The 111,113-nt window shown below is 67.9% G+C and carries 109 protein-coding genes and 3 tRNA genes (2 of these 112 cut by a window edge); 38 read left to right on the top strand and 74 right to left on the bottom strand.

All coding sequences use genetic code 11. From position 1 onward, the window contains the following. On the bottom strand, positions 1–1,124 hold the beginning of the coding sequence (locus SNOV_RS08625; protein ID WP_041783088.1) for an acetamidase/formamidase family protein. It extends 1,216 nt beyond the left edge of the window; 1,124 of the gene's 2,340 nt are visible here — the first part of the coding sequence; the start codon lies at positions 1,122–1,124; its stop codon lies beyond the left edge, outside the window. A gap of 290 nt (positions 1,125–1,414) precedes the next feature. Between SNOV_RS08625 and SNOV_RS08620 the strand changes: the two genes are divergently transcribed. From SNOV_RS08620 to SNOV_RS08605, 4 genes are read left to right on the top strand one after another with little or no spacing between them, the layout of a single operon-like run. Then, positions 1,415–2,509, top strand: a complete 1,095-nt coding sequence (locus SNOV_RS08620; RefSeq protein WP_013166531.1) for a TRAP transporter substrate-binding protein — start codon at positions 1,415–1,417, stop codon at positions 2,507–2,509. Next, the gene (locus SNOV_RS08615) at positions 2,506–3,054 is read left to right on the top strand and encodes a TRAP transporter small permease subunit (protein ID WP_013166530.1); all 549 of its coding nucleotides are present in this window, start codon (positions 2,506–2,508) and stop codon (positions 3,052–3,054) included. Before SNOV_RS08620 ends, SNOV_RS08615 begins: the two co-directional genes overlap by 4 nt. Continuing rightward, a complete protein-coding gene (locus SNOV_RS08610) occupies positions 3,041–4,366 on the top strand; it encodes a TRAP transporter large permease (RefSeq protein ID WP_013166529.1) in 1,326 nt (441 codons plus the stop codon). The genes SNOV_RS08615 and SNOV_RS08610 overlap by 14 nt, the downstream gene beginning before the upstream one ends. 13 nt (positions 4,367–4,379) lie before the next feature. Continuing rightward, positions 4,380–5,969 (top strand): gamma-glutamyltransferase family protein, encoded by a 1,590-nt coding sequence (locus SNOV_RS08605; protein ID WP_013166528.1) that lies wholly within the window; start codon positions 4,380–4,382, stop codon positions 5,967–5,969. Between the two features lie 34 nt (positions 5,970–6,003). Here SNOV_RS08605 and SNOV_RS22900 read toward each other — a convergent pair whose 3' ends face one another. From SNOV_RS22900 to SNOV_RS08585, 4 genes are all read right to left on the bottom strand, one after another. Next, the gene (locus tag SNOV_RS22900) at positions 6,004–6,789 is read right to left on the bottom strand and encodes a lytic transglycosylase domain-containing protein (RefSeq protein WP_187291102.1); all 786 of its coding nucleotides are present in this window, start codon (positions 6,787–6,789) and stop codon (positions 6,004–6,006) included. A gap of 374 nt (positions 6,790–7,163) precedes the next feature. Next, positions 7,164–7,253, bottom strand: a tRNA-Ser gene (locus tag SNOV_RS08595). 69 nt (positions 7,254–7,322) lie between these two features. After that, on the bottom strand, positions 7,323–8,087 hold the full coding sequence (locus tag SNOV_RS08590; protein WP_013166526.1) for a hypothetical protein: 765 nt from the start codon (positions 8,085–8,087) through the stop codon (positions 7,323–7,325). Between the two features lie 136 nt (positions 8,088–8,223). Then, positions 8,224–8,496 carry a hypothetical protein gene (locus SNOV_RS08585; RefSeq protein ID WP_013166525.1) on the bottom strand — a complete coding sequence of 91 codons (273 nt, stop codon included), beginning with the start codon at positions 8,494–8,496 and terminating at the stop codon, positions 8,224–8,226. 560 nt (positions 8,497–9,056) lie between these two features. On the opposite strand from SNOV_RS08585, the gene SNOV_RS08580 reads away from it, so the two are divergent. From SNOV_RS08580 to rimO, 3 genes are all read left to right on the top strand, one after another. Further along, positions 9,057–9,626: a hypothetical protein gene (locus SNOV_RS08580; protein WP_013166524.1), complete on the top strand. Its 570-nt coding sequence runs from the start codon at positions 9,057–9,059 to the stop codon at positions 9,624–9,626. A gap of 157 nt (positions 9,627–9,783) precedes the next feature. Continuing rightward, positions 9,784–10,113: a heme-degrading protein HmuQ gene (gene hmuQ / locus SNOV_RS08575; RefSeq protein ID WP_013166523.1), complete on the top strand. Its 330-nt coding sequence runs from the start codon at positions 9,784–9,786 to the stop codon at positions 10,111–10,113. Positions 10,114–10,378: 265 nt separating this feature from the next. After that, positions 10,379–11,737 (top strand): 30S ribosomal protein S12 methylthiotransferase RimO, encoded by a 1,359-nt coding sequence (gene rimO / locus SNOV_RS08570; RefSeq protein WP_013166522.1) that lies wholly within the window; start codon positions 10,379–10,381, stop codon positions 11,735–11,737. Positions 11,738–11,898: 161 nt separating this feature from the next. Here rimO and SNOV_RS08565 read toward each other — a convergent pair whose 3' ends face one another. From SNOV_RS08565 to SNOV_RS08555, 3 genes are all read right to left on the bottom strand, one after another. Beyond that, positions 11,899–13,134 carry an ArgE/DapE family deacylase gene (locus SNOV_RS08565; protein WP_013166521.1) on the bottom strand — a complete coding sequence of 412 codons (1,236 nt, stop codon included), beginning with the start codon at positions 13,132–13,134 and terminating at the stop codon, positions 11,899–11,901. Then, positions 13,131–14,411, bottom strand: a complete 1,281-nt coding sequence (locus SNOV_RS08560; RefSeq protein WP_013166520.1) for an allantoate amidohydrolase — start codon at positions 14,409–14,411, stop codon at positions 13,131–13,133. Before SNOV_RS08560 ends, SNOV_RS08565 begins: the two co-directional genes overlap by 4 nt. Positions 14,412–14,531: 120 nt before the next feature. Beyond that, complete coding sequence (locus SNOV_RS08555) at positions 14,532–15,233, bottom strand: glutathione S-transferase (protein ID WP_013166519.1); 702 nt, start codon at positions 15,231–15,233, stop codon at positions 14,532–14,534. 324 nt (positions 15,234–15,557) lie between these two features. Here SNOV_RS08555 and SNOV_RS08550 point away from each other — a divergent pair, with 324 nt between their 5' ends. Beyond that, complete coding sequence (locus SNOV_RS08550) at positions 15,558–17,126, top strand: AAA family ATPase (RefSeq protein WP_244412908.1); 1,569 nt, start codon at positions 15,558–15,560, stop codon at positions 17,124–17,126. Positions 17,127–17,368: 242 nt separating this feature from the next. Here the strand turns inward: SNOV_RS08550 and SNOV_RS08545 are convergent, their stop codons facing one another. From SNOV_RS08545 to SNOV_RS08520, 6 genes are all read right to left on the bottom strand, one after another. Continuing rightward, positions 17,369–18,448, bottom strand: a complete 1,080-nt coding sequence (locus SNOV_RS08545) for a BMP family ABC transporter substrate-binding protein (protein WP_013166517.1) — start codon at positions 18,446–18,448, stop codon at positions 17,369–17,371. A 96-nt stretch (positions 18,449–18,544) separates the two neighbouring features. Beyond that, a complete protein-coding gene (locus SNOV_RS08540) occupies positions 18,545–19,468 on the bottom strand; it encodes an ABC transporter permease (RefSeq protein WP_013166516.1) in 924 nt (307 codons plus the stop codon). Continuing rightward, the gene (locus SNOV_RS08535) at positions 19,461–20,537 is read right to left on the bottom strand and encodes an ABC transporter permease (RefSeq protein ID WP_013166515.1); all 1,077 of its coding nucleotides are present in this window, start codon (positions 20,535–20,537) and stop codon (positions 19,461–19,463) included. The genes SNOV_RS08540 and SNOV_RS08535 overlap by 8 nt, the downstream gene beginning before the upstream one ends. Further along, positions 20,527–22,089, bottom strand: coding sequence for an ABC transporter ATP-binding protein (locus SNOV_RS08530; RefSeq protein WP_013166514.1), 1,563 nt, complete (start codon positions 22,087–22,089; stop codon positions 20,527–20,529). Before SNOV_RS08530 ends, SNOV_RS08535 begins: the two co-directional genes overlap by 11 nt. A gap of 382 nt (positions 22,090–22,471) precedes the next feature. Continuing rightward, complete coding sequence (locus SNOV_RS08525) at positions 22,472–23,449, bottom strand: quinone oxidoreductase family protein (protein ID WP_013166513.1); 978 nt, start codon at positions 23,447–23,449, stop codon at positions 22,472–22,474. Positions 23,450–23,470: 21 nt separating this feature from the next. After that, the gene (locus tag SNOV_RS08520; RefSeq protein WP_013166512.1) at positions 23,471–24,211 is read right to left on the bottom strand and encodes a CDP-alcohol phosphatidyltransferase family protein; all 741 of its coding nucleotides are present in this window, start codon (positions 24,209–24,211) and stop codon (positions 23,471–23,473) included. A gap of 162 nt (positions 24,212–24,373) precedes the next feature. Here SNOV_RS08520 and SNOV_RS08515 point away from each other — a divergent pair, with 162 nt between their 5' ends. Further along, complete coding sequence (locus tag SNOV_RS08515) at positions 24,374–25,585, top strand: UbiH/UbiF family hydroxylase (RefSeq protein WP_013166511.1); 1,212 nt, start codon at positions 24,374–24,376, stop codon at positions 25,583–25,585. 3 nt (positions 25,586–25,588) lie between these two features. Here SNOV_RS08515 and SNOV_RS08510 read toward each other — a convergent pair whose 3' ends face one another. Beyond that, positions 25,589–26,551 (bottom strand): AEC family transporter, encoded by a 963-nt coding sequence (locus tag SNOV_RS08510; RefSeq protein WP_013166510.1) that lies wholly within the window; start codon positions 26,549–26,551, stop codon positions 25,589–25,591. A gap of 146 nt (positions 26,552–26,697) precedes the next feature. On the opposite strand from SNOV_RS08510, the gene hspQ reads away from it, so the two are divergent. Then, complete coding sequence (hspQ, locus tag SNOV_RS08505) at positions 26,698–27,030, top strand: heat shock protein HspQ (RefSeq protein ID WP_013166509.1); 333 nt, start codon at positions 26,698–26,700, stop codon at positions 27,028–27,030. A 96-nt stretch (positions 27,031–27,126) separates the two neighbouring features. On the opposite strand, the gene SNOV_RS08500 is transcribed toward hspQ, so the two are convergent. Continuing rightward, positions 27,127–27,906, bottom strand: a complete 780-nt coding sequence (locus SNOV_RS08500; protein WP_013166508.1) for an invasion associated locus B family protein — start codon at positions 27,904–27,906, stop codon at positions 27,127–27,129. A gap of 355 nt (positions 27,907–28,261) precedes the next feature. On the opposite strand from SNOV_RS08500, the gene SNOV_RS08495 reads away from it, so the two are divergent. Both SNOV_RS08495 and SNOV_RS08490 read left to right on the top strand, forming a co-directional pair. Continuing rightward, on the top strand, positions 28,262–29,968 hold the full coding sequence (locus SNOV_RS08495; RefSeq protein WP_041783081.1) for an extracellular solute-binding protein: 1,707 nt from the start codon (positions 28,262–28,264) through the stop codon (positions 29,966–29,968). Positions 29,969–30,119: 151 nt separating this feature from the next. Beyond that, a complete protein-coding gene (locus SNOV_RS08490; protein ID WP_013166506.1) occupies positions 30,120–30,446 on the top strand; it encodes a hypothetical protein in 327 nt (108 codons plus the stop codon). Between the two features lie 17 nt (positions 30,447–30,463). Here the strand turns inward: SNOV_RS08490 and mfd are convergent, their stop codons facing one another. Together mfd and SNOV_RS08480 are read right to left on the bottom strand one after the other, a co-directional pair. Next, positions 30,464–33,976 (bottom strand): transcription-repair coupling factor, encoded by a 3,513-nt coding sequence (gene mfd, locus SNOV_RS08485; protein WP_013166505.1) that lies wholly within the window; start codon positions 33,974–33,976, stop codon positions 30,464–30,466. Continuing rightward, complete coding sequence (locus SNOV_RS08480; RefSeq protein WP_013166504.1) at positions 33,973–34,269, bottom strand: succinate dehydrogenase assembly factor 2; 297 nt, start codon at positions 34,267–34,269, stop codon at positions 33,973–33,975. Before SNOV_RS08480 ends, mfd begins: the two co-directional genes overlap by 4 nt. 157 nt (positions 34,270–34,426) lie before the next feature. Here SNOV_RS08480 and recG point away from each other — a divergent pair, with 157 nt between their 5' ends. The 3 genes from recG to mobA all read left to right on the top strand — a co-directional run bounded on the left by recG (position 34,427) and on the right by mobA (position 37,567). Then, positions 34,427–36,511, top strand: coding sequence for an ATP-dependent DNA helicase RecG (gene recG / locus SNOV_RS08475; protein ID WP_013166503.1), 2,085 nt, complete (start codon positions 34,427–34,429; stop codon positions 36,509–36,511). Positions 36,512–36,617: 106 nt separating this feature from the next. After that, positions 36,618–36,959, top strand: a complete 342-nt coding sequence (locus SNOV_RS08470; protein WP_041783076.1) for a YbaN family protein — start codon at positions 36,618–36,620, stop codon at positions 36,957–36,959. After that, positions 36,959–37,567: a molybdenum cofactor guanylyltransferase MobA gene (gene mobA, locus SNOV_RS08465; RefSeq protein ID WP_013166501.1), complete on the top strand. Its 609-nt coding sequence runs from the start codon at positions 36,959–36,961 to the stop codon at positions 37,565–37,567. Before SNOV_RS08470 ends, mobA begins: the two co-directional genes overlap by 1 nt. On the opposite strand, the gene mobB is transcribed toward mobA, so the two are convergent. Continuing rightward, positions 37,552–38,091, bottom strand: coding sequence for a molybdopterin-guanine dinucleotide biosynthesis protein B (gene mobB / locus SNOV_RS08460; RefSeq protein ID WP_013166500.1), 540 nt, complete (start codon positions 38,089–38,091; stop codon positions 37,552–37,554). The genes mobA and mobB overlap by 16 nt on opposite strands. A gap of 131 nt (positions 38,092–38,222) precedes the next feature. Between mobB and SNOV_RS08455 the strand changes: the two genes are divergently transcribed. Then, positions 38,223–38,462 carry a sulfurtransferase TusA family protein gene (locus SNOV_RS08455; RefSeq protein WP_013166499.1) on the top strand — a complete coding sequence of 80 codons (240 nt, stop codon included), beginning with the start codon at positions 38,223–38,225 and terminating at the stop codon, positions 38,460–38,462. A gap of 13 nt (positions 38,463–38,475) precedes the next feature. On the opposite strand, the gene SNOV_RS23410 is transcribed toward SNOV_RS08455, so the two are convergent. Both SNOV_RS23410 and SNOV_RS08450 read right to left on the bottom strand, forming a co-directional pair. Next, positions 38,476–38,970, bottom strand: a complete 495-nt coding sequence (locus SNOV_RS23410; RefSeq protein WP_144295965.1) for a hypothetical protein — start codon at positions 38,968–38,970, stop codon at positions 38,476–38,478. 62 nt (positions 38,971–39,032) lie between these two features. Beyond that, entirely contained in the window at positions 39,033–39,323 is a 291-nt protein-coding gene (locus SNOV_RS08450) for a DUF2218 domain-containing protein (protein ID WP_013166498.1), read from the bottom strand. A gap of 120 nt (positions 39,324–39,443) precedes the next feature. Between SNOV_RS08450 and SNOV_RS08445 the strand changes: the two genes are divergently transcribed. Together SNOV_RS08445 and SNOV_RS08440 are read left to right on the top strand one after the other, a co-directional pair. Beyond that, the gene (locus SNOV_RS08445) at positions 39,444–40,064 is read left to right on the top strand and encodes an alpha/beta hydrolase (protein ID WP_013166497.1); all 621 of its coding nucleotides are present in this window, start codon (positions 39,444–39,446) and stop codon (positions 40,062–40,064) included. 434 nt (positions 40,065–40,498) lie between these two features. Further along, positions 40,499–40,714: a hypothetical protein gene (locus SNOV_RS08440; protein ID WP_013166496.1), complete on the top strand. Its 216-nt coding sequence runs from the start codon at positions 40,499–40,501 to the stop codon at positions 40,712–40,714. A 68-nt stretch (positions 40,715–40,782) separates the two neighbouring features. On the opposite strand, the gene SNOV_RS08435 is transcribed toward SNOV_RS08440, so the two are convergent. Then, a tRNA-Lys gene (locus tag SNOV_RS08435) sits at positions 40,783–40,858 on the bottom strand. 235 nt (positions 40,859–41,093) lie between these two features. On the opposite strand from SNOV_RS08435, the gene wrbA reads away from it, so the two are divergent. Further along, on the top strand, positions 41,094–41,693 hold the full coding sequence (wrbA, locus tag SNOV_RS08430) for an NAD(P)H:quinone oxidoreductase (protein WP_013166495.1): 600 nt from the start codon (positions 41,094–41,096) through the stop codon (positions 41,691–41,693). Between the two features lie 147 nt (positions 41,694–41,840). Here the strand turns inward: wrbA and tgt are convergent, their stop codons facing one another. From tgt to gyrA, 7 genes are all read right to left on the bottom strand, one after another. After that, on the bottom strand, positions 41,841–42,989 hold the full coding sequence (gene tgt, locus SNOV_RS08425; RefSeq protein WP_013166494.1) for a tRNA guanosine(34) transglycosylase Tgt: 1,149 nt from the start codon (positions 42,987–42,989) through the stop codon (positions 41,841–41,843). Continuing rightward, positions 42,986–44,080 carry a tRNA preQ1(34) S-adenosylmethionine ribosyltransferase-isomerase QueA gene (gene queA, locus SNOV_RS08420; RefSeq protein ID WP_013166493.1) on the bottom strand — a complete coding sequence of 365 codons (1,095 nt, stop codon included), beginning with the start codon at positions 44,078–44,080 and terminating at the stop codon, positions 42,986–42,988. The genes tgt and queA overlap by 4 nt, the downstream gene beginning before the upstream one ends. A gap of 84 nt (positions 44,081–44,164) precedes the next feature. Next, positions 44,165–44,623 (bottom strand): peptidylprolyl isomerase, encoded by a 459-nt coding sequence (locus tag SNOV_RS08415; RefSeq protein ID WP_013166492.1) that lies wholly within the window; start codon positions 44,621–44,623, stop codon positions 44,165–44,167. 39 nt (positions 44,624–44,662) lie between these two features. After that, a complete protein-coding gene (locus tag SNOV_RS08410) occupies positions 44,663–45,217 on the bottom strand; it encodes a peptidylprolyl isomerase (protein WP_013166491.1) in 555 nt (184 codons plus the stop codon). Between the two features lie 41 nt (positions 45,218–45,258). Beyond that, positions 45,259–45,768: a pantetheine-phosphate adenylyltransferase gene (gene coaD / locus SNOV_RS08405; RefSeq protein ID WP_013166490.1), complete on the bottom strand. Its 510-nt coding sequence runs from the start codon at positions 45,766–45,768 to the stop codon at positions 45,259–45,261. Positions 45,769–45,839: 71 nt separating this feature from the next. Continuing rightward, positions 45,840–46,421 (bottom strand): LOG family protein, encoded by a 582-nt coding sequence (locus SNOV_RS08400; RefSeq protein WP_013166489.1) that lies wholly within the window; start codon positions 46,419–46,421, stop codon positions 45,840–45,842. 88 nt (positions 46,422–46,509) lie between these two features. Further along, positions 46,510–49,266, bottom strand: coding sequence for a DNA gyrase subunit A (gyrA, locus tag SNOV_RS08395; protein ID WP_013166488.1), 2,757 nt, complete (start codon positions 49,264–49,266; stop codon positions 46,510–46,512). 296 nt (positions 49,267–49,562) lie between these two features. Between gyrA and SNOV_RS08390 the strand changes: the two genes are divergently transcribed. Beyond that, positions 49,563–50,189 (top strand): MarC family protein, encoded by a 627-nt coding sequence (locus SNOV_RS08390; protein ID WP_041782109.1) that lies wholly within the window; start codon positions 49,563–49,565, stop codon positions 50,187–50,189. Positions 50,190–50,279: 90 nt separating this feature from the next. Here SNOV_RS08390 and ssb read toward each other — a convergent pair whose 3' ends face one another. Then, positions 50,280–50,837, bottom strand: coding sequence for a single-stranded DNA-binding protein (gene ssb, locus SNOV_RS08385; RefSeq protein ID WP_013166486.1), 558 nt, complete (start codon positions 50,835–50,837; stop codon positions 50,280–50,282). Between the two features lie 299 nt (positions 50,838–51,136). On the opposite strand from ssb, the gene SNOV_RS23780 reads away from it, so the two are divergent. Continuing rightward, on the top strand, positions 51,137–51,292 hold the full coding sequence (locus SNOV_RS23780) for a hypothetical protein (protein ID WP_013166485.1): 156 nt from the start codon (positions 51,137–51,139) through the stop codon (positions 51,290–51,292). Between the two features lie 99 nt (positions 51,293–51,391). Continuing rightward, positions 51,392–54,295, top strand: a complete 2,904-nt coding sequence (gene uvrA / locus SNOV_RS08380; protein ID WP_013166484.1) for an excinuclease ABC subunit UvrA — start codon at positions 51,392–51,394, stop codon at positions 54,293–54,295. A 301-nt stretch (positions 54,296–54,596) separates the two neighbouring features. Here the strand turns inward: uvrA and SNOV_RS08375 are convergent, their stop codons facing one another. After that, positions 54,597–55,670 (bottom strand): COX15/CtaA family protein, encoded by a 1,074-nt coding sequence (locus SNOV_RS08375; protein WP_013166483.1) that lies wholly within the window; start codon positions 55,668–55,670, stop codon positions 54,597–54,599. Between the two features lie 169 nt (positions 55,671–55,839). Here SNOV_RS08375 and SNOV_RS08370 point away from each other — a divergent pair, with 169 nt between their 5' ends. After that, positions 55,840–56,082, top strand: a complete 243-nt coding sequence (locus tag SNOV_RS08370) for a DUF2842 domain-containing protein (RefSeq protein WP_013166482.1) — start codon at positions 55,840–55,842, stop codon at positions 56,080–56,082. 3 nt (positions 56,083–56,085) lie between these two features. Here the strand turns inward: SNOV_RS08370 and SNOV_RS08365 are convergent, their stop codons facing one another. The 3 genes from SNOV_RS08365 to SNOV_RS08355 form a co-directional block, all read right to left on the bottom strand. Further along, complete coding sequence (locus SNOV_RS08365) at positions 56,086–57,564, bottom strand: tyrosine-protein kinase family protein (protein WP_013166481.1); 1,479 nt, start codon at positions 57,562–57,564, stop codon at positions 56,086–56,088. A gap of 58 nt (positions 57,565–57,622) precedes the next feature. Beyond that, a tRNA-Pro gene (locus SNOV_RS08360) sits at positions 57,623–57,700 on the bottom strand. Positions 57,701–57,720: 20 nt separating this feature from the next. Continuing rightward, complete coding sequence (locus SNOV_RS08355; protein ID WP_041782107.1) at positions 57,721–58,245, bottom strand: hypothetical protein; 525 nt, start codon at positions 58,243–58,245, stop codon at positions 57,721–57,723. 385 nt (positions 58,246–58,630) lie between these two features. Here SNOV_RS08355 and SNOV_RS08350 point away from each other — a divergent pair, with 385 nt between their 5' ends. Further along, positions 58,631–59,299, top strand: coding sequence for a nitroreductase family protein (locus SNOV_RS08350; protein ID WP_013166479.1), 669 nt, complete (start codon positions 58,631–58,633; stop codon positions 59,297–59,299). Here the strand turns inward: SNOV_RS08350 and amaB are convergent. Then, entirely contained in the window at positions 59,272–60,816 is a 1,545-nt protein-coding gene (gene amaB, locus SNOV_RS08345) for an L-piperidine-6-carboxylate dehydrogenase (protein ID WP_013166478.1), read from the bottom strand. The genes SNOV_RS08350 and amaB overlap by 28 nt on opposite strands. A 390-nt stretch (positions 60,817–61,206) precedes the next feature. Between amaB and SNOV_RS08340 the strand changes: the two genes are divergently transcribed. Continuing rightward, positions 61,207–61,578, top strand: a complete 372-nt coding sequence (locus tag SNOV_RS08340) for a septal ring lytic transglycosylase RlpA family protein (RefSeq protein ID WP_041782106.1) — start codon at positions 61,207–61,209, stop codon at positions 61,576–61,578. Positions 61,579–61,633: 55 nt separating this feature from the next. On the opposite strand, the gene SNOV_RS24385 is transcribed toward SNOV_RS08340, so the two are convergent. The 6 genes from SNOV_RS24385 to SNOV_RS08310 form a co-directional block, all read right to left on the bottom strand. Further along, positions 61,634–62,419 (bottom strand): MerR family transcriptional regulator, encoded by a 786-nt coding sequence (locus SNOV_RS24385; protein ID WP_013166476.1) that lies wholly within the window; start codon positions 62,417–62,419, stop codon positions 61,634–61,636. A 38-nt stretch (positions 62,420–62,457) separates the two neighbouring features. Continuing rightward, positions 62,458–62,763: an integration host factor subunit alpha gene (locus SNOV_RS08330; RefSeq protein ID WP_013166475.1), complete on the bottom strand. Its 306-nt coding sequence runs from the start codon at positions 62,761–62,763 to the stop codon at positions 62,458–62,460. A gap of 93 nt (positions 62,764–62,856) precedes the next feature. After that, positions 62,857–63,828 (bottom strand): beta-ketoacyl-ACP synthase III, encoded by a 972-nt coding sequence (locus SNOV_RS08325; RefSeq protein WP_013166474.1) that lies wholly within the window; start codon positions 63,826–63,828, stop codon positions 62,857–62,859. Continuing rightward, on the bottom strand, positions 63,825–64,901 hold the full coding sequence (gene plsX / locus SNOV_RS08320; RefSeq protein ID WP_013166473.1) for a phosphate acyltransferase PlsX: 1,077 nt from the start codon (positions 64,899–64,901) through the stop codon (positions 63,825–63,827). Before plsX ends, SNOV_RS08325 begins: the two co-directional genes overlap by 4 nt. 118 nt (positions 64,902–65,019) lie before the next feature. Next, positions 65,020–65,571 carry a YceD family protein gene (locus SNOV_RS08315; protein ID WP_013166472.1) on the bottom strand — a complete coding sequence of 184 codons (552 nt, stop codon included), beginning with the start codon at positions 65,569–65,571 and terminating at the stop codon, positions 65,020–65,022. Then, entirely contained in the window at positions 65,568–66,134 is a 567-nt protein-coding gene (locus SNOV_RS08310; protein ID WP_013166471.1) for a ubiquinol-cytochrome C chaperone family protein, read from the bottom strand. Before SNOV_RS08310 ends, SNOV_RS08315 begins: the two co-directional genes overlap by 4 nt. A gap of 243 nt (positions 66,135–66,377) precedes the next feature. Here SNOV_RS08310 and SNOV_RS08305 point away from each other — a divergent pair, with 243 nt between their 5' ends. Then, positions 66,378–66,914, top strand: a complete 537-nt coding sequence (locus SNOV_RS08305; RefSeq protein ID WP_013166470.1) for an outer membrane protein assembly factor BamE — start codon at positions 66,378–66,380, stop codon at positions 66,912–66,914. 49 nt (positions 66,915–66,963) lie between these two features. Here the strand turns inward: SNOV_RS08305 and SNOV_RS08300 are convergent, their stop codons facing one another. From SNOV_RS08300 to glyA, 9 genes are all read right to left on the bottom strand, one after another. Beyond that, positions 66,964–68,205, bottom strand: coding sequence for an NAD(P)/FAD-dependent oxidoreductase (locus SNOV_RS08300; RefSeq protein WP_013166469.1), 1,242 nt, complete (start codon positions 68,203–68,205; stop codon positions 66,964–66,966). A 73-nt stretch (positions 68,206–68,278) separates the two neighbouring features. Continuing rightward, complete coding sequence (locus tag SNOV_RS08295) at positions 68,279–69,043, bottom strand: ABC transporter substrate-binding protein (RefSeq protein WP_013166468.1); 765 nt, start codon at positions 69,041–69,043, stop codon at positions 68,279–68,281. Between the two features lie 109 nt (positions 69,044–69,152). Beyond that, on the bottom strand, positions 69,153–70,148 hold the full coding sequence (gene thiL / locus SNOV_RS08290; RefSeq protein WP_013166467.1) for a thiamine-phosphate kinase: 996 nt from the start codon (positions 70,146–70,148) through the stop codon (positions 69,153–69,155). A 9-nt stretch (positions 70,149–70,157) separates the two neighbouring features. Then, positions 70,158–70,640 carry a transcription antitermination factor NusB gene (gene nusB, locus SNOV_RS08285; RefSeq protein WP_013166466.1) on the bottom strand — a complete coding sequence of 161 codons (483 nt, stop codon included), beginning with the start codon at positions 70,638–70,640 and terminating at the stop codon, positions 70,158–70,160. Next, complete coding sequence (ribH, locus tag SNOV_RS08280; RefSeq protein ID WP_013166465.1) at positions 70,640–71,134, bottom strand: 6,7-dimethyl-8-ribityllumazine synthase; 495 nt, start codon at positions 71,132–71,134, stop codon at positions 70,640–70,642. Before ribH ends, nusB begins: the two co-directional genes overlap by 1 nt. 44 nt (positions 71,135–71,178) lie before the next feature. Next, positions 71,179–71,769: a riboflavin synthase gene (locus SNOV_RS08275; RefSeq protein ID WP_013166464.1), complete on the bottom strand. Its 591-nt coding sequence runs from the start codon at positions 71,767–71,769 to the stop codon at positions 71,179–71,181. Beyond that, on the bottom strand, positions 71,769–72,881 hold the full coding sequence (gene ribD / locus SNOV_RS08270) for a bifunctional diaminohydroxyphosphoribosylaminopyrimidine deaminase/5-amino-6-(5-phosphoribosylamino)uracil reductase RibD (RefSeq protein WP_013166463.1): 1,113 nt from the start codon (positions 72,879–72,881) through the stop codon (positions 71,769–71,771). Before ribD ends, SNOV_RS08275 begins: the two co-directional genes overlap by 1 nt. Positions 72,882–72,909: 28 nt before the next feature. Continuing rightward, positions 72,910–73,428, bottom strand: a complete 519-nt coding sequence (gene nrdR, locus SNOV_RS08265; protein WP_013166462.1) for a transcriptional regulator NrdR — start codon at positions 73,426–73,428, stop codon at positions 72,910–72,912. 21 nt (positions 73,429–73,449) lie between these two features. Continuing rightward, a complete protein-coding gene (gene glyA, locus SNOV_RS08260; RefSeq protein ID WP_013166461.1) occupies positions 73,450–74,754 on the bottom strand; it encodes a serine hydroxymethyltransferase in 1,305 nt (434 codons plus the stop codon). Between the two features lie 250 nt (positions 74,755–75,004). On the opposite strand from glyA, the gene SNOV_RS08255 reads away from it, so the two are divergent. Further along, the gene (locus SNOV_RS08255; RefSeq protein ID WP_013166460.1) at positions 75,005–76,033 is read left to right on the top strand and encodes a histone deacetylase family protein; all 1,029 of its coding nucleotides are present in this window, start codon (positions 75,005–75,007) and stop codon (positions 76,031–76,033) included. Between the two features lie 3 nt (positions 76,034–76,036). Here the strand turns inward: SNOV_RS08255 and SNOV_RS08250 are convergent, their stop codons facing one another. The 4 genes from SNOV_RS08250 to SNOV_RS08235 form a co-directional block, all read right to left on the bottom strand. Further along, complete coding sequence (locus SNOV_RS08250; protein WP_013166459.1) at positions 76,037–77,182, bottom strand: GGDEF domain-containing protein; 1,146 nt, start codon at positions 77,180–77,182, stop codon at positions 76,037–76,039. A 101-nt stretch (positions 77,183–77,283) separates the two neighbouring features. Next, a complete protein-coding gene (gene ldtR / locus SNOV_RS08245) occupies positions 77,284–77,805 on the bottom strand; it encodes a transcriptional regulator LdtR (protein ID WP_013166458.1) in 522 nt (173 codons plus the stop codon). A gap of 126 nt (positions 77,806–77,931) precedes the next feature. Next, positions 77,932–78,363, bottom strand: coding sequence for a DUF6163 family protein (locus SNOV_RS08240; RefSeq protein ID WP_049785808.1), 432 nt, complete (start codon positions 78,361–78,363; stop codon positions 77,932–77,934). Positions 78,364–78,388: 25 nt separating this feature from the next. Beyond that, on the bottom strand, positions 78,389–79,501 hold the full coding sequence (locus SNOV_RS08235; RefSeq protein WP_013166456.1) for an enoyl-CoA hydratase/isomerase family protein: 1,113 nt from the start codon (positions 79,499–79,501) through the stop codon (positions 78,389–78,391). Positions 79,502–79,698: 197 nt separating this feature from the next. On the opposite strand from SNOV_RS08235, the gene hemB reads away from it, so the two are divergent. The 6 genes from hemB (at position 79,699) to SNOV_RS08205 (ending at position 86,884) form a co-directional block, all read left to right on the top strand. After that, the gene (hemB, locus tag SNOV_RS08230) at positions 79,699–80,760 is read left to right on the top strand and encodes a porphobilinogen synthase (protein WP_013166455.1); all 1,062 of its coding nucleotides are present in this window, start codon (positions 79,699–79,701) and stop codon (positions 80,758–80,760) included. 20 nt (positions 80,761–80,780) lie between these two features. After that, positions 80,781–82,124, top strand: coding sequence for a branched-chain amino acid ABC transporter permease (locus SNOV_RS08225; protein WP_013166454.1), 1,344 nt, complete (start codon positions 80,781–80,783; stop codon positions 82,122–82,124). 8 nt (positions 82,125–82,132) lie between these two features. Further along, complete coding sequence (locus SNOV_RS08220) at positions 82,133–83,359, top strand: threonine ammonia-lyase (protein WP_013166453.1); 1,227 nt, start codon at positions 82,133–82,135, stop codon at positions 83,357–83,359. A 54-nt stretch (positions 83,360–83,413) separates the two neighbouring features. Beyond that, a complete protein-coding gene (locus SNOV_RS08215; protein WP_013166452.1) occupies positions 83,414–83,947 on the top strand; it encodes an RDD family protein in 534 nt (177 codons plus the stop codon). 84 nt (positions 83,948–84,031) lie between these two features. Further along, positions 84,032–84,781: an arginyltransferase gene (locus SNOV_RS08210; RefSeq protein WP_013166451.1), complete on the top strand. Its 750-nt coding sequence runs from the start codon at positions 84,032–84,034 to the stop codon at positions 84,779–84,781. Positions 84,782–84,877: 96 nt separating this feature from the next. After that, positions 84,878–86,884: a PhoX family protein gene (locus SNOV_RS08205; RefSeq protein ID WP_013166450.1), complete on the top strand. Its 2,007-nt coding sequence runs from the start codon at positions 84,878–84,880 to the stop codon at positions 86,882–86,884. 105 nt (positions 86,885–86,989) lie between these two features. Here SNOV_RS08205 and parC read toward each other — a convergent pair whose 3' ends face one another. Next, entirely contained in the window at positions 86,990–89,224 is a 2,235-nt protein-coding gene (parC, locus tag SNOV_RS08200) for a DNA topoisomerase IV subunit A (RefSeq protein ID WP_013166449.1), read from the bottom strand. A gap of 356 nt (positions 89,225–89,580) precedes the next feature. On the opposite strand from parC, the gene SNOV_RS08195 reads away from it, so the two are divergent. Further along, positions 89,581–89,889, top strand: a complete 309-nt coding sequence (locus SNOV_RS08195; RefSeq protein ID WP_013166448.1) for a hypothetical protein — start codon at positions 89,581–89,583, stop codon at positions 89,887–89,889. Here the strand turns inward: SNOV_RS08195 and recO are convergent. The 10 genes from recO to rpoZ all read right to left on the bottom strand — a co-directional run bounded on the left by recO (position 89,883) and on the right by rpoZ (position 98,022). Beyond that, positions 89,883–90,614, bottom strand: a complete 732-nt coding sequence (recO, locus tag SNOV_RS08190; protein ID WP_013166447.1) for a DNA repair protein RecO — start codon at positions 90,612–90,614, stop codon at positions 89,883–89,885. The genes SNOV_RS08195 and recO overlap by 7 nt on opposite strands. Positions 90,615–90,621: 7 nt before the next feature. Continuing rightward, the gene (gene era, locus SNOV_RS08185) at positions 90,622–91,536 is read right to left on the bottom strand and encodes a GTPase Era (protein ID WP_013166446.1); all 915 of its coding nucleotides are present in this window, start codon (positions 91,534–91,536) and stop codon (positions 90,622–90,624) included. After that, on the bottom strand, positions 91,533–92,264 hold the full coding sequence (gene rnc, locus SNOV_RS08180; protein WP_013166445.1) for a ribonuclease III: 732 nt from the start codon (positions 92,262–92,264) through the stop codon (positions 91,533–91,535). Before rnc ends, era begins: the two co-directional genes overlap by 4 nt. Continuing rightward, positions 92,261–93,016, bottom strand: coding sequence for a signal peptidase I (gene lepB, locus SNOV_RS08175; protein WP_013166444.1), 756 nt, complete (start codon positions 93,014–93,016; stop codon positions 92,261–92,263). The genes rnc and lepB overlap by 4 nt, the downstream gene beginning before the upstream one ends. A gap of 124 nt (positions 93,017–93,140) precedes the next feature. Then, positions 93,141–93,551 carry a holo-ACP synthase gene (gene acpS, locus SNOV_RS08170; RefSeq protein WP_013166443.1) on the bottom strand — a complete coding sequence of 137 codons (411 nt, stop codon included), beginning with the start codon at positions 93,549–93,551 and terminating at the stop codon, positions 93,141–93,143. Positions 93,552–93,558: 7 nt separating this feature from the next. Next, positions 93,559–94,332, bottom strand: coding sequence for a pyridoxine 5'-phosphate synthase (locus SNOV_RS08165; protein ID WP_013166442.1), 774 nt, complete (start codon positions 94,330–94,332; stop codon positions 93,559–93,561). Between the two features lie 5 nt (positions 94,333–94,337). Next, a complete protein-coding gene (pyrE, locus tag SNOV_RS08160) occupies positions 94,338–94,931 on the bottom strand; it encodes an orotate phosphoribosyltransferase (protein ID WP_013166441.1) in 594 nt (197 codons plus the stop codon). Positions 94,932–95,018: 87 nt separating this feature from the next. Beyond that, positions 95,019–95,213: a CsbD family protein gene (locus tag SNOV_RS08155; RefSeq protein ID WP_013166440.1), complete on the bottom strand. Its 195-nt coding sequence runs from the start codon at positions 95,211–95,213 to the stop codon at positions 95,019–95,021. A gap of 63 nt (positions 95,214–95,276) precedes the next feature. Further along, positions 95,277–97,478, bottom strand: coding sequence for a RelA/SpoT family protein (locus SNOV_RS08150; protein ID WP_013166439.1), 2,202 nt, complete (start codon positions 97,476–97,478; stop codon positions 95,277–95,279). A 154-nt stretch (positions 97,479–97,632) separates the two neighbouring features. Beyond that, positions 97,633–98,022, bottom strand: a complete 390-nt coding sequence (gene rpoZ / locus SNOV_RS08145) for a DNA-directed RNA polymerase subunit omega (protein WP_013166438.1) — start codon at positions 98,020–98,022, stop codon at positions 97,633–97,635. A 244-nt stretch (positions 98,023–98,266) separates the two neighbouring features. Between rpoZ and SNOV_RS08140 the strand changes: the two genes are divergently transcribed. Both SNOV_RS08140 and SNOV_RS08135 read left to right on the top strand, forming a co-directional pair. Continuing rightward, positions 98,267–98,890, top strand: coding sequence for a LabA-like NYN domain-containing protein (locus SNOV_RS08140; RefSeq protein WP_041782103.1), 624 nt, complete (start codon positions 98,267–98,269; stop codon positions 98,888–98,890). Beyond that, positions 98,887–99,567, top strand: a complete 681-nt coding sequence (locus tag SNOV_RS08135) for a uracil-DNA glycosylase (protein ID WP_013166436.1) — start codon at positions 98,887–98,889, stop codon at positions 99,565–99,567. Before SNOV_RS08140 ends, SNOV_RS08135 begins: the two co-directional genes overlap by 4 nt. On the opposite strand, the gene epmA is transcribed toward SNOV_RS08135, so the two are convergent. Further along, a complete protein-coding gene (gene epmA / locus SNOV_RS08130) occupies positions 99,564–100,607 on the bottom strand; it encodes an EF-P lysine aminoacylase EpmA (protein ID WP_013166435.1) in 1,044 nt (347 codons plus the stop codon). The genes SNOV_RS08135 and epmA overlap by 4 nt on opposite strands. 134 nt (positions 100,608–100,741) lie before the next feature. Here epmA and efp point away from each other — a divergent pair, with 134 nt between their 5' ends. Next, positions 100,742–101,311 carry an elongation factor P gene (gene efp / locus SNOV_RS08125; RefSeq protein WP_013166434.1) on the top strand — a complete coding sequence of 190 codons (570 nt, stop codon included), beginning with the start codon at positions 100,742–100,744 and terminating at the stop codon, positions 101,309–101,311. A gap of 138 nt (positions 101,312–101,449) precedes the next feature. On the opposite strand, the gene smpB is transcribed toward efp, so the two are convergent. After that, entirely contained in the window at positions 101,450–101,923 is a 474-nt protein-coding gene (smpB, locus tag SNOV_RS08120) for an SsrA-binding protein SmpB (RefSeq protein WP_013166433.1), read from the bottom strand. Positions 101,924–101,962: 39 nt separating this feature from the next. Next, positions 101,963–102,853: a 4-hydroxy-tetrahydrodipicolinate synthase gene (gene dapA, locus SNOV_RS08115; RefSeq protein ID WP_013166432.1), complete on the bottom strand. Its 891-nt coding sequence runs from the start codon at positions 102,851–102,853 to the stop codon at positions 101,963–101,965. 350 nt (positions 102,854–103,203) lie between these two features. On the opposite strand from dapA, the gene SNOV_RS08110 reads away from it, so the two are divergent. Beyond that, the gene (locus SNOV_RS08110; RefSeq protein ID WP_041782101.1) at positions 103,204–105,462 is read left to right on the top strand and encodes a lytic transglycosylase domain-containing protein; all 2,259 of its coding nucleotides are present in this window, start codon (positions 103,204–103,206) and stop codon (positions 105,460–105,462) included. 105 nt (positions 105,463–105,567) lie between these two features. On the opposite strand, the gene SNOV_RS23775 is transcribed toward SNOV_RS08110, so the two are convergent. From SNOV_RS23775 to SNOV_RS08085, 6 genes are all read right to left on the bottom strand, one after another. Continuing rightward, positions 105,568–105,705 carry a hypothetical protein gene (locus SNOV_RS23775; protein ID WP_187291101.1) on the bottom strand — a complete coding sequence of 46 codons (138 nt, stop codon included), beginning with the start codon at positions 105,703–105,705 and terminating at the stop codon, positions 105,568–105,570. Between the two features lie 5 nt (positions 105,706–105,710). Continuing rightward, the gene (locus SNOV_RS08105) at positions 105,711–107,813 is read right to left on the bottom strand and encodes an OmpA family protein (RefSeq protein ID WP_144295963.1); all 2,103 of its coding nucleotides are present in this window, start codon (positions 107,811–107,813) and stop codon (positions 105,711–105,713) included. A 118-nt stretch (positions 107,814–107,931) separates the two neighbouring features. Then, positions 107,932–109,188, bottom strand: coding sequence for an aminopeptidase (locus SNOV_RS08100; protein ID WP_013166429.1), 1,257 nt, complete (start codon positions 109,186–109,188; stop codon positions 107,932–107,934). A 191-nt stretch (positions 109,189–109,379) separates the two neighbouring features. Further along, on the bottom strand, positions 109,380–109,664 hold the full coding sequence (locus SNOV_RS08095; RefSeq protein ID WP_013166428.1) for a hypothetical protein: 285 nt from the start codon (positions 109,662–109,664) through the stop codon (positions 109,380–109,382). A 151-nt stretch (positions 109,665–109,815) separates the two neighbouring features. Then, positions 109,816–110,397 carry a nucleoside 2-deoxyribosyltransferase gene (locus tag SNOV_RS08090; RefSeq protein ID WP_013166427.1) on the bottom strand — a complete coding sequence of 194 codons (582 nt, stop codon included), beginning with the start codon at positions 110,395–110,397 and terminating at the stop codon, positions 109,816–109,818. An 85-nt stretch (positions 110,398–110,482) separates the two neighbouring features. Further along, positions 110,483–111,113, bottom strand: the end of a protein-coding gene (locus tag SNOV_RS08085; RefSeq protein ID WP_013166426.1) for a multicopper oxidase family protein. 803 nt of this gene lie beyond the right edge of the window; 631 of the gene's 1,434 nt are visible here — the last part of the coding sequence; the start codon falls outside the window, past its right edge; the stop codon is at positions 110,483–110,485.

Raw genomic sequence — 111,113 nt, 5'->3', positions numbered from 1 at the left:
CAATGCACGGTGTCGCGCGACACCGGCAGATGATGGTGGCCGGGCTCCCCCACCTCCCGCGGCACCGGAGCGGGCAGGCCGCCGCTCTCCGAAGCCGGCACCAATGCCGGCGCGGGACCTGGACGCACGGGCCGCGAGCCCGAATGCATGGGGCGGCCGCGGGTCCAGCGTGTTTCGACGGTGGCGCCGGAGGACTTGCGATAGTCGCGCGGCGAGATGCCGTAGGCGGCGCTGAATACGCGGCTGAAATGCGCCTGGTCGGCGAAGCCCCAGCGAAAGCCGATTTCGGCGATGGAGCGGTCGGCGTGCTGGGGATTGACGAGGTCGAGCCGGCAACGCTCCAGCCGGCGGTGGCGTACATAGTCGGAGAAGGAGCGATCCTGCCCCTCGAACAGGCGCTGGATGTAGCGGGCCGACAGTCCCTCAGCGCCGGCGACGTCGCCGACCGAGAGTTCCGGCTCGCGCAGCCGCGCCTCGATCTGCGCGCAGACACGGGCGAAGTGCGCTGCCTGGACCTGCGTGGCGTTGTCCTCTTCCGGGCGGGCCTCGGCGAGGAGCGCGGAGAGCACCAGCTCGGTGATCGCCGGCTCGGCGGCCATCACGTCGCCGTCCTCCATCTCGGCGAAATGCGCCGCCAGAGCCCGCATCAGCGGGCGAGCGGCAGCCGCTGAGACGGTCTCTCCCACCACCAGCGTCGGCACGGTGGCGGCGCGACCGAGCCGCCCCACCAGCCGCTCGCGTGGAAGGCGCAGCAGCAGGAGCTCGAAATCGTTGCGGAACTGCACCGAGAAAGGGGTCGCCGGATCGCACACCCAGACGTCGCCATCGGCGAACTCGGCCGCTCGCCGCCCGGAATCGGTGAGGTGACCGCGGCCATAGGTGACGAAGCCGACGAGGACCTGCGGCTCGCTCTTCGGCAGGGCGGCGAGGTTCTGCGCGCTGGAGCGCAGCAGGGCGAAGGTCGCCTGCGTCGGCGAACGCTTGATGGAGACCTCGCCGAAGTGGAAGGTGCCCGCGCTCGCGAGCTGCGCGGCGAGCCCGAGGGAGGCCAGCGTCTCGCGCCACGCCGCCTCCTGCTTGCTGGCGGGAAAGGCATTGATGGAAATGGGGACGGCTCGATTCATGGCGGCCATGTCATCGCGCGGCAGGGGCTCGGCCGCCAGTGAAGCACTTTGACGAACGGCGCACAAAAACTTGTCGCGCCGTCTCGGTCGGGATGTGCACAAATCCTCGCCATTCATACATAAATAGCTGTAAATAAATCATATTTTCTGAGATTGGCCTCTATCTCCGTACCCCTACCGATATCGACTTGCCCTTTTTGGGGCATTGCCCAGGCCGCGCTGCACCGGCTTAGTAGCCCCATGCAGAGAGCGGCGTCGCGCGTGGCGCCATTCGGACAAGGGGAACAGCAATGGATCGCCGTGGATTCCTGGGCGCCGGTCTGGCGGGAACCGCCGCCGTCGCCACCGTCGCCGCGCCGCATGTCGCGCGCGCCCAGCAGAGCTTCAGCTGGAAGATGACCAATGCCTATGGGCCGGGTGCGCCGTTCTACGTCGCCGGTCCGGGCAGCCCGACCTATTTCTGCGAGCTGGTCGACAAGATGTCCGGCGGTCGCCTCAAGATCCAGCACTTCGCCGCCGGCGAGCTGATCCCGGCGCTGGAAGGCTTCGACGCGGTGTCCTCCGGCACGGTCGAGATGAACGCCGCAAACTCCTATTTCTGGGCCGGCAAGGTGCCGGCCGCGCAGTTCTTCACCTGCGTGCCCTTCGGCTTGAACTTCCAGGGCCAGAACGCCTGGATCTATCACGGTGGCGGCCTCAAGCTCTGGGAAGAGCTCTACGAGCCCTTCAACCTGGTGCCCATGCCGCTCGGCAATACCGGCGTGCAGATGTCCGGCTGGTTCCGCAAGCCGATCGAGAAGGTCGAGGACTTCAAGGGCCTGAAGATGCGCATCCCCGGCCTCGCCGGAAAGGTCTATGCGCAGCTCGGCGTCGACGTGAAGCTGCTGCCCGGCGGCGAGATTTTCCCGGCGCTGGAACGCGGCGTGATCGACGCCGCCGAGTTCGTCGGCCCCTATCAGGATCGCCGCCTGGGCCTGCAGAAGGCGGCCAAATACTACTACACGACCGGCTGGCACGAGCCGAACAACGTCACCGAGCTGGTCATCAACAAGACCGCCTGGGAGAGCCTGCCGGACGACCTCAAGGAGATCGTGCGCGCCGCCGCCATGGCCTGCAACGTGCTCAGCCATACCTGGTGCGAGGCGACCAATGGCGAGGCGATGACCGACCTTGTCAAGAACCAGGGCGTCGTCGCCGGGCCCTATCCCGCGGCGGTGGTCGACAAGCTGCGCGAGGTTACCGCGACGACGCTGCAGCAACTCGCGGACTCCGACCCCAAGATCAAGAAGGTCTACGAGTCCTTCACGAAGTTCGCGGCCGAGCACAGCCAGTGGGCGGGCCTATCGGAGGCCGTGTACCAGACCCAGATCCGCAGGGGCGCATGACCTCAGTTCTCGAAAGATGTGCCCGCGGCCTCGACGCGATCGTCGAGGCCTGCGGCTGGGTCGCGGCGTGGACGGGTCTCGCGCTCGTCCTCGTCATGGCGGGCAACGTACTGATGCGCTACGCCTTCAATACCGGCTCGGTGGCGATGCAGGAGCTCGAATGGCACCTGATGTCTCCGCTCACCCTGCTGTGCATCGCCTACACCATCAAGCATGAAGGCCATGTACGGGTAGACATACTCTACGCACATCTGCCGAAGCGCATGCAGCAGTCGATCGACCTGTTCTCCGCCGTCAGCGTGGTGGCGTTGTCGATCATCGTGATCCTGCTGTCCTGGCCCTATGTGATGCAGTCCTATCGCATCAGCGAAGGTTCGCCCGACCCGGGCGGCCTGCCCTACCGCTTCATCCTCAAGGCGTTGATTCCGGCCGGCTTCGCGCTGCTGCTGCTGCAGAGCCTCGCGGCGACGCTGCGCGCGCTCATTCCTTTCCTTGGCGGCGCGGCCGAGCCCCCCGCCCGAGTGCCCCTCGATGCCCCTCAATGAAATTCTGGCGATCGCCTGTATCGCCTCCTTCTTCGTCATGCTGTTCGTCGGCGTGCCGGTCGCGCTCACCCTGGCGATCAGCGGCTTCTTCTTTGGCTGGCTTGGCTTCGGCACGACGCTGTTCGGCTTGCTTCCGGCGCGCATCTACGGCGTCACCGCCAATTACACGCTGATCGCCATCCCGCTCTTCGTCTTCATGGGCGTGATGCTGGAGAAGTCGCGCCTCGCCGACGAACTGATGGAAGTGATCGGCCATCTGTCCGGCGGCCTGCGCGGCGGCATGGGGCTTGGCATCATCCTGGTGGGGATGATGATGGGAGCGACCACCGGCATCGTCGGCGCCACCATCGTCACGCTCGGCCTTCTCACCCTGCCGACGCTGCTGCGGCGAGGCTACGACAAGAGCCTGTCCTGCGGAGCGATCTGCGCCTCCGGCACGCTCGGGCAGCTCATCCCGCCCAGCACCATCCTCATCCTGCTGGCCGACATCCTCGGCGAGTCCGTCGGCACGCTGTTCGCCGCCGCGCTGATGCCCGGACTGCTGCTGACCGGCATCTTCTGCATCTACATGATCCTCGTCGGCATCATCTGGCCGGAGAAGGTCCCCGCTATTCCGCTGGAAGAGCGCCGCGCCATGCCGCGCAAGGAGTTGTGGCTCAAGGCGCTCAAGGTCGGCCTGCCGCCCATCGGGCTGGTTCTCGCCGTGCTCGGCTCCATCATCGGCGGCATCGCCGCGCCCACCGAGGCCGCCAGCATGGGCGCGCTTGGCTCCATCCTCGTTGCGGCGGTCGCCGGCCGCTTCACCCTGAAGACGCTGGTCGACACGGTGCAGTCGACGGCCCGCATCACGGCGATGATGTTCTTCGTGCTGATCTGCTCGCAGGTCTTCGCGCTGGCCTTCCGCGGGCTCGGCGGCGAGCGGCTGGTGCATGACGCCTTTGCGCTGGTGCCGGGTGGCACGGACGGCATCCTCATCTTCATGCTGCTGATCATCTTCGTGCTCGGCTTCTTCATCGAGTGGATCGAGATCAGCTACATCGTGGTGCCGATGTTCCTGCCGCTGATGCAGAACGCCGGGGTCGACCTGGTGTGGGCAGCGGCGCTGATCGCCACGGTGCTGCAGACCTCCTTCCTCACGCCGCCTTTCGGCTGGGCGCTGTTCTATCTGCGCGGCGTCGCGCCGCCGGAGGTGAAAACCGCCGACATCTATCGGGGCGTCATTCCCTTCATCGCGCTGCAACTGATTGCTGTCGCTTTCGTGTTCGCCTTCCCCGAGGTGGCGACCTGGCTTCCCAAGGCCATCGGCTGGTAGGAGCGCACCTGACATGCTGAACACGGTTCGTGCCCGCCGGGGCATGGTGACCTCGCCGCATCATCTGGCGAGCGAGGCGGGGCTGCGCGTGCTGCGCGAGGGCGGCAATGCCGTGGAGGCTACCGTCGCCATGGCCGCTGCGCTGGCGGTGGTGTACCCGCACATGACGGCGATCGGCGGCGACGGCTTCTGGCTCGTCGGCGCGCCGGGCGAAATGCCCGTCGGCATCGACGCCTGCAGCCGCGCCGCGGCGGCCGCTACGCCCGAACTCTATGCGCGGGCGGGACTGGACGCCATTCCCCGCCGGGGGGGGCTGGCGGCCAACACCACGGCCGGCACGGTCGCCGGTTGGGGCGAGGCGCTGGCGCTCAGCACCGAGCGCGGTGGACGGCTGCCATTGTCGCGGCTGCTCGAGGATGCGGTCTGGCATGCCCGCAACGGCTTTGCCGTCACCGCCAGCCAGAACGACCTCACCGCCCAGAAGCTGCCGGAACTCGCCGACATCTCCGGCTTCGCCGACGCTTTCCTCGTGAATGGCGCGGCGCCGGCGACTGGGTCGACGATGGCGCTGCCCGCGCTGGGCGACACGCTCGAGCGGATCGGGCGGGAAGGCACGGAGAGCTTCTACCGCGGACCGCTGGCGCGCGAGATCGCCCATGATCTCGCCGCCGCCGGCACGCCGGTGACGGCGGGCGATCTTGCCGCCTGCCGCGCCACGCGCGTCACCCCGCTCCATGTTGATCTTCCCGGCGTGCGGCTCTTCAACTTCCCGCCGCCGACGCAGGGGCTGGCGTCGTTGATGATCCTCGCTTTGTTCAGCCGCCTGGGTGTCGTGCAAGCGGAGGGCTTCGAGCATCTGCACGGGCTCATCGAGGCGACCAAGCAGGCGTTCCTGGTGCGCGACCGCGTGGTCGGCGATGCGGATGCCATGCGCGAGGACCCGCGCGACTTCCTGACCGCGGAGGTGCTCGACCGCCTCGCCGCCCGAATCGATCCCGCGCTGGCCCTGCCCTGGCCGGCCCCGCCTTCGGCGGGCGACACGGTCTGGCTCGGCGCCATCGACGGCAACGGGCTGGCGGCGAGCTTCATCCAGAGCATCTATTTCGAGTTCGGCTCCGGTGTCGTGCTGCCGCAGACCGGCATCGTCTGGCAGAACCGGGGATCGAGCTTCGAGCTCGCCGGCGACGGCCCGCGCGTGCTGGCTCCGGGCCGCAAGCCGTTCCATACGCTCAATCCGGCCATGGCGAGCTTCGCGGATGGCCGGCACATGGTCTATGGCACCATGGGCGGAGAGGGCCAGCCGCAGACGCAGGCGGCCTTGTTCTCACGGTACGGGCTGTTCGGCCAGGAACTGCAGGCGGCGATCACCGCCCCGCGCTGGCTGCTCGGCCGCACCTGGGGCGCCGAGACCGTCACGCTCAAGCTCGAGGACCGCTTCCCGCCGGACCTCGTCGCCGCGTTGCGGGCAGCCGGACACGATGTGGAAATCGTGCCGCCCTTCGACGCGATGATGGGGCACGCCGGCGCCATTGCGCGTCATGGCGACGGCCGGCTGGAAGGCGCCGGCGATCCGCGCAGCGATGGCTGTGCGATGGGATTCTAGATCAGTTGGAGCGAGTGACCGCACGCCGGCGCGGTCATTCCTCGGTCGTGGCGGTGCGTATCAGCGAACCGAGCATGCCCTTGCGCTTGGCCTCGTAGTAATAGCCTCTGGCATAGAGCATCACCGCCCGCTTCTCATCGCGGCCGGCGACCCGGTAGGCGTTGGCGAGATAGGCCACCGCGTAGGACATGTTGACATCGGCGTCGAGGAGATCGCGCGGCTCGCCACGGAAGCCGAGGGCCCGCGCGGTGTCGACGCGGATCTGCATCAACCCCCAATAGGGGCCGTGGCGCCTGCTCGGGTCGAATTTGCTCTCCCGCCAGGCGACGCGGCGGACAAGCCGCGCTGGCACATCGAAGCGCTTGGCATGCCGCTCGATCAGCACTTCGATATGCGGCGGTGCCCGATCGGATGTGAGCCTGCCCGCGACAGGCGCGGGAGTGTCGTCGATGGCCCGCGCGGCATCCTCCGCGGCGTCCTCCTGGGGTGCGGCCTGGTCCTCGCCGAGCGTATCGTCGGGCGGCGGAGCAGCCGCGTCCGACGGGGGCTCCTCGAGGTAGGCCGTCGCCTGCGGAACGCTCGGCATCGGCGCGTTGGGGCGCCTGGGCGGTAGCGGCGCCAGCGATGCCAGGACGATCCCGCGCTGCTCGACGAGTCGCTTTGGCGGCAGGGGAACGGGGGAAGGGATCGTGGCGGATGGGACCGATGTGCCGGATGGTGGAGCCGCATTCTCCTGCCGAAGGAGCTCGACCTCGGAGATGGCCTTCCCGCGGGCGACGAACCTTCCGCCGAGCGGCGCCCCGTGCGGCGGGTCGGTCAACCATCCGGCGTAGGAAGGCGCGACAAAACCTGCGGAATTTTGAGCGGGCGAAGGAAGCATAACCGCCATGGCGCCGTCGAAGGATGGCCAGACGAACTGGCGAGCCGACGCGGATGGCTTCACAGCACTGGTTGGCGGCGCCGGCTTGGGCTCAGCCGCAGCCCAAGCCGCCGATGTGCCGGGAAACAGGGCGCAGACGATTAGCGATCTCAGCGCGAGCACCGCGACCGCACGAGGCCTTCCGCCGATCCATCGCTGTGTTGCTCGCCATTCCACGCCGCTGTCTAGCACAGTTCCTTAACGGTCGAAACGCTGCGCCCGCCTCGGGTCACGCTGACCTGCCCGGTCGCCGACTTGTGGAGCAGAAGAGGAATTGGCGGAAGGGGTGGGATTCGAACCCACGGTGGAGTTGCCCCCACGGCGGTTTTCAAGACCGCTGCCTTAAACCACTCGGCCACCCTTCCCGGCGCGTGCCGAGCGCCCTTGTTTCGAAACTCCGCGGCTTTGGCAAGTGTCGGTCGGGCGGGCGGGGCTTATCCGCCGTTGCGCGCCGTGCCCGGCTGGGATGCCCCCGGCACGGTCCAGCTCGGGGCGGGCCACATCTGCGGCCAGCTATAGGCGCGCGCGGGCGAGGCCGTCTGCGGCGGGCTGGCGGCTGGCTTTCCGGTCGGCTTCTCTGCCGGCTTGGGCGCGGCGGCGACGCGGGCCAGCTTCGCCCGTCGCGCGGCCATCCAGGCGCCCGTCTCCTGCAGGATGAGCCGCTGCACGGCCGGATGGGTCGGCAGCTGGGCATGACCGACGAAGCGTGCGCCGGATGCCCAGGCGCTGATGTTCACCGCCCCTGGCACCTTGAAGAAGCCGGGCCCGGCGATGTTCACGCAGCGCGGCACGGCGCAGGCGGGCTGGGTTGGTGCGGCATCGATGGTGATGACGAGCGGCGCCGGGTAGCCGGACTTCACCAGCTGGCGCGCATAGCGCAATGCGGCCTCTCCGCCCATCGAGTGGCCAATGATGACGTCGGGGACCAGCCCGCGCGTGCCGTACATCAGATGGGAGTCGGTGCGGGTCTGGAACCCCTGCTGCTGCAGCGGGCGGGCCAGTCGGGAGACGCCGATATAGGGGCTTTCGACATAGACCCCGAGCCCGTCGAGCAGCAGCACCAGCGGCGGCTTGGGCGCCGGCGCCTCGGCGGCGGGAGGGCTGGCGGGCGGCACAGCCGGCGTCTGCGCCCATACGGACGCCGAACCCAAGAGCAACGCGGCAGGCAGCGCGGCAAGGGCGATCTTAACAAGCTTCAACGCGGTCGCTCGCTCGGCAAGTTTCCTGGCCCCCGCCAAGAGACTTATCCGATCGCCCGCGCGACGGCTAGCTGTGAGAAGATGTTAGCGTTACCGGACAGGCAGGGCGCCCGGCCCCGCCTCCCTTGTGGCGTGCTCAGGCAGCCTGGTCCCAGCGGCTGTCGGCACGCAAATGGCAGGCATCGGTCCAGGTCGCGAAGGCGACCCAGGCATCGTTCTGCTGCTCGGGCAGGCGGGCGGCTTCCATTTGCGTCAACAGCATCTCGGCGTAACGGCCGAGATGGTCATGACGCAGCGAGCGGATGAAATGGATCGCGCTGTCCAGCGATGCGATCTCGAGATCCTCCCGCCCCACACGCACATGGAGCGGTTGGGGCAGAAAGGCGGCGCGGTCAATCGCGTTCGTCATCTTGAAACCTCCCTGTGCTCGGCTTTTTGGAAAGTCCGGTGGACGGAGCCGATTCCGCCGCCGCTCATTCTTTGACATACCAATTTGGCGCCGAAATGACGCAGTCAAGAAAGATCGACCAAGCTATCGCTCAAATCACCCGGTTTCACTTCTTATTAGAAACACCTTTCAGTGATCGGTGATGTCCGACATGAAGAATATGGCACATCGTACATGGAATTTGGCATTCCAGGCGGTTGCCAATGTTTACCGTCTTCCCCTTCCTGCTATGCGAATGCTTAGTTTGTCGTTGCCCGCGTCAAGGCGACGCTGCGTCAGCAAGAATGACGTTCGCCGCGCATCAGACGTCGTTTTGTTGGTTCAGATGGTTTGATAAAAACATAGAGTCCAGACATTTAAGTTGATGAAATACTAGTTATCTAATGAATATTTCGCTCGTGCGAATTGAATGCATTGTTTGTGCTGCTATGCAGCATCAAATACCTCTTGCGGACGGGTCGTTACATCATGCTACGCTGCCTCTTGGCGGCTCAAAGACCGCCCTGAAGGAGGAAACGCCAATGAACATCCGTTATGGGATCGCCGCGCTCGCCACGGTGGCCGGAATTCTCGTCGCCGCTCCGGCCTTCGCGCAGGAGGAAGCCCCGCATGTGAAGCCGGCGACGGCCTATGTGCAGAAGAACATCCTGCCCTGGCTGGACGACAAGGTGATCATCGTCGCCGTCAAGGATTCCAACAAGGCGCACGCCAAGCTGATGCAGGACGAGATCATCAAAATGGACAAGGCGTGGATCGCCAAGGACCAGGCGCTGATCGACAGCATCCGCAAGAACAAGCTCTCCGAATTCCTCATCGCGAAGAAGGAAGCGTCGGGCGGCGTCATCACCGAAGCCTTCGTCATGGACAATCGCGGCCTCAATGTCGGCCAGACCGACGGCACCTCCGACTTGTGGCAGGCGGACGAGGCCAAGTGGCAGAAGTCCTACGGCGCGGGCCCGGGCGCCATCTTCGTCGACAAGGTCGAGGAGGACGGCGGCAAGAAGATCACCCAGGTCAGCGTGACCATCGTCGACAAGGACGTCGCCATCGGCGCGGTCACCTTCGGCATCGACGTCGACAAGCTCAAGTAAGCCCGATACCGGACGTCTCTCCCGGGTATCGGCGGGGGCGGCGCGCGCCGCCCCCTTTTTTGTCCCCGGTCTTTGAACGCCTGCGCGCACGTCGCGCATCGACCATCGCGGCAGCTTGCGTTAAGCCTTGCCGGCCGGGCAGCTTCAGGAGACCGCCATGTTCCTCGCCATGAACCGCTTCAAGGTGAAGCTCGGATCGGAAGCCGATTTCGAGACCGTCTGGCGCGAGCGCGATAGCTACCTGTCGAGCGTGCCGGGCTTCGTCTCGTTCAGCCTGCTGCGCGGTGCCTCGAAGGACGACCACACGCTCTACGCCTCGCATTCGATCTGGCGCTCGCGTGAGGATTTCGAGGCGTGGACGCGCTCGGAAGCGTTCCGCAACGCCCATCGCAGCGCCGGCGGCAACAAGCCGCTCTATCTTGGACATCCCGAGCTCGAGCTGTTCGACAGCGTCATCGCCCAGAAGGCCGGCGACGCCGCGGCGTAGCCCCCCGCGCAAATCGGCCTCATCCTGAGGTGCCCGGCCATCGGCCGGGCCTCGAAGGATGCCCGTACGGTGCACCTTCACGATCATCCTTCGAGGCTCGCTGCGCTCGCATCTCAGGATGAGGGTTGCTTTGCTGAGCTGCGCCTGACCAACGCGGCCTTCACATACGGGTCATGCAAGACCGGGCAGCGGGTGCCGGAGTTGACGTACGCATCGACGTGGCTTAACCGCTCGCGATCCTTGAAATCCGGGTGCCGCACCGATCATGGCCGATATCGCGTCGACCGACGCCCTTTCTTCCGTGCGCGCGGACGCGCCGCGCATCTCCTTCGTCTCGCTGGGTTGCCCGAAGGCGCTGGTGGACAGTGAGCGCATCATCACCAGCCTGCGTTCGGAAGGCTACGAGCTGTCCCGCCGCCATGAGGGCGCCGACCTTGTCATCGTCAACACCTGCGGCTTCCTCGACAGCGCCAAGGCGGAGAGTCTGGCGGCCATCGGCGACGCGCTGAAGGAGAACGGCAAGGTCATCGTCACCGGCTGCATGGGCGCCGAGCCCGAGCATATCCGCGACGTGCATCCCGGCGTGCTCGCCGTCACCGGGCCGCAGCAATATGAAAGCGTGCTGGCGGCGGTGCATCAGGCGGTGCCGCCGAGCCATGATCCCTTCGTCGACCTCGTTCCGCCGCAAGGCATCAAGCTCACCCCGCGCCACTACGCTTATCTAAAGATTTCAGAAGGTTGCAATAATCGGTGCACCTTCTGCATCATCCCCAAGCTGCGCGGCGACCTGGTCAGCCGTCCCGCCGCCGACGTGCTCCGCGAGGCCGAGCGGCTGGTCGCGGCGGGGGTGAAGGAGCTGCTGGTCATCTCGCAGGACACCTCCGCCTATGGCATCGACGTGAAATATGCGGCGAGCAAGTGGAAGGACCGCGAGGTGCGCGCACGCTTCCTCGACCTTGCCCGCGAGCTCGGCACGCTCGGGGCCTGGGTGCGCATGCACTATGTCTACCCCTACCCCCATGTCGACGAGGTCATCGGCCTGATGTCGGACGGGGTGATCCTTCCCTATCTCGACATCCCCTTCCAGCACGCCTCCCCGACCGTGCTGAAGCGCATGAAGCGCCCGGCCGCGCAGGAGAAGACGCTGGCGCGAATCCAGAAGTGGCGGCAGGACTGCCCGGACCTCACCCTGCGTTCGACCTTCATCGTCGGCTTCCCCGGCGAGACCGAGGCCGAATTCGAAGAGCTGATCGACTTCCTCGACGAGGCCGAACTCGACCGCGTCGGCTGCTTCAAATACGAGCCGGTCGCCGGCGCGCCGGCCAACGATCTCGGTGCGGCGATCCCCGACGAGGTGAAGGAGGAGCGCTGGAAGCGCTTCATGGAGGTGCAGCAGCGCGTCTCCGCCCGCCGCCTCAAGCGCAAGGTGGGTACCCGCCAGCAGGTGATCATCGACAGCGTCGGCCCGACGGTCGCCGTCGGCCGCTCCAAGGCCGATGCGCCGGAGATCGACGGCAGCGTCCACGTCGCCTCGCGCCGCCCGCTGCGCGTCGGCGAGATCGTCACGGTGAAGATCGAGCGCGCCGACGCCTATGACCTGCACGGCATGGCGGTGGGGTTCTGAGGCCTGCGACCGGCATGCAAGGCTGCATCAGCCGTCTGCGTCCTTCGAGGCCCGGGCCATGCCCGGGCACCTCAGGATGAGGTTGTCCGCTCTCTTGCAGAAACGATCCTCATGCTGAGGTGCGAGCGCCAGCGAGCCTCGAAGCACGCAGGCGCGAGCTGCTATTCCGCCCTCAGCAGATCCCGCAGCGTCGCCTCGATCACCTGCGTCGCCGCCTTGAGGTCACGGATCTGCACATGCTCGTCGGCGGCGTGGGCATTGGCTTCCAGAATGGAACGCGGGCCGGCGCCGTAGAGCACGGTGGGCACGCCGGCCGCCGTGTAGTGGCGGGCATCGGTGTAGAGCGGCACGGCGGTCGCCGGCGGCGTCTCGCCCAGCACTTCCGAGGCGTGCTTCTGTATGGTCTCGACCAGCTTTTCCGTGCCCGGCAGGGTGCGCAGCGGCTCGGCGAGGATGATGCGGCGGCACTCGATGTCGATCCCGGGCATTCCGCCGACGGCCGCCTCGACCAGCGCGTTCAGCCCGGCCTCGACGCTGGTGCCGTCCTCCTCCGGGGTGAGCCGGCGGTCGACGCGCATGACGATGCGGTCGGGCACGACATTGGTGTTGATGCCACCGGAGATGAGGCCCACCGTGATCTTCGGCGAGCCGATGCCCGGCGTGGCGCTGACGATGCCGGTGAGCCGCCGGCGCTCCCCATAGATGGCGGAGAGGATGGCCGTCGCCGCCTCCAACGCATCGGCGCCGGTCTCCGGCATGGCGGCGTGCGCCTGCTTGCCGCGCACGACGATCTCGAGATGCAGCGCGCCGTTATGCGCCACCACCACGGCATAGGAGAAGCCGGCGGAGATGGCGTAGTCCGGCTTGGTCAGGTCGTGCTCGATCAGCCATTTCGGCCCGACGAAGCCGCCCGCCTCCTCGTCATAGGTGAAGTGCAGCTCGACCGTGCCGTCGAGGCCCTCGGGCCGCTGCTTCAGGCCGAGCAGGGCGAAGGCATAGGTGGCGAAGTCGGACTTCGACACCGCCGCGCCGCGGCCATAGATCGCCCCGCCCTTTTCCTCGGCACCATAGGGGTCGAAGGTCCAGCCCTCGCCGGGCGGTACCACGTCGCCATGGGCGTTGAGCGCGATCACCGGCCCCTTGCCGGTTCCAAAGCGTTCGCGCACCACGAGATTGACCACGGACTTCATGCCGTAGGTCTTCACGAAGGGCTCGGGTACCGGGTGGCGCTCCACCGTGAATCCCAGTTCCTCCAAGAGCCGGGCGGCGACCTCGGCATGCGGCGCGCAATCGCCCGGCGGATTGTCGCTCGGCACGCGCACCAGCGCCTTCAGGAACTCGACCTGCAACGCCTGTGTGGCGTCCAGCCTCTCGCTGTCGTCGCCGGGAATGCTCAATTCTGTGCTCCGTCTGTGGCGCCGTCGAGCTGGGGCAGCTGGAAGCGCTCGATGAACCTTATCAGCGCCGCGGCCGCCAATCCCATATCTTCCGGCGAGGCATATTCGGCCGGGTTGTGGCTGATGCCGCCCTTGCAGCGCACGAACAGCATGCCGACCGGGCAGAGATTCACCATCGCCTGGCCGTCATGGCCGGCGCCGGAAGGCAGCAACGGCGCGCGGTGGCCGAGGTCGGCGACGGCGTTGCGCAGGCGCAGCTGCAGGTCGCGATAGCACGGCACCGTTGTCACCTCGTGGAAGGCGGAAATCACCACCCCGAGATGGCGCTGATCGGCGATGCGATGCGCCTCGCGTTCGAAGCGTTCCAACGCTTCGCGCCGCGACATGTCCGAGCCGGAGCGCAGGTCCACGGTGAAGGTGACACGCGCAGGGATGACATTGATCGACCCCGGATCGATGTGCATGCGCCCCACCGTCGCCACCATGCCGTGACGGTCCGCCTTGGCGATCCTCTCCACCGCGAGGGCCATCTCCGCGGCTCCCGGCAAGGCGTCGCGGCGCATGCGCATCGGCACGGTGCCGGCGTGGCCGGCCTCGCCTGTCACCGTCACGGAGAGGCGTGAGGCACCGGCAATGGCGGTGACAACCCCCAGGGGCTCGCCTTCCGCCTCAAGTACCGGCCCCTGCTCGATATGCGCCTCCACATAGGCGATGACGCCACCGGTGGCATAGGCGGCCTTGGGGATGTCATCGGTGGCATTGCCATAGGCCAAAATGGCCTCCCGCAGTGTCACACCCTGCGCATCTGTGGCATTCAGGCTCGCGGTCTGGAACACCCCCGCGCAGGCGGCGGAGGAGGACAGCGTGGTGGGGAAGCGCGTGCCCTCCTCGTCGCCGAAGGCGAGCACGTCGATGCCGTAGGGCCGGCTCAGCCCCGCGCGGACGATCTCCTGCAGCGCGAGGATGCCGAGCACGACGCCCATCGCGCCGTCATACTTGCCGGCGTCGGCGACGGTGTCGATGTGCGAGCCGATCAGCAGCCGCGGCGCGTCGGGGCCGGCCGGGTGCCAGTGCCCGCGCACCGTGCCGAGCGCGTCCTCGCTCACCTCCAGCCCGGCCTCGCGCATCCATCTGCCGACGAGGTCGGCGGCGCGGCGGTGCTCCGGCGTGAGGAAGAAGCGGGTGAGGTGATCGGGGCTGGCGGAAATGGCGCCGAGCTCCTCGATCATCGCTTGCGCGCGCGCACCCAGCGCGGCGATGTCCAGCGCGACGCTCATGATCCCAACCCGACGCCTCCGGCCCTGCGCAGGCCGGTGATCCCTTGCCCCGCCTGCCCTGCGCCATCGCACAGGATGGCGGCTTTGGCAATTATGCGCGCGGCCGGGACCGCTTCCGCCCTACCCGCCAAGCACGCGCCGCAGCGATTTCTCGATCTGCCCGCCGCAATAGGACTGCCCGTACTGCCGGAACGAGGCCTCCCTCAAGGCGACGAGGGCGGGCGTCGCCTGCAGGCGCCGCGTCAGGGCGGCAGTGAGCGGCGCGGTCTCGTCCAGCAGCGCCTGGAGCGGCGGGAAGCGGTCGCCCATCGTCGACCACAGCGTGCTGGTCACGATATCCGCCACGCCCGCCTGCGCCGTGCCGAGCAGGTGTCCGCCCTCAGCCGTCACGCCATGGCGCGCGGCCAGCGCCTCCCATATGCCCATCCAGCGCTTGAGCCGCGGGACGAACTCCTGCCACTTGGCCTCGGTCCACATCTCCCGGCCGCCGTCGAGCGTGATCTCGTCGATCACGTCATTGGCGTCGTTCACCACCTTGGCGGTCAGCGCCCGCTGCGCCGGCTCATCGGGGATAAGGCCGAGGCTGTCGCCGAGATAGAGCGCGATCGCCGGCATCTGCGACAGGGCGAAGCCGGAGCGCGTGTCGATCAGCACCGGCGGGCCCATGAAGCCGATCGGCTGGTCGGCGGGGTCGAGGTCCATCAGCTCGCCGATCTCGCCGGAATCGTGCTCGTCCCAGCTCTTGCCGGCATAAGCCAGGATGGCGCGGATGAACTGCCCGCGGAACGGCACCGGCCAGTAGGTGAGGTCGTAATCGGCCATGGGGTGTCCTTTGGGTGCGCGACAGCGTGGTTGGCGTCAGGGAAATGCGCAAAGGGCAGATGGGTTCGAGGACGTTATCGATTGACCCATAGCTGCCCCCACAACTGCCTTATAGGGACCTCCGCTTTGGGGGTGGAAAGCGGAACGGCAGCTTTCGGTGGGTCTGATGCTTAAAACTGCCGCTGACTAGCTGTACTTGGTAGTCGTGAAAACAATCATTCAGCTATTAATATGGTTTATCGATTCTCGAAGGAGTTTGCATTGCCACTTCCTATTGATCTCCGGTTAACCGGCGCGAGCGTACCCGTCCAATTGCGTGCCGGTATGTCGACGATCATCGTTGGAGCGAACGGCAGCGGGAAGACACGTCTCGCAATGGAATGTGAACGGCAGGCTGGTGCAACCGCTCACCGGATTTCAGCGCAACGGATGCTCGCGCTTGACCCCTCTATCGAGAAAATCAGCGAGCAAACGGCTCGCAATCAATTGCGATACGGATACAACGATCCACAGCAATACGGCGGAGTCCAACACTCGCGTGACGTACATCGATGGGGTCAAGCGCAGCCTCGTTTCATTCTCAATGACGCTGGATCATTGCTTCAAGTGCTTTTCGCGGAGCAAGCAAACGTCGGAGTAGCAGTGAACGATGCGGCCGAAGCAGGAATGCCCGTGCTAGGCCGCGAAACCGTACTACGCAAATTGAAGGCAATTTTTCACCGAGTGCTACCGACCCGCAGCCTAGCAACTACAGCAGACGATATCAATGTAATAGCCCATAATCCTGAAGGCACTATGAGTGACCCGTACAACATCACGCAGATGAGCGACGGAGAGAAGGCCGTTTTCTACATTATTGGACAGGTGTTAGTCGCAGATTTTGACTCTGCCTTCATTATGGACGAACCTGAGATTCACGTTCATCGTTCAATTCTAGGTCGATTGTGGGACGAGTTGGAGGCAGCTCGACCTGACTGTGCGTTTCTCCTTATCACGCACGACCTAGAATTTGCTGCTGCAAGAGCAGGTCGAAAGTACGTTGTACGGAGCTATGCGCCTACGACTGGTTGGATGATTGAGGACGTGCCGGAGGCGGAAGGATTCAGCGAGGAACTGGTCACGCTAATTCTCGGCAGCCGGAAGCCAGTGCTATTCGTTGAGGGCGAACAGGGTAGTCTCGACATCGCCTTCTACCGTGCCTGCTATCCAGATTGGACAGTGATCCCGCGAGGCGGATGCGAGAGTGTCATTCACTCAGTCGCTACGATGCGGCGCAATGCGGCCTTCACCCGCATTACCTGCGCCGGTCTGGTCGACGCGGATGGACGCGACGCGGACGACCGGGCGCATCTCGCCGGCATCGGCGTGTCGGTGTTACCTGTCGCTGAGATCGAGAATCTGTTGTTGTTGCCCGCGGTGTCGCAAGTCATTCTGGCGAAGAACGATTTCAGCGGCGCTGAGTTGGAGACCAAGCTAGCCGAGGTGAAGGCGGCAGTATTCGCTGACGCAACGGTGCCGGACAACGTTAATGAGGTGGTGCTCGGCTATTGCCGCCGGCGGATCGATCAGATGCTGAAGCGGATCGACTTCTCGGCCGACAAGTCAGTCGTCGACCTCGCTACCAGCTACGTCACCCAAACGGGTGCGCTCGACGTCGCCGCGATCGCCGCCGGGATCCAAAAGATGATAACCGACGCAGTAGCCGGCGACGACCTACCTGCACTTCTTGCGATCTACGACCGCAAGAAGCCGCTGCTGGCGCTCGCCGCGCGGCTGCGTGCTGGCAGCGTCAACGAATTCACTGCCTGGGTCACGCGGGCCATTCAGAGCAAGGAAGATGACAGGCTGCGAGTGGCAATCGAGGCTGTGCTACCGAAGCCTTATGCGGCATAGGTTGTAGAATCCTCGTCCGATCAAATGTCCGCTTCGAGGTCCTAAGCCGTCGTCGAGATCAAGCCGCCTTCAATGGAAGCTATTCGACCCTCGGCACCCAAGACCGGACCGTCTAGATACGCTCCCGAAGCGACCATTCATCGTCGCCGCAGCGAACTTCTGCATCTGGCGCCTAGCTATATCTTCACTTATTGGGCGGCGGCCCCACTCGGGAGCCGCCATGTCGCTCTGAGCGCCAGCCCCTACTGCCCCGGCACCTTGTCGTCGATGCCCTTGACGTACCAGTTCATCGACAGGATGTCCTTGTCGGCCAGCACCTCGCCCTCCTTCACCACCAGCTCGCCCTTCTGGTTATAGATCGGGCCCTTGAAGGGGTTCAGCTCGCCGGACGTGATCTTGGCCTGCGTCGCCTGCGCCATCGCCTTCACGTCGTCGGGCATGTTGGTGTAGGGCGCCATCACCACCTCGCCGTCCTTCATGCCGGCCCAGGTGTCGGTCGGCTTCCAGGTGCCGTCCATCGCCGCCTTCACGCGCTCGACATAGTAGGGCCCCCAATTGTCGACGATGGAGGTGAGCTGCGCCTTCGGGCCGAAGGTGATCATGTCGGAGGCCTGGCCGAAGGCCTTCACGCCGCGCGCCTCGGCGGCCTGCATGGCGGCGGGGCTGTCGGTGTGCTGGGAGATCACGTCGGCGCCCTGGTCGATCAGCGCCTTGCCGGCGTCGGCTTCCTTGGCCGGGTCGAACCAGGAGTTCACCCAGACCACCTTGATCTTCATGTCCGGGTTCACCGACTGCGCGCCGAGCATCAGCGAATTGATGCCGGAGATGACCTCGGGGATCGGGAAGGAGGCGATGTAGCCGATGGTGCCGGTCTTCGACATCTTCGCGGCGATCTGGCCGAGGACGTAGCGGCCCTCGTGGAACTTCGCGTTGTAGGTGGCGAGGTTCTTGTCGCGCTTGTAGCCGGTGGCGTGCTCGAAGAACACCTTGGGGTGGCGCTTGGCCACCTTCAGCGTCGGCTCCATGTAGCCGAAGGAGGTGGTGAAGATGATCTTGTTGCCGGCGCGGGCGAGCTGCTCGATCACGCGCTCGGCGTCGGGGCCTTCCGGCACGCTCTCGACATAGGTGGTCTCGACCTTGTCGCCGAAGGCCGCCTCCACCGCCTTGCGGCCCTGGTCGTGCTGATAGGTCCAGCCGAAATCGCCGACCGGGCCGATATAGACCCAGGCGGCCTTGAGCTTCTCCTGCGCGCTGGCCTGTCCGATGCCGGCGAGCGCGAGGCCGGCGGTGACGGCGACCGCCAGTGACAGAATCTTGCGCATGAACGTCTCCGCTCCCATAGCGCGGCCGGATCGTCACCATCCTGCGCGGCCGCGGCGCAGGCGGGAGGTCGCCTTCGCGACCGGAAGCTTAAGGCGTCAGCGGTCGGGCACGAAGGGCACGCCCAGCGAGGCCGGCGCGCCCTGCCCGCGCTTCAGCGCCGAGATCACCACGAGCGCGGCGATGGTCGCAAGATAGGGTAGCGACGACAGCAGCTGCGAGGGGATGCCGAGGCCGAAGCCCTGCACGTGAAGCTGCAAGATCGATACCGCGCCGAACAGATACGCGCCGGCCAATAGCCAGAGCGGTCGCCAGGCCGAGAACACGACGAGCGCCAGCGCGATCCAGCCGCGCCCGGCGGTCATGTCGCTGGCCCAGAACGGGGTGTAGGCGAGCGAGAGATGCGCCCCCGCGAGCCCGGCGCAGGCGCCGCCGAACATCACCGCCAGCGTGCGGATGCGGCGCACCGGATGGCCGAGCGCATGCGCCGCCGCATGGTTCTCGCCGACCGCGCGCAGCACAAGCCCGGCGCGGGTGCGGGCGAGGCCGTAGGCGACGGCGATCAGCAGGAGGATCGAGGCATAGACGAAGGCGTCCTGCCCGAACAGCACCGGGCCGACCACCGGCAGATCGGTGAGGCCAGGCACGCGCAGTGCCGGCGCGGCGTCGATGCGGGTGCCGACGAAGCCGGAGCCGATCAGCCCGGCGAGGCCGAGGCCGAGGATCGTCGTGGCGAGGCCCGAGGCGACCTGGTTGGTGGCGAGCCACACGGCCAGCCCCGCGAAGACCAGCGACAGTGCGACGCCGGCGAGGATGGCGGCGAGCGTGCCGAGCAGCAGGCTACCCGTGGAATAGGCGGTGGCGTAGCCGACCGCCGCGCCGACGATCATCATGCCCTCGACGCCGAGATTGAGCGTGCCGGCGCGCTCGGCCACCAGTTCGCCGAGCGAGGCGAGCAGCAGCGTGGTCGCCGCCGCGACGACGCTGGCGAGCACCGCGCCGAGTATCGCCGCATCAAGCATGGCTCGTCCCCTCCACCCGGCGGATGCGGTAGCGCACCAGCACGTCGGCCGCCAGGATGGCGATGAGCAGCGTCCCCTGGAACACGCGGGTGACGTCGAAGGGCAGGCGCATGGAGATCTGCGCCGCCTCGCCGCCGATATAGGTCAGCGCCAGCACCAGGCTGGCGACGAGGATGCCCACCGGGTGCAGCCGGCCGAGCATGGCGGCGATGATGGCGGTGAAGCCATAGCCGGGCGAGATGGAGGGCTGCAAATTGCCGATCGGCCCGGCCACCTCGATGATGCCGGCGAGCCCCGCCAGCGCGCCGGAGACGGCGAAGACGCCGTAGGTGACGCGCTTCTCGTCGAAGCCGGCGAAGGCCGCCGCGCGGGGAGCCGTCCCTGCAAGCTCGATGGAGAAGCCGGTCAGCGTGCGCCCCAGCACGAAGGTCGCCACCGCCACGGCGACCAGCGCGATGATGATGCCGGCATGCAGGCGGCCCTCCTCCATCAAGAGCGGCATCACCGCCACAGGGTCGAAGGTCACGCTCTGCGGGAAGTTGAAGCCGGCCGGGTCGCGCCACGGGCCGCGCACGAGATAGTCGAGGCCGAGCTGGGCGACATAGACCAGCATCAGGCTGGTGAGGATCTCGCTGGCGCCGAAGCGCACGCGCAGGAAGGCCGGGATCAGCCCCCACAGCGCGCCGCCTAGGGCGCCGAGCACCAGCATGGCCGGCAGCACCCAGGGGCCGGCCTCGGTGCCCTGGGTGGCGAGCGCCAGCCCGGAGCCGAGCACGGCGCCGGCGACATACTGCCCCTCGGCGCCGATGTTCCAGCGATTGGCGCGGTAGCAGAAGGCGAGGCCGACGCCGATGATCAGCAGCGGGCAGGCCTTCACCACCAGCTCCTGCAGCGTGTAGACGTCGCCGAGCGGCTCGATGAAATAGATCGAGAAGGCGCGGATGGGGTCGTGGCCCAGCGCCACGAACATGATCGCGCCGACGACCAGCGTGAAGACGAGCGCCAGCAGCGGCGCGGCGGCGAGCCGCAGCGCGGAGACGTTCTCCTGCCGCTCGAACTTAAGCGGCATGGCTGCCCCCCTCCGTGCCGTCGCCGTCATGCATGCCGCCCATGGCGAGGCCGATCGCCTCGCGCGAGGTCTCGGCGACCGGCACGGGCGGGGTGAGGCGGCCCTCGCTCATCACCGCGATGCGGTCGGTGAATTCCAAGAGCTCGTCGAGGTCCTGGCTGATGACGAGCACGGCGCAGCCCTGCGCCGCCCGCTCGCGCAGCGTGGTGCGGATGAAGGCGGCGGCCGCCGCATCGACGCCCCAGGTCGGCTGGTCGACGACGATGAGCACGGGGTCGCGCAGCACCTCGCGGCCGATGACGAATTTCTGCAGATTGCCGCCGGAGAGACGCCGCGCCTTCGGGTCCTTGCCGCCGAAGCGCACGTCGAAGCCCTTCACGATGCCCTGGAAGTAGCGCTTCAGCGGCGAGTGGCGCACCACGCCGTGGCTGACGATGCCGCCATCGCCATGGGTGGTGAGCAGCACATTGTCGGAGAGCGGCATGTCGGGCGCCGCGGCGTGGCCGAGCCGTTCTTCCGGCACGAAGCCGGCGCGCAGCGCCCGCCGCTCGGTCGGGCCGAGGCCGCCGGCCGGCACGGTGTCGATGACGATGCTCTCGGGATCGCCCGGCGCCTCCCCGGACAGCGCCTCGAACAAGGCGGTCTGGCCGTTGCCGGCGACGCCGGCGATACCGACGATCTCGCCGGCCCGTATTTCGAGGTTGATGTCGTGCAGCGCCGAGCCGCGGGAACCGTCGCCGGCGACGTTGAGGTTGCGCACCAGAAGGCGCGGCGCGCCGATCTCGTGGGTGACGAGGCGCGGCGTGCGCGGCACCTCGGCGCCGACCATAAGCCGGGCGAGGCTGGCGGCGGTCTCCTGCTTCGGGTCGACCTCGGCGACGAACCGGCCAGCCCGCAGCACGGTGGCGCGGTGGCAGAGCCGGCGCACCTCATCGAGCTTGTGGCTGATGAACAGCACCGCCCTGCCCTCGCCGGTCAGCAGATCGACGGTGCGGAACAGGCTCTCGGACTCGTCCGGGGTGAGCACCGAGGTCGGCTCGTCGAGGATGAGCACGCGAGGATCGCCGAGCAGGCAGCGCACGATCTCCACCCGCTGGCGCTCGCCGACCGAGAGCTCGCCCACACGCCGCCAGGGCTCGACGGTGAGACCGTAGCGGTCGACGCAGTCGTCAATGCGGGCCGCGAGCGAAGAGAGCGGCTCATGGCCCGGCAGGCCGAGCGCGACGTTCTCCACCACGGTCATCGCGTCGAACAGGGCGAAATGCTGGAACACGACACCGATGCCCCTGGCGCGCGAACTCGCCGGGTCAGGGAAGACGATCGGCGCGCCCTCATAGAGCAGCTCGCCCGAATCGGGCTGCAGCAGCCCGCACATCATCTTCACCAGCGTCGACTTGCCGGCGCCGTTCTCGCCCAGCAGCGCGTGCGTCTCGCCGGCGCGGATGGCGAGGCTGACATGGTCGTTGGCGACCAGCGCGCCGAAGCGCTTGGTCAGCTCGACCGCCTCCAGGAGCGATGCCGGCGCGGCGGCCCCTTCGGCGCTAGACACCATGGCGCCGGCCTTTCAGCCGCCGGATGGCGCAGACGCGCACGGCGCATGGCGGGAGAGGCTGTTGCTGCGGCTCGCGGATCATGCGCTTCTGCGTGGAGGACATTTGCGGCCAGCATGGCATGGCCGGTCGGGGGAGCAAGCCTAAAGTCTGGTCCAGCCGGTCCGGACTCTGGCGCGTTTTACGTCAGATTTCGGAGCACGCTCGGGGGCTGGGTTGTAATTGCCGAGAGAGCGGCAAGCTCCCTATCCCCGACGGGGAGAGGGTTGGGGTGAGGGGTCTTCACCACTCCGCAGCCGCGTCTCCCCTCACCGACCCGCTTCGCGGGCCACCTCTCCCCAACGGGGAGAGGAATTACGGGAGTGGCCCGGCGCTCAATCAGGATCACGGCAGCAGCACGGTGGAGCCGGTGGTACGCCGCGCCTCGAGGTCGCGATGTGCCTGCGCCGCGTCGGGGAGCCTGTAGCGCTGCTCGACAGCGATCTTCACCACGCCGGAGCCGACCACGTCGAACAGGTCGTTCGCGGTCGCCAGCAGCGTCTCGCGGGTGGCGATGTGGGTGTTGAGCGTCGGGCGCGTGGCGTAGAGCGACCCCTTCTGCGACAGGCTCAGCAGGTTGAAATTGGTGATCGGGCCCGAGGCGTTGCCGAAGCTGACGAACAGCCCGCGCGGCCTGATGCAGTCGAGCGAGCCCGGATAGGTCGCCTGCCCCACCCCGTCATAGACCACGTCGCACAGCGCGCCGTCGGTGATCTCCTTCACCTGCGCGACGAAATCGTCCTTCGAGTAGTCGATGACGTAGGCGGCGCCGTTGGCCTTGGCGAGCGCGACCTTCTCGGGCGAGCCGGCGGTGCCGATGACGGTGGCGCCGATATGCGAGGCCCACTGGCACAGGATCAGCCCGACTCCGCCGGCTGCGGCGTGGACGAGGATGGTGTCGCCCGGCTTCACCTTGTGGGTCTGGCGCAGCAGATAGCGCGCGGTCATGCCCTTGAGCATCATCGCCGCCGCCGTCTCGTCCGGGATCGTGTTCGGCAGCTTGACCAGCGCCGCCGCCGGTATGCGCCGCTCCGTGCAGTAGGAGCCGGTGGAGGCGCCATAGGCGACGCGGTCGCCGGGGCGGAGGTCGCTCACGCCCTCGCCGACCTCGACCACGACGCCTGCCGCCTCGTTGCCGGGGATGAAGGGCAGTCCGCCGGCGGGCTGGTAGAGGCCGGTACGGAAATAGGTGTCGATGAAGTTGAGGCCGATGGCGGTGTGGCGGATCTTCGCCTCGCCGGGTCCGGGCGGGCCGACGGTGACTTCCTCGTACTTAAGTACCTCCGGGCCGCCGAACTCGTGGACGCGAATCGCGAACGCCATCGTCACTCTCCCGCCGGGAGTTCAGCCGGGCCGTCCGGCCGACGTCGCCCGGCGCGACGGGATGAGGCCGAACAACAAGAAATAGACCGCGCAGACGATGAGGCCGACCGTGACCCACAGGTCGGGCCGCAGGTCGTTCAGCACGGCGACCACCGCCAGCACCGCCCACAGCGCCAGCAGCGCGATGGTCAGGAGGCGCAGCCGCACCACCCGGAACGGGTGCACGAACTTGATCGGCAGGAAGGTGGCGGCCGAGAGCCCCGCGATCACCGCCGCGACCACCCAGGCGTTCAGCGGCAACAGGAAGAAGTAGAACACGACGAGGTTCCACACCGCCGGGAAGCCCTGGAAATACAGGTCCTCGGTCTTCATCGAGGTGTCGGCGAAATAGAGCGCGCTGGTGAGCAGGATCGCCGCGCTGGCCGGGATCGCCAGCCAGAACGGCATCAGCCCGCCGCTCGCCACGGCAAAGGCGGGGACCAGCACATAGGTGAGGTAGTCGACCACGAGGTCCAGCGTCTCGCCCGACCAGCGCGGCAGGACCTCGCCGACATGGGCGCGCCGCGCCATGGTGCCGTCGATGCCGTCGACGAACAGCGCCACGCCGAGCCAGGCGAACATGATCGCCCAATGGCCTTCGACCGCCGCCATCAGCGCCAGCAGGCCGCAGACCGCGCCGGACGCCGTGAAGAGATGGACGGCGAAGGCGAGCGTGCGCCGGCGCGCCGGGCGCTCATCGAGCGACTTGGACGTGATCGCCACCGGACCTCCTCCCGCAACGGCATCGGATCGCTTGCCGCCGGCTTCTTCGACGTTACGCATATAGCATGCCCGCGCTTATCCCAATTGCCAGACCGCGCGCTCCTCGCTTATCCCACACTCGCGCGCCGGCTTACAGCCCCGGTGATGCCGAAGGACACACGCATGTCACCTCGATCGGATAAGGCGCAGGCCGTCACCGTGGTCGGCGGCGGGCCGAGCGGGCTCATCGCCGCGCTGGCCCTCGCCTCGGGCGGCCTCCCCGTCACCCTCGTCGCCCCTCCCCGCGCGCCGGATCCGCGCACGACCGCGCTTATGGACGGCTCGGTGCGGGCGCTGGAGGCGCTCGGCCTGTGGGAGCGGCTGCGCAAGGACGCCTCGCCGCTGCGCGTCATGCGCCTCGTCGACGGCACGCAGCGCCTGCTGCGGGCGCCGGAGGTGGAGTTCCGCGCCGGCGAGCTGGGGCTGGAAGGCTTCGCCTGGAACCTCGAGAACGAGGTGCTGCTGGCGGCGCTGGACGATGCGGTGGCGGAGGCGGCCGGCATCGAGCGCGTGAGCGGCGCGGTGCGCAGCGTGGCGGACGGCACGGAGCAGGTCGTGGTCGAGCTCGACGACGGCCGCACCATCGCGGCCGCGCTCGTCGCGGCGGCGGACGGGCGCAACTCGCCCTGCCGGCGCGCCGCCGGCATCGGCGTGAAGGTGCGCGACTATCCGCAGGTGGCGGTCACCGCGACGCTGGCGCATAGCCGCCCGCACCACGACGTTTCCACCGAATTCCACACCGAGACCGGCCCGTTCACCCTGGTGCCGCTGCCGGGGGATCGCTCGAGCGTCGTCTGCGTGGTCTCGGCGCGTGAGGCGGAGGAATTGCTGGCGCTCAGTGAAGACGCGTTCGCCCGTGTCATGGAGCGCAAGGCGCGCTCCATCCTCGGGCGCATGAGCCTTGTCTCGCCGCGCGGCAGCTTCCCCTTGAGCCAGCGCACCGCCGAGCGTTTCGCCAAGGGGCGCATCGCGCTGATCGGCGAAGCCGCGCACATCATCCCGCCCATCGGCGCGCAGGGGCTGAACCTCGGCCTGCGCGACGCGGCGACGCTGGCGGAGCTGGTGGTCGACGCGGTGCAGGCCGGCGAGGACATCGGCGGCGCGGGCGTCACCGACGCCTATGAGCGCCGCCGCCGGGCGGATGTGGCGAGCCGCGGCTTCGCGGTCGACCTATTCAATCGCTCGCTGCTGTCGGACCTCGTGCCCGTCGCCGGTCTGCGCGGGCTCGGCCTCTGGCTGATGGGCCGCTCGCCCATGCTGCGCAAGGCGGTGATGCGCGAGGGTGTCGGACCGACGCGCGACGTGCCGCGCCTGCTCGCCGGGACGCCGCTCTAGGCCCTACTGCAGCAGGCCGTGCGGCAGCATGTCGTGCTGCACGGCGTAGAGCATGGCGGTGACGGTGGCGACCGAGACCACCGTGCCGACGAGGATGCCGCCCGAGGCACCGGCGACATAGGTGTCGTACTGCTTGGCCATGATGAAGGCGTTCAGCGCCGGCGGCAGGCTCGCCATCAGCACGGCGGTGGCGATCCACACCGGCTCGAAGCCGCCCACCATGGTCAGCACCAGCCAGACCAGCGCCGGGTGGACGACCAGCTTGATGGCGAGCAGCCAGGGCACCTCGCTCTGCATGCGCTCCATCGGCCGCAGCGCCACCGAGACGCCAAGGGTGAACAGCGCGCAGGGCGCGGCGGCATTGCGCAGGAATTCCAGCGTCTTCTCGATCGCTGCCGGCGGGTGGAACTCGACATAGGCGGCGAGCACGCCGAGGAAGGTCGCGACGTTGAACGGGTGCGTCACCACCCGCTGCACGACGAGGAGCAGCGTCGCACTGAGGCTGTGCTTGTCCCGCCCGCTCACCGCCATCAGCACCGGCACGATGGTGAAGAAGAACAGGCTGTCGAAGACGAAGATCAGTGCCGTCGGCACCGAGGCGGCCGCCCCCAGCGCGCCCAGCGTCAGGCCCGGGCCCATATAGCCGACATTGGAATAGGAGCCGACGATGGCGGCAATCGTCGCCTCGGGAAGGTTGCCGTGCCGCCGCCACAGCCCCACCAGCAGCGACAGCGCGAAGCAGGTCGCGGTCGTCAGCGTGGTGGCGAGGATGAAGCTGCCATTGGTCAATTCGTGGAAGGGCGTGCGCGCCACCAGCGAGAAGAACAGCGCCGGCAGCGCCACATAGATGATGAAGAAGCTGAGCCAGGCGAGGCCGCTCTCCGGGATGCGCGCCAGCCGGCCGCATCCCAGCCCCAGGAAGATCACACCGAAAAAGGGAAGCGCCAGCGCCAGGACTTCGGCCATGGCGGCTGGCTATCGGCTCGCCCTGTGCCGGTCAATCAGACTTTCCGCCGCCATGCGCGCATCGGGCACGCTCGTTGCATTGCGGATGAGTTGACAGGAAGCGGCCGCGCCCGTAACGGGTCGCCCGCAGGAAGGCCGTCGGCATCATGATCAAAGAGCGGAACGCAAAATACCGCATCGGGCAGATCGTCCGGCACCGCCACTATCCCTTCCGTGGCGTGGTCTTCGACGTCGACCCGGAATTCGCCAATACCGACGAATGGTGGGAGTCGATCCCGGAGCACATCCGGCCGACCAAGGACCAGCCCTTCTACCACCTGCTCGCCGAGAACGCGGAGACGGAATACGTCGCCTATGTCTCGGAGCAGAATCTGGAGCCCGACACCTCGGGCGAGCCGGTGCGCCATCCCCAGGTCGAGGAGATGCTGACGGCGGACGGCGACGGCGGCTGGCGGATGCGCGGCGAGCGGCTGCAATAGGCAGCACTGCGGGCTGCATGGCAGCCGATAATGGCGACCTCGAAATGAAAACGCCCGGCTTTTGGCCGGGCGTTTCGTTTTCGGCTTATCGCGCGCTCACTGCGCGGGCGCGGGCTGCGCGTTCTTCAGCTTCTCGGCGCCGAGCTTCTCGAGACCGGCCTTGGTCTGCTGCTCGCGCTCGGCGGCCTCGGCCTTGAGCGCCTCCTGGCGGGCCTTGACCTGCTCCTGGATCTTCTTGAGCTGCTCGTCGAACGCCTTCGGATCGGTCGGCTTGCCGTCATAGACCTTGGCGAAGTCGCCAAGGCCGATCGGGTAGGAGATCAGCCGGCCGACGGCATTGGCGACCTGCAGCGTCAGGCCGGGGGCCTTCTTCATGCGGTCGACGAAGCCCTGATCGACCTGGAGATCGCCGCGGCAGACGCGCTCGTCGCACATGACGAAGGTGCCGAGCATGGGCTGCTCGTTGGCAAGCGCGATGCGGAAACCGTTGCGCAGCAGCAGGCCGGTCGGGAAGGCGACGGTGAAGGCCTTCTTCGGGTCGTCCTTCACCTCGAACACACCGAAGCGGACGAGGAACTGCCCGGTGTCGGTGATGATGGTCTGCTCCATCTCGCAGACCTCCTTGCCGATCGACGCCTCCTGGCGGCAGTGCTTGACCCACGGGATCGGGATCGCCGGGATCTGCTGCGGCGCGTTGGCCTGCTGGCCGTTCGCGGCAGGCTGCTGGCCATTCGCGGCAGGCTTGGCAGCAGGCTTGGCCTGCGCGTTCGCCGCCGGTTTGGCCGGCTGCGACTGGGCCATCGCGGCGGATCCGGCCATGGCGAGCGCCAGAGCGGCTGCGGCGAAGCTGCGCGCGAGAGTGGAGCGTATGATCATATCGAGTTCCTGTCGTGCGAACCGCAACGTAAGCGAGCTAGCGGACGCCTCGGCGCCATATCGGGAATGAGGGGCTGTCTCCCGTTCAAATGAGGCGACAGAGTGACCCTCAGGAATTTCGGTGTCCTGTTCATGCTACATACACTGGCGTGTGCGCGAGCCGAATCTTTGACCAGGGGGCCGAGGCGTGACCGATATCACCCGGCGCGCTTTCGCGCGCAATGTCTTAATCGCGGGCGGCGGCGCCATGTGCGGGGCGGCACTTGGCTACCCGCTTGTACCGGCGGCAAGAGCGCAGGGCAACCTGGCACAGGGCAACCCGGCGCCGGATGGCGTGCCCGTGCACGGCATCGCCATGCATGGCGACCCGCTCTACCCGGCGGATTTCACCCATTACAGGAGCGTCAATCCCAATGCTCCCAGGGGCGGTCGGCTGGTGCAGGGGGCGGTCGGCGCCTTCGACAGCCTCAACCCCTTCATCGTGCGCGGCACCGCCCCGCCCTTCGTGCGCTGGAACATCGTCGAGAGCCTGATGGCGCGCTCGCCCGACGAGGCCTTCACCTGCTACGCGCTGCTCGCCCGCAGCGTCGCGACGGACGATGCGCGCTCTTATGTCGCCTTCGAGATCGACGAGCGCGCCCGCTTCTCCGACGGACGCCCGGTGACGGCGGAAGACGTGCTGTTCTCCTATGAGCTGCTGCGCCTGAAGGGCAGGCCGAATCACCGCACCTATTACGGCAAGGTGGCGAAGGCGGAGGTGACCGGGCCGCTGTCGATCCGCTTCACCTTCGGCGTGGTCGACCGCGAACTGCCGCTGATCCTGGCGCTGATGCCGGTGCTGGCGCGCCATGCGATCAATCCGAAGACCTTCGAGGAGACCACCTTCACCGCCCCGCTCGGCAGCGGACCCTATGTGCAGGCGGAGGTGAAGCCGGGCGAGAGCGTGGTCCTCACGCGCAACGCCGACTATTGGGGCCGCGACCTGCCGGTCAATCGCGGGAATTTCAATTTCGATAGCCTTCGCTACGACTTCTACCGGGATATTAATGCGCAGTTCGAAGCCTTCAAGCGCGGACTCTACGACATACGCTTCGAGACCGACCCCGGCCGCTGGAAGACTGGCTACGACTTCCCCGCCGTGCGCGACGGGCGCATCGTCACCGAGGAGATCGAGACCGGCATGCCGAAGCCCTATTCGGCGCTGATCTTCAACATGCGCCGCGACCTGTTCGCCGATGTGCGGGTGCGCCAGGCCATGGTCGAGCTGTTCGACTTCGAATGGGCCAATGACAACCTCTATTTCGGCCTCTACCGGCGCAATGGCAGCTTCTATGACGGCTCCGAGCTCTCCGCGCTCGGCCGGCCGGCGGAGGCGCGCGAGCAGGAGCTGCTCAAGCCCTTCCCCGACGACGTGCTGCCGGCGGTGATGGACGGCACCTGGCGTCCGCCGCGCTCGGACGGCTCGGGCCGCGACCGCGAGCGGCTGCGCAAGGCGCTCGACCTGTTCGCGCAGGCGGGCTGGGAATTGAAGGGCGGCGCGCTGGTCTCCAAGGCCACCGGCAAGCCCTTCGCGCCGGAGCTGATCGTCGGCAGCAAGGACCAGGAGCGCCTCTCCCTCGCCTATCAGAACATGCTGCGGCGGGCCGGGGTGACGCTGAACATCCGGCTCGTCGACAACGTCCAGTTCGAGGCGCGCAAGCAGACCTACGACTACGACATGGTGCCCTATATCTGGGACCAGTCGCTCTCGCCCGGCAACGAGCAGGCCTTCTATTTCGGCTCGGGCGCGGCCGACACGCCGGGCACGCGCAACTTCATGGGGCTGAAGAGCAAGGCGGCGGACGCGATGATCGAGGCGCTGCTCGCGGCGCGCGAGCGGAGCGACTTCGTCTCGGCCGTGCGGGCGCTCGACCGGGTGCTGATGTCCGCGCGCTTCTCGGTGCCGCTGTTCTACACGCCCGGCCAGTGGGTGGCGCGCTGGCGCAAGGTCGAGCGGCCGGAACAGGTGTCGCTATCCGGCACACTGGCGGAGAGTTGGTGGCAGGCGCCGGGCGCGCCCTGACGGTTTACCGGCATGCCCGGCGGCCACAGCGGGCGGAATCTGCCGCGCGGATCAAGGAAGCTCTGGACAGCGCCGCCGGAACACGGTCCTTAGGGGAAGGCGCCGCATGGTCGAGATAGCGGCGCCGCCGTCGATGTGCTGGAGCCGGGTCATGCGTTACGCCGCCGTTCTTTCCGCCGCCGTCCTGATGCTCGGGGCGTTCCCTGCCGCCGCACAGCAGTCGATCACGGTGCGTCCGCAGCCGCGGGCCGGCGCGAATGGCGGGCTGGAGATCACCATCCCGCCGATCAATAACCCGAACTATCTCGACTACGGCCCGCTGCGCGACCATCCCGGCGCCGACCACAGCCAGGACTACATGAACCAGGCCGGCGGCGACTCGATGGGCGATTCCGGTCCCGGTTCGGACAACTATGCCGACCTGCTGCCCGACAGCGACGGCGCCTATGACGGCCCGATCCCCGGCACGCCGTTCTGAGGTGACGGGCGGGCGGCCTATGCCGCCTTCGCCCCCTGCTCGGCGATCTTCGCCAGCTGGCGCAGGATGCCGGCGCTGCCCTTGAGCCGGGCATTGGCGTTCGGCCAATCCTCGGAGAACACCACCTTGCCGTCCGGGCGCATCTTCGCCACCACATGCGGCTTGCCGACATAGGCGATAAAGCCGGCGGGGTTGGGGAAGCGCCCGTCGCGGAAGGTGAGCACCGCGCCGCGCGGGCCGGCATCGACCTTCTCGACATTGGCGCGGCGGCACAGCGCCTTGATGGCGACGAGCTTCAACAACTGCTCGACTTCCTCGGGGAGCGGGCCGAAGCGGTCGACGAGCTCGGCGCCGATGGCCTCGATCTCGGCATCGGTCTCAAGGTCCGCGAGGCGGCGATAGAGCGTCAGCCGCACATGCAGGTCGGCGACGTAATCCTCGGGGATCAGCACCGGCATGCCGATGGAAATCTGCGGCGACCACTTGTCGGCGACCGGCGCGGTGATGCCGGCCTTGAGGTTGGCGATCGCCTCCTCCAGCATCTCCTGATAGAGCTCGTAGCCGACTTCCTTGATGTGGCCGGACTGCTCGTCGCCCAGCAGATTGCCGGCGCCGCGTATGTCGAGGTCGTGGCTGGCGAGCTGGAAGCCGGCGCCGAGCGTGTCGAGCGATTGCAGAACCTTCAGCCGGCGCTCGGCCTGCGCCGTCACCTGCTTCTCCGCCGGCAAAGTGAAGATCGCATAGGCGCGGGTCTTCGACCGGCCGACGCGCCCGCGCAGCTGGTAGAGCTGGGCGAGGCCGAACATGTCGGCGCGGTGGATGATCAGCGTGTTGGCGGTCGGGATGTCGAGCCCGGATTCGACGATGGTGGTCGACAGCAGCACGTCGAACTGCCCGTCATAGAAGGCGGACATGATCTCTTCGAGCTGCGTCGCCGCCATCTGGCCATGCGCCACCGCGACCTTCACCTCCGGCACCTGCCGGTCGAGGAAGTCCTTCACCTCGGCGAGGTCCTCGATGCGCGGGCAGACATAGAAGCTCTGCCCGCCGCGGTAGCGCTCGCGCAGCAGCGCCTCGCGCACGATCAGCGGATCGAACGGCGTCACGAAGCTGCGCACCGCCAGGCGATCCACCGGCGGCGACGCGATGATGGAGAGCTCGCGCACGCCGGTCATTGCGAGCTGCAAGGTGCGGGGAATGGGCGTGGCCGTCAGCGTCAGCACATGCACGTCGGCCCGGAGCTGCTTCAGCTTCTCCTTGTGGGCGACGCCGAAATGCTGCTCCTCGTCGACGATGACGAGGCCGAGATCCTTGAAGGAGATGGTCTTGCCGAGCAGTGCATGGGTGCCGACGACGATGTCGACCGTGCCGTCGGCGAGGCCCTTCCTGGTCTCGGACATATCCTTGGACGAGACGAGGCGCGAGGCCTGCCGCACCACGACCGGCAGCCCCTTGAAGCGCTCGGAGAAGGTCTTGAAGTGCTGGCGTGCCAGCAGCGTGGTCGGCACCACCACCGCCACCTGCTTGCCGTCGAGCGCCACGGCGAAGGCGGCGCGCAGCGCCACCTCGGTCTTGCCGAAGCCGACGTCGCCGCACACCAGCCGGTCCATCGGGTGGCCGGAGCCGAGATCGTCGAACACCGACTCGATGGCGGCGTCCTGGTCCTCGGTCTCCTCATAGGGGAAGCGGGCGCGGAACTCGTCATAAAGGCCCGCCGCGGGCACAAGGCGCGGCGCCTCGTGCAGCTGGCGCTGCGCCGCCACCTTGATCAGCTCGGCCGCCATCTCGCGGATGCGGCTCTTCATCCGCGCCTTGCGCGCCTGCCAGCCGCCACCGCCCAGCCGGTCGAGCTGCGCCTCGGTGTCTTCCGAGCCGTAGCGCGAGAGCAGTTCGAGGTTCTCCACCGGCAGGAAGAGCTTGGAGCCTTCCGCGTAATGGATTTCGAGGCAGTCGTGCGGCGCACCCATCGCCTCGATGGTCTTCAGGCCGATGAAGCGGCCGATGCCGTGGTCGACATGCACCACAAGGTCGCCGGCGGTGAGCGAGGTGAGTTCGGCGATGACGTCCTGCGGCCGGCGCGCCTTGCGTTTGGGGCGCACGAGGCGGTCGCCGAGGATGTCCTGCTCGCCGATGAGGGCGAGGGCGTCGGTCTCGAAGCCGCTTTCGATACCAAGCACGGCGAGGCCGATGGTGCCCTTCGGGAGAGCCTCCGCCGCATCGCGCGAGCCGATGGTCTGCGTGCCCTTCAGCCCATGATCGGACAGCACCGTGGCAAGGCGGTCGCGCGAGCCATCGGACCACGCGGCCAGGATCGTGCGCTTCTTCTTGGCGAGGTCGCGCAGATATTCGGCGGCGATGTCGAACAGCGGTGCCTCTGGATCGGCGCGCTCCGGCGCGAAGGACCGCGCCGCGTGGCCGTCGAGGTCGATGACGTCCTTCGATTCCGGCAGGGCGAAGCCGGACAGCGCGATGTTCGCCGCCTCGCCGCGCCGGCGCTCCCATTCCTCGGCGGTGAGGTACAGCCTCTCGGGCGGCAGCGGCTTGTAGGGCGCGCCGCCGCCATGCTCCATGCCGTGCTTGCGGGCGTCGTAATAGTCGGCGATCTGGTCGAGCCGCGAAGCCGCCGCCTCCCCGCCCTGCGCTTCCATGAAGATGGGCGAGCCGGGGGCGTAGTCGAACAGCGTGTCGAGCCCGTCATGGAACAGCGGCAGCCAGTGCTCCATGCCGGGATAGCGCCGCCCCTCGCTCACCGCCTCATAGAGCAGGTCGCCACGCTGGGCGGCGCCGAAGGCGGCGACATAGGCCATGCGGAAGCGGCGCATGGTCTCGGTGGTGAGCTGGAACTCGCTCATCGGCACGAGGTCGAGCGAGCGCATCTGCATCGCCGTGCGCTGCGTCTCGGGATCGAAGGAGCGGATCGATTCCAACGTGTCGCCGAAGAAGTCGAGCCGCACCGGCGCCGGCAGGCCCGGCGGGAACAGGTCGACGATGCCGCCGCGCACCGCATATTCGCCGGTGTCGCGCACGGTGGAGGTGCGCAGATAGCCGTTGATCTCCGCCCAGGCCACCACCTCGTCGAGCGAGAGCGCGTTGCCCGGCGCGGCCGAGAAGGACTGCGTCGCCACGAGGTCGCGCCGCGGCACGCGCTGAAGCGCGGCGTTCACCGTGGTCAGCACGATGGAGCCGCCCTCGCGGCCCTTCACCCGCGCGAGGCGGGCGAGCGTCGTCATGCGGCGGGCGACGATGTCGCCATGCGGCGAGGCGCGGTCATAGGGCAGGCAGTCCCACGCCGGGAAGGACAGCACCTCGACGCCGGGCGCGAAGAAAGGCAGCGCGCGCTCCAGCTCCGCCATGCGCTCGGCGTCGCGGCAGATGACGAACAGCGTCGGCCATGCCGCGTCGTCCTGCGCCGCGAGGGCGCGCGCGAGGTCGGCGATGACCAGCCCCTCCATGCCGCCGGGGACATTGGCGAGGGTCAGCGTGCGGCCCGGCGCGAGGCGCGAGGTGATGGGGATAAGCGGGGTCTTCATAGATCGGGAACGCCCTCGCCCGACATCTGGAACTGCCGGAAGCGGTGAAAGATCGGTGTGTCGTATTCCGGCGCCGGAATGCCGCTGGCGAGCCAGCCGAACAGATCCGGGTCCTCCACCTCGATGAGCTGCTCGAAATCGGCCACGTCCTCGTCCGACATGTCGGCGATCAGCTTGTCGGCGAAACGGCCCATCAACAGGTCCATCTCGCGCGTGCCGCGATGCCAGGAGCGGTAGAGGATGCGGCGGCGACGGGCATCGAGGCCGGCGCTCGAACGGGTGGTTCCGGTCATATGGGTCCTGTGCGCCGATGGCTCAAGGCGTGGAAGGCGGTGTGTTTAGCGCGGCAAGCGGCCGATGTCAGGTAGGCGAAGGTCGGCGTCTCGGAAAGAGCTGCGCCGTCATGGCTACATTGCGCGCGGCCCCGCCTTCGTCCACCTTCGCGCCATCATGCTGCGGCCCGACCTGCTCAATCCCTATTTCGCCTCGATCACCGGCCTTCCGGGCATCGGCCCGAAGCTGGCGAAGCCGTTCAACCGGCTGCTCGGCCGAGAGGGCGAGGCGCGGGTGCTCGACCTGCTGATGCACCTGCCCGCCTCCACCATCGACCGGCGGGCGCGCCCGACCTTGTCGCAGGTGGTGCCCGACACGGTAGTGACGCTGGAGATCGTCGTCGACCGGCATGTGCCGACGCCGCGCGGCTCGCGCGCGCCCTACCGCGTCTATGCGCATGACGAGACCGGCGACATCATGCTCGCTTATTTCAAGGCCGATCGCAGCTGGATGGAGCGCCTGCTGCCCGTCGGCGAGACGCGGTGGATATCCGGCACCGTCACGCTCTATGACGGCATGGCGCAGATGACGCATCCCGACCGCGTGGTCGATGCGGCCGGGCTCGCAAAGTTGCCGCCGATCGAGCCCGTCTATCCGCTGGTGGAGGGCCTCGGCCACGGCCATGTGCGGCGCGCCGTCGAGGCGGCCCTCGCCCAGACCGCCGAGCTGCCGGAATGGCAAGGCGAGGCGCCCGGCATCGGCTTCCACGCCGCTTTGCGCAAGGTGCACCAGCCGCAGGATACGCTCGACGCCAGCCCCGCCGGCCCGGCATGGCGGCGGCTCGCCTATGACGAATTGCTGGCCGGCCAGCTGGCGCTCGCTCTGGTGCGGGCGCGCACGACCAAGCAGGTCGGGCGGCCGAGCGTGGGCGACGGGTCGCTGTCGCGCCGCATCGAGGCCGCCCTGCCCTTTTCGCTCACCGGCTCGCAGGTGGAGGCGCTGAAGGCGATCCGTGCGGATATCGCCTCGCAGGACCGCATGCTGCGGCTGCTGCAGGGCGATGTCGGCTCCGGCAAGACGGTGGTCGCCCTGCTGGCGGCGGCGAGCGTGATCGAGACCGGGCGGCAGGCGGCGCTGATGGCGCCGACCGAGATCCTCGCCCGCCAGCACATGAAGACCATCGAGCCGCTGGCGCAGGCCGCCGGATTGCGGCTGGCTCTGCTCACCGGCCGCGAGAAGGGGCGCGCCCGCGAGGCCCTTCTGACCGCCCTCGCCAATGGCGAGATCGACCTCGTCATCGGCACCCACGCGCTGTTCCAGGAAGGTGTCGCCTTCCGCGACCTTGCGCTCGCCATCGTCGACGAGCAGCACCGCTTCGGCGTGCACCAGCGCCTCGCGCTCGCCGCCAAGGGCGAGGCGGTCGACGTGCTGGTGATGACCGCGACGCCCATTCCCCGCACGCTGGTGCTGACCTATTTCGGCGACATGGACTCCAGCGAGCTGCGCGAGAAGCCGGCCGGCCGCAAGCCGATCGACACCCGCGCCATCCCCCTCGACCGCATCGACGAGGTGGTGGCGAGCCTTGGCCGCGCACTGGCCGAGGGACGGCGCGCCTACTGGATCTGCCCGCTGGTCGAGGAATCGGAGAATTCCGACCTCGCCGCCGCCGAGGCCCGCGCGGGCGAATTGCGGGCCTGGTTCGGCAACCGCGTCGGCCTCGTCCACGGCAAGATGAAGGGCGCGGAGAAGGACGCCGCCATGGCCGCCTTCGCCGCCGGCGAGACGCAGATATTGGTGGCGACCACGGTGGTGGAGGTCGGCGTCGACGTGCCGGAGGCGAGCATCATCGTCATCGAGCACGCCGAGCGCTTCGGCCTCGCCCAGCTGCACCAGCTGCGCGGGCGCGTCGGGCGGGGCGATGCCGCCTCGACCTGCCTGCTGCTCTACCGCCGCCCGCTCGGCGAGATCGCCCGCCAGCGGATCGAGGCCTTGCGGGAGTCGGAGGACGGCTTCTTCCTCGCCGAGCAGGATCTGAAGCTGCGCGGCGAGGGCGACGTGCTGGGCACGCGGCAGAGCGGCTTTCCCGGCTTTCGCCTTGCACGGCTTGAGGTTCATGGCGATCTTCTGGAACGTGCGCGGCGGGAGGCGACAGCAACAGTTAAGAACGATTCTGATCTCATCGGGCCAAACGGCCCTTCCCTGCGTCTGCTCTTGCACATTTTTGAACGCGATGTCGCAGTGAAGCTCCTAAACGCCGGATGAATATTATATGAGTATGGTCGAACGACTTGACCGAGCGATCCTGCTGGCCGCGATGACCGAACGACCGTCGAAGCTATATTCCGTTACGGCACCGGGGCGCTGGCTGATGTTTGCGCTGGCCTGGGTGTGCGTGGCGCTCGGCGTCGTCGGCATCGTCACCCCGGTGATGCCGGGAACGGTGTTCCTCATCCTCGCCGCCTGGCTGTTCGCCCGCTCCTCGCCGCGCTTCGAGAACTGGCTGCTGACCCATCCGCGGCTCGGCCCGTCGGTGGTAGCGTGGCGCGAGAACGGCGCCATCCCGCGCTGGGCGCAGCTGGTCGCCACGGGCAGCATGGCCGGCAGCTTCGTGCTGCTGGTCGTCATCGGCCTCTCGACGCCGGTGCTGGCGATCATCGGCACGATCTTCGTCGGCGTCTCCGCCTATATGCTCACCCGGCCGACCGAGTGATGGACAAGCCGGTCGGGCTCATCCTCGCCGGCGGCCTGTCGCGGCGCATGGGCGGCGGCGACAAGGCACTGCGCGCCCTCGGCGGCGAGGCCATCCTCGCGCGCATCGTGCGGCGGATCGGGCCGCAGGTGAGCATGCTGCTGCTCAACGCCAACGGCCCGGCGGAACGCTTCGGCGTGGAGTTGCCGGTGGTGCCGGACAGCCTGCCCGACACGCCGGGGCCGCTGGCCGGCATCCTCGCCGGGCTCGACCATGTGGCGGCGGCTTTCCCCGGCGCTCGATACCTGCTCACCGTGCCGGCCGACTGCCCCTTCCTGCCGGCCGACCTCGCCACCCGCCTCGGCGAAGCTGCGGAGAGGGCGGGCGCCGCCTATGCCGCCTCCGGAGGGCGGACGCATCCGGTGGTCGGGCTGTGGCCGGTGGCAGCACGCGACGAGCTGCGCCGGCTGCTGGCGGACGGTGAGCGCCGCGTCGACCGCTGGACCGAACGTGTCGGCGCCGTCGCGGTCGAATGGCCGGCCGAGCCCTTCGATCCGTTCTTCAACGTCAACACGCCGGACGACCTCGCCGAGGCCGAGCGCCTCCTCGCGGCCTATCCGGCGCTCTGATCCGCACTGGGCCGCCAGCCGATGCCGTCGATCGGCGCCGCGTGCTGGTCGACGAAATCGGCGACCGCCTCGACATCGTCGAGATCCAGCACCGGCAGCGGCGCATCGGCCAGCGGCGCATCCGAGGCGATGGCGACGATGTAGGGGTCCTCCGGGTGCAGGAAGGGCTTGCCCACCTCGGCGCGATGGATCTCGATCTTGGGATGGTGGTCGCGCTTGAAGCCCTCGACCAGCACCAGGTCCACCGGCGCCAGATGCGCGAGCAATTCCGGCAGGTCCGGCTCCGGCGCGCCGCGCAATTCGTGCATCAGCGCCCAGCGATTGGCGGAGGAAACCAGGACCTCGGTGGCGCCGACCACGCGGTGCGTGTGCGAATCCTTGCCCGGCTGGTCGACATCGAAATTGTGATGCGCGTGCTTGATGGTGGAGACGCGATGGCCGCGCCCGACCAGTACCGGGATCAGCCGCGCCAGCAGCGTGGTCTTGCCCGCACCGCTCCATCCCGCAAAGCCGATCAGCCGCATCTTCGTCTCCCTCTGTTCACGCCCGGCACTTCGCCCTTCGGCGCTGCGCCGCCGGCTGTCAAGGCAGCCGAAGCGGCTTTGCGCTTGCCCGCCGGCCGGCTTCATCCTACGCGAAGGCGAGGAGTTGTCCGATGGATGAACGCACCGTGCCGCTGCGGCTCGACCTGAGGGGGCTGAAATGCCCCCTGCCGGCGCTGCATGCCCGCCGGGCGCTGGAGCGCGCCGCGCCGGGCGCGGCCATCATCGTCGAGTGCACCGACCCGATGGCGGTGATCGACATCCCCCACATGGTGCGGCAGGACGGTCATCTGCTCGACGGGCAGGAGACGGAGGGCGACGTGCTGGTCTTCCGCCTGCGCAAGGCGGGCTAGTGAGGATACCAGCCTAGCTGGCGGGCAACGCGCATCCCTTGATAAGCTTGGCTATTGCCGCTTTCGAGCCGCGCACATTGAATTTCGTCTCGTGGTAGTTCTTTCCTAAGCTGGTGAGAACAACGGATACGGACGATTTCGCATCCCTCACCGACTCGTAAAAATCAACATCCACATCCGCGATGACGGCGAGCTTTCCATCAGCATCGTCGATGCTGGCATCAAAGGAACGTATCTCACCTTTGTCTATTCGCACACGAAGTTTCGGTTCGAGAGCGTTCATCGGCTCGACAATGTTGTCATCGGAAATTCGCTCGGGAGTCAGAAACACGATTTCTGTCGAATCCTTACGGCACCGAAGACCGAATGCGTATTTTCCCGCTGCTGTGACTGCGAGATGCAGCGGATCATCGTCAAATTCACCACCGTCGCTTTGGTAGACCCATTGCGCCGCCGCCGGAGCCGATAACGCAAGTAGCAAGACAACAGCGAAAACCGACCTCAGCATTCAAGCCTCCCCGCAAGCTGTGCCACAATACCACCAGCCGGGGGAGGTTTGTAGGACGTCCCTCAAACATCCTTCCAGTCGAAGGGGAGCGGCGCCTCGCGGAAGGCGAAGCGGTCGAGATGGCGTGCCACCACGTCCTTCATCCGCTCCAACGTCTCGGCATCGCTCGCTTGGATGCACACGTCGAGCGCCTCCGGCCCGGCGTCCATGGTCGCCATCGCGCCGTCCGGCAGCTTCACGGTGCCATGCTCGGGCGTGAAGGATACCTCGAGCTTGTGCGCCCAATGCTTGCAGAGCTGCTGCAGATAGCGGCTGGCATGGGCGGTCGGGACAAGGGCGCTGGTGGCGGGCATGAATATCCTCACAGATCGAGGCGCGGCGGCGCGACGCCGGCGTCTTGATACCGGCATGTCGGCCATGGATAAAGCGGACGCGCCGCAACTGGCGGCTTTGTTACGTCTCGGGGGAAGGGAATGAAACTGCCGCGCCGCCTGATCGTGCTGTCGCCTCTTCTTCTCCCGGCGGGTCTGGCCCTCGCCAACACGGCACACCAGCCGCTGCATGGCCGGCCAGCGCCCGCCCTGCCCTCGCGCGCGGACACCCATGTCTATCTGATCCGCGGCCTGTTCGGCGTGTTCTCGCTCGGCCTCGACGATCTGATGAAGGAGCTGGTCGCGCAGGGCTACCATTCGGAGATCTATGGCTGGGACGAGGCGCAGAAGGTGATCGACCTGATCAACCAGCGCGCCGAGGGCGGCCACACCGGCCCGGTGGTGCTTATCGGCCATTCGCTCGGCGCCAATGCCGTGATCTCGGTGGCGACGAGCATTCAACAGCAGAACATTCCGGTCGATCTCGGCGTCACCTTCGACGCCACCGACCCCGGGCAGGTGCCCGCGAACGTCGCCGTGTTCATCAATTTCTGGGCGCAGGACGGCTTCGGCGTGCCGGTAAGCGCGGTGCCCGGCTATGCCGGCGACCTCCAGAATGTCGATCTCTCCGACCAGCCCGGCATCGACCACACCACCATCGATGCGATGGAGCCGTTCCACCAGGAAGTGATCACGCGGCTGGAAAGCATGACCAGCAAGTGAGGCGGCGACCGCCGGTGGTCACACCGTCAGACGACGCGAAAGACGAAGAGCACGAGGAAGGCGACGAAGACGAGCAGCGCCGCCTTGAACAGAAGCGATCCTTCCCCCATTGCGAGATCTCCCGGTTCGACCTCCCGCAGCCTTGATTCTAGTGGAGATGCCGCAAGGGTCAACCTCGCCATTATTGGTCGGCATTATAATACGGAAGACATCACAAGCGAGTGGGAAGTATATAGCACGAATTTAATCAAGAAATCGTACGGTATGGGACTTCGAACATCGAGGCTGCGTCGCCGGGCGCAATCCGGTTCCGATACCGGCGTACCGGCTCGCCGTTCCCGCGCCTTCGTTAGCCGGCCGCGGCAAATTGAGACTCGACACGTTCAGGCGCGGACGTGAATATAATTAAAATAGAATTATCGCGGAGATGAGTCGTGTTGGAGCTGAAAGGCGCCTTCATCGCCATCGTGCTGGGTCTGATGGCCAGGTTTGAAGGTCAGAATCGTTTTTCCCCGTCGAGAGGGACGGAAGACGATTATCTTCATGCGGCGGCGGAGAGCGCCTTGGAGACCTTGCGTAAGGGACATGTGCGCCTCGCCGAGGGCATCTTGTCGAACGCCTTGCGCGAATACCGCGCCCGGCGCGGCTAGACCTGCGCGGCATCTGCGGCGCCTCCCGCAACCACGGGGCAAGCCGAAGATCACTGCTGTTCGGGAAGTGGTGAGCCCGCTGGGACTCGAACCCAGGACCCCATGATTAAAAGTCACGTGCTCTACCGGCTGAGCTACGGGCTCCCACGGTGAGGGGGCTTAAGGGTTTCGCCCGCCGAAGGCAAGCCGCCCGTCCCGATCGCCCACGACCTTGCGAAGATGGCAACTTGGCAGCGGTGAGTGTTTTCTGATTGCATTCCCGCAAGACCGCCCTGTCGATCATACCGCTTCCGATGCAGCGGCGACGACCCTAACTTTGCGCCATCCCATTTGGCGGGGCCGAGGACCGGCCCGGCGAACCGATCCAGGAGTTGGTGACATGGCCAAAGTTCTTGTTCTCTACTACTCGTCCTACGGCCACATCGAGGCCATGGCCGAGGCCGTCGCCGAGGGCGCCCGCGAGGCAGGGGCCGAGGTGACGATCAAGCGCGTGCCGGAGACCGCGCCGCTCGAAGTGGCGCAGAAGGCCGGCTTCAAGCTCGACCAGAAGGCGCCGGTGGCGACCGTCGACGAGTTGAAGGACTATGACGCAATCATCTTCGGCTCGGGCACCCGCTTCGGCAACGTGACCTCGCAGCTCCGCAGCTTCATGGACCAGACCGGCGGCCTCTGGTTCACCGGCGCGCTGGTCGGCAAGGTCGGCTCGGTGTTCACCTCGTCGGCCACCCAGCATGGCGGGCAGGAATCGACTATCCTCAGCTTCATCCCGACCCTGCTGCATCACGGCATGGTGGTGGTCGGCCTGCCCTATGCCTTCCAGGGCCAGACCGGCCTCGACGAGATCAAGGGGGGCTCGCCCTATGGCGCCTCGACGATCACCGGCGGCGACGGTGCCCGCTTCCCCTCGGCGGTGGAGCTTGAGGGCGCCCGTTACCAGGGCCGCCACGTGGCCGGCATCGCCGCCAAGCTGCACGGGTGAGTGCATCCCGTTCCTGTGCAACGTCATCCTGAGGTGCCCGGCGCAAGCCGGGCCTCGAAGGATGTTATCCGGGCGCGCGAGGCGAGCATCCTTCGAGGCTCGCTTCGCTCGCACCTCAGGATGACGGTCTGCTCTTCGTGAGGGTAGTCACCGAGCCGGAATGTCCCCGCGCGCCCAGCCTTCCTTCACCTCGGCCTTGAACGCCTTGAACCGGCCCTCGGCGATGGCGGCGCGGATGCCGGCCATCAGGTGCTGGTAATAGGCGAGGTTCACCCAGGTCAGCAGCATCGAGCCGAGCATCTCGTCGCAGCGGACGAGGTGGTGGAGATAGGCGCGGCTGTAGTCGCGCGCCGCCGGGCAGTCGCTCTCCTCGTCCAGCGGGCGCGGGTCGTCGGCGTGGCGGGCATTCTTCAGATTGATGCGGCCGAAGCGGGTGAAGGCCAGCGCGTGCCGGCCGGAGCGGGTCGGCATCACGCAGTCGAACATGTCGACGCCGCGCGCCACGCTTTCGATAATGTCGTCGGGCGTGCCGACGCCCATCAGGTAGCGCGGCCGGTCCGTCGGCAGGATCGGGTTCACCACCTCCAGCATCCGCAGCATCACCTCCTGCGGCTCGCCGACCGCGAGGCCGCCGATGGAGTAGCCGGGAAAGCCGATGTCGACGAGCCCGCGGGCGGATTCCTCGCGCAGCTCCGGGGCGTCGCCGCCCTGCACGATGCCGAACAGCGCCCTGCCCTTCGGCTGTAATTCAAACGCCTTCTTGGAGCGCTCGGCCCAGCGCAGCGACAGGCGCAGCGCGCGGGCGATCTCCTCGCCGCTCGCCGGTAGGCGCACGCATTCGTCGAGCTGCATCTGGATGTCGGAGCCGAGCAGGCCCTGTATCTCCACCGAGCGCTCGGGGGTGAGCTCGTAATAGGTGCCGTCGATATGCGAGCGGAAGGTGACGCCCTTCTCGGTCATCTTGCGCAGCGCCGCCAGCGACATGACCTGGAAGCCGCCGGAATCGGTGAGGATCGGGTGCGGCCAGCGCATGAACTCGTGCAGCCCGCCGAGCGCGGCGACGCGCTCCGCGCCGGGGCGCAGCATCAAATGATAGGTGTTGCCAAGCAGGATGTCGGCGCCGAGCGCGCGCACCTGTTCCGGGTACATGCCCTTCACCGTCGCGGCGGTGCCGACCGGCATGAAGGCCGGCGTGCGGATGACGCCGCGCGGGGTGACGACCTCGCCGAGGCGGGCGGCGCCGTCGGTAGCGTGCAGGCGGTAGCGGAATTCGTCGGCGAGCGGCTGGTGCATCATGCGCTGGCTTTTGGCAGCAAAAGGCAGGCGTCGCCATAGGAATAGAAGCGGTAGCCGCTCGCGATCGCATGGGCATAGGCGCGCTTCTGCACCTCGTGGCCGATGAAGGCCGCCACCAGCATCACCAGCGTCGAGCGCGGCAGATGGAAGTTGGTGAGCATGCCGTCGATGAAGCGGAAGCGGTAGCCGGGCGTGATGAAGATGTCGGTCTCGCCGCGCCAGGCGTCGAGCCGGCCGCCTTCCGAGGCGGCGCTCTCGATGAGGCGCGTCGCCGTGGTGCCGATGGTGATCACCCGCCCCCCGCGCGCCTTCACTGCGTTGAGTGCAACCGCGGTCTCGGCGGAGACCTCGCCCCATTCGGCGTGCATGCGGTGGCCGGTGGTGTCGTCCGCCTTCACCGGCAGGAAGGTGCCGGCGCCGACATGCAGGGTGACGCGATGGGTCTCGACGCCGCGCTCTTCCAGCCGGGCGATCAGCTCCGGCGTGAAGTGCAGCCCGGCGGTTGGCGCGGCGACCGAGCCCTCATGGGCGGCGAACATGGTCTGGTAGTCGGCGCGGTCCTGCGCATCGTCCGGCCGCTTGGCGGCGATGTAGGGCGGCAGCGGGATATGGCCGACGGCGGCGATGGCCTCGTCCAGCGCGGCGCCGGCGAGATCGAAGCGCAGCTCGATCTCGCCGGCCTCGCCCTTGCCCTCCACCGTGGCGTCGAGCGTGCCGAGCAGGCAGGCATTGCCCTCGCCACCGAAGGCGATGCGGTCGCCCGGCGCGAGGCGCTTGGCGGGGCGCGCCAGCGCCAGCCAGCGGTCGGGCGCGACGCGCTTGTGCAGCATGGCCTCGACCCGCACGCCTTCGCCCTGCGAAGTCTCGCGGCGGCGGATGCCGTCGAGCCGCGCCGGCACGACGCGGGTGTCGTTCACCACCAGCGCGTCACCGGGCTGGAGAAGGTTCGCCAGGTCATGGACATGCGCGTCCGCCAGCTCCGGCGTCGCACCGGGCCGCACGACGAGCATGCGCGCGGCATCGCGCGGCGAGACGGGACGCAGCGCGATCCGCTCGGGCGGCAGATCGAAATCGAACAGGTCGACACGCATGGGCTTCGAAACGTCGTCCTAGAAACAGCGATCCCGGCTCGCGCGGGCGCGGCCGGGATGACGCCTTGTCTTATATGGGCGCGATCAGGCGGAGACGGACGCCTTGACGATCTTGTCCGGGTTCATCACCGGCTCGCCGCGCTTGATCTTGTCGACGTTCTCCATGCCCTCGATGACCTCGCCCCAGACGGTGTACTGGCCGTCGAGGAAGGAGGCGTCGGCAAAGCAGATGAAGAACTGGCTGTCGCCCGAATCCGGGTGCTGGGCACGGGCCATGGAGACCGTGCCGCGCACATGCCGGCCCTTGTTGAACTCGGCCTTCAGCTTCTGGCCGGAGCCGCCGCGGCCGGTGCCGGTCGGATCGCCGGTCTGGGCCATGAAGCCCTCGATGACGCGGTGGAACGGCACGCCGTCATAGAAGCCTTCCTTGGCGAGCTCGCTGATGCGGGCGACATGGCCCGGCGCGAGGTCGGGGCGCAGGCGGATCTTGACCGGCCCCTGCGTGGTCTCGAGCAGCAGCGTGGTCTCGGCGGTGTCGGTCATTTCACTCTCCTTGAAAAATGCTTCTAGCGCGCCGCGCCATCACTTCACGTCGGCGGCGACCTTCATCGAAACGATCTTGTCCGGGTTCGCCACCGGCTCGCCGCGCTTGATCTTGTCGACGTTCTCCATGCCGGAGACGACCTGGCCGATCACCGTGTACTGGCCGTTCAGGAACGAGGCGTCGCCGAAGGTGATGAAGAACTGCGAATTGGCGCTGTTCGGGCTGGAGGCGCGGGCCATGCCCACCGTGCCGCGCGTAAAGGGCACGTTGGAGAACTCGGCCGGCAGGTTGGGGTAGCGCGAGCCGCCGGTGCCGTTGCCGTACTGGCCGTCGCCGGTCTGCGCCATGAAGCCTTCGATCACGCGGTGGAACGGCACGTTGTCGTAATAGCCTTCGCGCGCCAGGGTCTTGATGCGCTCGGCGTGCTGGGGCGCGAGGTCGGCGCGCAGCACGAACACCACCGGACCCTTGGTGGTCTGCATGATGATGGTGTTCTGCCGGTCGACATTCGGCGGCAGCTTCACGCTCTGCGCCGCGGCGGGCAGCACGAGCGCGCAGACGATGGCGAAGGCGGCGGTTAGGCTGCGGATCATGGATGGGAACTCCGTTGAGCGAGGCGGAACGGGCGCGAATTCTAGCCGGTGCGGCCGAACCGGGCCTTGAGCCGGACCAGCACGGCCGGCGGCACGAAGGCGGACACGTCACCGCCCATGGCGGCGATTTGCCTGACCAGAGTGGCGGTGATGGGGCGGGCGATGGGGGAGGCCGGCAGGAAAACCGTCTGCACGCGCGGCTTCAGCACCGCGTTCATGCCGGCCATCTGCATCTCGTAGTCGAGATCGGTGCCGTCGCGCAGGCCGCGGATCAGCAGCTGCGCGCCTTCCGCCTCGGCGGCGTCCACCACGAGATTGTCGAAGGTGATGCAGTCGAGGCTCGCGCCCTCGGCGGCGACGATCGGCTCGAACACCTCATGCAGCATCTCCAGCCGCTCGCTCGCGGTGAACAGCGGCGACTTGCCGGGATGGATGCCGACGCCGACGATCAGCTTGTCCACCAGCCGCGCCGCCGCGCGGGCGACCTCGGCATGGCCGTTGGTCGGCGGATCGAACGAGCCGGGATAGAAGGCGATGCGCTTGGCGCTCATGCAGGGCCTCTCGGTGCGGGGCAAGCGTTAGCTGTCTCCCGCCTGCGACGCAAGCGAGACGGGCGGCAGGCTCACCGCTCGCCGCGGCCGATCCATTTGGTGACGGAAGGCGGCCGGTAGCCGCGCAGCAGCGCCAGCAGTTTTTCCGGGTCGTCGGCGACGAGCAGCATGTCGCGATGCGCCGGTCGCATGAAGCCCTCCTCCACCACATGGTCGACGAAGGCGAGGAGGCGCTCGTAATAGCCGTCGATGTCGAAGAGGGCGCAGGGCTTCTCGTGGCTGCCGAGCTGCGCCCAGGTCCACACCTCGAACAGTTCCTCCAGCGTGCCGATGCCGCCCGGCAGCGCGACGAAGCCGTCGGCGAGCTCGGCCATCAGCGCCTTGCGCTCATGCATGGAGCCGACGATGCGCAGGTCTCCCAGCCCCTTATGCGCCACCTCGCGCTCGAGGATGCCGCGCGGGATGACGCCGATGACCTCGCCGCCGGCGGCGAGCGCGGCATCGGCCAGCGCGCCCATCAGGCCGACCGAGGCGCCGCCATAGACGAGGCCGATCCCCTCGCGCGCCAGCCGGGTGCCGAAGGCGACCGCGGCTTCCCTGTATTCGGGCCGGTTGCCGGCATTGGAGCCGAGAAACACGCAGATGCGGCGCATGGCTTTCCTCCCTGGCGGGTCTCAGAGACGGAAACGGCGCCATGCGGCGCCGCTCCCTCGATGATGGACCTTACGGAACGGCGGCGGCTCAGTCCGCCGCTTCCTCGCCGAGCCCTTCCTCGCCTTCTTCCTCGCTGACGCGCTCGACCGAGACCACCTTCTCGTCCTCGGCGGTGTTGAAGACGATGACGCCCTGGCTGCCGCGCCCGACGATGCGGATGCCGTTGACCGGGCAGCGGATGAGCTGGCCGCCATCGGTCACCAGCATGATCTGGTCGGCTTCCTCGACGGGGAAGGAGGCGATCAGCGGGCCGTTGCGCTCGTTCACCGCCATGGCGACGATGCCCTTACCGCCGCGCCGCGTGGTGCGGTACTCGAAAGACGATGTGCGCTTGCCGAAGCCGTTCTCCGACAGGGTGAGGATGAACTGCTCGTTGGCGCTCATCTCCACATAGCGCGCCTGGTCGATGTCGGCGGGGGCGGCGACCGCCTCCTCCGCATCGGCGTCGGCCACCGTCTCCGGCTCCTCGGCGCCGTTCTCCAGCCCGGCCTGCGAGCGGCGCACGGCATTGGCGAGCTTGATATAGGCAGCGCGCTCCTCGGCGGTGGCGTCGACATGGCGGATGATCGCCATCGAGATCAGCCGGTCGCCCTCCTCCAGCTGGATGCCGCGCACGCCCATCGAGTCGCGGCCCTTGAACACCCGCACCTCGGGGACGGGGAAGCGGATGCACTGGCCCTTGGCACTGGTGAGCAGGACGTCGTCCTGCTCGGTGCAGAGGTCGACGTCGGCGATCGCCTCGCCTTCCTCCAGCTTCATGGCGATCTTGCCGTTGCGGTTCACATTGGTGAAGTCCGACAGCTCGTTGCGCCGCACCGTGCCGCCGGTGGTGGAGAACATGATCTGTAGCCGGCTCCACGTCTCCTCGTCGGGCAGCGCCATAATCGAGGTGATGCGCTCGCCCTCGGTCAGCGGCAGGATGTTCACCAGCGCCTTGCCGCGGGCCTGGGGCGCGGATAGCGGCAGGCGCCAGACCTTCAGCTTGTAGACCTGGCCCTTGGAGGAGAAGAACAGCACCGGCGCATGCGTCGAGGCGACGAAGATGCGGGTGACGAAATCCTCGTCGCGCGTCTGCATGGCCGAGCGGCCCTTGCCGCCGCGCCGCTGCGACCGGTAGGTCGAGAGCGGCACGCGTTTGATGTAGCCGGCATGCGAGACGGTGACGACCATGTCCTCGCGGGCGATGAGGTCCTCGTCCTCGAAATCACCTTCCGCGTCGGTGATCTCGGTCTTCCGCGGCGTTCCGAATTCCGCTTTCACGGCAAGGAGTTCGTCCTTGACGATGGTGCGGATGCGCTCACGGCTGGCGAGGATGTCGAGATAGTCGCGGATCTCCACCGCGATCTTGTCGAGCTCGTCGGCGACCTCGTCGCGGCCGAGTGCCGTGAGGCGCTGCAGGCGCAGGTCGAGGATGGCGCGGGCCTGCTCGGCCGAGAGCCGGTAGGTGCCGTCCTCCGCCAGCTTGTGGCGGGGGTCGTCGATCAGCGCGATAAGCGGCGCCACGTCCATCGCCGGCCAGTCGCGCGTCATCAGCGCCTCGCGGGCGGTGGCCGGATCGGGCGAGCGGCGGATGGTGGCGATAACCTCGTCGATATTGGCGACGGCGATGGCGAGGCCGACCAACACATGCGCGCGGTCGCGCGCCTTGCGCAGCAGGAATTTGGTGCGCCGGCTAACTACCTCCTCGCGGAAGGCGACGAAGGCGGTGAGCAGGTCGTGCAGCGTCATCAGCGCCGGCTTGCCGCCGTTCAGCGCCACCATGTTGGCGCCGAAGGATGTCTGCAGCGCGCTCATGCGGTAGAGGTTGTTCAGGACGACGTCGGCCTGGGCGTCGCGCTTGATCTCGAACACCACGCGCAGGCCTTCGCGCGAAGATTCGTCGCGGATCTCGGCGATGCCTTCCAGCCGCTTGTCGCGCACCAGTTCGGCGATGCGCTCGATCATCGTCGCCTTGTTCACCTGATAGGGGATCTCGGTGACGATGATGGCGTCGCGGTCCTTGCGCAGCTCTTCGATGGTGGCGCGCGAGCGCATCACGATGGAGCCGCGCCCGGTCAGGTAGGCCTGGCGGATGCCGCTGCGCCCGAGGATGAGCGCGCCGGTGGGGAAGTCCGGGCCATGGATATAGTCGAGCAGCTTCTCGATATCGAGGTCGGGTTCGTCGATCAGCGCGACGCAGGCATCCACCACTTCGCCGAGATTGTGCGGCGGGATGTTGGTCGCCATGCCCACGGCGATGCCGCCGGCGCCGTTGACCAGCAGGTTCGGGAAGCGCGCGGGGAGCACGGTCGGCTCCTGCTCGCGGCCGTCGTAATTGTCCTGGAAGTCGACCGTGTCCTTGTCGAGGTCGTCGAGCAGGTTCATCGCCGGCTTGGCGAGGCGCACCTCGGTGTAGCGCTCGGCCGCCGGCGGGTCGCCGTCGATGGAGCCGAAATTGCCCTGCCCGTCGATCAGCGGCAGGCGCATGGAGAAGTCCTGCGCCAGGCGCACCAGCGCGTCATAGATCGCCTGGTTGCCGTGCGGATGGTACTTGCCCATCGTGTCGCCGGTGACGCGGGCGGACTTGTTGTAGGGCCGCTCGGGAACGTAGTTGTTCTCGCGCATCGAGAACAGGATGCGGCGATGCACCGGCTTCAGGCCGTCGCGCACGTCGGGAAGCGCACGCGAGACGATGACGCTCATCGCGTAATCGAGATAGGAACGCGACAATTCGTCGGTGATCGAGACGGGCCGGATATCCGAAGGACCACCGTCCTCCGGCTTCAACGTATCGGAATCGGACAAGGAAGCGTCTTTCCGTGGTTGCGGAACAGGTGTCCCTGTGTAGCCGATTCCGGCGGCGGGCGCCAGCCGAGAGGCGTTTTTGACGACCTTAAAACGCCTTTGAATTCAATGCGTTATAAGGGGATTTCCACAGCGTCGGCGGAACATGGCGGAAGCATGGCGACGGGGCCTCCCGCGACGGTCGGAACCCCCTCGCCCGCCGGCCTTGCGAGAGGCCTGCGGCGATGCCGGCGAGCGGCCGCCGCGCGTGCTACGTTTGGTCGTCGAAGGTAGGCGGCGGCAGGGGGGAAGTGGGCGTGCTGGACTATGTCTTCTCCGCCGTGGTCACCATGGGCGTGGTGATCGACCCGATCGGCCTCGCACCGCTCTTCCTCGCCGTCACCTCCGACCTCACCGCGGCCGAGCGTCGGCTGGTGGCGTGGCGCTCCTCCGCCATCGCCCTGGCCATACTGGTCGTGTTCGGCGTGATCGGCGCGCCGCTGCTGCACGCGCTCGGCATCACCCTGCCCGCCTTCCGCATCGCCGGCGGGCTGCTCTTGTTCACCATCTCCTTCGAGATGGTGTTCGGCCGCCGCACCGAGCGCAAGTTCGACGCTTCCGAAGTGGCGCAGCGCGAGCATCTGCTGCGCACGCTGGCGGTGTTCCCGCTCGCCATCCCGCTCATGGCCGGACCAGGCGCCATCACCGCCATGCTGCTGCTCGCCGGCGAAGCAAAGGGCGATCCGGCGCGGCTTGCGGCGCTGTTCGCCATCACCGTGCTGGTGGTCGCCAGCTGCCTCTTGGTCTTCCTCGCCGCCCGGCGCATGGACAAGCTGCTAGGCGTGACCGGCAACGCTATCCTGTCGCGCCTGCTGGGCGTGGTGCTGGCGGCACTCGCCGTTCAGTTCGTCATCGACGGCGTGCGCGCCTCGTTCCTCGCCTGACCGGCGGGACGGCTACGACCAGCCCGGACGATTGCCGGCCCCAGTCTCTGGCTAGCCATCTCTCGCTCGTTGTCCCTGGCCCGGCCGCGCTCAGAACGGGATCTCGTCGTCGAGGTCCCCGCCCCCGCCGAACTTGCCGCCGCCGCCACCGCCGACCGCGGCCGGCTTGCGGTCGCCGCCGCCGAAGGAGCGGCCGCCGCCCGAACCACCGCCCGAGCCACCACCAAAACCGCCGCCCGAGCCGAAATCGCTGCTGCCGGAGCTATATTCCTCGCCGCTCTCGGAGGAACCACCGCCGCGGCTGTCGAGGATGGTCAGCTCGCCGCGGAACGGGCGCAGCACGACCTCGGTGAAATAGCGCTCGCCGCCGGACTGGTCGGTCGCCTTGCGGGTCTCCAGCTGGCCCTCGATATAGACCTTGGTGCCCTTGCGCAGATACTGCTCGGCCACGCGCAGCAGGTTCTCGTTGAAGATCACCACACTGTGCCACTCGGTGCGCTCCTTGCGCTCGCCGGTGGCCTTGTCGCGCCAGGTCTCGGAGGTGGCGATGCGCAGATTGCACACGCGTCCGCCGTTCTGGAACGTGCGCACCTCCGGATCGCGGCCGAGATTGCCGATCAGGATCACCTTGTTGACGCTGCCCGCCATCTTGTCCTCCGAAAAAGCCGGACGCCCGCCGCGGCGGCGCGCTCGCCAAAGAAACGCATCCTAGACCAGCCAGCGGGGAGACGCGCCCCTCGCCGGCACCCTGTCCACATCTTGCGGGTGCAGCCGGGCACGCCGATCGCTTCCGCGCTGCCCAACATTAACCATAAATATGTTCTTGTTATGTTCCTAGCATTGCGGCTAGTCTTGCGCAAGAGCAGCGTTGTGAGCGAGTCGCTCATTGCACCGCGGCGGAGCGCGACTATGTTAACCATGCGATTATCAGGGAGCTTCGTCCCATCATGACCCAACTGCGCCACCGCCCGCGCGCCCGCGCCATCGCCCTGCGTGCCGAGGATGCCCGCCAGGCATTCCTTCGCCGTACGTTTCTCGCCATCACCGGCGGGATCATCGCGGCGGCCGGCCTTGCGGTAGCGCTTCACGGCGTCGGGATGTAATCCCCTCGCCGGGCGGACGTTGCCTGGGATTGTGCCGCCCCGGAATTGAAGCAACTGGCGTAGCCGCCCGCAGACGAAAGACCGGCGAGAAGACACGGAATGAAGGACCGCGTGGACCTGCCGCGCCGCGATGCCCGTTCGATCACGATACGGGGCGCGCGCGAGCACAATCTGAAGAATGTCGACCTCGAGATCCCGCGCGACAGCCTCGTCGTGTTCACCGGGCTTTCCGGCTCGGGAAAGTCGTCGCTCGCCTTCGACACCATCTATGCCGAGGGCCAGCGGCGCTATGTCGAGAGCCTCTCGGCCTATGCCCGCCAGTTCCTGGAGATGATGCAGAAGCCGGACGTCGACCAGATCGACGGCCTGTCGCCGGCCATCTCCATCGAGCAGAAGACCACCTCGAAGAACCCGCGCTCCACGGTCGGCACCGTCACCGAGATCTACGACTATATGCGCCTCTTATGGGCGCGCGTCGGCATTCCCTACTCGCCGGCCACCGGCCTGCCGATCGAGAGCCAGACGGTCAGCCAGATGGTCGACCGCGTGCTGGCGCTGCCGGAGAAGACCCGGCTTTATCTGCTCGCCCCCGTGGTGCGCGGGCGCAAGGGCGAATACCGCAAGGAGCTGGCCGACTTCCAGAAGAAGGGCTTCCAGCGCGTCAAGGTGAATGGCGAGTTCTACGAGATCGCCGACGCCCCCGCGCTCGACAAGAAGTTCAAGCACGACATCGACGTGGTGGTGGACCGCCTCGTCGTGCGGCCGGACATCGCCAGCCGGCTGGCCGACAGTTTCGAGACCGCGCTCGGCCTCGCCGACGGTATCGCGGTGATCGAGTTCGCCGACGAGAAGGAAGAGAATGGCGAGCCGCGCCGCATCGTCTTCTCGGAAAAATTCGCCTGCCCGGTCTCCGGCTTCACCATTCCCGAAATCGAGCCGCGGCTGTTCTCCTTCAACAACCCGTTCGGCGCCTGCCCGGTCTGCGACGGGCTCGGCCATGAGAGCAAGATCGACCCGGACCTCGTGGTGCCGGAGAAGTCGCGCACGTTGAAGCAGGGCGCCATCGCCCCCTGGGCGAAATCCACCTCGCCCTATTACGGCCAGACGCTCGACGCCCTCGCCCGCCATTACGGCTTCAAGCTCACCGTGCCGTGGGCCGACCTGCCGGAAAAGGTGCAGGACGTGATCCTCAACGGCTCTGGGGCTGAGACCATCCGCTTCGTCTATGACGACGGCATGCGCGCCTACGAAACCTCGAAGACCTTCGAGGGCATCGTCACCAATCTGGAGCGGCGCTGGCGCGAGACCGAGAGCGACTGGGCGCGCGAGGAGATCGGCAAGTATTTCTCCGCCGTGCCCTGCGCCGCCTGCCACGGCTATCGGCTCAAGCCCGAGGCGCTGGCGGTAAAGATCGCCGGCCGCCACATCGGCGAGGCGGCGCAGCTTTCCGTGCGCGGGGCGCTGGACTGGTTCGCCGACCTGCCCGGCCAGCTCACCGACAAGCAGAACGAGATCGCGGTGCGGATCCTCAAGGAGATCCGCGAGCGCCTCGCCTTCCTGCTCGACGTCGGCCTCGACTATCTCACCCTGGCGCGCGCCTCCGGCACGCTGTCGGGCGGCGAGAGCCAGCGCATCCGCCTCGCCTCGCAGATCGGCTCGGGGCTGACCGGCGTGCTCTACGTGCTGGACGAGCCCTCCATCGGCCTGCACCAGCGCGACAATGAGCGCCTGCTCGGCACGCTCAGGCGGCTGCGCGACCTCGGCAACACCGTCATCGTCGTCGAGCATGACGAGGACGCCATCCTCTCCGCCGATTACGTGGTCGATGTGGGCCCCGGTGCCGGCGTGCATGGCGGACGCATCGTCGCCCAGGGCACGCCGCCGGAGATCCTGGCCAACCCGAACTCGATCACCGGCAAGTACCTAACCGGCGAGATGACCGTGCCGGTGCCCAAGCGCCGCAAGCCGGACCGCAAGCGGCTGCTGCGCGTGGTCAATGCGCGCGCCAACAATCTGAAGAACGTGACGGCGGAGATCCCGCTCGGCCTGTTCACCGCGGTCACCGGCGTGTCGGGCGGCGGCAAGTCGACCCTGCTTGTCGACACGCTCTACAAGGCTGTGGCGCGCCGGCTCAACGGCGCTTCCGAGCCGCCGCTGGCGCATGACGGGCTCGAGGGGCTGGAGCACCTCGACAAGGTGATCGACATCGACCAGTCGCCGATCGGCCGCACGCCGCGCTCCAACCCGGCGACCTATACCGGCGCCTTCACGCCGATCCGCGAATGGTTCTCCGGCCTGCCGGAAGCGAAGGCGCGCGGCTACGGGCCGGGGCGCTTCTCCTTCAACGTCAAGGGCGGGCGCTGCGAGGCGTGCCAGGGCGACGGTGTCATCAAGATCGAGATGCACTTCCTGCCCGACGTCTACGTCACCTGCGACGTCTGCAAGGGCAAGCGCTACAATCGCGAGACGCTGGAGGTCACCTTCAAGAACAAGTCCATCGCCGACGTGCTCGACATGACCGTCGACGAGGGGGCTGAGTTCTTCAAGGCGGTGCCGGCGGTGCGCGAGAAGCTGGAGACGCTCTCGCGCGTCGGGCTCGGCTACATCCATGTCGGCCAGCAGGCGAACACTCTGTCGGGCGGCGAGGCGCAGCGTGTGAAGCTCTCCAAGGAGCTGTCGCGCCGCGCCACCGGGCGCACGCTCTACATCCTCGACGAGCCGACCACCGGCCTGCACTTCCACGACGTCGCCAAGCTGCTCGAAGTGCTGCACGAGCTGGTCGAGCAGGGCAACACGGTGGTGGTGATCGAGCACAATCTCGAGGTCATCAAGACCGCCGACTGGGTGATCGACCTCGGTCCCGAGGGTGGCGACGGCGGCGGCGAGATCGTCGCAGCCGGCCCGCCTGAGGCGATCGCCAAGGAGACACGCAGCCACACCGGCCGCTTCCTCGCCGAAGTCCTGGCCCGCCGCCCCCTGAAGCCGCGCAGCGCGGCGGAGTAGGCGAACAGCCCCACTCTGCCCAACGGGCATCCCAACGGGAATAGTGAGGCGTCATCCCGGACGGCCGAAGGCCGATCCGGGATCGCGTGCGGAATGGAGAGCGATCCCGGCTCTGCGGCTTCGCCTTCGGCCGGGATGACGATGCGAGACAGGCAACGCAACCTCATCCTGAGGTGCGAGCGCAGCGAGCTTCGAAGGATGGTCGTTACAGCGCGCCCGGACGAGCATCCTTCGAGGCCCGGCTAACGCCGGGCACCTCAGGATGAGGTCGATCTGGAGGGAACCGGGTTTCGCGAGGCCCTCACGCTCCCTGCCGCAGCCGCACCAGATGCACCGTCGCGGCAATCAGCACGAGGGTCGCGCCGAACTGGTGCGCGAGCGCGATGTCGATCGGCACCTGATGGATCAGCGTCATGATGCCGAGGAAGGCCTGCGCCACCACAAGCGCGAGGATCAGCAGCGCCCGCCGTCTCGGCGCCCCGCCGACGCGCCGCGCGCTCAGATAGTGCCCGAGCGCCAGCGCCAGCAGCACATAGGCGACGAGACGGTGATTGAACTGCACGGTGAGAACGTTCTCGAAGAAATTCCGCCAAACCGGCTGCTGGACAAGCAGATTCTCCACCGGCGGCACCAGATGTCCGTCCATCAGCGGCCAGGTCGTGTAGGTCAGTCCGGCGTCGAGCCCGGCGACCAGCCCGCCGAGGAAGATCTGGATCAGCACGACGGCGAACAGCAGCCGCGCATAGCCGCGCAGCCAGTCGGGCGCCGGCCGCGCTGCCCGCACGGGCTTCAGCGAGACCGCGACCGCCATCGTCGCCGCGAGGATGATGCAGGCGAGCGTGAGGTGGGTGGCGAGCCGGTACTGGCTCACATCCACCCGGTTGACGAGGCCGGAGGCCACCATCCACCAGCCGACAGCCCCCTGCATGCCGCCGAGCACGAACAGGCCGCCGAGCTTCCAGCCGAGCGCGCGGTCGACCAGCCCGCGCCAGAGGAAGAACAGGAAGGGCAGCAGGAAGACGAAGCCGATCAGCCGGCCGAGCAGCCGGTGGCCCCACTCCCACCAGAAGATGTACTTGAACTCGGCGAGGCTCATGCCCCGGTTGATCTGCTGGTATTGCGGGATCTGCCGGTACTTGTCGAACTCGGCCTGCCAGGCCTGCTCGCTCAGCGGCGGCAACGTGCCGGTCACTGGTTTCCATTCGGTGATGGAAAGACCGGATTCGGTCAGCCGCGTCGCGCCGCCGACCACCACCATCAGCACGATCAGCGCCGCGACAGCATAGAGCCAGATCCGCACCGGCTTCAGCCGGTCGGTGGTCGCCTGCGCGACACCCGCGCCGGCCGCGGGCACGGCAAGATGATCGAGGGCCATTCACGCGCTCCCTGCAATGACGAATGCCAGCCCCTCAGCGTCCGTCCCGCGCCGGCGGCTTCCGCCCCGGCGCCGCGAGCGATATAGAGGCGGGCGCCGGCGCGCAACGGGACTCTTTGTCCCGCGCCGCGCCCATGTCCAGCGGAGCTGGTCCCAGTGGAGCTTGCCCATGACCGACCCACGCCCCGGCCTGTCCCCGCGCGTGCGCAAATTCATCGGCACGGTGCTGATGGTGGTGCTGGTGGTGGTATGGGCGCTCGGCGCCATGGCGCTGGCGCAGGGGCGCGTCACCACCCTGCCCGGCATCTGGCAGTTCTTCGCCTATGTGGTGCTGGGCATCGGCTGGGTCTTCCCGGCCGGCATCATCATCCGCTGGATGCAGAAGCACGACCGGCGGACCGACACGCTCTGAACTTCAGGCGGCGTGCGGCAGGGCGCCGGCCACTTCCGGCGCGAAGGTCACCATGGCGATGTCGCCGAAGCCCTGCGCCGCCAGCGCATCGAAGGCCTGCACGGCGTCGGTGGCGAGCCCGCCCGGCTGGGTGACGAGAATGGTCGTCGGGCCGAGCGCGGCGATGCGGCCGGCGCCTTCCGTGGCCCCCAGCGGCGGTGCGGCGACCACGACATGGTCGTAGGTCTGCTTCAGCGCGGTGAGGATCAGCGGCAGCCGGTCGGCGGCGACGAGCCCGTCCGCCTCGCGCGCGCCACGCCCCGGCGGGATGACATGGCAGCGCGACGAAATCTCGCGATGGATGGCGTCGGAGAAGCTGGCGACGCCGAACAGCAAGTCGGTCAGGCCCGGCGCGCGCGGGTCGGCGGTCAGTCCGTCCAGCGCCGGTGCGGCGACGTCGAGGCAGACGATCACCGCCCGGCGTTCGGCATGGGCCGCCAGCGAGCGCCCGAGCGCGACGGCGCAACGGCCGATGCCCTCATCGGCCGAGGGGCCGGTGACCACGACCAGCCGGGCATCGGTGCCGCGCAATTCGATCAGCCGCGACAGATCGGCGAGGTCACGCTCGCGCGAGGCGCGGCGGAACAGCGCCACGCCCTGTTCGTCGACATGCTCCTCGCTGGTGGCGCCGATCCACGGGAGGTGCTGCGCACCTGCGCGCGCCATCTCCGGCAGCGGCACGGCGCCGCTCTCGCTGCCGGCCGCGCGGGCGCGGCGGCGCGCCAGCGTCTGGAAGCCGAGCGCCAGCAGGAAGGTGCCGATGCCCGCGGCGAGCGAGGAGATGATCGGAGTCGGCCAGCGCGGCGCGGCCGCCGGCGCGGCGGAAGCGACGATGCGCGCGGTCGGCTCAGCGGCCGGCGGCGCCTTCGGTTCCATGCTGAAGGGGCGGCTCTGGCGCAGCTCGAGATAGTTCTGCGCGAAGGCGTTGGCGACGTCGGCCGAGAGCTTCGGGTCCGGCGAGGCGAAGTCGATGGCGATCTGCCCGCCGCCCGCCTCGCGCACCGACAGGCCGCGCTCGACACTGCGCAGGGCGAGCGTGTCGCGCGACCCGAGCGAGAGTTCGGCCGCCGCGCCGGCGAATCCGGCGACGCGCAGGGCCGCGCCCGACACGGCATTGGCGAATCCGCCGAGCGGCGCGGAAAGCCGGGCGGCAAGGTTGCGCGTCTCGACGACCTGGCGTGCGAAGTCGCGCGAGGTGAGCACCTGCACGCTGTCGCGGCCGGCGAAGGAGCGGCTGTCGGCCCATAGCCGCGCCTGCGCCTGGTAGCGCGGCTCGGCGATCTGGCTCATCACGCCGCCAGCGACGAGGCCGGCCAGGGCGGGCACCAGCAGATGCCGGCGCAGCGCGTGAGCGAGCGGACGCGAGGCCTCGGCCACCGCCTCCGCGCCGTGCTCTTGCGTGCTCTGCTCGTCAGTGCCGCTCGGGTCCATCATGGTGCCCATTAGGCACCTTCATGGTTTCCACGGTGTTAAGACGGAAGTGCAAGGGCCGGCGGCGGAATGGTCGGAGCGGCGGGATTCGAACCCACGACCCCTAGTCCCCCAGACTAGTGCGCTAACCGGACTGCGCTACGCTCCGACGCCGCGAGGCTCGCCTGTCTAGCCATTTGCCGGTCGCGATGCAAGGCCACGCGCGGCGTCTGTCCCGCCCTCCCCGGCTTCCGGTGTCTCGGGCTCGGGACCGACCTCCTTCTCCACCGAGGCGCTGAGGCGCTGGAACAGGCCGAGCGACACCAGCGTGAGGCAGCCGGCGACCACCAGCAGCGCGGCATAGACGACGTCCGATACCTGATCGCGCGCGGTCTCGAACACCAGCACCAGCGCCTCCAGGAAGATCGCGATGATGATGGTGGAGATGAATTTGGTGAGCCCGCGCCGCGCATCGGCGGCGGTGCGTTTCTCGCGCCCGGCGGGTACTTCCTCCTCGAAGAAGTACTTCGCCACGTCGAACAGGGCGATGGCGACGATGAGATAGCCGACCACGCCGAGCAGCGATTCGAGCAGCGCTTCCCCCGCCAGACTGTCGCGGATCACCACATAGGGCGCATAGACCAGCAGCACGGCGGCGACCGCCATCAGGGCGCAGGCAGCGACGGCGAAGACGATGCGGATGAAGAGGCTCATGGGGCATTCCACAGCGGGGCGTCGCGATAGGTAGCGCGGGCGGACGTTGCGGCAAGGCTGGGCTGATTGCAGTCCCTCCCCCCGGATGAACCTCATCCTGAGGTGCCCGGCCCGCAGTTCGCAACCGGGACGCTTGGAGCCTCGTCATGGCCGGGCTTGGCCCGGCCATCCACGCCTTCGACACGGCTCGGCCGATCCGGCAAGTCGTGGATCCCCGGGCCAAGTCCGGGGATGACGTTCTGATGGCTGCATCGGCCGATCCCCGACAACCATCCTTCAAGGTTCGCTCCGCTCACACCTCAGGATGAGGGCGACAAAGGGTGCCGAACACCCGCGTTTGCGTCCTATGATGGCTCATGTCCCCGGACCGATGCGGAACGCCGCCATGAACCACCACGCCCATAACCACCCGCCGCCGCCCGATCTCGACGATGCCGCCCCGCTCGACATCGCGCCGGCCGACGAGATGCTGGCGCGGCTGGAGACGCGGCGCTCGGCGCCGCTGCGCGGGCTGGTCGAGCCGGGCCCGACACCGCAGGAATTGGAGCGGATGCTGCGCCTCGCCGCCCGCGTGCCGGACCATGGAAGGCTGGTGCCGTGGCGCTTCGTCGTGATCCAGGGTGAGGCGCGCCGCACGCTGGGCGAGAAGCTCGACGCGCTCTATGCGCGGCAGAATCCCGGCCTGCCGGCCGCCAAGGCCGATATGTGGACGCTCTACATGCTGCGCGCGCCGGTAACGGTCGTGCTGGTCAGCCGGCCCGATCCCGCGGCCAAGGTGCCGGAGTGGAATCAGGTGCTCTCGGCCGGCGCAGCCGGCATGGGGCTCACCGTGGCGGCCTCGGCGCTCGGCTTCGCCACGCAATGGCTGCTGAAATGGCCGGGCCGCGACGCCGAGGCGACCGCCCTCCTTGGCCTGAGCAGGAGTGAGAAGGTCGCCGGCTTCATCCATATCGGCCGGCCGGTGCGCCACGCCGAGGACAGGCCAAGGCCCGCCCTCGACGAGGTGGTGACCTATTGGTCGCCGGATCAGTCGATGTCGAAGGACACGCCCTGAGCCAGCGGCAGCTGGCGCGAATAGTTGATGGTGTTGGTGGCGCGCCGCATATAGGCCTTCCAGGCGTCCGAGCCGGACTCGCGCCCGCCGCCGGTCTCCTTCTCGCCGCCGAACGCGCCGCCGATCTCCGCACCGGACGGGCCGATATTCACATTGGCGATGCCGCAATCCGAGCCTTCCGCCGACATGAAGGTCTCCGCCTCGCGCATGTCGTTGGTGAAGATCGAGGACGAGAGGCCCTGCGGCACGGCGTTGTGCAGCTTGATCGCCTCCGGCAGGCCGGAACAGCGCAGGACGTAGAGGATCGGCGCGAAGGTCTCGTGCTTCACGAGGTCGATCTGCTCGTCGAGCTCGACCAGCGCCGGGCGGACATAATAGGCGTCCGGCCATTCCTTGGCGTGGACGCGCTCGCCGCCATGCACGCGGGCGCCGGCCCTCTTCGCGGTCTCCAGCGCCTTCTGCATGGCATCAAACGCCGCCTGATCGATCAGCGGGCCGATCAGCGTGCCGGCCTCGCGCGGGTCGCCGATGCCGACCGAGCCATAGGCCTTGGCGAGGCGCGGCAGCAGTGTGTCGTAGACGCCCTCGTTGACGATGAGGCGGCGCAGCGTGGTGCAGCGCTGGCCGGCCGTGCCCATGGCGGCGAAGGCGATGCCCCGCAGCGCGAGGTCGAGATCGGCCGAGGGGCAGACGATGGCGGCGTTGTTGCCGCCGAGCTCGAGGATGGAGCGGCCGAAGCGGCGTGCCACCCGCTCGCTCACGATGCGGCCCATGCGGGTCGAGCCGGTCGCCGAGACGACCGGCACGCGGGAATCGTCGGTCAGCGCCGCGCCGACTTCGGCGCCGCCGATCAGCACCTGCGACAGGCCTTCCGGGGCGCCGCCGAAGGCGACCGCCGCGCGCTCGAACAGCGCCTGCACGGCAAGCGCGGTGAGCGGGGTCTTCTCGGAGGGCTTCCACAGCAGGCTGTTGCCGCAGACCAGCGCCAGCGCCGCGTTCCACGACCACACGGCGACGGGGAAGTTGAAGGCGCTGATGATGCCGACCGGCCCCACCGGGTGCCAGGTCTCCATCATCCGGTGGCCGGGACGCTCGGAGGCGATGGTGAGGCCGTAGAGCTGGCGCGACAGGCCGACGGCGAAGTCGCAGATGTCGATCATCTCCTGCACCTCGCCGAGGCCCTCGGAGACGATCTTGCCGGCTTCCAGCGTGACCAGCCGGCCGAGCTCGGTCTTGTGGGCGCGCAACTCCTCACCGAGCAGGCGCACCAGTTCGCCGCGCCGCGGCGCCGGCACATTGCGCCAGGCCTCGAAGGCGGCGACGGAACGCTCGACCGCGTGGGCGACATCGTCGGCGCCGGCCTCGGCGATGCGCGCGACCTCCTCGCCGGTGATCGGCGAGCGCACCGGGCGGGTGCCGCTGCGCCAGCTCGAATCCGGCACGCCGAGGGCGCGCAGGAGCTGCGTGACCTCTTCCGCGACCGGCCTCAGCGCCCCGCGCGTCTCTTTCGTCGCCATCCTCACGCTCCTCGCATCCGACCTCGTCCGCCGCGCTCATAGCACCGGCGACGGGGCGAAATCCATCTCGGCTTTTGACGTAGGCCATACGGCCGAAGCGCTCGACAGCAATCCGAATTACCTCTCGCAGAGATGTCCAATGCGTGGAAAATCAAACCTTTAAGGCGCTGGCTAGAGGTCGGACGCGCAAGATGAAATCGTGCGGATCAACTTGGACGGCAAGGCAAGATTAGGTCATCTATGCTGGCGATATTTCTTATCCTGCATGCCACGAGACCGTCCGCCGGTTCAACTTATAGCCACATTGTCGTGATGACCTCGCCCCAATTCCTTTCCATCACGAACGCGCGATGCAACAGGAGAAGGACGAAGGTATTGACGGCTTGGGGAGTGGGAAAGGTCACCGGCGCGGCACTCGCGGCGGGGATTATCTTTATCACCGGCGGCAATGCTGCTTTCGCTGACACAAAGAAAAGCAATTACGCGACGACCGGCATGGCGTCGTATTACGGCTATAGCGGCCGCACCGCCAATGGCGAGCGGCACACCGGGCAGGCGATGACCGCCGCGCATCGCAATCTGCCCTTCAACACGCGGGTTCGCGTCACCAACAAGGCCAATGGCCGCTCGGTGGTGGTGCGGATCAACGATCGCGGGCCTTTCATCAGGGGCAGGATCATCGACGTGTCGACCGCCGCAGCGGACCAGCTCGGTTTCCGCAAGCGCGGCGTCGCCAGGGTCGAGATCGCGGTGGTCGACTGAGGCGCCTCACGCGCCGACACGCCATCCGCCGAAATGCGTGGACCGGGAAGCGCGCTCAGTCTTCCCGGTCGCGCGCCGCATCGAGGATGCGCTGGCAGTCCTGCAGCTCCTGCAGCGCCGCCTGCAGCCGATGGCGGTCGTCACCGCTGAGCGCCGGGCTTTCCGGCAGACCATCATCCACCGGACGGAACGGCATCGCCGGGCGCGCGCGCTCGGGGACGTAATCGGCCGCATCCGTACGGTCGTCTTCCACCGGCTCCGGCGCCACGGCGCGGAACGGAAAGCCCTGCCTCCCTTCGCGCGGCTCGTGTTGCGGAGGCTCCGGCCGCGGCTCCTGCCGCACCGGGTTTTCCTGCGGCTCCACGTCAGGCAGCGGCAGCTCGAGATAGTCCGCCTCGTCGTCCGGCCGCCGACGCGCGCGCCGGGCTTGCGGCTCCTCAGCCTCGCGCGGACGGTTCGGCAGCAGATTCAGTATGCCGCTAAACGCTCCCCGCTGACCGGCATCTGCCGGCTCATGGCGCAGGGCCTCCCCGGCCTCGATCTGCTCGGCCTCGCGGGCGTCCGCCTCGGCGTCGCGCCAGATCGCCTGGACGTAGCGCGGGCCCTCCTCCTTGAGGATGCGCTGCACGCCGCGGATGGTGTAGCCCTCCCCGTAGAGCAGATGGCGGATGCCGCGCAGCAGCTCGACGTCGTCGGGGCGATAATAGCGCCTGCCGCCGCCGCGCTTCAGCGGACGGATCTGCGGGAACCGCGTCTCCCAGAACCGCAGCACATGCTGCGGCAGGTCGAGATCATCGGCGACCTCGCTGATCGTGCGGAAGGCGTCGGGGCCTTTCTCCACGCTCGGCTGCTCCAGATTCCGCTACGCTCGGTGTTCGCTCAGGCTTCGGGCGTTTCGCCGTTGATTTGCTGCTTGAGGATGTTCGACGGCTTGAACACCATGACCCGGCGCGGCGCGATCGGCACCTCTTCGCCGGTCTTCGGATTGCGGCCGATGCGCTCGCCCTTCTGGCGCACCACGAAGGAGCCGAAGGAGGACAGCTTTACCGTCTCGCCCCGGGCGACGCAGTCAGCGATCTCCGACAGCACCGTTTCGACGAGAGCCGCCGATTCGGTGCGCGACAGACCGACGCGCTGATAAACCGCTTCGCACAGATCGGCGCGCGTTATGGTGCGACCCGACATTGCCGTCTCCCCGTTCCGTCCGCCTATTTCCCCACGTCAAACTAGGCGCCGTCGCTGCCGCCGGTCAACGGCTCGTCGCGCGCGATGCGTGCATTACCAGCGGATCAGTGCCGATCCCCAGGTGAAGCCGCCGCCCATGGCCTCCAGAAGCACCAGATCGCCCTTCTTTATGCGTCCGTCGGCATGGGCTGCCGCCAGCGCCAGCGGGATGGAGGCGGCCGACGTGTTGCCATGCTGGTCGACGGTGATGACCACCTTCTCGGGCGCGATTCCGAGCTTGACGGCACTGGCGTCGATGATGCGGCGGTTGGCCTGGTGCGGCACGAACCAGTCGATCGTCTGCGCGCTCTCGCCGGTGGCGTCGAAGGCGTCCGTGATCACGTCGGTGATCATGCCGACCGCATGGCGGAACACTTCCCGGCCTTCCATGCGCAGGAAACCGACGCTGCGGGTCGAGGAGACGCCGCCGTCGACATAGAGCTTGTTCTTGTGCCGACCGTCCGAGCGCAGATGGGTGGTGAGCACGCCGCGCCCGTCGGCGCCGTCCGTCGCCGCCTCCAGCACCATCGCGCCGGCGCCGTCACCGAACAGCACGCAGGTGGTGCGGTCCGACCAGTCGAGGATGCGCGAGAAGGTCTCGGCGCCGATGACGAGGCAGCGCTTGTAGGCGCCGGACTTCAGGAAGTTGTCGGCGGTCGCCAGCGCGAAGACGAAACCCGAGCACACCGCCTGCAGGTCGAAGGCGGCGCCATGGGTGATGCCGAGGCCGGCCTGCACGCTCACCGCCGTCGCCGGGAAGGTGTTGTCCGGCGTCGAGGTGGCCAGCACGATGAGGTCGATGTCACCAGGCTCGAGCCCGGCATCGGCCAATGCCGCGCGGGCCGCCGCCAGCGCGAGATCGGAAGTGACCTCGTTGTCGGCGGCGATGTGGCGCGTGCGGATGCCGGTGCGCTGGACGATCCATTCGTCGGAAGTATCGACCATCAAGGCGAGGTCGGCATTGGTCAGCATGCGCGCGGGCAGATAGGCGCCGACGCCGCGCACCACGGAACGGATAGCACTCACGATGAAACCTGCAACTCGTCGGAAACCGCATCCGCGGCGGCGCTGGCGCCGACCTGCGGACGATCATTCATGCCCGCCTCGATGCGGGACAGCAGCCTGTAGCGGACCATGTCGTAGCCGATGTCGACCGCCGAGGCGAAGCCTTCGGCATCGGTGCCGCCATGGCTCTTGATGACGACGCCGTTGAGGCCGAGGAACACGCCGCCATTGGACTTGCGCGGGTCGAGCTTCTCGCGCAACGCGTGGAAGGCGCCGCGGGCGAGCAGATAGCCGAGCTTCGCCATCCAGCTTCGGTTGATGGCGCCGCGCAGATAGTCCGCCACCTGCTTGGCCGTGCCCTCGGCGGTCTTGAGCGCGATGTTGCCGGAGAAGCCCTCGGTCACCACCACATCGACAGTGCCGCGGCCGATGTCGTCGCCCTCGACGAAGCCTTTGTAGGCGAGCCCGGCATGCTCCGCCTCGCGCAGGGCGGCGGCGGCTTCCTTGACCTCCTCGACGCCCTTGATCTCTTCGACGCCGATATTGAGCAGGCCGACGGTCGGGCGCTCGATGTCGAAGACGATGCGCGCCATGGCCGCGCCCATCACCGCCATATCGACCAGATGCTGCGCGGTGGCGCCGATGGAAGCGCCGACGTCGAGCACCACGCTCTCGCCCTTGGCGGTCGGCCAAAGGCAGGCGATAGCCGGGCGGCTGATGCCCGCCATGGTCTTGAGGTTCACCTTGGCCATGGCCATCAGCGCGCCGGTATTTCCGGCGGAGACGGCGCAGTCGGCCTCGCCGACATGCACCGCGTCGATCGCCTTCCACATGGAGGAGACGCGCCGGCCGCGCCGCAGCGCCTGGCTCGGCTTGTCGTCCATCTGCACGACCACATCGGTGTGCACCACCCGGCTGGTGGCGGCGAGGCGCGGGTGGCGCGCGAGGATCTCGTTGATCCGCTTGGCGTCGCCGAAAAGGAGATAGGTGATGTCCGGGTGCCGCGTCAGCGCGATCTCCGCGCCCGGCAGGACGACGTCCGGGCCGTGATCACCGCCCATGACGTCGAGCGCTATTCGGACGGTCGAGGACATTGAGCGGCGGGTCTCACGGACGTGGGTACTGCGACGAGGATGCCGCGGCGGCGCAGACGGCATGCCCCAGATGAGCGGTCATGACAATAGCGTCCTGCATATTAGCAGGCGAGCGCGGCTATTTCGCGCCCTCTCCACCCCCTCCGCGCAGCCGCGACAGGGCGGCGAAGGGCGAGGCCTGCTCCGGGCCCGGCTCGTCTGGCCCCTTGAACGCGGCACCCGGCTTGCGGGGATAGGGATCGAGACCCAGCGCGAGGAACTCCGCCACCACGGCGCCGACATCGACGGTCCCGTCGACCAGCGGATCGGGGATGTCGAGCTCGGTGACGTCGATCTCGGCGCCGGGGCGAACCTCCGGCAGCTGGTCCTCCGGGGCGAAGGTGAGGTCGATGTCCTCCGACACCGGCGCGTCGAAATCCTCCAGCGTCACCACGCAGGTTTGCGTCACCACGGCATCGATATGGCCGGTGACATGCACGGAGCCCTTTCGGCCCGGCACCAGCGTCACCTGCGCGGTGAGCGCGGGAATGCCGGGAATGCCGAAATCTTCCGCAAGCGCCGCCCGCACCTGCGCGTCGGGCGCGATCTTCACGGTCAGCCCGTCGTCCGGAAGGCTCGCCACGAGGATGGGCTGGGACAGGGGCGAGGTGTCCGGGGAAGCATCCGTCATGGCATGGTCTCCGTTGAATTCGAGGTGGCGCCGGCCGGCGACGGCAGCGGGAACGCGCCACCCGCAAAGGTCGCGAAGGGCACATCCTTCAGCGCGCCGGCCGCCTCCATCATATAGGTCGCCAGCGCCCGCGCTTGAAGCGCCGCCTCCTCCTTCGAGGCGTAGACGTTGCGCAGCACCGCGTCGGCGAGGGCACCGGCGTCGCCCGCATCCACCGGCGGCTCATAGGCGCCGATGCGGCCATAGAAGGCTTTCGCCACCTTCTTCATCTTCTTGGGCACGGTGAGGTCGCCCACGCCCATCTCGCGCAGATTGGCGTCCATATCGGTGCAGAAGGCGTCGAACACCCGCTGGCCGAGCGCGCGGCGATCCTCGTCCTCGCTCTTCAGCCGATGAAACAGCAGGAAGGCATGGGCGAGGATCATCTCGAACCGACCCTCGATGCTGTCGGGCACGTTGTAATCCGTATAGAATGCCGGATCACGCGATCGCGCCACGATCGCGCCATAGAGCCGCTGAATGGTCTCGTTTCCGTCGTTCCGACGGAAAAAGCGCAGAATCATGGACGGCTCCTGCCTTCGTGGCCGCTGCCGCGCCGCCTCGGCGACGCCCGGCATTGGCGGGGTAGCGCGGGCTGACGGCGGTGGCAACCCCACGGGTCGCGCCGATCCGGCAGGACCGGCGGAGCAACCGCAGGGCGGCCGCAAGGTTGCCTCTCTCCCTGCCCTGTGCTTTCTGCCATGTCGCGCGCCACGTCGCGCCCGCAAGGGCCGACCGGCCGAAGAAAGAGTTTGGAGTTTTAGGGGATGGCACCGATCCGCGTGACGCTAAAGGGAACGCCCCGCGCCCGCCGCGCCGCCCTGCCCGCGCTTATGGCCGCAGGAGTGGCGGCGGTCGGCCTTTCCGCCTGCTCGGGCGACATGCCGATGGCGACGGCGAGCATGGGCCTGGCGCGGCAGCCCACGAGCTTCGTCTCCGAGCAGCAGCGCGGCTATGTGATCTCGCCGGGCTCGCTCGACCAGATTCCCATCGGTTCCAGCCAGGAACAGGTGCTGCTGGTGCTGGGGACGCCCTCGACGATCGCGACCGTGGACGGCGAGGTGTTCTATTACATCTCGCAGAAGACCAAGAAGGTCATGTTCCTGCGGCCGGAGATCATCGACCAGCGGGTCATCGCGGTCTATTTCGACCCCAAGGACAAGCGCGTCACCCGCATCGCCGATTATGGCCTGAAGGACGGCAAGATCTTCGACTTCGTCAGCCGCTCGACGCCGACCGGCGGACAGGAAGTCTCGCTCATCGGCCAGATCTTCAACGCCACCAACTTCCGGCCGGGGATGTAAGACGGGCCGCGCGCCACTCCCCGGGCCAAGCCCGGGGATGACGATCGTCTCAGCCGAACCGATCCGGCGAAAACGGCGCCGGATCGGCGCAGGGCTCCTCGTCGCTCATCATCTCCGCCAGCAGCCGCCCGGTGACCGGGCCGAGGGTGAAGCCGAGATGCTGGTGGCCGATGGCGAGCCACATGCCCTTCTGCCCCGGCGCCGGGCCGATGGCCGGCAGCATGTCGGGGAAGGCCGGGCGCGAACCCATCCACGGCTCGGCCTCGGCCCGCGCACCGAGCGGAAAAAGCTCTCGCGCCAGCACTTCCGTCTTATCGAGCTGCACCGGCGACTTCGGCGCGTCGCGGCGCGCGAATTCGACGCCCGTGGTCAGGCGGATGCCACCGACCATCGGCGTGATGACATAGCCGCCCTCCTCGTCCAGCACCGGGCGCGACAGTCCCGCATTGCCCTCGGCTTGGTAGTGCATGTGGTAGCCGCGCTTGACCTGCAGCGGCAGCTTCACGCCGAAGGGGCGCAGCAGGTCCATCGCCCACGGCCCGAGCGCCACGACCACCTCGGGGGCCTCGACGGTGCCCTCCTCCGTCGTCACCAGCCAGCCGGAGCCGAGCTTTGTGAGCGTACGCGCGTCGCCCTTGAGGACGCGCCCGCCGAGGCCGGCGAAATGGGCAGCGTAGGCCTGCGTCACCCCGCCGGGGCTGGAGACCGAATGCGGATCGGACCACAGCACCGCGCCGGTGAACACCGGGCGCAGGAACGGCTCCAGCTCCAGCGCCTCGTCGACGGGGATTTCGCGTGCGGTGAGGCCGTAGTGGCGGGCAAGCGGGAACTCGCTGCGCTCATTGTCGAGCCCGGCCGCGGTCCGGTAGAGCTTGAGCCAGCCGCCCTCGCGGAAGAAGTGCTGCGCGTCGCTCACCTGCGCGAGCCGCTCATGCTCGTAGAGGCTGCGCGAGAGCAGCGTCTCGATGGCGCTGGCATAGTCGAGGATGCGAGCCGGTGCCGAGGCGCGCCAATAGGCGAACATCCACGGCACCAGGCCCGGCAGGGCGTTCCAGTGGTAGCTCGCGCCCGGATTGCGGCCCAGCGCCACATCGATCAGCGCGGAAATCTTGCGCGGAAAGGCGACCGGATAGATCGAGGCTCGCTCCACCAGCCCGGCATTGCCGTAGGAGGTCTCCTCGCCCGGCCCGCGCCGGTCGACGAGCGCGACCGAGCGGCCGCGCTGGGCGAGATGGAGGGCGATCGACGTGCCGACGATGCCGGCGCCGAGCACGATCGTGTCGGTCTTCATGGGATGGTCTTTTTCGCGGGCTGGGGCTGAGGGAGGGAGCGGCGGGCGATGATGCCCGCCGCTGCTTCGTCGTTCAGTCGATGGGGAACGGGAAGTACTTGGCGTTGATCTTCTTGTAGGTCCCGTCCGCCTGGATCTCCTTGATCGCCTTGTTCAGCATCTCGCGCAGCTCAGTGTCCTCCTTGCGCACGGCGATGCCGGTGCCGTCAGGGTTCACGTCCGCGAGGTCCGGGCCGACGAACTTGCAGCACTTGCCGGCGTCGGTCTTCTCCAGCCACTCATAGCCCACGAACTTGTCGACCAGCACGGCGTCGAGGCGGCCAGCGGCGAGGTCGGCGTTGGCCTCGTCCTGGGTCGGGTAGAGCTTGGCCTCGCTCCCCTTGTACTTGTCTTCGAGGTAGGAGGCGCTGGTGGTGGACGACTGGGCGCCGATCACCTTGCCCTTCAGGCCCGCGGGCGTGATGTCGGTGATCTTGGTGTCCTTCGGCGCCATGAAGTTGCCGGGCGTCAGGTAGTAGGGGATGGTGAAATCCACCTGCTTCTTGCGCTCGTCGGTGATCGACATGGAGGCGACGATGGCGTCGTACTTCTTGGCCAGCAGCGCCGGGATGATGCCGTCCCAATCCTGCGCCACGAAGGTGCATTCGACCTTCATCTTCTCGCAGAGCGCCTTGGCGATATCGATGTCGAAGCCGACCAACTGGCCGGTGGTGTCGACCGAGTTGAAGGGCGGATAGGCGCCCTCGGTGCCAATGCGCACCTTCTTGATCTCGGCATGCGCGGCGCCGGCGCCGATGGCGAGAGCCGCGGCCGCGAGCAGAATCCTGGTGATTTTCATCTTGGCTGTTCCCGATACGAGGCGCCGCATGCTCGGCGCCGTAGCGGCAAGCTAGGTCCGCCGCGAGGCGCAGGCAATCGGGGAATACCTAGCCTTTGGTGGGGGCTGTTCAGAAATGGCTGAAGCTTGGCCGGGCGAAGCTCATCTGCCCGCCATCATGCGCGTGCACGGCGAGCCCCCGCCCTTCATGGGTGCGGCCGATGACGGCGACGCCGATGCCGGCGGCGGTGGCGAGATTGTTGAACGCGTCGAGCTCGTGGTCGGGCATGACGGCGAGAATCTCGTAGTCGTCACCGCCAGTGAGCGTGGTCTCCAGGAGCGCCGGCTCCGACTCGATCGCCACGCGTGCGGCCGGGCTGAGCGGGACGCGGGCGGCCTCGATCTCGCCGGCTATCCCCGAGGCGGCCAGCATCTTGGCGAGATCGCCGACGAGCCCGTCGGAGACGTCCATCGCCGCGCTCGCCCGCCCGCGCAGGGCTCGGGCGACAGCCACGCGGGGCCGCGGGTGCAGATAGCGGTCCTTCAGATAGTCGGCAGCCTTGGCGTCCAGCGCCTTGAAGCCGGGTCGCTCCGGGTTGAGCCGCAGTTCAAGGCCGAGCGCACCGTCGCCGATGGTGCCGGTGACGATGATCGCTTGGCCCGGCCGCGCGCTCGCCCGGCGCACCATCTGGCCGGCCGGCACGGTGCCGAGCGCCGTGATGGAGACGGTGAACGGCCCCGGCGTCTTCACCGTGTCGCCGCCAAGCAATGGCGCGCCGTAGAGCCGCGCATCCCCGCCTATGCCACGGGCGAAGGCGTCGAGCGCCTCCGGCGTCATATCGGCGGGAATGGCGAAGGCGAGCAGCACGCCGAGCGGATCGGCGCCCTTGGCGGCAAGGTCCGAGAGGTTCACCCGCATCGCCTTGCGGGCGATGGATTCCGGTGGGTCGTCGGCGAAGAAGTGCTCGCCGGCGACGAGCGCATCCTTGGTGAGCACGAGATCGTAGCCGGGCGGCGGGGCGATCACCGCCGCGTCGTCCTTCAGCCCCAGCGCGCCGGGATGGGTGGCGATCGGCGCGAACAGCCGGGCGATCAGCTTATCCTCGCCGGAGCCGCCCGCGCTCATCGTCCTCTCCTAGCCGGTGAACTCGGCCGGCCGCTTGTCGCGCGCCAGCCCGTCGAGCACCGCGTTGACCATGCCGGTCTCCTCGCGGTCGAGGAAGGCGGCGGCCACGTTGACATATTCCGCCACCACCACACGGGCGGGAACGTCCGGGCGCTCGGAAAGTTCATAGGCGCCGGCGCGCAGCACGGCGCGCAGCACCGCCTCGATGCGCTTGAGCGGCCAGCCCTTCACCAGCGCCGCGTCGAGCACCGGGTCGATGGAGAGCTGCTCGCGCACCACGCCGCCGACGATGTCGCGGAACAGGTTCACGTCGGCGCTGGCGATCTCGTCGCCTTCGATCTCGTGGCCGATCCAGTGGCTCTCGAACTGGGCGAGAATGTCGGCGAGCGGGGTCGCCGCCACATCCATCTGGTAGAGCGCCTGCACGGCGTTGAGCCGCGCCGCGCTCTTGCGCAGCGGCTTGTGGTTGGCAGGTTTGGAACCTGTGGTCATCATGCTTCCACCCGGCGCTTGAGGCGCAGCAGGGCGAGTGCCGCCTCGGCCGCGTCGCCGCCCTTGTTGCCCTCGGAGACGCGGGCGCGCACCCAGGCCTGCTCGTCGGTCTCCACCGTAAGGATGCCGTTGCCGAGCGGAATCTTGCGGGCGACGGCGAGGTCCATCAGCGCGCGCGAGGATTCCCCGGCGACGATCTCGAAATGATAGGTCTCGCCGCGCACCACGCAGCCGAGCGCCACTACCGCGTCATAGGGCGCGCCGGCCGCAGCGGCGGCATCGAGGGCGATGGCGGCGGCGGTCGGGATCTCCAGTGCGCCGGGCATGGAGATCACCTCGGCGCTGGCGCCGGAGGCGGCGATGGCGGCGGTAGCGCCGTTCAGCAGCTCGTCGGCGATGTCGTCATAGAAGCGCGCCTCGACGATGAGAACGCGGGCGCCGTTGAGCGGCGTCGCGTGCGTCTCGGATGCGCGCGGCGGGCGGGGGCTCGCCATTGGGGAAACCTCATGAAACTGATCGGGCCGACGACGTAGCTCCGTCAGCGGAACTCTGCAAGGCGTGCAGCATAGCGGGCCATCATGTCGACTTCGATATTGACATGGTCGCCGGCATGCACATCGCCCCATGTGGTGTGGGCGAGGGTGTGCGGGATGAGCAGGCAGGAGAAGCGGGTGCCGTCGACCTCGTTGACGGTCAGCGAGGTGCCGTCGAGCGTCACCGAGCCCTTCACCGCGATGAAGGGGGCGAGCGCTTCCGGCGCGTCGAAGACGAAGCGCGTGGTCTCGCCGATGTCCTCGCGGGCGATGACGGTGGCGACGCCGTCGACATGGCCCTGCACGACATGGCCGCCGAGCTCGTCGCCGATCTTCAGCGCCCGTTCGAGATTGAGCCGGCGGCCCTCGGTCCAGTCGCGGGCCGTCGTCACCGCCAGCGTCTCCGGCGCCGCCTCGACCTCGAAGGCGTCGGGCTGCAGCGCCACCACGGTGAGGCACACACCCGAGCAGGCGATCGAGGCGCCGAGCTCGATGGTCGCGGTGTCGTAGCGGCTGGCGATGGTGAGCCGCCGCACGTCGTTGCGCGGCTCGACCCTGCGGAGCGTGCCGATATCGGTGACAATGCCGGTGAACATTAGCGGCGCCTCATGATGCGCAGGCGGTCCTCGCCGTGCCATTCCAGTTCTGCGTCACTCAGATAGTCATCGAGGGCGGAGAGCGGCAATCCCTCCAGCGCGTCGAGCGCGCCCTCCCCCAGTTGCACCGGCGCAAGGAAGATGTTCGCCTCGTCGACCAGCCCCTCGCGCAGGACGGCGGTCGAGACCCGAGGCCCCGCTTCCACCATCAGGCGGGTGATGCCGCGCAGCGCCAGCAGCTTCAGCGCCTCGTTGAGGTCGATCCCGCCATCGGGGCGACGGCGCACGCGCATCACCTCGACGCCCATGGCGACGAGCATCTCCTCGGGAGCGACCGGCGCATCCTCGGCGGCGATGATCCAGAGCGGCGCAGTGCCGAGGCTGCGGGCGAGCGCGCTGGTCGACGGCAGGCGCAGATCGGCGTCGAGCACGATGCGCAGCGGCGAGCGGTCCTCCATGCCGGGCAGGCGGCAGGTCAGCAGCGGATCGTCCGCCAGCACGGTGCCGATGCCGGTGAGTACGGCGTCGTAGATCGAGCGCATCAGGTGGACACGCCCCCGCGCCACCTCCCCGGTGATCGCCGCCGGTCGGCGGCCGGCGAGCCCGACTTTGCCGTCGGCCGAGACGGCGAGCTTAAGCATCACATGCGGCCGCCCCTCGGTGACGCGGCGGATATGGCCGGCATGGGCGAGCCGCGCCTCAGGGGCGCCGACGCCGACCTCGACATCGATGCCGGCCTCGCGCAGGAGCGAGAAGCCGCGCCCGGCGACGCGGAAATCCGGGTCCTCGATGGCCGCCACGACCCGCGCCACGCCGGAAGCGCGCACCGCGTCGACGCAGGGCGGCGTCAGACCGTGATGCGAGCAGGGCTCCAGCGTGACGTAGAGCGTGGCGCCGCGCGCGCCCTCCCCGGCCTGGGCCAGCGCCTGCGGCTCGGCATGCGGACGGCCGCCCTTGGAGGTCCAGCCGCGGCCGAGGACGACCGGCGCGCCGCCGGTCTCGCGCACGACAAGCGCGCCGACGGCGGGGTTCGGCCAGGTGTGCCCCAGTTCGCGGCGCCCCACGCTGAGCGCGGCCGCCATCAGGGCTTCATCGTGAATGGTCTTCGTCATGGGCATAGGCAGCCGCAGCGTCGCGGCATCAGTCCTCGACCTCGGCACTGCCGACGCGGCGGACGGTCTTTGGCTCGTCGTCATCGACGCCCGCCGGCCGCGCATCCAGCTCGCCCAGCAGCTGCTCGAAATCCTTGGCCTCGCGGAAATTGCGGTAGACCGAGGCGAAGCGGACATAGGCGACGTCGTCGAGCTGCTTGAGGCTCTCCATCACCCGCTCGCCGATCATCTCGGAGGAAATCTCGCTCTCGCCCATGCTCTCCAGCCGGCGCACCAGACCGGAGACCAGGCGCTCGACCCGCTCGGGGTCGACCGGGCGCTTCCTGAGCGCCACCTCGATGGAACGGGCGAGCTTGTCGCGGTCGAACGGCACGCGCCGGCCCGAGCGCTTGAGCACGGTCAATTCCCGCAGCTGCACGCGCTCGAAGGTTGTGAAGCGGCCGCCGCAATCCGGACAGATGCGGCGGCGGCGAATGGCAGCGCTGTCCTCGGTGGGACGGGAATCCTTGACCTGGGTGTCGAGGCTTCCGCAATAGGGACAGCGCATGGGAGCTCCTTTGGTGGGGCCTCAGTAGAGCGGGAATCGGGCCAGCAGGCCCTTCACCTTCTCACGCACCGCGGCCTCGACAAGGCTGTCCTCGTCCGTGCCCTTCTGCGAGAGCACGTCGAGCACCTCGGCGATCATGTCGCCCACCTGCTGGAACTCGGCGACGCCGAAGCCGCGCGTGGTGCCGGCCGGCGTGCCGAGGCGGATGCCCGAGGTCACGAACGGCTTCTCCGGATCGAAGGGAATGCCGTTCTTGTTGGTGGTGATGTGGGCGCGACCGAGCGCGATCTCCGACACCTTGCCGGTCAGCTTCTTCGGGCGCAGATCGACCAGCATCAGATGCGTGTCGGTGCCGCCGGAGACGATCTCGAAGCCGTGGCCCTTGAGGTTCTCGGCCAGCGCCTTGGCGTTCTCCACCACGTTCTTGGCGTAGACCTTGAAGTCCGGCTGCAGCGCCTCGCCGAAGGCGACCGCCTTGGCGGCGATGACGTGCATCAGCGGGCCGCCCTGGATGCCGGGGAAGACGGCGGAGTTGAACTTCTTCGCCAGATCCTCGTCATCGGTCAGGATCATGCCGCCGCGCGGGCCGCGCAGGGTCTTGTGCGTGGTGGTGGTGGTGACATGCGCATGCGGCACCGGGTTCGGGTGCACGCCGCCCGCCACCAGGCCGGCGAAATGGGCCATGTCGACCATGAGATAGGCGCCGACCGAATCGGCGATGGCGCGCATCTTCGCGAAGTCGATGTGGCGCGGATAGGCCGAGCCGCCGGCGACGATCACCTTCGGCTTGTGCTCGTCGGCGAGCTTGGCGACTTCCTCATAATCGATGCGCTGGTCGTCGCGGCGCACATTGTAGGGCACCGGCTTGAACCACTTGCCGGACAGGCTCACCGGCGCGCCGTGGGTCAGGTGACCGCCGGCGGCGAGGTTGAGGCCGAGGAAGGTATCGCCGGGCTGCATCAGCGCGAAGAACACGGCGGTGTTGGCCTGCGCGCCCGAATGGGGCTGGACGTTCGCAAAGCCGGCACCGAACAGCTTCTTGGCGCGGTCGATGGCGAGCTGTTCGGCCACGTCGACGAACTGGCAGCCGCCATAATAGCGACGGCCCGGATAGCCCTCGGCATATTTGTTCGTCAGCACCGAACCCTGGGCTTCCAGCACGGCGCGGGAGACGATGTTCTCCGAGGCGATCAGCTCGATCTCGTCACGCTGGCGGCCGAGTTCGGCATCGATGGCGCCGGCGAGCTCGGGATCGACATCGCTGAGGCTCGCCGAGAAGAAGCGACTGGTGGAGTTGCTGGAAGAAGCGTGAGCTTCGGACGACATAGACCGGCCTCCCTGGGCGGTGGCGATGCCTCCGGCCGACCTCGTGCCGACCGCGAAATCAAGGCGGGTCGCTTAGCACAGCACCCGGGCCGTTTCAAAGCACGCCTGCCGCACGGGTGCCTTGCATCGACGCGGCAGCTTGTGCCGAAAGGCGCGACACTGGCGGATGGGCGACACGAGGCGGTTTCGGTTTCCAAGCACCTCGCCTAGTCTTCGCCCCGCCCTTCCCGCGAATCCGGACTCGCTTCCCATGAAGATCATCCACACGGACCGCCATCTCGGCCATTCCGGCCATGTCGAGCTCATGAACGGCCGGGTGGTGCCCGCCTTCGAGAAGCCGGAGCGGGTGGCGATGATCCTCAAAGCCATCGGCGAGCGCAATCTCGGACCCCTGATCGAGCCGACCGCGCACGGCCTCGATCCCGTTCTGAAGGTGCATGACGCGAACTATATCCGCTTCCTCTCCACCGCCTGGCAGCTATGGACGGAAGACGGGCGCGATTTCCCGGCCCTGCCGAGCTTCTGGCGCGCGCCGGGCATGCGCTACATCGAGCCGGAAACGGTCGACGGCAAGTTCGCGCATTTCTCCTTCGACGCCGGCTGCTGCATCGTCGCCGGCACCTGGGATGCGGTGCAGGCGGCGGCGGATACGGCGCTGACCGGCGTCGACCTCGTGGCCGGCGGCGAGAAGACCGCTTTCGCGCTCTGCCGTCCGCCCGGCCATCACGCCCATCAGGCCACAATGGGCGGCTACTGCTTCGTCAACAACGCCGCCGTCGCGGCGCAGTCCTTCCGCGACCGCGGGGCGGCGCGCGTCGCCGTGCTCGACGTCGACTACCACCACGGCAACGGCACGCAGGCGATCTTCTATGAGCGCCCGGACGTGCTGGTCTGCAACATCCACGGCGACCCGCGGCAGGAATTTCCCTATTTCCTCGGCTATGCCGACGAGACCGGCGCCGGGGCGGGCGAAGGCTTCAACGCCAATTTCCCGCTGCGTTGGGGCACGGACTTCGGAGGCTGGAGTGCGGCTCTGGAAGCCGCCTGCGCCCGCGTCGAGGCCTATGCGCCGGACGTCGTCGTGGTCTCGCTCGGCGTCGACACCTACAAGGAAGACCCGATCTCGCAGTTCAAGCTCGACAGCCCCGACTACCTGAAAATCGGCGCGCGCATTGCCAAGCTCGCCAAGCCGACGCTGTTCGTGATGGAAGGCGGCTATGCGGTCGAGGCGATCGGAATCAACGTCGCCAATACGTTGGAAGGCTTCCTTCAGGGTTGACCTTCACCCTTGCACCTGGTTCCGGCCGCCGCGCTTGGCGCGGTAGAGCCTCTCGTCGGCGCGTTCCATCACCTCGTCGAGCGGCTCGTCCGGGCCGGCCTCGGCGATGCCGAAGCTGGCGGCGAGCGCGCCGGCCGCCAGCGGCGCGACCTCCAGCGCACCGATGCGCGTCCGCAGCCGCTCGGCCAGCGCGCGGGCGTCCTCGAGCCCGCCGCGGGCGAGCAGGATGACGAATTCCTCGCCGCCGATGCGCCCGGCGCAGTCCTCGCGCCGCAATTCGCCGGCAATCAGTTCGCCGACTGCACGGATGACGGCGTCGCCGGCGGCGTGGCCGTGCCCGTCATTGATCTTCTTGAAGTGGTCGATGTCGCAGAAGATCAGGCTCGCCGGCGCGCCGTGCAGCGCCACCAGCCGGCGGTTCGCTTCCTCCTCGAAGCCGCGCCGGTTGAGCAGCGGCGTGAGGTGATCCCGGTTCCGCTCGCCGCGCAAATCCTCGAAGATGTCGAGCGCGACGGCCAGCAGGAAGGTGAGGCAGAGCAGCAGCGCCAGGATGATCAGCGCAAAGCTGAGCATGGAATAGAACAGCGAGCGGGGAAAATTCTCCGGCGTGATCATGCCGGCCGGCACGTCGACGAGCATGGTGAGCACGGTGCGCGGCAGGAAATGCAGGCCGGTGAGCAGCACGACCCAGAACAGCACGCGGTCGATAGGCTTGGGCGTCGGCGCGGTCCGCAGGCGCAACGCGGCGAAACAGAGCATCGCGCCGGCGCCGAGGTTCTGCACATAGATGCGCGCGCTCAGGCTCTCCTGGACATAGAAGAAATAGGCGATGCCGCCGAGGATGGCCGCCGAGATGGCGAGGATCCATCGGCGGTTGCCGACGACGCCCACGCGGGTCAGCATCGCCTCGACGAACAGCCCCAGGGCCGTCTGGTACAGCACCGCCGAGACCATGGTGTTGAGCCCGATCTTCGGCATGGCCGGGATGAGGATCTGGGCCAGGACTCCGAGCGCAAAGGCGGCCGACGCCCCCGACATCAGCAGGATGTGGAGCCGGTTGCGCTGGTTGAGCCACAGCAGCAGGAACACCGTCGCGAAGACGATGCCGATGGCCGGGTTCAAGAGGATGAAGAGGCGCAGCGGAGTCACGATCGGCCCTGACCGGCGGCGAGGCGCCCTCGCCTTCATGCCGCTGTATCAGATTGCCGCGCGCGGACGAACCCTCGGGTGCCGCCGGATCGGGAAAGACCCTACAGCCGGTAGAGGATCTGGTCGGTCCAGAAACGCTCCAGCCGGTTCAGCGCCTTGTTGAGCTGCTGGAACTCATGCGGGCCGATGCCGCCGATCTGCTCGATGGTGGCGATGTGCTTGGCGTGCAGCGCCTCGACGATGGCGCACACCTCCTCGCCCTTGTCGGTGAGCTTGATGCGCACGGCGCGTCGGTCGATGCGCGAGCGCCGGTGGTCGAGATAGCCCATCTCGACGAGCTTCTTGAGGTTGTAGGAGACGTTGGCGCCGAGATAGTGCCCGCGCGTGCGCAATTCGCCGGCGGTCAGCTCGCTCTCGCCGATATTGAACAGGAGGAGCGCCTGCACGGCGTTGACGTCGTCGCGGCCGCGGCGGTCGAACTCGTCCTTGACCACGTCGAGCAGCCGCCGGTGCAGCCGCTCCACCAGGGTCACCGCCTCGCGGTAAAGCGGGCGGATCTCCTCGCGCCGCCCGGTCTCGCCCTCATCGAACGGAATTACGTTGGCCGCCTGTCCAGCTCGCATCGCCGCATCCTGTCTCGAAGCCGGGGATTTGCTCCCTCTCGTCGGGACGGAGTGTGGGATGGGGCGGCTAAGAACGGTTTAAGCGGAAGGCTGAATCCTTCGTCACCGGGATGCGTTAACGAGAGGTTACTCCTCGCTCTCGCGCGTCGCCTTGTAGGTGAGGAAGGCATAGACCGCGACCAGCACCGTCTCGATCGCCGCGACGATCAGCAGCCGGCCGACGCCTTCGGGGGCCGAGGCGTTGATGAGTATCTGCACCATGGCAGTGACCAGCCACAGCACGACGCCCCAGGAAGCGCCAAGCCAGAGCCCGACCGCCGCCACCGGGTTCATGATCGCCGCCCAGATGACGGCCGCCTGCGCGGCGAGCGAGAGCATCTCGAAACGGCTGGTGTCGCCGTCCCACACGCCGCAGATCAGCGTCCAGCTATAGACGGTCTTCACCATCAGGAAGCCGGCGAGCGCGCGCAGATAGACCAGCACACGCCACTGCCAGGGGGGCATCCGCGCGCCGGCCGGGCCGAGCGTGGCGTCGATGGGATCGTAGGGCGAACTCATGCCGCTGTGCATAGCGCAAAAAACCTCAGGCGAGCACTAGTTCGTCGGGGAGCGGTACGTCGAACATGGCAGCGACCGCCGCTGGATCGACCTCTTCCAGCCGCGCCGGGCGCCAGTCGGGCTTCTGGTCCTTGTCGACGAGGACCGCGCGCACGCCCTCATAGAAGTCGTTCTGGTCGAGGAGACGGGTGACGACGCGGAATTCCAGCTTCAGGCAGCCCGCGAGGTCGGCGTGCGGCCCGCGCTGCATCTGCTGGAAGGCGATGTGAACGCTGGTCGGCGAGGCGCGCAGGATGGTCTCGCGCTGCACGCGGGCGAAGGTCGCCGCTTCCCCCTCCTGCTCCCCAACCTTCTCCAGCGCGATCATGATCGCCTCGACCGAGCCCCCGGCGAAGACGCGGTCGATATGCGGGTAGAGAGCGCCCAGGGCCGGTGCCGGTGGGGCAACGGCGAGACGGACGAGCGTCGGCGTCACCGCACGGCCGGCGGAGAGAGCCTCGATCAGCTCCGGCCAGCGGGCGGTCGGGACGTGGTGGGTGTAGAGCCCGAGCGCCATGGCGTCCGACATGCCGATGCGCGCGCCGGTCATGGCGAGCCAGGTGCCGCTCCAGCCGGGGAGCCGCGGCAGCACATGGGTGGCGCCGACATCCGGGAACAGGCCGATGGCGACCTCCGGCATGGCGAAGCCGAGGTTCTCACCCGCGACGCGGAAGCGCCCGTGCCCCGACAGGCCGAAGCCGCCGCCGAAGCACATGCCGTCGACCAGCGAGACGAACGGCTTGGGATAGCGGGAAATCAGGTGGTCGAGCGCGTATTCGTCGCGCCAGTAGTCGCGCGCCTCTTCCTTGCGCCCCTCCCGGCCGAGGGTGGCCATGGCGCGGACGTCGCCGCCGACGCAGAAGGCGCGCTCATGCGCCGAGCGCAGCACGACATGGGCAACACTGTCGTCGGCGATCCAGGCGTCGAGCTGCGCCCGCATCGCCCGCACCATGGCGTGGTCGAGCGCGTTGAGCGCCCGCGGCCGGTCGAGCGTCACCAGGCCGAGCGCGCCGCGAGTCTCGAACCGGATGCCGATGTTTCGAATGCCGCTTTCCTTCACACTGTCCCCGGCTGGCTGATCGTCGGTGCTCCGCCACATAAGCGGTTCGGGCGGCCACGGAAAGCCGTACCTGCGGCCAAGGCGTTGACACCCGCGTCAACATGCCCTGCGACCCGTTGGCGGGCTTATACGCAATCCCCCGGCTGACCGGGTCGCGCGGCGAGCGATATGAAGCTATAAGCATTCGAAACTGCCGCAAGAAACCGAGCGGCCAGAAGGCCGAAGCGAGCCAGCCCATGACCATTCCCTTCGCCCGTCCGCGTGCCGTCCCCACCGAGCCTTCGGCTCGGCCCGACGTCACGTCCCGGCTCGACCTGGCGCAGCGCCCCCGGCGCAATCGCAAGTGCGAATGGACGCGCAAGCTGGTGCGGGAGAACACGCTGACCGTCTCCGACCTCGTCTGGCCGGTCTTCGTGATGGACGGCAAGGCGACGCGTACCCCGGTCGGCTCCATGCCGGGCGTCGAGCGGCTCACCGTCGACGAGGCGGTCCGCGAGGCGGAACGGGCGGCGAAGCTCGGCATCCCGGCTATCGCGCTGTTCCCCTACACCGATCCGTCCTTGCGCACCGTCGACGGGCGCGAGGCGCTCAACCACGACAATCTCGTCTGCCGCACCCTGCGGGCGATCAAGGACGCGGTGCCGGAGATCGGCCTCATCACCGACGTGGCGCTCGACCCCTACACGAGCCACGGCCATGACGGGCTGCTCGATGCCGAGGGCCGCATCCTCAACGACGAGACGGTGTCCGTGCTGATCGAGCAGGCGCTGGTGCAGGCCGAGGCCGGCGCCGATGTGATCGCCCCCTCCGACATGATGGACGGGCGCGTCGGCGCCATCCGCACCGCGCTCGACGCCAGCGGCCATGTCGAGGCGCAGATCCTCGCCTACAGCGCCAAATACGCCTCCGCCTTCTACGGCCCGTTCCGCGACGCGGTCGGCTCGTCCGGCTGCCTCAAGGGCGACAAGCGCACCTACCAGATGGACCCCGCCAACGGCATCGAGGCGTTGCGCGAGGCCGCGCTCGACATCGAGGAGGGCGCGGACATGCTGATGGTCAAGCCCGGCCTGCCCTATCTCGACATCGTCTACCGGCTGAAGGAGACCTTCGGCCTGCCGACCTTCGCCTATCAGGTCTCCGGCGAGTACGCGATGATCGAGGCCGCCGCCCGCAATGGCTGGATCGACGGCGAGAAGGCGATGATGGAGAGCCTGTTGGCCTTCAAGCGCGCCGGTGCCGACGGCGTGCTCACCTATTTCGCCCCACGCGTCGCCGAAAAGCTCGCCCGCGAGGCCTGAACCGCTCCACGGGCGCTGACATGCCGGTTCCCGCTGTCCGAACCGGCCTCATCGTCTGCCTCCTTCTTTTTGCCGTCCTGATCCTTCTGCCCGGCTGCGGCTCGGTGATCGACGCCGACCAGTCGCGGATCTGCCGCGCCGTGGCGCCGGCGCTGGAGGCCGAGGACGCGACCATCGCCGAGATCGCGCTGAACCCGGTGCCGGGCGAGGCCACGGCGCTGCGCTACAGCTATCGGGCGCAGGGGCCACAAGGCACCGCACCGCATTGGATCGTCTGCCGCTTCGCCGCGCAGACCGGCGTCGAACGCTTCGACCTCGTCGCCGTCGATACGGACCGCGGCCCTCTGAGCGACATCCGGCTCTACATCCTCGAACGCTGGTGGCTGGAGGATCTCGGCCCGGAGACGGCGCGTCCGCCCTGGTTCACGCTCGACCGCGCGAGCGCCTATTGGCTGCAGCAGGTGCTGGGCGGCCTCGTCATGGCCGGCGTCTACGGCCTCATCGCGGTGGGCTTCGCGCTGGTGCACGGGCTGTTCGGTCGGATCAACCTCGCCTTCGGCGAGATCGCGGTCGCCGGCGGCACCTTCATGCTGATCGCGGTCGGGGTGGCGAGCCTCGAGGGGCGGCTCGGGCCGACGGCGCTGACGCTGGCGCTGCTCGCCGGCATCGCCGCGGCCGCGCTGCTGAGCTGGGCGATCGGGCAGGCGGTGATCATGCCGGTGGCGACGCGCTCGACCTCGCCGCAGCCTATGCTCATCGCCACCATCGCCACCGCCATCGTGCTGGCGGAGGGTTTGCGCATCACATCAACAGGCCGGATCAACTGGCTGCCGGCGCTGCTCAATCGACCGATCTATATCGCCGGCAAGGAAGGTTTCGTCGCCACCGCGACGCCGGCGCAGTTCCTCGCCGCCGGGCTGACGCTGAGCGGAATCTCCGCTCTGCTGGGGCTGATCGCGTTCTCCCCCTTCGGGCGCGCCTGGCGCGCCTATGCGCAGGATCCGCTCATGGCGGCGCTGCTCGGGGTGCGCGTACCGCTGCTGCGCGGGGCGACCTTCGCCCTCGCCGGGGCCTGCGCCGGGCTCGCGGGATGTGCCGTCGTCATCGCCTATGGCACGATTTCGCCGGGCGATGGCCTGTCGATCACGCTCAAAGCCTTGATTTCGGCGATTATTGGCGGCATTGGCTCGGTGCCGGGCGCTTTTCTCGGCGCCGCCCTCGTCGCCGGCGTCGAAATCGTGTGGTCCTCGGCCTTCGATATCGCGTATCGCGATGTGGTGATCTACTCCCTCCTGGCAGCTTTCCTCGTGCTGCGGCCGGGCGGTATCCTCAATCGTGCGGCATCCTCGCCGCGAGAATTCTGAGTATCTCTATGACCCTGCCCGTCTCTCCCGCCGACGTCGCCGCCGCCCGCAAGGTGCTGGACGGCGCGGTGCTGCGCACGCCCACGCTGCCGGCGCCGCGCCTCTCGGCGATTACGGGCGCCCATGTGTTCGTCAAATATGAGAACCTCCAGGTCACGGCGAGCTTCAAGGAGCGTGGTGCCCTGAACAAGCTCGCCAGCCTGTCGCCGCAGGAGCGGGCGGCCGGCGTGGTCGCGATGTCGGCCGGCAATCACGCGCAGGCGGTTGCCTACCATGCGGCGCGGCTCGGCATCCGCGCCACCATCGTCATGCCCAAGCACACGCCGATCGTGAAGATCGCCGCGACGGAAGCGCATGGCGCCCGCGTCGTGCTGCACGGCGAGTCGGTCGGTGACGCCAGCGAGGAGGCCGACCGCATCGCCCGCGAGGAAAACCTCGTCTGGGTCCACCCTTATGACGATCCGCACGTCATCGCCGGCCAGGGTTCCATCGCTGCCGAGATGCTCGAAGACGCGCCCGAGCTCAACGCCCTGCTGGTGCCGGTCGGCGGCGGCGGGCTGATCTCCGGCATGGTCGTGGCTGCCCGCGACCTGCGCCCGGACATCGAGGTCGTCGGCGTCGAGACCAGCCTCTACCCCTCGATGTGGAACGCGCTTCACCAGCAGTCCCTGCCCTGCGAGGGCGCGACGCTGGCCGAAGGCATCGCCGTCAAGCAGGCCGGCACGCTGACCCGCGAGATCGTCTCCGCCCTCGTCTCCGACGTGGTGCTGGTCGACGAGCCGACCATCGAACGGGCGGTCAACCTGTTCCTCACCCAGCAGAAGACGCTGGCCGAGGGCGCCGGCGCCGCTGGCCTCGCCGCGCTGCTCGCCGAGCCGGAGCGCTATCGCGGCCGCAATGTCGGCCTCGTCGTCTCCGGCGGTAACATCGATCCGCGCATGGTCGCCTCGATCATGATGCGCGAGCTGGAGCGCGAGGAGCGCATCGTCTCCTTCCGCTTCTCCATGCTCGACCGCCCGGGCGAACTCGGCATCATCTCGACACTGCTCGGAAGCCTCGGCGCCAACATCCTGGAAGTGGAGCACAAGCGGCACTTCCTCGACGTGCACGCCAAGGGCGCGCGGCTCGACGTGACCGTGGAGACGCGCGACCGCGCTCATGCCGAGCATGTCTACCGGGCGCTGATCGCCGAGGGCATGGATGTGACCCGCATCGACTGGCACAATGGCGGCTGACGCTCTTGCTGGCGGCGCCGGCGGTCACTACGTGCAGGCGCGAGGAACCGAGCGATGACCGACAGCCGCCCCTATGACGAGCCCAATCCTTATGGCGGATCAAAGCCCTATGCTTATGACCCGCTGACGGAGCCGGAATATTTCCACGGCGTTCTCTTCCGGCGCTTCATCGCCTTCCTGATCGACGCCCTCATCATCTGCGCGCCGATCGGCTTTGCGGCGGTGCTCATCTTCGTCTTCGGCTTCCTCACCTTCGGGCTGGGCTGGTTCCTGTTCAGCCTGCTCGGACCCGCCTTCGTCATCTGGGCGCTGGTCTATTCCGGCCTGACCCTCGGCGGGCCCCGCTCGGCGACGCTCGGCATGCGCGCGATGGGGATCGAGATGCGCCTGTGGTACGGCGCGCCGATGTATCCGTTGCTGGCGGTGGTCAGCGTGGTGCTGTTCTGGGTCGCGGCGAGCGTGCTGACCCCGCTCGTCGCCATCGTCGGCCTGTTCAACAGCCGGCGCCGGCTGCTGCATGACCTCATCATCGGCACGGTGGTGACTAACAACGAGGAGCGCGCCGCCTCGTTGCGCCGCTACCGCTGACACGAAATCGGGAAAGGCCGCATTCGGCTTTGACGTCGAGGCCGCCACGCGCGATCCTTGGCGCAGCTGTTACGTGAAGCACCCGTGACCGAACACCCTCGCGATACGCCGCAATTCTATCTTACCGCCCCGTCGCCCTGCCCTTATCTGCCGGGCCGTTCGGAGCGGAAGGTGTTCACCCATCTGGTCGGCGAGCGGGCGACGCAGCTCAACGACGTGCTGACCCATGGCGGCTTCCGCCGCAGCCAGTCCATCGCCTACCGCCCCGCCTGCGAGCAGTGCCGCGCCTGCGTCTCGGTGCGCGTGTGCGTGGAGGATTTCCGCGAGACCCGCAGCTTCCGCCGGGTGCTTCAGGCCAATGACGACCTCATCGGCGACATCCGCGCCGCGGTGCCGACCGCCGAGCAATATTCGCTTTTCCGCGCCTATCTCGACAGCCGCCACAGCGACGGCGGCATGGCCGACATGACCGTGCTCGATTACGCCATGATGGTCGAGGACAGCCATGTCCGCACGAGGCTGATCGAATATCGCCGGCGCGGCCCCTCCACCGCCGTCAACGGCCGGGGACAGGGCTCGCTCTACGCCGTCGCGCTGACCGACGTGCTCGCCGACGGCCTGTCCATGGTCTACTCCTTCTACGAGCCCGACGAGCCGGCGCGCTCGCTCGGCACCTTCATGATCCTCGACCACGTCGCCAAGGCGAAGGCGATGGGGCTGCCCTACGTCTATCTTGGCTACTGGGTCGAGGGCTCCGAGAAGATGAACTACAAGCGCCGCTTCCTCCCCCAGGAACGCCTCGCCCCCGCCGGCTGGCTGCGGGTCGAGGAATAGCCTCCCCCTCCCGGATGTCATGGCTCTGTGACACGGCGGCTCTAGCACAGTGGAACGCCTCCAAACTGAGGCACCCCTTTGCCGGAGCAAACCGCCATGACCGACGACACGATCGATCCCGCCACGCTTGAGTCGCCGTTCCGCACCAGCCTGCTCGAAGAGGCCGAGGGCGACGGCAGCAACCCGACCGCCAACCCGACCATGGGCGAGCTGATCTCCGTGCGCTTCTCGCGCCGCGGCCTGCTCAAGGGTTCGCTCGCGGTCTCCGCCATCGCCTCGACCGTGGGCCCGATGGCGCTGCTCTCGGCCGAGAAGGCCAAGGCCGCTGGCAACGGTTCCGCCTTCACCTTCGTCGAGGTCGAGGCAGGCGTCGACCAGACCCATCACGTTGCCGAGGGCTACACCGCCGAGCCGCTGCTGCGCTGGGGTGACGCGCTGTTCGTCGACTCGCCCGAGTTCGACCCGAAGAACCAGAGTGCCGAAGCCCAGCGCAAGCAGTTCGGCTACAATAACGACTATGTCGGCTTCATCCCGCTCGACGGCTCGGCCGAGCATGGCCTGCTGGTGGTGAACCACGAATACACCAACGAGCACCTGATGTTCCCCGGCATCGTCAGCGTCGCCGAGGGCAAGCTGAAGGTCGCTCCCGCCGATCTGAAGCGCGTCGACATCGAGATGGCCGCGCATGGCGGCACCATCGTCGAGATCCGCAAGGTCGATGGCAAGTGGCAGGTCGTGCGCGAGGGCAAGCTGAACCGCCGCATCACCTCGACCACGCAAATGCAGGTGACCGGCCCGGCCGCGGGCCACGACCGCCTCAAGACCAACGAGGACCCGACCGGCACCAAGGTGATCGGTACCCTCAACAACTGCGCGGGCGGTGTGACCCCCTGGGGCACCTATGTGATGGCCGAGGAGAACTTCCACGGCTACTTCCTCGGCAAGCTGCCGGAGGGCCACAAGGAGGCGGCGAACTACAAGCGCTACGGCGTGCCGGATTCGACCTATGAGTGGGGCAATTTCTACGACCGCTTCGACCTCGCCAAGGAGCCGAACAGCCCGAACCGCTATGGCTGGATCGTCGAGGTCGACGTGAACGACCCGAATTCGGTGCCGAAGAAGCGCACCGCGCTCGGCCGCTTCAAGCATGAGGGCGCCGAGTCGATCGTCGCCAAGGATGGCCGCGTCGTGTTCTATCTCGGCGACGACGAGCGCTTCGACTATGTCTACAAGTTCGTCACCGCCGGCACGTTCAACCCGAACGACCGCGCCGCCAACATGAACCTGCTCGACGAGGGCACGCTCTACGTCGCCAAGTTCGATGCCGACGGCTCGCTCAACTGGCTGCCGCTGGTGTTCGGGCAGGGCCCACTCACCGCCGCCAACGGCTTCAACAGCCAGGCCGACGTGTTGATCGAGACCCGCCGCTCCGCCGACCTGCTCGGCGCCACCAAGATGGACCGTCCCGAGGACATCCAGCCGAACGGTGTGAACGGCAAGGTCTACGTCATGCTGACCAACAATACGAAGCGCAAGGACGACCAGGTCGACGCCGCCAACCCGCGCGCCAAGAACGCCTTCGGCCACATCATCGAGATCACTGAGGCGAACGGCGACTTCACCGCCGCCAATGGCAAGTGGGAAGTGCTGCTGAAGTGCGGCGACCCGTCCGTGGCGGCGGTCGGCGCCTCCTTCTCGACCGACACCAGCAAGAATGGCTGGTTCGGCATGCCGGACAACTGCGCGGTGGATTCGGCCGGCCGCCTCTGGGTGTCGACCGACGGCAACAACGCCAAGGAGACCGGCCGCACCGACGGGCTGTGGGCGGTGGACGTCGACGGCGAGGCGCGCGCCACCTCCAAGCTGTTCTTCCGCGTGCCGGTGGGCGCGGAGATGTGCGGCCCGCTGTTCACGCCGGACGACCGCACCGCCTTCGTCGCCGTGCAGCACCCGGCCGATGGCGGCACCGACTGGGCGCCCTTCGGCCGCCCGTCCTATTACGAGGATCTCTCCACCCGCTGGCCGGACTTCAAGGACGACATGCCGGTGCGTCCGGCCGTCGTCGTCATAATGAAGCAGGACGGCGGCAAGATCGGTTCCTGACCGAGCTTCGGTGGCGGCCGGCCCATTCCTCGGGTCGGCCGGAGGTTGCGTTCCCCACGTCGGACCGAGACTAACTGGCCGCCGGTTTCAACGCCGGCGGCCTTTTCATGCAAAGCGATTGTTGCGCGGAAAGCCCTTGGGCGGCAGGCGGCCGGCGGCGGCGCGCTCGCCCCGCCATTCGGTGAGGTCGGTCACCGTCCACGTGCGGCCCGACGTGTCGGTCCAGGTCAGGCCGTCGGCGGCGCTGAATACCTTCACGTCGCTCATCTGCCCGTCCTTGTAGCGCTGCAGCCGCACGCCGCGCCCGCGTGTCATCTCCGGGATCTGCGACAGCGGGAACACCAGCAGCTTGCGGTTCTCGCCGATCACCGCGACGCTGTCGCCGATGGCGGGGATCACCTTCACCGCATCCTGCCCGTCGACGCCGAGCACCTGCTTGCCCTTGCGGGTATTGGCGACGCACTCGTCCTCGGCGACGAGGAAGCCCCTGCCCTCCTTCGCCGCCACCAGCAGCTTGCGCCCGCCCTGATAGGGCAGCACGTCGACGATGTCGGCTTCCTGTTCCAGCTCGATCGACAGGCGCAAAGGTTCGCCATGGCCGCGCCCGCCCGGGAGCTTGGAGGCGTCGAGCGTGTAGAAGCGGCCATTGGTGGCGAAGACCAGCAGCTTCGCCGTGGTCTCGGTGAAGAAGCTGATCCTGAGCTCGTCGTCGCCCTTGAAGGCGAGCGCCGAGAGATCGGCCACATGCCCCTTCAGCGCGCGGATCCAGCCCTTTTCGGAGACGACGACGGTGATGGGCTCGCGCTCGACCAGCGCTTCGCTCACCGCGTCGGCGTCATGCGCCGCCGCCTCGCCGAAGCCGGTGCGGCGGCGGCCGAGCGGCGTGTCGGGGCCGAAGATCTTGCGCGTCTCGCCGAGCTCCCAGGCTACTGTCTTCCATTGCCGTGCCTCGGAGCCGAGCAGCTTCTCGATGCCGTCCTTCTCCTTGGACAGCGCGTCGTGCTCCTTGCGGATCTCGAATTCCTCGAGCTTGCGCAAAGAGCGCAGCCGCATGTTGAGGATCGCCTCGGCCTGCACGTCGGTGAGCTCGAAGGTACGCATCAGTTCGACCTTCGGCTCGTCCTCCTCGCGGATGATGCGGATCACCTCGTCGAGGTTGAGATAGGCGATGAGGTAGCCGCCCAGCACTTCCAGCCGGTGCTCGATCTCCTTGAGCCGGTGGCGTGAACGGCGCAGCAGCACCTCGCGGCGATGGTCGACCCATTCGCGCAGCGCCTCGGCAAGGCTGACCACCTTCGGCACCTGGCCGCCGACCAGCACGTTCATGTTGAGCGGAAAGCGGGTCTCCAGTTCGGTGAGCCGGAACAGGCTCTCCATCATCAGCTCAGCGTCGACATTCCTCGCGCGCGGCTCCAGCACGAGACGGACGTCCTCCGCGCTCTCGTCGCGCACGTCGGCGAGCAGCGGGAGCTTCTTCTCGTTGAGCAGGTCGGCGATCTTCTCGACTAGGCGCGACTTCGGCACGCCGTAGGGAATCTCGGTGACCACCACGACATAGGTGCCGCGCCCGGTCTCCTCCTTGTGCCAGCGCGCGCGCAGGCGGAAGCCGCCGCGGCCCGTCGCATAAGCGTCGGCGATGGAAGCCGGGGATTCGATGACGACGCCACCGGTCGGGAAATCCGGCCCCTTCACGAACTGGAGGAGATCGTCAGTGGTCGCCTGCGGGTTGTCGATCAGGTGCAGGCTGGCATCGATCAGCTCGGCGGCGTTGTGCGGCGGGATTGAGGTCGCCATGCCCACCGCGATGCCGGTCGAGCCGTTGGCGAGCAGGTTGGGGAAAGCGCCGGGCATGACCACCGGCTCTTCGGTGGTGCCGTCATAGTTCGGGCGGAAATCGACCGCGTCCTCGTCGATGCCGTCGAGGATGAGCCGCGCCACCTCGGTCAGGCGCGCCTCGGTGTAGCGCTCGGCAGCGGCGTTGTCGCCGTCGATGTTGCCGAAGTTCCCCTGCCCGTCGACCAGCGGGTAGCGCTGGGAGAAATCCTGCGCCAGGCGCACCATGGCGTCGTAGATCGCCATGTTGCCGTGCGGGTGGAACGAGCCCATCACGTCGCCGACGATCTTGGCGCTCTTGCGGAAGCCGCCGCCGGGATCGAGCCGTAGCAGGCGCATGCCATAGAGAATGCGCCGGTGCACCGGCTTCAGCCCGTCGCGTGCGTCGGGCAGCGCCCGGTGCATGATGGTGGAGAGCGCATAGGCGAGGTAGCGCTCCTCGAGCGCCGCCTTCAGCCCGATCGGTTCGATCGTGCCGTCATCGGTCGGAATCGGTGGCTCTCCCATGCTCACTGGCTACATCGAAGCGCCGTCGGGAACAAGACGCGAACGACCGTCCCTGTGCGCTTTGCGCGGCGATTGCTGCCCGCTCATTTTCGCGCCGAGGTTGCGACAAAATGCGCCACTACGCCGTTGGGTGGAGAAACTGCGAAACGAAGCTCCCATACGCCGTGCATCGCATGCACGCATATGAGTCAAACTCGTTCATTATCAATAACATAAAGGATTGGATACAATCATTGGTTTCGCTTGGGTTTCGTTCGACATGAAACGACACTAGTTTGATTTTCGAATTAAATTATAGGCAAATACCACCCGCGGGAGTATTGTTCTCCTCACGGCTGTTCGGGGGGAGAGTCGCGATGAAAACAGTGCTCGCTGCCATATTGGCGGGCGCTCTCGCGGGGCTGTACGCGGTCCCTGCCAGCGCCCAGACGCCAACCTATCATTATCTCGGCCTCACCAAGGCGGCCGCTCCGCCGGTCGCGTCGTCGACCGGCCATGTCGGCTGGACGAATGTGTGCCGGGAGCGCTCCGTCGTCAGGCGCGATGCGTTGGGCCGTACCGTCTATCTCCAGGTCCCCATGTGCAACATGGTCTGGATCGGCAGGCGGTACTTCCACAACGGCAACTACTACGCCGACCCGACCTTCGCGACGCTGCTCTACTGAGCGGCGGTGCGGCGCAGCGCCAGCAACAGGGCCGCACGGGATTCCGGCATTGGTATCCCGCGCGGCTCGAACACGCGCCGGGCGAGGAAATGCCCGGTCAGGTCGAAGGCGGCATCGACGTCGCCTGGCGACGGCGGCTCCGCGACCTCGCCGATCAGGAAATACGGCAGGTTCAGCAGCTGCGCGCGCCAGGGCTCGCCGGCGTCGCGGCTGACCGCTCGGCCGGATTTCGGCGAGACATAGAGCAGGTCGTTGCGCCCGCCGGTGGCGGCGCAGCTCTCCAGGTCGAGCCCGAAGCCGAGCTCGGACAGCATCATCAGTTCGAAGCGCGCCATCATCATGCCGGTGAGCCGCGGCTCGTCGAGATGCTCGACCATGGCGGTGAGCACGTCGTGCAGCTCCGGATGTGGATCGCGCTCGGGCAGCATGCGGATGAGGCTGCCGATATGGCTGAGGGCGAAGGCCGAATGCGCCGCGCCCATCAGCCGGCCCGCGCGGGGCGTGGTCACTTCCAGCGCGAAGGTCCCGAGATGCTCGTCGAGCCGCGCCCGCCATGTGGCCTGCACGCCATTGCCGGGCTGAAGCGCCGCCGCCTGCCGGCGCGAGCCGCCGCCGCGCACGAGGCCGAGATGGCGCCCATGCGCGGCGGTCATCAGCTCGACGATGGCATTGCCTTCGCCATGCCGGCGCAGGCCCAGGATGATGCCCTCGTCGGACCACTCCATGGCGGCCTCAGTCGGATTGCGGGAAGTCGAGCCCCATCTCGCGGTAGCGTTCGGGGTCGTCGGCCCAGTTCTCGCGCACCTTCACGAACAGGAACAGGTGCACCGGCGCCTCGACGATCTCGGTCAGCTCCTTGCGGGCGGCCATGGAGATCGCCTTGATGGTTTCGCCGCCCTTGCCGAGCACGATCTTCCGCTGGCTCTCGCGCTCGACGAAGATGGTCTGCTCGATGCGCACCGAGCCGTCCTTGCGCTCCTGCCAGGAGTCGGTCTCCACCGTCGAACGGTAGGGCAGCTCCTCGTGCAGTCGGTGGAACAGCTTCTCGCGCGTGATCTCGGCGGCCAGCGAGCGCATCGGCGCGTCAGAGATCTGGTCCTCGGGATAGAGCCAGGGACCGAGCGGCAGGGTCTGCGCAAGCCATTCGCGCAGCTCCTTGAGGCCGTCGCCGTTCTGCGCCGAGACCATGAACAGCCGGTCGAAGCTGATGAGTTCGGCCACCTTGGCGGCGAGTTCCAGCAGGCTGTCGCGCTTAACGAGGTCGATCTTGTTGAGCAGGATCGCCCGCGGCCGCTTCACGTCGGCGAGCCCCTTGATGATCGCCTCGACATCCTCGGTCATGCCCGCACGGGCGTCGACCAGCAACACGACGGCGTCGGCGTCGCCCGCCCCGCTCCAGGCCGAGCGCACCATCGCCTTCTCCAGCCGGCGCTTGGGCGCGAAGATGCCGGGCGTGTCGACGAGGATGATCTGCGTCGTCCCTTCGAGCGCGATGCCGCGCACCAGCGAGCGTGTCGTCTGCACCTTGTGCGAGACGATGGACACTTTGGTGCCGACGAGGGCGTTGGTGAGGGTCGACTTGCCCGCGTTCGGCGCCCCGATGAGGGCGACGAAACCGCAGCGCGTGTCGCCGATAGGCTCGTTCATGCAGTTACTCGTTCGAGAAAGGCGGCAGCAGCGGCCTTCTGGGCCACCTGCTTCGACGGTCCGGTCGCCTCGATCGCCGTATAGCCCGGCAGCTCGACGGCGATGCGGAACTCGGGATTATGATCGGGGCCCGAACGTTCCACCAGCCGATAGTGCGGCGGCGGCAGGCCGCGCCCCTGCGCCCATTCCTGCAGCGCGGTCTTAGGATCGCGGGCCGAGCTTCCCGGCGTGGACAGGCGGGGGCGCCAGAATTTCTCGACCATGGCCTCGGCGGCTTCGAAGCCGGCATCGAGATAGACCGCCGCCAGCACGGCTTCGGCCACATCCGCGAGGATCGCCGGCCGCTCGCGCCCGCCGGTGCGGTCTTCGCCGGGGCCGAGCCGGATATATGGGCCGAGATCCATCGCGCGGGCGACCTCGGCGCAGGCCTCCTCGCAGACGAGATCGGCGAGGCGCCGGGAGAGTTCGCCCTCCTCCGCATTGGGATAGGCGCGGTAGAGCATGTCGGAGACGACGAGCCCCAGCACATGGTCGCCGAGGAATTCCAGCCGCTGATAGGAGCGCACCCGCGCCTGCGAACCCTGCGCGCCGGTGACGGAGCTGATGTGGGTCAGAGCCAGCCGCAGATGCGCGCGGCTGGCGAAGCGGTGCCCGAGCGCGGCTTCCAGCGCGTCGAGCCCGGCCTCGTCGTCGCCGCGCGGCTCGCTGCGACCTTTGCCGCGCGTCATCGCACGAAGGAGAACAGGCGGTCCCAGCGCACCGTCCAGGGCCACTTCCAGAACTGCCAGGCGGCGTCGCCTTCCTTCACCGAGAAGAAGATGACCTGCGCGCGGCCGATGAGGTTCTCATAGGGCACATAGCCAACCTGGCTGAGCACGCGGCTGTCGGTGGAGTTGTCGCGGTTGTCGCCCATCATGAAATAGTGGTCGGCCGGCACCTTGTAGACCGGGGTGTTGTCGTAGAAGCCGTTGTCGACGAGGTCGAGCGTGTAATAGCTCACCCCGTTCGGCAGGGTCTCGGTCCAGCGTTTGACGCGCTCGACGCGCCCGCCGCCCTCGTCGTCCATCCAGTAGCCGGCGTCCTCGCGCTTCACGGCCTGGCCGTTGATGTGCAGCACGCCGTCAATCATCTGGATCTCGTCGCCCGGCAGGCCGATCACGCGCTTGATGTAATCGGTCGATTCATCGCGCGGCAGCTTGAACACCACGACGTCGCCGCGATTGGGCGTCGAGCCGAGGATGCGTCCGTCGAACAGCGGTGGCGCGAAGGGCAGCGAGAAGCGCGAATAGCCGTAGCTGAACTTCGAGACGAAGAGATAATCGCCGACGAGCAGCGTCTCCTTCATCGAGCCGGAAGGGATGTTGAAGGGCTGGAAAAGGAAGGTGCGGATCAGGATGGCGATCAGGAACGCCTGAATGATCACCTTGACGGTCTCGCCGAGTCCGCCTTCCTTCTTCTTCGGTTCGGTGGTCGAAGTCATGTCGCTTTCCGGTGCGCCTCGCGGCACGGCCAGCGCCTGCCATCGGCGCCCGTGCGGCTCCTATAGCCGCTCGCAGAGGCCGCGGCAACGCGCGCGGCTCACGATCGCACGAGCTTACGGATGGTCACGCGCCCTGCGCTTTCGGAACCGCACTGATGATGACGAAGGCCTGCGCCAGCGGGCCGTCGTCGGTGATGGTGAGGTCGATGCGCGCCTCGTAGCCGGCCGGGGTGATGGCGTCGAGCCGGGCGCGGGCGCCGCCGGTCAGCTCCATGGTCGGCCGGCCCGACGGCAGGTTGACCACGCCCATGTCGCGCCAGAACACACCCTGCGCCAGCCCGGTACCGAGCGCCTTGGCACAGGCCTCCTTGGCGGCGAAGCGCTTGGCGTAGCTTTCGGCGCGGCGAGCCCGACGGTCGGATTTGGCGCGCTCGATGGGCGTGAAGACGCGGTCGAGGAAGCGCTCGCCATGGCGCTCCAGCACCTCGGCGACACGCCGCGCATCGGTGATGTCGGAACCGATCCCGATGATCACGGCCGCCTCACGCCGCCCGCGGCGCGCCGATGCGGGCGCGCCCGCGCGCCATCGCCGCGCGCATCTGGCGGATGGCCTCCTCCAGCCCGACGAAGATCGCCTCGCCGATGAGGAAATGGCCGATATTGAGCTCGCGTACCGGCTCGACGGCGGCGATCGTCTCGGCGGTCGCATAGTCGAGGCCGTGGCCGGCATGGATCTCCAGCCCCAGCCCGGCGCCCTGCCCGGCCGCTGTCTTGAGCCGGGCGAACTCCGCCTCCGCTTCCGCCTGACGGCCGGCAGCGATGAAGTCGCACCAGGCGCCAGTGTGTAATTCGATCACCGCCGCGCCGATGTCGGCGGCACGGGCGATCTGGTCCTCGTCGGGCGCGACGAAGAGCGAGACACGGATGCCGGCCGCGCCCAGCTTCTCGACCTTGTGGGCGAGGTCGATGCCGCCGCCGATCACGTCGAGCCCGCCCTCGGTGGTGCGCTCCTCGCGCCGCTCGGGGACGAGGCAGCAGGCATGCGGCTTCAGCTCGATAGCCAGCGCCACCATCTCGTCGGTCGCCGCCATCTCGAAATTCAGCGGCGCGGAGAGCTGGCGCAGGCGGCGCATGTCGGCGTCGCGTATGTGACGGCGGTCCTCGCGCAGATGCGCGGTGATGCCGTCGGCGCCGGCCGCGCAGGCGAGCTCGGCGGCGCGCACCGGATCGGGCAGCAGCCCGCCGCGGGCATTGCGCACGGTGGCGACGTGGTCGACGTTCACGCCCAGGCGGATCGGCGAGACGGGATGGGTCATGGCGCTTACGCCTTCACGCCCTGGATGCCGCGGCTGCCGGGCTTGACGGGCGGCAGGGCGGCGAGCTCGGGCGGCAGAGCGTCGGCCGGATAGGCCGGGATGTTGAGCCTGGCCAGCGCGACCAGCTTCACGCCGAGATCGGCCTTGCCGTTGGAACGGTCGATCAGGCAGGCGGCACCGACGACGTTCTGCGAATGCTCGGCGATAGCCGCGAGGCATTCGCGCGAGGACAGGCCGGTGGTGACGATGTCCTCCACCATCAGCACGCGCGCATCCTCGGGAATGGTGAAGCCGCGCCGCAGCTGGAACTTGCCATCCTCGCGCTCGACAAACACCGCCTTGGCGCCGAGATGCCGCGCGGTCTCATAGCCCGGCACGATGCCGCCGACGGCGGGAGAGACGACATAGTCGATCTTGCCGAAGGCGGCCTCGGCCTTCTCGGCCAGCGCCTTGCACAGCCGCGCCGTGCGCACCGGATCCTGGAAGATGAACATCTTCTGCAGGAAGACCGGGCTGCGCAGGCCGGAGGAGAGGATGAAATGGCCTTCGAGCAGCGCACCGGCCGCGCGGAATTCGGCCACGACTTCGTCTTGTGTCATCGCGAGGACCGGGAGGATGTTGACGGGCGGCCGAGGTGATAACCGATCTTCCCGGTCGCGTCACGGCCGTTCCGCCCTGCCCTTAGGTCAGGCTCCGGTCGGCGGCAGGTCGCGCGGCACGCTGCGGACACGGGCGCGGACGCAGGCGAGCGCGGCCTCGCCGGCCAACTGCTCGACGCGCCCGCTGGCGGCCAGCAGGCCATCACCGGCGATACGGCCCCAGAATTCCTTGGCGACGCCTGAGACGATGCGGAAATTGGCCTGGAACTGCTCGGTCGCCATCGCGATCTCCCCTGATCGGCTTCGTGGGCTGACGAGGCAACGCCAAACAGGGTTAACGGTTCCCTACCCGTTCACCCTTTCCACACTTGAGACGACCGGGCGGGCGCGTAGGTCGGCGATGATGCCGTTGAGGTGCCTGAGGTCGTAGACGCCGATGTCGATGACCATGCGGTGGAAGTCCGCCGAGCGCGAGGACATGCGCAGATTCTCGATATTGCCGTCGCGCTCGCCGATCACCTGGGCGATCTGCGCCAGCGAGCCGGGCTCGTTAATCGCCACCACCACGATCTGCACCGGGAAACGCTGCGGGTCGTTCTCATCGACGTCCCAGCGCACGTCGAGCCAGCGCTCCGGCTCCTCCTCGAAATCCTGAAGAGCGGGCGACTGGATCGGGTAGACGGTGATTCCCTCGCCCGGCGTGAGGATGCCGACGATGCGGTCGCCCGGCACCGCGCCACCATTCGGCGCGAAGCGCACGGGCAATTCGCGGTTGATGCCGCGGATCGGGATCGCCGTCTTCGGGTCCGGGTCGCTCTCGATACCGGGGATCTTGAACTTGAGGCTCTGGCCCTGCTCAAGCTCGAACCAGCCCTCTCCCTTCGGCGCGGCCCGCTCCTCCGGTCGCGGGCCGGTCCATTCGGGGTAGATCGCCTTCACCACGTCGTCGGCGCGCATCTCGCCGCGCCCGACAGCGGCATAGACGTCCTCCAGCGAATGGCGCGCCAGCCTCCCGGCGGCAGCGGTGAGCTTCTCCTCGGAGAATGCCTTGCCGGCGCGCGCCACGGCGCGTTCGACGATCTTCTTGCCGAGCCCGGCATATTGGGCCCGCACCGCGGCGCGGGTGGCGCGGCGGATGGCGGCGCGCGCCTTGCCGGTGACGACGATGGATTCCCACGCCGCCGGCGGCGTCTGCGCATTGGAGGTGATGATCTCCACCTCGTCGCCGTTCTGCAACTCGGAGACCAGCGGCGAGATCTTGCCGTTCACCTTGGCGCCGACTGCGCGGTCGCCGACGCCGGTATGCACCGCATAGGCGAAGTCGATCGGCGTCGCCCGGCGCGGCAGGATGATCAGCCGCCCCTTGGGCGTGAAGCAGAACACCTGGTCGTGGAACAGCTCGAGCTTGGTGTGCTCGAGGAATTCCTCCGGGCTCGATCCTTCTGCCAGCAATTCGATGGTGCGCCGCAGCCAGGCATAGGCGCTGGAATCGCGGGTGAGCATGTCGGCGCCGTTGGCGTCCTTGTAGAGCGCGTGGGCGGCGATGCCGTATTCGGCGATCTCGTGCATCTGCCGGGTGCGGATCTGCAGTTCGACGCGCTGGCGCCCGGGGCCGACGATGGTGGTGTGCAGGGAGCGGTAGTCGTTCTGCTTGGGGGTCGAGATGTAGTCCTTGAAGCGACCCGGCACGAGCGGCCACCTGGTATGGACGACGCCGAGCGCGGCGTAGCACTCCTCGGTCTTCTCGACGAGGATGCGGAAGCCGTAGATGTCGGAGAGCTGCTCGAAGGCGATCGATTTCTGCTCCATCTTGCGCCAGATGGAATAGGGCCGCTTCTCCCGTCCCCTAACGACAGCCGACAGCCCCTTCTGAATCACGGCGTCGGACAGTTCGCGCTCGATCGCCGCGACCATCTCGCCGTTCTTCTCCTTCAGCACCTGCAGCTGGGTGCGGATGGACTCGTAGGCTTCCGGCGAGAGCTGGCGGAAGGAGAGGTCCTCCAGTTCTTCGCGCATGTCGTGCATGCCCATGCGGCCGGCGAGCGGGGCATATATGTCGAGCGTCTCCTGCGCGACGCGCGAGCGCTTCTCCTCCGGCACCCATTTCAGCGTGCGCATGTTGTGGAGGCGGTCGGCGAGCTTGACGAGGAGCACCCGCACGTCATCGGCGATGGCGAGCAGGAGCTTGCGCAGATTCTCCGCCTGCTTGGCCTGCTTGGAGACGAGGTCGAGCTTCTTGATCTTGGTCAGGCCCTCGACCAGCGCGCCGATCTGCGGCCCGAAGATGCGGTCGATCTCCTCGCGGGTGGTCTCGGTATCCTCGATGGTGTCGTGCAGCAGCGCCGCGACGATGGTGGCGTCGTCGAGCTTGAGGTCGGTCAGGATGGCGGCGACTTCGAGCGGATGCGAAAAATAGGGATCGCCCGAGGCCCGCTTCTGGGTGCCGTGGGCGCGCATTGCATAGACGTAAGCGCGGTCAAGCAACGCCTCGTCGGTATTCGGATTGTACCGGCGGACGCGCTCGACGAGCTCGTACTGCCGCATCATGACAGGGACTCGCGAGAATGGTCGGCCGAGCCGGCCGATCGGCTAGATATCGTCCGCAGATGCAGGCGAAGCAAGCTGCATGTCGCGGAAAAGGCACGCAAAACGAAAACGGCCCGGCACAGGGCCGGGCCGCTCGTCGTGATCGGTAACGCGATCAGCCTTCGTCGTCGTCGCTCGGCTCCGGCGGCACGAGGCCCTGCAGGCCGGCGAGCAGCTCTTCCTCGGTCATGCGGTCGAGCATGATGTCGGAATCGTCGGCACCTTCCGAACCGGACGAGGCGATCATCGGAACGGTCTCGGGCTCCGGCTCGTCCACCTCGGTGAACTTCTGCAGCGAATGGATCAGCTCTTCGCGCAGATCCTCCGGCGAGATCGTCTCGTCGGCGATCTCGCGCAGCGCGACGACCGGGTTCTTGTCGTTGTCGCGGTCGACGGTGATCGGCGAGCCGGATGCGATCGTGCGGGCGCGATGCCCGGCGAGAAGAACGAGCTCGAAGCGATTGTCGACCTTGTCGATGCAATCCTCGACGGTGACGCGAGCCATGCCTCGGCACTCCTGACGGTGTAAGGAAAGCGGGCTCCTTAAACCAATGGAGCTCCGAGGGCAAGGGTTTCACGCGTCGCGTGGCCTTCGCGCGTGCCCCGCGCCTCCATGACAAAACGGCGGACAACGGGTGCACGCGTCTCGCGCGCGCCACAAATGCGCTATGTCTATAGGCGGGGGCCGGCAAGTCGCATCGCGACGTGCCGCAACGCGTTTCAACCCCTCTGTTCGGGTATTGCCTAGTATGGTTCAAGGTATGGAAAAGATCGCCCTTTTCATCGATGGCGCCAACCTCTATTCCGCCACCAAGTCACTCGGATTTGATATCGACTACAAGCGCCTGCTGAAGGAATTCCAGGGCCGAGGCTACGTGTTGCGGGCGTTCTACTACACGACGCTGGTCGAAGATTCGGAATACTCCTCCATCCGCCCGCTGCTCGACTGGCTGGACTACAACGGCTATTCGGTCGTCACCAAGCCGGCGCGCGAGTTCACCGACAGCCAGGGCCGCCGCCGCGTACGCGGCAACATGGACATCGAGCTGGCGGTCAACGCCATGGAGCTCGCCGGCCATGTCGATCACATCGTGCTGTTCTCCGGCGACGGCGACTTCCGCTCGCTGGTCGAGGCGATCCAGCGCAAGGGCGTGCGCGTCACCGTCGTCTCCAGCATCCACACCCAGCCGCCGATGATCGCCGACGAGCTGCGCCGTCAGGCCGATGTGTTCCTCGATCTCGTCGACTTGCAGGGCCGCGTCGGCCGCGACCCGGCCGACCGTTCGGGCCGCATGCAGGAGACGCCGCGCTTCCTCGAGCGCCGCACGGCGCCGCCGGCGGCGGATGAGAACGACGAGATGTCGGACCAGTGAGCGCGCTGCGCGCCGCCGTCTTCGAGCCCCCCGCCCCGGTCGAGGCCGAGCCGGAGCGGGACTGCCCGTTCTGCCCGCGCCTCGTCGCCTTCCGCGAGCATTGGCGTGCCGCCGAACCGGACTGGCACAACGCGCCGGTGCCCTCCTTCGGGCCGGTGGACGGGCGGCTGCTCATCGTCGGGCTGGCGCCCGGCCTGCGCGGCGCCAACCGGACGGGGCGGCCCTTCACCGGCGACTATGCCGGTGAGCTGCTCTATTCGACGCTGATCAAGTTCGGCTTCGCTACCGGTGTGTTCGAGGCGCGGTCGGACGATTCACTCAAGCTCGCGGACTCGCGCCTGACCAATGCCGTGCGCTGCGTTCCGCCGGAGAACAAGCCGACCACCGACGAGATGCGCAATTGCCGGCCGTTCCTCGCCGCCACCATCGGCCTGCTGCCATCCCTCAGCGCCATCGTCGCGCTTGGCAAGATCGCGCATGACCAGGTGCTCGCCGCCCATGGCGAGAAGCTGTCACGCTACAAGTTCGCGCATGGCGCGGTGCACCGGCTGGGCGAGGTCGTGCTTTTCGACAGCTATCACTGCTCCCGCTACAACACGAACACCGGCGTGCTGACAACACCGATGTTCCATGCCGTCTTCGCCAAGGTGCGGGCGCATCTGGACAGCTTGGGCTAAGGCGCGACAGGCGCCCAGATCACGTCCTCGATCCGCCGCGCACCCGACGCCAGCATCACCAGCCGGTCGAAGCCGAGCGCGATTCCCGACGCTTCCGGCATGACCTTGAGCGCGGCGAGGAAATCCTCGTCGATCGGGTAGCGCTCGCCATAGATGCGCTCCTTCTCGTCCATCCATTGCTCGAAACGCCGGCGCTGCTCGTCGGCGTCGGTCAGCTCGCCGAAGGCATTGGCCAGTTCTACGGCGCAGACATAAAGCTCGAAGCGCTCGGCCACGCGCGGATCGGACGGCTTGGGCCGCGCCAGCGCCGCCTCCGAGATCGGGTATTCGCAGAGGATGGTCGGCCGGCCGAGGCCGAGGAACGGCTCGATCTTCTCCACCATCACGCGGGTGAAGACGTCCGCCCAAGTGTCGTCCTCGGCGACGCGGATGCCGGCGGCACGGGCGGCATTCCATAGGGCATCCCGGTCATTGCCGTCCTCGCCCACCGTCGCCATCAGGTCGATGCCGGCGAAGCGGATGAAGGCGTCCGCGACGGTGAGGCGCTCCGGGGCGAGGGCGACATCGCATGCCTGATCGCCATAGCGCCATGCCGTCGTTCCAACCGCCTCAGCCGTCGATACCAGCAGTTCGGCGCAGTCGGCCATCAGAGCTTCGTAGCCTTCATGGGCGCGGTACCATTCGAGCATGGTGAACTCGGGATGGTGCCGCCCGGTGCGCTCACCGTTGCGGAAGACGCGCGCCAGGGTGAACAGCCGCTGCTCGCCCGCCGCCAGCAGCTTCTTGGCGGTGAATTCCGGCGAAGTGTGCAGATAGCGCGTCGTCCGCGTGCCGTCCGGCCGCTCCAGTTCGGTGGCAAAGGCCTTCAGATGCGTCTCGTTGCCGGGCGAGACCTGCAGGATCGGCGTCTCGACCTCGATGAAATCGCGCGCGGCGAAGAATTCACGCAGCTTTCCCGCGATGCGCTGGCGCGCCAGCAGGAAGGGCCGGCGGTCGGCATGGACCGTAGGCGACCACCAGGGCGAGGCGGGAAGCGACATGACGCAAGGCTCCGGCAGATGTCGCGCTCGCGCGGCGGGGTTGGCGGAATAGAAGCGCGCTTGTATAGGAGGCGCCCGAAGGAATCCCCCGGTGTCCCGCGCGATGCGGCGCACCCAACAGCCAGAGGACCTCTATGGTCAAGGTCATCGCCAGCTCGCTGCGCAAGGGCAATGTGGTCGATATCGACGGCAGGCTCTACGTCGTGCTCACCGCCGAGAATATCCATCCCGGCAAGGGCACGCCGGTCACCCAGCTCGACATGCGCCGCATTTCGGATGGGACCAAGATCTCCGAGCGCTACCGCACCACCGAGCAGGTCGAGCGCGCCCATGTCGAGGACCGGCCCTACACCTTCCTCTACTCGGACGGCGAGGGCTACCACTTCATGAACCCGGAGACCTATGACCAGGTCGCGGTGCAGGCCGACGTGATCGGCGACCAGGCCGCCTACCTGCAGGAGAGCATGCAGGTCATGCTGTCGGTGCACGAGGGCAACGCCATCGCCATCGAACTGCCGCAGCGCGTGGTGCTCGAAGTCACCGAGACCGAGCCGGCGATGAAAGGCCAGACGGCTTCGTCCTCATACAAGCCCGCCATCCTGTCGAACGGCGTGCGCTCGGCCGTCCCGCCGCATATCGGCGTCGGCACCCGCATCGTGGTGATGACCGCCGACGGCTCCTATGTCGAGCGCGCCAAGGACTAAGCAGTCCTCGAATCGAGAATCAAAAAGCCCGGTCAAGTGCCGGGCTTTTCTTTTAGATTTTCGCTTTCCATTATCCGTCGTCCCGGACGGCCGAAGGCCGATCCGGGATCGCATGCAGGATGGAGAGCGATCCCGGCGCTATCCCCGATCGCGCATCAGCCGCTGCTTGTCGCGCGCCCAGTCCTTCTCCTTCAGCGCCTCGCGCTTGTCGTGCGCCTTGCGGCCGCGGGCGATGGCGAGCTCGACCTTGGCGCGGCCCTGCTCGTTGAAATAGATGCGCAGCGGCACCACGGTCATGCCCTCGCGCTCCACCGCCTGCCACAGCTTGGCGATCTCGCGCTTGTGCATCAGCAGTTTCCGCGGCCGGCGCGGCTCGTGGTTGAAGCGGTTCGCCTGCAGATATTCCGGGATGAAGGAGTTGTAGAGAATCGCTTCGCCGGTCTTGGCCGAGACGTAGCTCTCGGCCACCGTCGCCTTGCCGCCGCGCAGGCTTTTCACCTCGGTGCCGGAGAGCGCGATACCGGCTTCGAAAACCTCGCCGATCTCGTAGTCGAACCGCGCCCGCCGATTGTCGGCGACGACCTTCTTTGCCTGCGTCTTCTTCTCGGCCATCTCAATGCTCCGGAACGGAGCTGATGCCCCGATCCACTATCAGTTGATCAGTCCGGCGTGGCGCATGGCCTCGCGGACGGTCTCCTTGGTCTTGTCCGTCACCGGCACCATGGGCAGGCGCGCCTCGTCGGCGATCTTGCCCAGCACGCTCAGCGCATATTTGGTCGGGCTCGGGTTGGTTTCAACGAACAGTGCCTGGAACAGCGGGAACAGCCGGTCCTGCAATTCCAGCGCCTTGCCGTATTCGCCGGCGAGGCAGGCGTCCATCAGCTGCGAGCAGAGCTTCGGCGCCACGTTGGAGGCGACCGAAATGCAGCCGTCGCCGCCATGGGCCATGAAGCCGAGCGCGGTCGCGTCCTCGCCCGAGAGCTGGTTGAAGCTCGGCCCCATCGCCTGGCGCTGCATGGAGACGCGCGCGAGGTTGGCGGTGGCGTCCTTCACGCCGGCGATGTTCTCGAGTTCGAACAGCCGGGCCATCGTCTCCACCGACATGTCGATCACCGAGCGCGGCGGGATATTGTAGATGATGATCGGGATGCCGATCGCATCGTTGATGGCCTTGTAGTGCTGGTAGAGCCCTTCCTGGCCGGGCTTGTTGTAGTAGGGCGTGACCACGAGCACCGCGTCCGCGCCCGCCTTCTCGGCGTGGCGGGCGAGGTCGACCGCCTCGATGGTGTTGTTGGAGCCTGCCCCGGCGACCACCGGCACGCGGCCGGCCGCCTGCTGGACGGTAAGCTCCACCACGCGCTTGTGCTCCTCATGCGAGAGGGTCGGGCTCTCGCCGGTGGTGCCGACGGGAACGAGCCCGTGGATGCCTTCCTCGATCTGCCAATCGACCAACTCGCGCAGCGCTTTCTCGTCCACCACGCCGTCGCGGAACGGCGTCACAAGCGCCGTGAAGGATCCACGGAGGGGCAGCGAGTGGGGCATGGAGCGCTCCTGAGCTTCTCGTCATCGTCGCAGCGCGGCGGAAATGGCGCTGCAAAGGGGCCATGAGATATCGCGTCGGCGCCCGCGAAGGAAGGGGCGTTGTTGGCGCACATATCTTCCGGGCTTGGCAAAGCCTGCCGGGTGCGGCACGCTGCCCCGGTTTTGCCGGGTTGGTAATCTATAGCCCACCATGGGATGCAGCGGTTGAGTACCGCTTTTCGGTATCTGCAGGGGTTGTGGTTAGCAATTCGTCAATCAGATCGCGGGACAACTGACGTGGCGCGGTTCCGAGGCGGGGTTTCTCGGATCGCGTGGCAGATTGCGTCAGTTGGTCGGGGGTGCGAAAGCCCATGAGCGAACAGATAAACGGTTGTCCGGCCGAGCGCCGTTCGCGTCGCCCGTCGCGCTCCGCTCGCCCGGAGCGTATCGGCGTTGTCCTGCCACTGATGGCGGCACTGCTGCTCGGCTCGGCCGCACAGTTCCCGTCCTTCAGCGCCGGTCAGGCACAGGCGGCAACGCCGGTCCCGACGCCCAAGCCCGCGGCCAAATCCACCAGCTCGAAATCTACGGCGAAGCCCTCGACAAAGACGGCATCGACCAAGGACAAGGACAAGAAGAAGGCTGCGGCGAAGCCGACCGCCAAGCCTTCGGCGAAGGCTGCTGCCGCTCCCGCCGCAGCGGCTGCGACATTGCCCGCGCCCGTGCTCGCCGGCGCAGCCGGCGACGTGCAGCAGGCGGTCAATTTCATCGAGAAGGGTGACAGCGCCCAGGCGCTCGCCATGGCGGACGCCATGCGCGATCCCGCCGCGCAGGCGCTGATACGCTGGCTGGCCCTGCGGGTGACCGCCCGCGACGTCGGCTTCGACCGCGCAGCGGCCATATTGCGCGCCCATCCGACGCTTCCGACGCCGGTGGTGCTGCGCCGCCGCCTCGAATATCTGCTCTTTGTCGAGAACCGCGACCCGCAGACGATCCTGACCTTCTTCGCCGAGCAGGCGCCCTATTCCGGCGAGGGCAAGATCGCCCTCGCTCGAGCCCTGTTCGCCGCAGGCGACCAGAAGGCCGGTGCCGCCTGGCTGCGCAACGCCTGGCAGGAGGATCCGCTCTCCTCCGACACGGAATCGACCGTCGTGGTCGAATTCGGCGGCCTGCTGACCCGCACCGACCACAAATACCGCGCCGACAAGCTGCTCTATGCCGAGGATGCCGAGCGCGGCCTGCGCGCGGCCCAGCGCGCCGGCGACGATGTCACGGCACTCGCTCGCGCCCGCATCGCCATGGCCTCCGGCAAGGGCGATGTCGGCAAGCTGCTGGCGGCGGTGCCGATGTCGCTGCGCTCCGATCCGGCCTATCTCTACACGCTCGCCAAGATGCAGCGCCGCAACAGCGACTACGCCGCCGCCGCGCGCACGCTGTCGAGCGCGCCGAAAGACGCCGGCCTGCTGATCGATCCGGACGAATGGTGGATCGAGCGCCGGCTGACCGCGCGCGGCCTGCTCGACAAGGGCGATGCCCGCACGGCCTACAAGGTTGCTCGCGATGCCGCGGTGCCGGAGGACGAGCATCTGCGCTGCGAGCAGCAATTCACCTCCGGCTGGATCGCGCTGCGCTTCCTCAACGATCCGCGTACCGCGCTTCAGCATTTCAGCAAGATCCCGGAGAACCAGACCCATCCAGCGACCGTCTCGCGCGGCTATTACTGGCAGGGCCGCGCCTGGGAGGCGCTCGGCTCCACCGCCAATGCCCGCGGCCAATACGAGGCGGCGGCGGCCTACGGCACCGCCTATTACGGCCAGCTCGCCAGCGCCCGGCTGGGCATCCCGAAGGTGAAGATCGAGACGGCGCCGGCCGCCAACTCCACCCAGCGCGCCGCCTTCGCCCGCAACGAAGGCGTGATGATCTTCAAGCTGCTGGAGCGGCTCGACAAGTCGTCTCTCTCTCTGGCGCTGGCCTACGACCTCGCCGAACGCCTGCCGGACGCCGCCCAGCTCGGCCTGCTGGCGGAGTTGGCGAAGTCCTCGGGCGATGCGCGCACCATGACCACCATCGGCAAGGTCGCGCTCAACCGCGGCATCCCGCTGGAGGCCGAGGCCTATCCGACCATCGGCATGCCGAGCTATCGGCCGATCACCGCCGATGTCGATCGCGCGCTGGTCTACGCCATCGCCCGGCAGGAGAGCATGTTCAACGCTTCCGCCGTCTCCCATGCGGGCGCCACCGGGCTGATGCAGGTCATGCCGGCGACGGGACGTACCATCGCCAAGCGGGCTGGCGTGTCCTACGATCCGAAGCAGCTGCGCAACCCCACGGTGAACGTGCAGTTCGGCGCCGCCGAGCTGCGCAGCCTGCTCGACAACTACCAGAACAATTATGTGCTGACCTTTGCCGGCTACAATGCCGGCCGCGGCAACGTCGCCAAGTGGATCGCCCAGTACGGCGACCCGCGCGACCCTTCGGTCGACCCGATCGACTGGGTGGAACGCATCCCCTTCTCCGAGACGCGCAACTATGTGCAGCGCGTGATGGAGAACACGCAGGTCTACAAGTCTCGCTTCGGCACGCGCGATACGTTGCAGATCGAGGCGGACCTGCGCGGCTCACGCCTCTGAAGAAAACTCAGCGGCGCGTCAGCACGCGCCGCAGCCAGCAGCCGGCGATGCAGCCGACAATATACGTTGCTGCCATAAGGACGAGAACGTCGAGCGCGAACGGGGTCACGATGCGGCCTCCTCCGACTGCGGCTTCGTGATCGAGCGCGAACGCGGCTTGCAGCCGCTCAGCCAGCCCGTCGCCAGACCGACAGCGAGCGCGGCGAGGAGATAGGGCCAGAGCTCGAGCGTAAGAAACCACATCGCCGTCACCTCACGATAAGCTGGATGCCGGCCGCGCCGGCGCCGGCTTCCGGTGTCTGGGCGGCAAGCGCCGGACGACCGCCGATGAACAGCCGGTCGGGCGCGATGCCGGCCGCGGCGAGATACTGCGTCACCGACTGCGCCCGCGCGGAGGCAAGCGCTGGCGTCGTCTGCGGCTGGCGCACGGTGATCTCGATCAGCGTATCCGGACAGGACGCCGCTGCCGCGGCCACGTGATCAAGCAGGCCCTGGCTCGCCGGGTCGATGTCGGCGCCCTGCCCCTTGAAGACGATGGTGCCCTTGTCGAGCAGCTCGTTGATCGATTTCTGGCAGGCGGCATGATCGACCGCCTCGTGCCGGCTGGTGACGTCGAGCGTGACCTCCAGCGCGAAGCCTGGCGGCAGGGCGGTGGCGAGATTGGCGTGGATCGACGCCACCGCGCCGGCATAGAGCGCCGTACCTGTCAGTTTGAGTTTGGCGTCGTCGAAACGGGCCTCGCCGGCTTCGAGCCGGGCAAGCTCGCGCATCGCGGCCATCGCGGCAGTGGCGAAGCCCTGCGGCGCCCCTTGTGCCAGCGCCGAGACGTCGTTCACCGGTGCGCCAAGGAACTGCGCCTTGGCGGCGGCGACGAGGCGCTGGTGCTCGTCCGGCGAGGGGAAGAAGCCGGAGATGGTCAGCCCGTCGGCGTCCTTGCGCATACTGAACACATAGGGCGAGACGACCGGCGGACGCACATCCGCCTGCAGGCCGAAGCCGCGCGGGATCGGTTGGCTCAGCGCCGCCTGGACGGTGGTGTAGGCGGCCGAATCCTGCGCCTCGCCGGTCACCGACAAGGTGGTACCGTTGCCCCGCACGGCGCCGGTGCGCAGCTTGGAGAGCTGGTCGACGCCGAAGCTCGTCGCCGCCACCCAGGCCTCCGCCGCCGGGCCGCCCGAGGCGATGCGCATCTCGTCGCTCACCGGCACGCCGGGGAAATCGCCGCGCACCGCGTCGAGGATCAGGCGCTTGGCGTCCTCGGAGGGCGCATAGCCGGTTAGCCGCAATCCGTTCACGCCGCGCTGCACGGCCCAGATGAAGGGGTTGGCGGCCGGCGGTTCGACGGCGAAGCGGGTGAGCGTATAGCCCTCCGGCACGCTGCGCCGCGCACCGGCAAGCGCGTCATAGGCGGCGAAGTCCGGCGCCGTCCCCTCGATGGCGATGGTGGTGCCCGACAACGACACCTTGCCGCCCGGCAGGCGGCCGAGCTGATTCAGCGCGAAGGACACCGCCTTGAGCCAGCCATCGGTCGGCGGCGCACCGTCGGCGAGCCGCAGCTGGTCGGAGATCGCCGCGCCGGGCACGGCGGCGCGCACCATGTCGAGCAAAGCGCGCCGGGCGTCGCCGAGCGGGATGTAGCCCGAGAGCGTGACGCCATCGGGTTCACGCGCGGCCGACCATATGAAGGGCGAGACCGCCGGCGGCAGCACGGCGAAGCGCGCCAGCTTGAAGTCGCCGGGCAGTTCGCTGCGCACCGTCACTTCCAGCGCGTCATAGGTGGCGAAGTCGGGCGCCCTGCCCTCTATGGAGAAAGCGTCGTCGGAGATGGTGATGCGGCCGGCCTGCATCTTGGCCAGCTGCCGGATGCCGAAGGCGACGACGCCGATGAAGTCACCGGCGGGCACGCCGCGGGCGCGCACCAGTTCCTTTTCCCCGGTCACCACCACGCCAGGGGCCATTTCCGCCGCGGCTTCGGCGATACGTCGGCGGGCATAGTTCGAGGGCACATAGCCTTCCAGACGCAGCCGGTTGCCGTCGCGTATGGCACCGAAGGTGAAGGGCCGGCGCTCCGGCAGCAGCGTGGTGCGGTCCTCGACCGTGCGCACGCCGAACAGGCGCGCGATCTCGCCGCGGACCTTGATCCGCGCCTCCTCCGACAGCGCCTCGCCTTCGAGCACCGCATTGCGGCCGTCGAAGCGGGCACGCGCCCAGGATTCGCCGATGTCGGACAGCAGCGATTCAGCACGAGCCGAGAGGTTCCTCTCCACCGGCTCCCGCGCGAAGACGATGGCGAGGGCCGCCACTACGGCAAGGGCCGGCAGCCCTTTCCACCAGGCGCGCCAACGACACATGAACTTGGCCTCCCCTCCCGAAGCCGGATTCGATCGGCCGCGAGGCGGCGCGACTTCATCATAGATCGGCGGCATCAGGAAGCCGCTACTTCCGGCGAGTCCTTGCGGCAAGCGGCCATCAGGCCCATTCACCCCGGCGCATCACCGGCTCGGCCTCGCCGGAGGCCGTGATGCCGTCCACATCCACCTCGCCCGAGCCGATCATCCAGTCGATGTGGATGAGGCTGGAGTTCGCGCCGCGCGCGGTCAGCTCCTCAGGAGTCAGCGCCGAGCCGTTGATGAAGCACTTCGAATAGGACTGGCCGAGGGCGATGTGGCTGGCGGCGTTCTCGTCATAGAGCGTGTTGTAGAACAGCAGCCCGCTCTTGGAGATCGGCGAGGAATGCGGCACCAGCGCCACCTCCCCGAGGCGGCGCGAGCCTTCGTCGGTGTCCAGCACCTTGTTGAGCACATCGGCGCCGGTGCGGGCCTTGGCCTCGATGATCCGCCCACCCTCGAAGCGCACCGCGATGTCCTCGATCAGCGTGCCCTGGTAGGAAAGCGGCTTGGTGCTCGCAACATAGCCGTCCACCCGGTCCTTGTGCGGGGTGGTGAACACCTCCTCGGTCGGGATGTTGGCGTTGCAGACGATGCCGTTCTTGGCGGTCGAGGCGCCGCCCGCCCATTCATGCTCGTCGGCGAGGCCGACGGTAAGGTCGGTGCCCGGCCCGCGGAAGCGCAGCGCCGCATAGCGTCGTGAGTTTAGTCGCGCAGTGCGGGCGTGCAGTTCGGCATTGTGCTCCTGCCAGGCGGCGACCGGATCGGGTGTGTCGACGCGTGAGGCGGCGAAGATGGCGTGCCAGAGCTTGGCGACCGCGATGTCCTCCGGGTCGTCCGGGAACATCGCCTTGGCCCAGGCGGGCGACGCGTAGGACACGATGGTCCAGTTGATGTCGAAGCCGGCGATCAGCGACAGCGCCGGCATATAGGCCTTCGACCGCGCGCGGTTGGCGCGGGAGACCCTGGCCGGATCCTCGTTCGCAAGCAGAGAGGGGTTCTCGCCGGAGATGGCGAGGCGTGCCGCGCCCGCCTTGAAGGCATTGGCCATGCCTTCATAGAGCCAGCCACTGGCCGAATCGAAGCTGTCGTCCGGCGCGTTGCGGAAGCGCATCAGCGTCGCCTCCTCGTCGCTGAACAGCGTGGTGACGAGGCTGGCGCCGGCCTTGTAGGCATGCTCGGTGATCCGGCGCACCAGCGGCAGGGCGTCGATCGAGGCGGTCATGACGAGTTCCTGCCCGGGCCGCAGCCCGAGCCCGACGTGCACGGCGACCTCCCCCAACCGATCCAGCCTCTCCTCGTGGGAAAGCGTCTCCGGTACGCCGGCGTGCTTCGTCATGTCCGTCTCCGAATGCCTCAAATGCAGGTTACCGTCCGGTCAAGCCGCCCCGAACGATCCGCCCGCACCATTCAAGAGACCCCGAGCCTCGCGCGTCAAGCTCAGCCCGACGCGTGATGAGTAAGCACGAAAAAGGGCGGGCCGATGGCCCACCCTTTCCTCAGACGGTCAAAACCGAGCCGTCAACAGCGTCAGCGGCTGGCGCGGCTGTTGACACGCTCCTGGTTGATGATCGCCTGATCGCCGGGCATGTACCAGGGGTCGGCATAGCTCGGCTCATAGCCATAGCTGGGCCCCAGCGGCGGCGTCACGCGGACGTAACGCTCGGTATAGACCGGAGCAGGCTCCATATAGACGTTGCGGCCCTCATAGACGTAGGTCCCATAGGCGGGACTCATATACTGAGCCGACGCCGTGGCGACGCCGCCGGCGGTCAGCATGCCCAGGGCAGAGGCGGCAAGAATCAGCTTGCGCATGATATGTCTCCGTATCCCTCTTCCATTCGTGCACCGGCCGGCGCGGACCCGCCGGCCTGTTCGCTGTATCAACGGCGAAAAGCGGAAAATTGTTCCGAAAAGCCCGCACCGAAGCGTTCCGGGGATGCGGATTCGCCTTGCCGCTACGGCGCTACCAGCCAACCAGCCGGTTGACGAGGAAACCGGCGGCGAGAGCCACGAACAGGCTCACCGCCAGCGCCAGCATGACATATGAGCGCGCCATGCGCTGCAGCTCGCGATTCTTCATCGTGAAGGCAAGCGCAGTGATCGCCTCGGCAATCGCCTCCTCCGGCGTCCTCCAGACACGGCGGCCATCGACGATCATCAGGTTCTCCGGCCGGTCGCCGTCCTCGACGAGGTTGCCTTCCCTGTCACGGCCATCGGCACCGGCCGGGACGCGCTCGACCAGCGACCGCAGATCGTCCGACCACAGGAACACCGGCTTGCCACGCGCTTCCGCATAGCCGACCTCGAAGGCGGTGCCGGGGTCCATGTGGATGCCGCGGAAGGGCGAGATGTTGGCGACGAGCGCGTCGGCCTCCTCGATCATGTCGATGCAGGCCTGCCTGATGTCAACGCCGTCCGCATGCAGCGGAAACAGGCCCTCCGCGCCGGCCTCGCGGCACAGCGCCGCCAGCCGCTCGCCCTCGGCGGCGGCGTCCGGCCGGAACACCTCGGGTCCGGCGAGATAAAGGCGAAGCGGGCGGGACATGGGCGATTCGACCTGGCTCCTCGGCGGAGAATGCCCGCCAGCCTTAGCCGCCGCGCGGCGCCGCGCGCAATGCCGCTGCCGGCCTCTACGCGAATCCGCGGTAGACCAGCGTCGTGAACATGCCCACGGCCATGTGATAGAGATTGTGGCAGTGGAACGCCCACAGGCCGGGATTGTCGGCGTCGAAGGCGATGGTGACGGTGCTGTTGGGCGTCACCAGCACGGTGTCGCGCACCGCGCCGCCGAATCTCTTTCCATCAATGGCGACCACCTGGAACACATGGCCATGCAGGTGCATGGGATGCGCCATGCCGGTCGTGTTGCGCATGGTGATCTCGACCCGCTCGCCGCGCTCGGCCGTCGCCGGCAGACCGATCATGTCGTGTACCTGCATGAACCAGGCATAGCGCGCCATGTCGCCGGTCAGGTCGATGGGGACGGTGCGGTCGGCGGGCTTTGCGGCGAAATTCTCAGCGGTGCGCAGCGTAGCCTCGAAGTCGAGCGTGAGCCGCGGTCCAGCCTGATCCCCCGTCTCGCTGAGCTTGGCGACCGAAGCGCCTTTCGGCCGCAGCACGATTCCGGCCCGGCGGTCGCGGCCCTCGACCAGCGCGAGGATCGGCAGCGCGGAGCCATCCGCTGGCATGCGCACGAGGATATCGGCGCGCTGGGCGGTGGCGAGCGGCACCTGCCGCACGCTTACCGGCTGGATCGGCGAG

Source organism: Ancylobacter novellus DSM 506 (assembly GCF_000092925.1).
In the GTDB taxonomy this organism is placed as follows: domain Bacteria; phylum Pseudomonadota; class Alphaproteobacteria; order Rhizobiales; family Xanthobacteraceae; genus Ancylobacter; species Ancylobacter novellus.
Note: the sequence above shows the minus strand (reverse complement) of the source record. Positions and strands in the feature narration are given on the sequence as shown.

Coding starts and splice junctions, on each gene's coding strand:
- epmA (WP_013166435.1), bottom strand. CDS start 100,607: ATGTCGCTTCCCGCCTCGCCCTGGTGGTCGCCTACGGTCCATGCCGAC.
- queA (WP_013166493.1), bottom strand. CDS start 44,080: ATGCGTGTCGACCTGTTCGATTTCGATCTGCCGCCCGAGCGGATCGCG.
- SNOV_RS08355 (WP_041782107.1), bottom strand. CDS start 58,245: ATGAGCCTCTTCATCCGCATCGTCTTCGCCGTCGCTGCCTGCGCCCTG.
- mfd (WP_013166505.1), bottom strand. CDS start 33,976: ATGAAGACCCCGCTTATCCCCATCACCTCGCGCCTCGCGCCGGGCCGC.
- SNOV_RS08560 (WP_013166520.1), bottom strand. CDS start 14,411: ATGAGCGTCGCGCTGGACATCGCCGCGCTGGGTGCGCGCGCGCAAGCG.
- lepB (WP_013166444.1), bottom strand. CDS start 93,016: ATGACTTCGACCACCGAACCGAAGAAGAAGGAAGGCGGACTCGGCGAG.
- SNOV_RS08410 (WP_013166491.1), bottom strand. CDS start 45,217: ATGATCCGCAGCCTAACCGCCGCCTTCGCCATCGTCTGCGCGCTCGTG.
- mobA (WP_013166501.1), top strand. CDS start 36,959: ATGGACAAGCCGGTCGGGCTCATCCTCGCCGGCGGCCTGTCGCGGCGC.
- SNOV_RS08090 (WP_013166427.1), bottom strand. CDS start 110,397: ATGTCCCGCCCGCTTCGCCTTTATCTCGCCGGACCCGAGGTGTTCCGG.
- SNOV_RS08095 (WP_013166428.1), bottom strand. CDS start 109,664: ATGCGCAAGCTGATTCTTGCCGCCTCTGCCCTGGGCATGCTGACCGCC.
- hemB (WP_013166455.1), top strand. CDS start 79,699: ATGACCATTCCCTTCGCCCGTCCGCGTGCCGTCCCCACCGAGCCTTCG.
- SNOV_RS08450 (WP_013166498.1), bottom strand. CDS start 39,323: ATGCCCGCCACCAGCGCCCTTGTCCCGACCGCCCATGCCAGCCGCTAT.
- SNOV_RS08525 (WP_013166513.1), bottom strand. CDS start 23,449: ATGGCGTTCGCGATTCGCGTCCACGAGTTCGGCGGCCCGGAGGTACTT.
- SNOV_RS08165 (WP_013166442.1), bottom strand. CDS start 94,332: ATGACCCATCCCGTCTCGCCGATCCGCCTGGGCGTGAACGTCGACCAC.
- tgt (WP_013166494.1), bottom strand. CDS start 42,989: ATGATGCACCAGCCGCTCGCCGACGAATTCCGCTACCGCCTGCACGCT.
- SNOV_RS08550 (WP_244412908.1), top strand. CDS start 15,558: ATGTCGACGATCATCGTTGGAGCGAACGGCAGCGGGAAGACACGTCTC.
- recG (WP_013166503.1), top strand. CDS start 34,427: ATGCTGCGGCCCGACCTGCTCAATCCCTATTTCGCCTCGATCACCGGC.
- SNOV_RS08480 (WP_013166504.1), bottom strand. CDS start 34,269: ATGACCGGAACCACCCGTTCGAGCGCCGGCCTCGATGCCCGTCGCCGC.
- SNOV_RS08530 (WP_013166514.1), bottom strand. CDS start 22,089: ATGGTGTCTAGCGCCGAAGGGGCCGCCGCGCCGGCATCGCTCCTGGAG.
- recO (WP_013166447.1), bottom strand. CDS start 90,614: ATGGAGTGGTCCGACGAGGGCATCATCCTGGGCCTGCGCCGGCATGGC.
- SNOV_RS08370 (WP_013166482.1), top strand. CDS start 55,840: ATGACCGACCCACGCCCCGGCCTGTCCCCGCGCGTGCGCAAATTCATC.
- thiL (WP_013166467.1), bottom strand. CDS start 70,148: ATGAGCGCGGGCGGCTCCGGCGAGGATAAGCTGATCGCCCGGCTGTTC.
- mobB (WP_013166500.1), bottom strand. CDS start 38,091: ATGCGGCTGATCGGCTTTGCGGGATGGAGCGGTGCGGGCAAGACCACG.
- SNOV_RS08105 (WP_144295963.1), bottom strand. CDS start 107,813: ATGTGTCGTTGGCGCGCCTGGTGGAAAGGGCTGCCGGCCCTTGCCGTA.
- SNOV_RS23410 (WP_144295965.1), bottom strand. CDS start 38,970: ATGCTGAGGTCGGTTTTCGCTGTTGTCTTGCTACTTGCGTTATCGGCT.
- SNOV_RS08605 (WP_013166528.1), top strand. CDS start 4,380: ATGCTGAACACGGTTCGTGCCCGCCGGGGCATGGTGACCTCGCCGCAT.
- SNOV_RS08610 (WP_013166529.1), top strand. CDS start 3,041: ATGCCCCTCAATGAAATTCTGGCGATCGCCTGTATCGCCTCCTTCTTC.
- SNOV_RS08305 (WP_013166470.1), top strand. CDS start 66,378: ATGGCACCGATCCGCGTGACGCTAAAGGGAACGCCCCGCGCCCGCCGC.
- SNOV_RS08300 (WP_013166469.1), bottom strand. CDS start 68,205: ATGAAGACCGACACGATCGTGCTCGGCGCCGGCATCGTCGGCACGTCG.
- SNOV_RS08150 (WP_013166439.1), bottom strand. CDS start 97,478: ATGATGCGGCAGTACGAGCTCGTCGAGCGCGTCCGCCGGTACAATCCG.
- uvrA (WP_013166484.1), top strand. CDS start 51,392: ATGAAGGACCGCGTGGACCTGCCGCGCCGCGATGCCCGTTCGATCACG.
- SNOV_RS08350 (WP_013166479.1), top strand. CDS start 58,631: ATGAACCACCACGCCCATAACCACCCGCCGCCGCCCGATCTCGACGAT.
- coaD (WP_013166490.1), bottom strand. CDS start 45,768: ATGAGCGCCAAGCGCATCGCCTTCTATCCCGGCTCGTTCGATCCGCCG.
- SNOV_RS08375 (WP_013166483.1), bottom strand. CDS start 55,670: ATGGCCCTCGATCATCTTGCCGTGCCCGCGGCCGGCGCGGGTGTCGCG.
- efp (WP_013166434.1), top strand. CDS start 100,742: ATGGTCAAGGTCATCGCCAGCTCGCTGCGCAAGGGCAATGTGGTCGAT.
- SNOV_RS08255 (WP_013166460.1), top strand. CDS start 75,005: ATGAAGATCATCCACACGGACCGCCATCTCGGCCATTCCGGCCATGTC.
- SNOV_RS08415 (WP_013166492.1), bottom strand. CDS start 44,623: ATGACCGACACCGCCGAGACCACGCTGCTGCTCGAGACCACGCAGGGG.
- SNOV_RS08585 (WP_013166525.1), bottom strand. CDS start 8,496: ATGACGAACGCGATTGACCGCGCCGCCTTTCTGCCCCAACCGCTCCAT.
- SNOV_RS08225 (WP_013166454.1), top strand. CDS start 80,781: ATGCCGGTTCCCGCTGTCCGAACCGGCCTCATCGTCTGCCTCCTTCTT.
- SNOV_RS08100 (WP_013166429.1), bottom strand. CDS start 109,188: ATGACGAAGCACGCCGGCGTACCGGAGACGCTTTCCCACGAGGAGAGG.
- SNOV_RS08555 (WP_013166519.1), bottom strand. CDS start 15,233: ATGGCCGATTACGACCTCACCTACTGGCCGGTGCCGTTCCGCGGGCAG.
- ribD (WP_013166463.1), bottom strand. CDS start 72,881: ATGACGAAGACCATTCACGATGAAGCCCTGATGGCGGCCGCGCTCAGC.
- SNOV_RS08500 (WP_013166508.1), bottom strand. CDS start 27,906: ATGATCATACGCTCCACTCTCGCGCGCAGCTTCGCCGCAGCCGCTCTG.
- SNOV_RS08330 (WP_013166475.1), bottom strand. CDS start 62,763: ATGTCGGGTCGCACCATAACGCGCGCCGATCTGTGCGAAGCGGTTTAT.
- plsX (WP_013166473.1), bottom strand. CDS start 64,901: ATGTCCTCGACCGTCCGAATAGCGCTCGACGTCATGGGCGGTGATCAC.
- ldtR (WP_013166458.1), bottom strand. CDS start 77,805: ATGCGAGCTGGACAGGCGGCCAACGTAATTCCGTTCGATGAGGGCGAG.
- SNOV_RS08155 (WP_013166440.1), bottom strand. CDS start 95,213: ATGGCGACCGAGCAGTTCCAGGCCAATTTCCGCATCGTCTCAGGCGTC.
- SNOV_RS08140 (WP_041782103.1), top strand. CDS start 98,267: ATGGTTCAAGGTATGGAAAAGATCGCCCTTTTCATCGATGGCGCCAAC.
- SNOV_RS08580 (WP_013166524.1), top strand. CDS start 9,057: ATGAACATCCGTTATGGGATCGCCGCGCTCGCCACGGTGGCCGGAATT.
- pyrE (WP_013166441.1), bottom strand. CDS start 94,931: ATGACACAAGACGAAGTCGTGGCCGAATTCCGCGCGGCCGGTGCGCTG.
- dapA (WP_013166432.1), bottom strand. CDS start 102,853: ATGCCCCACTCGCTGCCCCTCCGTGGATCCTTCACGGCGCTTGTGACG.
- parC (WP_013166449.1), bottom strand. CDS start 89,224: ATGGGAGAGCCACCGATTCCGACCGATGACGGCACGATCGAACCGATC.
- SNOV_RS08275 (WP_013166464.1), bottom strand. CDS start 71,769: ATGTTCACCGGCATTGTCACCGATATCGGCACGCTCCGCAGGGTCGAG.
- ribH (WP_013166465.1), bottom strand. CDS start 71,134: ATGGCGAGCCCCCGCCCGCCGCGCGCATCCGAGACGCACGCGACGCCG.
- SNOV_RS08400 (WP_013166489.1), bottom strand. CDS start 46,421: ATGCGCCGCATCTGCGTGTTTCTCGGCTCCAATGCCGGCAACCGGCCC.
- SNOV_RS08620 (WP_013166531.1), top strand. CDS start 1,415: ATGGATCGCCGTGGATTCCTGGGCGCCGGTCTGGCGGGAACCGCCGCC.
- smpB (WP_013166433.1), bottom strand. CDS start 101,923: ATGGCCGAGAAGAAGACGCAGGCAAAGAAGGTCGTCGCCGACAATCGG.
- SNOV_RS08205 (WP_013166450.1), top strand. CDS start 84,878: ATGACCGACGACACGATCGATCCCGCCACGCTTGAGTCGCCGTTCCGC.
- SNOV_RS08490 (WP_013166506.1), top strand. CDS start 30,120: ATGCGTTACGCCGCCGTTCTTTCCGCCGCCGTCCTGATGCTCGGGGCG.
- glyA (WP_013166461.1), bottom strand. CDS start 74,754: ATGTCGTCCGAAGCTCACGCTTCTTCCAGCAACTCCACCAGTCGCTTC.
- SNOV_RS08315 (WP_013166472.1), bottom strand. CDS start 65,571: ATGACGGATGCTTCCCCGGACACCTCGCCCCTGTCCCAGCCCATCCTC.
- SNOV_RS08310 (WP_013166471.1), bottom strand. CDS start 66,134: ATGATTCTGCGCTTTTTCCGTCGGAACGACGGAAACGAGACCATTCAG.
- SNOV_RS08515 (WP_013166511.1), top strand. CDS start 24,374: ATGTCACCTCGATCGGATAAGGCGCAGGCCGTCACCGTGGTCGGCGGC.
- ssb (WP_013166486.1), bottom strand. CDS start 50,837: ATGGCGGGCAGCGTCAACAAGGTGATCCTGATCGGCAATCTCGGCCGC.
- SNOV_RS08615 (WP_013166530.1), top strand. CDS start 2,506: ATGACCTCAGTTCTCGAAAGATGTGCCCGCGGCCTCGACGCGATCGTC.
- SNOV_RS08195 (WP_013166448.1), top strand. CDS start 89,581: ATGAAAACAGTGCTCGCTGCCATATTGGCGGGCGCTCTCGCGGGGCTG.
- SNOV_RS08540 (WP_013166516.1), bottom strand. CDS start 19,468: ATGCTTGATGCGGCGATACTCGGCGCGGTGCTCGCCAGCGTCGTCGCG.
- SNOV_RS08495 (WP_041783081.1), top strand. CDS start 28,262: ATGCATGGCGACCCGCTCTACCCGGCGGATTTCACCCATTACAGGAGC.
- rimO (WP_013166522.1), top strand. CDS start 10,379: ATGGCCGATATCGCGTCGACCGACGCCCTTTCTTCCGTGCGCGCGGAC.
- nusB (WP_013166466.1), bottom strand. CDS start 70,640: ATGACCACAGGTTCCAAACCTGCCAACCACAAGCCGCTGCGCAAGAGC.
- SNOV_RS08295 (WP_013166468.1), bottom strand. CDS start 69,043: ATGAAAATCACCAGGATTCTGCTCGCGGCCGCGGCTCTCGCCATCGGC.
- SNOV_RS08215 (WP_013166452.1), top strand. CDS start 83,414: ATGACCGACAGCCGCCCCTATGACGAGCCCAATCCTTATGGCGGATCA.
- SNOV_RS08220 (WP_013166453.1), top strand. CDS start 82,133: ATGACCCTGCCCGTCTCTCCCGCCGACGTCGCCGCCGCCCGCAAGGTG.
- hmuQ (WP_013166523.1), top strand. CDS start 9,784: ATGTTCCTCGCCATGAACCGCTTCAAGGTGAAGCTCGGATCGGAAGCC.
- SNOV_RS08240 (WP_049785808.1), bottom strand. CDS start 78,363: ATGAGTTCGCCCTACGATCCCATCGACGCCACGCTCGGCCCGGCCGGC.
- SNOV_RS08535 (WP_013166515.1), bottom strand. CDS start 20,537: ATGCCGCTTAAGTTCGAGCGGCAGGAGAACGTCTCCGCGCTGCGGCTC.
- SNOV_RS23780 (WP_013166485.1), top strand. CDS start 51,137: ATGACCCAACTGCGCCACCGCCCGCGCGCCCGCGCCATCGCCCTGCGT.
- SNOV_RS08510 (WP_013166510.1), bottom strand. CDS start 26,551: ATGGCCGAAGTCCTGGCGCTGGCGCTTCCCTTTTTCGGTGTGATCTTC.
- SNOV_RS08470 (WP_041783076.1), top strand. CDS start 36,618: ATGTTTGCGCTGGCCTGGGTGTGCGTGGCGCTCGGCGTCGTCGGCATC.
- SNOV_RS08235 (WP_013166456.1), bottom strand. CDS start 79,501: ATGTGGCGGAGCACCGACGATCAGCCAGCCGGGGACAGTGTGAAGGAA.
- wrbA (WP_013166495.1), top strand. CDS start 41,094: ATGGCCAAAGTTCTTGTTCTCTACTACTCGTCCTACGGCCACATCGAG.
- SNOV_RS08445 (WP_013166497.1), top strand. CDS start 39,444: ATGAAACTGCCGCGCCGCCTGATCGTGCTGTCGCCTCTTCTTCTCCCG.
- hspQ (WP_013166509.1), top strand. CDS start 26,698: ATGATCAAAGAGCGGAACGCAAAATACCGCATCGGGCAGATCGTCCGG.
- amaB (WP_013166478.1), bottom strand. CDS start 60,816: ATGGCGACGAAAGAGACGCGCGGGGCGCTGAGGCCGGTCGCGGAAGAG.
- SNOV_RS08110 (WP_041782101.1), top strand. CDS start 103,204: ATGAGCGAACAGATAAACGGTTGTCCGGCCGAGCGCCGTTCGCGTCGC.
- SNOV_RS08365 (WP_013166481.1), bottom strand. CDS start 57,564: ATGGGCACCATGATGGACCCGAGCGGCACTGACGAGCAGAGCACGCAA.
- nrdR (WP_013166462.1), bottom strand. CDS start 73,428: ATGCGCTGTCCCTATTGCGGAAGCCTCGACACCCAGGTCAAGGATTCC.
- era (WP_013166446.1), bottom strand. CDS start 91,536: ATGAACGAGCCTATCGGCGACACGCGCTGCGGTTTCGTCGCCCTCATC.
- SNOV_RS08455 (WP_013166499.1), top strand. CDS start 38,223: ATGGATGAACGCACCGTGCCGCTGCGGCTCGACCTGAGGGGGCTGAAA.
- SNOV_RS08545 (WP_013166517.1), bottom strand. CDS start 18,448: ATGCGCAAGATTCTGTCACTGGCGGTCGCCGTCACCGCCGGCCTCGCG.
- rnc (WP_013166445.1), bottom strand. CDS start 92,264: ATGACGCGCGGCAAAGGTCGCAGCGAGCCGCGCGGCGACGACGAGGCC.
- rpoZ (WP_013166438.1), bottom strand. CDS start 98,022: ATGGCTCGCGTCACCGTCGAGGATTGCATCGACAAGGTCGACAATCGC.
- SNOV_RS23775 (WP_187291101.1), bottom strand. CDS start 105,705: ATGTGGTTTCTTACGCTCGAGCTCTGGCCCTATCTCCTCGCCGCGCTC.